Here is a 112676-nt window from a genome sequence, read left to right on the forward strand (position 1 = left end):
GTTCGCCCGCGGTGGCGGACTGACGTTCTCGGTGACTTCTTCTGCCCGGGCTGTGGCGGAGACCGCAACTACCGCCGGCAGCACGGCCGGCGGTGGCTGCGGTTGCTCGGCACCCCGTTACTGCCGCTCGGTCCGGTCCTCGGCAGCGTGCAGTGCACCACCTGCCACGGCCGGTACGGGGTGGAGAGCCTGGAACAGCCCACCTGCGTCCGCCTCGGCTCGATGCTGCGCGACGCCCGGTACACCGTCGCACTGGCCGTGCTGGCCGCCGGCGGCACCGCGCACCGGGCGGCCCGCGAGGCGGCCTGCGCGGCCGTCCGGGACGCCGGCTTCGAGGACTGCGGCGAGGCCCAGGTGCTGGCCGCACTGGCCGCGCTCTCCGGCCTCGGCGGCGAGCTCTACGACGCCCACGAAGTCGGGGCGCCTCCCGGCCGGGGGCTGGGGGAGGCCGGCGGCCTGGCCGTGGAGCTGCACGCGGTCCTCGAACCGCTCGCCCCGCACCTCGCCCACCAGGGCCGGGAGCTGCTGCTGCTGCAGGGCGCGGCGATCGCGCTCGCCGACGGGCGCTACCTGCCGCAGGAGCGCGAGGTGCTGGCCGCGGTCGGGCGCTGCCTGGACCTGCCGCAGGCCACGGTCGGGGCGCTGCTGGAGGCGGCGACCCGCGCCTCCCGCTAGACCCGGCCCAGACCCAGACCTAGAGCCGGCCCCAGCCCCCGGACCTCCCCGCCGTCCCGGTTCCACCCTCGAAGACCCCCACAAAACGGGCCCGACCCCCCTCTCGGGCCCGCCGTGACCCGCACCCCTCGGGGCACGCCCCCCAACGGGCCCTGGTGCGGGCCACACGGCTGCCGCCGTTCCTGCGCGACAATGGTGGGATGTCCACACTGTTCGACGCCCGCCCGCCCGTCTCCGGCCCCGAGGTGGGCTGTATGAGCGAGGTGGGCACATGAGTGAGCGGAGCGAGCGAGTCGTCGGCAGGCGCGTGTGGGCGAATGCCCCTGCCGAGCGCAGCGAGGTGGGCGCATGAGTGAGCGGAGCGAGCGAGTCGTCGGCAGGTGCGTGTGGGCGAATGCCCCTGCCGAGCGCAGCGAGGTGGGCGCATGAGTCTGTTCCGGGACGACGGCGTGGTGCTCCGGGCGCAGAAGCTCGGCGAGGCCGACCGGATCATCACCCTGCTCACCCGCCAGCACGGCAAGGTCCGTGCGGTGGCGCGCGGGGTGCGCAAGACCAAGTCCAAGTTCGGCGCCCGGCTGGAGCCGTTCTCGCACGTGGACGTGCAGTTCTTCAGCCGCGGCAGCGACCTGGTCGGCCGCGGCCTGCCGCTCTGCACCCAGGTGGAGACGATCGCGCCGTACGGCGGCCCGATCGTCGCCGACTACGGCCGCTACACCGCCGGGACGGCCATGCTGGAGACGGCGGAACGCTTCGCCGAGAACGAGGGCGAGCCGGCCGTCCAGCAGTACCTGCTGCTGGTCGGCGGCCTGCGCACGCTGGCCGCCGGGCTGCACGAGTCGCACCTGGTGCTGGACGCCTTCCTGCTCCGCTCGCTGGCGGTCAACGGGTACGGCGCGAGCTTCACCGACTGCGCCAAGTGCGGACTGGAGGGCCCCAACCGGTTCTTCTCGCTCCAGGCGGGCGGTGTGCTCTGCGGGGACTGCCGAGTGCCCGGATGTGCCGTACCCTCCCCTGAGACACTGGTACTGCTCGGGGCGCTGCTGTCAGGGGACTGGCAGACGGCCGACACCTGCGAGCCGAGGTACTGGCGGGAGGGCAGCGGCCTGGTCGCGGCCTATCTGCAGTGGCACCTGGAGCGGGGCATCCGCTCGATGAGATACGTGGAGAAGTGAGCACATGGCAGCGCGACGGCTCTTCGGCGGCGGCAAGCAGCGGGAGTACCTCCCCCCGACCCCGCACCCCAGCGGTGCCGAGCCGCCGAAGATCCCCGGTGAGCTGGTCCCCGGCCACGTCGCGATCGTGATGGACGGCAACGGCCGCTGGGCCAAGGAGCGCGGGCTGCCGCGCACCGAGGGCCACAAGGTCGGCGAGTCCGTGGTGCTGGACGTCCTCAAGGGCGCGATCGAGCTCGGCGTGAAGAACATCTCGCTGTACGCGTTCTCCACCGAGAACTGGAAGCGCTCGCCCGACGAGGTGAAGTTCCTGATGAACTTCAACCGGGACGTCATCCGCCGCCGCCGTGACGAGATGGACGCGATGGGCGTGCGGATCCGCTGGGCCGGCCGGATGCCCAAGCTCTGGAAGAGCGTCGTCCAGGAGCTCCAGGTCGCCGAGGAGCAGACCAAGGACAACGACGCCGTCACGCTCTACATGTGCGTCAACTACGGCGGCCGGGCCGAGATCGCGGACGCCACGGCGGCCATCGCGGCCGACGTCGCCGCGGGCCGACTGGACCCGAAGAAGGTCACCGAGAAGACCATCGCCAAGTACCTGTACCACCCGGACATGCCGGACGTGGACCTCTTCCTGCGCCCGAGCGGCGAGCAGCGGACGTCCAACTTCCTGCTCTGGCAGTCCGCGTACGCCGAGTTCGTGTTCCAGGACGTGCTCTGGCCGGACTTCGACCGCCGGGACCTCTGGCGGGCCTGCGAGCAGTACGCGATGCGCGACCGGCGCTTCGGCGGGGCGATCCCGAACGAGGTGGCGCCGGAGGTGCCCGCGCAGCGCTGAGCCGGCGCCCGCCGTGCCGGCGGTACGCCGGAGGGCCCGTGGGACGCGTCCCACGGGCCCTCCGGCGTTCGGCGCTCAGGACTTCTTGGCGCACTCCGCGCAGGTGCCGAAGATCTCCAGGGTGTGCGCGATGTCGCTGAAGCCGTGCTCGGCGGCGACCGAGTTGGCCCAGCGCTCGACGGCCGGCCCCTCGACCTCGACGGTGGCCCCGCAGTGCCGGCAGACCAGGTGGTGGTGGTGCCCGCTGCTGCAACGGCGGTAGACCGCCTCGCCGTCGGCGGTGCGCAGCACGTCCACCTCGCCCGCGTCGGCGAGCGACTGCAGGGTGCGGTAGACCGTGGTCAGGCCCACCGAGTCACCCCGGTGCTTGAGCATGTCGTGGAGCTCCTGCGCGCTGCGGAAGTCCTCGATCTCGTCCAGGGCTGCCGAGACGGCGGCACGCTGCCGGGTCGATCGGGCGCGCGGCGACGGGCCTGCGGTGGTCACCGTGGGTCCTCCTGGGTGTGTGGGCGTCTCGCACCTCATTGTGCCAGCCCCGCACCGCGCTCCGGAGAGGTTGCGTCGGCCGGGCTCTGCCCGGGCAGTTGGACGTCGCAGACCCGGGGTCCGGACTCGCCCGCCGCCCGGTGCCGGCGGCGGGCCAGCGGGGCGGCGACCGCGCTGAAGACCGCGAAGACGGCGATGGCGAGCAGCACGATGGCCGGGCCGGAGGGGACGTCCAGGTGGTACGAGCCGGTGACGCCGGCCAGGGCGACCACCACGCCGAGCCCGATGGAGGCGGCCTGGGTGGCGGCGAAGGAGCGGGTGAGCTGCTGGGCGGCGACCACCGGGACCACCATCAGCGCGCTGACCAGCAGCAGGCCGACGACCCGCATGGCGACGGTGACGGTGACCGCGGCCATCACGGCGAGCAGCAGGTTGAGGAAGCGCACCGGCAGGCCGGTGACCCGGGCGAAGTCCTCGTCCTGGCAGATCGCGAAGAGCTGGCGGCGCAGGCCGACGGTGACGGCGATCACCAGGGCGCCGAGGATCCCGATGGTGGTGAGGTCGGCCGGGGTGACGGTCAGGATGGAGCCCCAGAGGTAGGACTCCAGCGAGCCGGCGCCGGCCTGGGCGGACTTCGAGACCAGCAGCTTTCCGCAGGCCATGCCGCCGTAGAAGAGCATGGCGAGCGCGATGTCGCCGCGCTGGTTGCCGCGCGAGCGGACCAGTTCCATGGCGACGGCGCCGAGGACGCAGACCAGCACGGCCATCCAGACCGGGCTGGTGTCGAAGATGAAGCCGAGGCCCACGCCGGTCATCGCGACGTGGCCCATGCCGTCGCCCATCAGCGCCTGGCGCCGCTGGACGAGGTAGATGCCGACGGCGGGCGCGGTGATGCCGACCAGGACGGCGGCGAGCAGCGCCCGCTGCATGAAGTCGTACTGGAGCATCTCGGTCATGCCAGCAGTCCCTGGGTGTGGTGGAGGTCCTCGTGCGGGTGGACGTGGTCGTGCCCGGGGAGCGCGTGCAGCCCGGTGTTGGGGACGGGCGGGCCGTCGTGGGCGACGCAGCCGTCGCGGAGCACCACCGCACGGTCGATCAGCGGCTCCAGCGGCCCGAGTTCGTGCAGCACCAGCAGGACGGCGGCGCCGCGCGCGACCTCGGCGCGCAGGGTGTCGGCGAGCACCTGCTGGCTGGCGGCGTCCACCCCGGCCATCGGCTCGTCCATGATCAGCAGGTCGGGGGAGCCGACCAGGGCGCGGGCGATCAGCACCCGCTGCTGCTGCCCGCCGGAGAGGTCCGCGACGCCGTCCCCGGCCCGGTCCAGCATGCCGACGGCGGCCAGCGCGCCGTCCACCGCCGCGCGGTCCTTGCGGCGGAACGGCAGCAGGCCGTGCTGCGGCAGCCGCCCGGTGGAGACCACCTCGCGGACGGTGGCCGGGACGCCGGAGGCGGCGGTGGTGCGCTGCGGGACGTACCCGATCCGGTGCCAGGCGCGGAACTTGGCGAACGGCGTGCCGAACAGCTCAAGGCCGCCCTGGTCCAGCGGCACGGCGCCGGTCACGGCCTTGACGGTGGTGGACTTGCCGGAGCCGTTGGCGCCGAGCAGCGCGACGACCTCACCGGGGTTCACCGTGAGGTCGACGCCGCGCAGCACCGGCCGGCCGCCGCGGGAGGCGACGGCGTCGTGGAGGCGGACGGCCGGGGGTGTCGGGTGTGCCATGAGGTGCTGTCGTCCCGTCAGCTGGTGGTCGCGGGGGTGGACGCGGCCGGGGTGGTGGCGGCGGCCGCGGGGGTGCTCGCGGGAGTGCCTGCGGGGGTGGTCGCGCCGAGGGCGGCCTGGAGGTTGGCGAGGTTGCGCCTCATCACCGTCAGGTAGTCGTCCTTGGAGCTGTCCTTGACGCCCTCCAGCGGGTCCAGGACGGCGGTCTTGAGGCCGAGGTCCTTGGCGACGGTCTCGGCGAGCTTGGGGCTGACCAGGGTCTCGAAGAAGACCGTGGTGACGCCGTGCTCCTTGGCGGCCTTCTGGACCTCGGCGAGGCGGGCCGGCGTGGGCTCGGACTCCGGGTCGACGCCGTTGATGGCGACCTGGGTGAGGCCGTAGTGCTCGGCGAGGTAGCCGAAGGCGGCGTGGCTGGTGACGAACGTCCGGGTCCCGGCGTCCTTCAGGCCGTCCCGGAACTCCTGGTCCAGGGCGGTGAGCCTGTTGACCAGGTCGTCGGTGTTCTTCCGGTAGTCGGCCGCGTGCTCCGGGTCGGCCTTGGCGAACCCGTCGCCGACGCTCCTGGCGACCGCCGCGTACCGGGTGGGGTCGAGCCAGAGGTGCGGGTCGCCGGCGGCCTCGGCGTGGTCGTGGCCGTCGCCCTCGGAGTGGCCCTCGCCGAGGTGGTGGTCGACCAGCGGGCTGGCGGCGGTGGCGTCGATCACGTGCTTGGCGCCGGAGTCGGCGACGGCCTTGTCCACGGTGGGCTGGAGGCCCTTGAGGTAGACGACCGCGCCGGCCTTCTTGACGTTCGCGACCTGCTTGGCGGTGAGCTCCAGGTCGTGCGGCTCGACGCCGGCCGCGGTGAGGTCGGTGACCTTGACGTGCTCGCCGCCGATCTGCGAGGCGAGGTACTCCATCGGGTAGAAGGAGGCGACGACGTCCAGCTTGCCGCCGGAGCCCTTGGCGCTGCTGTCCCCGCCACAGGCGGTGAGGAGGAGGGTGGCGGACAGGGCCGTGGCGGTCAGGGCTATGGCGGTGCGGGAGGGTCGTCGGATCATCATGACAACCATTCTCAGGTTAGATGGAAATGATTGTCAAATCACTCGGACGGGTGAACAAGGGGTGACGACGAGTGGGAGGAGCCGGGGGATTCCGATGGGCGGGGGAGCACGGGCAATACCGATTTGAACCCCGTACCCGTATGGCCGGTAACCTGAGGTATTCGGGTACGCGCAACCAGCCGTGCCCTGACCGTGCCGTCGTACTGAAGAGAGCACTGTGGCCGCCGACAAGATCGACACGATCGTCAGCCTGAGCAAGCGCCGTGGCTTCGTCTACCCCTGCAGCGAGATCTACGGTGGCACCCGCGCCGCCTGGGACTACGGGCCGCTGGGTGTCGAGCTGAAGGAGAACATCAAGCGCCAGTGGTGGCGCGCGATGGTCCAGGCCCGCGAGGACGTCGTCGGCCTCGACTCGTCGGTGATCCTGGCCCGCGAGGTCTGGGAGGCCTCCGGCCACGTCGCCACCTTCAACGACCCGCTGACCGAGTGCCTCTCCTGCCACAAGCGCCACCGGGCCGACCACCTGGAGGAGAAGTACGAGGCCAAGCACGGCTTCCCGCCGCCGAACGGCCTCATGGACATCAACTGCCCCGACTGCGGCACCAAGGGCTCCTTCACCGAGCCCCGGGAGTTCTCGGGCATGCTGAAGACCCACCTCGGCGTGACCGAGGAGGCCGGCGGCCTGGCGTACCTGCGCCCGGAGACGGCCCAGGGCATCTTCACCAACTTCAAGGCCGTCCAGACCACCTCGCGCAAGAAGCCGCCGTTCGGCATCGCCCAGACCGGCAAGAGCTTCCGCAACGAGATCACCCCCGGCAACTTCATCTTCCGCACCCGCGAGTTCGAGCAGATGGAGATGGAGTTCTTCGTCAAGCCGGGCGAGGACGAGCAGTGGCACGACTACTGGCTCCAGCAGCGCTGGGACTGGTACGTCGACCTCGGTCTGCGGACCGAGAACATGCGCTTCTTCGAGCACCCGAAGGAGAAGCTCTCCCACTACGCCAAGCGCACGGTGGACATCGAGTACCGCTTCAACTTCGGCGGCCAGGAGTTCTCGGAGCTGGAGGGCGTCGCCAACCGCACCGACTACGACCTCACGGTGCACAGCGAGGCCTCCGGCCAGGACCTCAAGTACTTCGACCAGGAGTCCGGCGAGCGGTACTTCCCGTACGTCATCGAGCCGGCGGCGGGCCTCAACCGCGCCATGCTGGCCTTCCTGATCGACGCCTACTTCGAGGACGAGGCGCCCAACGCCAAGGGCGTCATGGAGAAGCGCGTCGGCATGCGGCTCGACCCGCGGCTGGCCCCGGTCAAGGTCGCCGTGCTGCCGCTCTCGCGCAACGCCGACCTCTCGCCGAAGGCCCGCGGCCTCGCCGCCGACCTGCGCACCGCGTGGAACGTCGAGTTCGACGACGCCGGCGCGATCGGCAAGCGCTACCGCCGCCAGGACGAGATCGGCACGCCGTTCTGCGTCACCGTCGACTTCGACACCCTTGAGGACAACGCGGTGACCGTGCGCGACCGCGACACCATGTCGCAGGAGCGGGTCTCGCTGGACCAGGTGAAGTCGTACCTGGCGGCGCGGCTGATCGGCTGCTGACGTCCGGTTCTGCTCCGGGGAGCCCCCGTTCGCCTTCGGGCGGGCGGGGGCTCCCTGCGTCCTGCGGGGCCGGCTCCCTAGCGCCTCCCCCAGCGGGAGCGGGGCGGGGCGGCCTGGGTCGTCGGCAGGCCGGCCGTGCGGAGGGCGGCGAGGGTGCTGCGGTGGCGGACCTCGTCCGCGGTCAGGGCGGCCAGCAGGGCGCCGTACAGCTCGCGGTGCGGCTCCAGGGCGGCGGCCAGTGCGACCAGTTCGGCCGACGGGCGCAGCGCCGCCAGGTCGTGCAGCAGGGCGGCGGGCAGCGGGGCGGGGAGCGAGCCGGCCAGCGCGGCGAGATCGGCGGTGGGCCGGCCCGCGGCCTGGCGCAGCAGCGCCCGGGCGTCGCCGGACCGGCCGCCGCGCTCCAGTGCGGTGGCGAGCGCGGCCAGTTCGGCGGTCGGTGCGGATCCCCACTCCCAGAGCAGGGTGGCGCCGTCCGCGTGCTGCCCGGCCCGCTCCAGCGCCGCCAGCAGGGCGGGCAGGGCGGCCACCGGGTAGCTCCACAGGGCGTGGAACAGCTCGGCCGCCTCGGCGGCCAGCCCCGCCTGGCGCAACTCGGCGAGCGTGCCGGCGGCCTGCGCGGGGGTGCTCCGGGCCGCGCCGCGGGCCAGCAGGAGGGAGGCGTCGGGCGGGCCGCCGCGGGCGAGCAGGCCCGTCAGGTGGGCGGTGTCCTGCGGGAGGAGCAGGGTGGCCGCCTCGTCCAGCAGGGCGGTGTACGCGTGGGCGGCGCCCTGGCGGTGCAGGGCGGTCACCTGTTCGGCGAGGGCGGCGAGTTCGGAGGGGGAGCGGCGGCGGGGGCCCTGGGTGCTCCGGGGGATCGGCGGCGGAGGGGGCGCCGCCGTGGCCCCTGCGGTCTCCGCGGGCTGGGGCTGGGGCTGGGGTCGGAGCTCGGACCGGGACCGGGATTGGGGTTGGGGCTGGGACTGGAGCTGGGGGTGCGGCGGGGGTTGGAGCCGTGGCTGGGGCTGGGGCCTGTCGAAGCGGGCCCCGGTGGCGGGGGGTGCCGGTGGTGGCGTTCCGGGGGCGGACGCTTCCTCGTACACGCCGTCCGGGAAGCCGGCCCCGGCGGGCTGACGGGGCGCGGGGCCGCCCTGACGGGGCGCGGTGTCGCCCTGCCGCGGGGCCGGCTGGCGCAGGCGGCCCTCCAACGCGGTGAGCTGCTCGGTCAGTTCGATGCAGCGCGCGCCGAGGTCCTCGCGCAGCGTCCGCGCCTGGTCCAGCTGCCGCAACAGCTCCCCGTCCGGCCGCTGCCGCTCCGGGAGGGCCCGCACGGCCTCCCTGAGGCGGCGTTCGCGCTGGTTGGCGTACTGCCTGGCCCGGAATAACTCGTCCAGCTCCGCGCGGAGCTCAAGTGCGTCCTGCTCGCTCTCGCCGATGTGCCCGGTTGTTGGTTGTTCTGTGTGACGTATCCGCATGATCGCCGCACCCTATCCATCTCGACCCTGATTGCGGGTCATCCTGGCGTCGGTATACGGCTGCCGAGTTACGGGAGTGCGTCCAGCGGTTGGCGAGTCGCATCCAGGGCCGCACAGGTGGCGGTGGCGGCGAGGAGCCCGACGACGGCCGCCGGGAGCAGCGCTGCCTCGTAGTACGGCGCCGGGAACCAGAGGACGACCAGGGCGCCGGCGGCCGTGCCGGCGACGGCGGGCAGCGCGAGCCGGACCGCGTGCCCGGCCACGGCGGCGAGCAGCACCACGGCGCCCGCCGCGGCGGCGACCCCGGGGGTGCCGAAGCTGCTGGCGTACCGGATGGCGAGGGCGGGGACGAGGAACAGCGCCAGGCCCCGGCCGAGGGTGTGCGAGAGCGCCGTGACGCGCGGGCCGGGAAGCTCCTCGTACCGCGGGACGAAGGTGGTCGCGACGAGCACGGCCAGCACGGTGAGCGTGCTCTCCAGCCTGGGGCCGAGGCGGGCGAGGTTGTAGAGCAGGACGCTGTCGTACAGCGTCAGCATCAGATGGCCGTACGCCCAGAGGTCGACCGCGAAGACGAGCGGCCGGGGGGCGTACGGCGTGGTGTCGGGCTCCCGTCCCGCGATCCAGGCGAGGAGCGGCGGGGTGACGACCGCCGACAGGACCCGGATGACGATGTCGTCCACCGTGTACGGGTTGCGGAGGTCCCACTCGACCGCGCAGAACGCGACGGTGTACGAGACCGCGGCGAGCGGGAGCAGCGGTGAGCGGGCCGTCCGGACGTACAGCACCCGGTCCAGCCGGCGCAGCACCGCGGCGAACGAGAGGAGCACGAGCGGGAGTTCGAGGAACGCCTGGACACGCAGGACGGACGGTGCGAGCAGTCCGGGCGCGGGCGTGTGCGCGGCGAACCAGTCGACGACCGGGTTGCCGCGCGGCACGTCGAACCAACCGGGCGGCAGGTACCGCGCGATGAACTCGGTGCTCCCCCCGTGCACCCGCTGGACGTAGACGGCGAAGGCCAGTTGGTTGACGAGGATCAGCGCCACCACGATCGCGAGCAACGCCTCCGGCCCGGGCGCGCCTGCGCGCCCGGGCCGGACCTCCCGTCGCAACGCCCTTGGCGTGACGGCCAGGGCGGCGACGGCCGACACGACCACCGCGGCGTCCAGGACGTGTGCGACGGTGCTCACCGCGCCAGCCGGGTACGGGCCTCCATCAGGGCGAACCCGAGCAGGTTCTCCCCGCGCCAGTCGGCCGGCCGCTGCGCACGCTCGTCGTCGGCGGCGAGTCCGATGCCCCAGAGCCGGTCCACCGGGCTGGCCTCGACCAGGACGCGGCTCGCCGTGCCGAGGAGGTACGCGCGCAGTGCCTCGTCCTGCCCGAACTTGGCGACGTTCCCCTGGGTGACCAGCTCGAACCGCCCGGCCGCCCAGGCGGGTTCGTCGAAGCCCCTGACCTGCCGGCCGAGCTTCTTCGCCTCGGCGGGGGTGCGGGCCGCCAGGATGCGCGGCACGATCGCCTCGTCCCCGAACATCCGCGCCTTGCCCGCCATCATCCAGTGCTCGGCGCTGGCGTACGCCACCCCGTCGACGGTGAACCCGGACGGCCACCACTGGCTGAGCGATCCCGGCCCGACCGACCCGTCCCGCTGCGGCCGGTGGCCCCAGAACATCAGCCACTTCGGCTGCGCGCCGGCCGCGACCGCTGCCGTCAACTCCGCGCGGTTCCGGGCGTCGAGGGGGTTCCCCGTGTACGTGCTGCTCATATCGTCATCCTGACACGAAGGGGGTGGGCGGTGCCAACGCTTTCCCCGTACGCCGGTTGCGGCCGGGGCTCTCGGATCGGAATCATCGTCGTATGTTCGAGATCCTTCCCGGCGTCGGCCTCCGTCTGCCCGGCCGCGCGGGCGTGCTCCGCTTCGGCGACGACGAGCGGACCGCGCAGTGGGCCGTCGCCACCGTCGCGGACGTGCGCGAGGGGTGGGTCTGCGGGGCGGGCTGGTCGTTCACGGCGGAGTACGAGGGCGTCCGGCTCGACGTCCACGGCGACGTCGGCGACCGCTACGGCCGCTACGAGGACGTTCGCGGCCTGGCGACTGTCGGCCTCACCCGGGACCCGCTCTGCCTGACCGCCCCGGTGGTCCTCGACGGCATCGACCTCTTCGGCTACCCGAGTGCCGAGGTCCTGGACGCGCTCGGCTACGACCTCCCCCCGGCCGTCCGCCTCCGCGGCGACGGCCGGCACCTCACCACCGTCTGGCTCGACGCGGAACGCGTGCCGGCCAGGGACACCTGAGGGCCGGAGTGGGAAGTCGGACCCGCCGACCTCCCGCTCCGCACTGGTGGTGGCGCCGACGGGAGGGGCGAACGCCCGCGGTGGAACGGCGTGTTCGCACCGGGGGTCCGCAGGCCCGGTGCCCCGGAGGCCCGGTGCCCCGGAGGTCCGGTGCCCCGGAGGTCCGGGGGCCCGGAGGCTCGCCGCCCCGGCCCGCAGAAAGCGGCGTGCCCCGGCCGGTGGGCCGGGGCACGCCGTCATCGGGTGAAGCCGGGGTCAGCTCCCGGTGGAGTGGCGGCGGCGGGAGACGGCGACCAGGGCCGCGCCCGCGGCGACGGCCGCGGCGGCGCCGCCGGCCTCCCAGCCGAGGTCGTCGCCCGCGCCGGTGGCGGCGAGGCGGCCGGAGGCCGTGGTGGTCGTCGTCCAGGTGGCCGCCGGGGCCGGCGCGTGGGCCGCGGCCGGGCTGGTGCCGTTGGTCGAGACGTCGGCGGCGGTCTGGACGGTCGTGCCGGTGCCGGTGCCGGTGCCGGTACCGGTACCAGCGCCCTGGGCGGCCTTGTCGGGCTGCGGGGCCGGCTGGGTGGGCTTGGCGGCGGCCGCGGCGTTGGCCTCGTCCTCGGCGCGGGCCGTGTACTGGCCCTCCTTGAGGAACTTGACGACGTCGGCGTAGGTGCCGTCGAGTGCGGCGCCGGCGGCCTTCTTCACGGCGGGGCCGCCGGCCTCCATGATCTGGGAGACCTTCACCCGGTCGTCGCTCTCGCGCAGGGCCGGCAGCTCGACTTCGAGGAAGCGGCGGACGTCCTCGGGCGTGCCGCTCAGCGCCTTCTGCGCGGCGGCGTTGACCCGCGGGCCGGTCTCCTTGTTGGCGATGATGACGAGCACCGCGACCCGGTCGTCCTCGGCGCGGGCCTTGGGCAGGTCCTCGTCGAAGAGCTTGTGGAGGGCTTCGGCGGTGTTGATCCGCAGAGCCTTGTCGACGGCCTCCTTGACGGAGCGCCCGCCGGCGTCGGCGATCTGCACCGCCTTCAGCCTGAGGTCGGCCGTGCGGGCTTCCTCCAGGCCGGTCTCCAGGAACTGGCGCAGCTCGGCGGCGCCGCCCTTGAGGGCCTTCTCGGCGGCGGTGCGCACGGCGGGGCCGCTCTCCTTGTCGGCCAGGATGCGCTCCACCGCCGCCCGGTCGTCGTCCTCGGCGCGGGCCGTGTACTGGCCCTCCTTGAGGAACTTGACGACGTCGGCGTAGGTGCCGTCGAGTGCGGCGCCGGCGGCCTTCTTCACGGCGGGGCCGCCCGCGGCCATGATCTGGGAGAGCTTGACCCGGTCGTCGTCCTGGCGCTGCTTGTCCAGCTCGACCTCGAAGAAGTGCCGCAGGTCGGCGGCGCTGCCCTTGAGGGCCTTCTCGGCGGCCTCGCGGACGCCGCGCCCCGTCTCCTTGTCGGCGAGGATGCGCTGGATCTCCGCGCGGTCCCGGTCCTCCTGGGTGGTGTCGTGGTCCCCGGCGGGGTCGGACGCCGTGTCAGGACCGGAGAGCCCGGTGGGCTTCGGCTGGTCCGCGGCGGACGCCATCGAGGGGAACAGGACGGTGGGGGCCAGCACAGCCGCAGCGAGGACAGCGGACGCCCGGGGCAACTTCATCAAGCAGACCTGCTTCTCATGGGGAGATCACGGGGAAGGTTCGTGAACCCGGACAGCATAGATCGTTTTGACTGCTCGGCATATCAACTATTCGGTGGGGTGGGTTCGTTCGGGATGTTACGGACAACTGCCGACAAACGGCGCCGCGCCCGCCCGCCCCGTCGGGGGCAGGTGGGCGCGGCGCCGTCCGCGACCCGGCCGTCCGGGGCGGTCAGCCGATGGACCGGGGCAGACGCGTGGTCAGGTACAGGATGGTGAAGGAGCCCAGGAGCTGGATGCCGAGGCAGAGGGCCAGGGCGCGGTCCATGCCCAGCGTCGAGGAGAGGGCCAGGTAGAGGCTGCCCAGGGTGGCGACGCCGAGGGCGAGGCTGGACTGCTGGCCGGTGGCCAGGACGCCGCTGCCCACGCCGGCGCGGTCGGCGGGGACCTTGGAGAGGACGACGCGGAACAGCGGGGTGCCGATCAGGCCCTGGCCGATGCCGGCGAGGGCGACGCCGGGGGCCATCCGCAGCGGCGAGAAGTGCTGCCAGTCGGCGAGGACGGTGAGCGCCAGGGTGATGAGGCCCAGGGCCTGCACCACGGCTCCGGCCGTGAGGACGCGGCTGCCGAAGCGGCCGATCAGACGGGGGCCGGACAGCGAGGCGGCGAAGTAGCCGGCGGCCATCGGGACGAGCGCCCAGCCGGCCGCGACCGGCCCGAGGTGGAGGCCCTGCTGGAGGGCGACGGCGATCACGAACATGAAGCCGCCGAAGCCGCCGAAGTAGGGGAGCGCGATGCCGAGGCCGCGCCGCATCTCCGGGATCCGCAGCAGGCTGGGCGGCACCAGCGGGGTGGCGCCGCGGCGTTCGGCGCGCACCTCGACCACGCCGAACGCGACCGCGAACACCGGGAAGAGCGCGAGCAGCAGCCAGGACCAGAGCGGCCATCCGGCGGCGCGACCCTCCATCAGCGGGACGAGCAGGGCGAGCAGGGCGGCGGTGAGCAGCAGCGTTCCGGGGACGTCCACGCGGGCGGCCTGCTCGGCCCGGCTCTCGGGGACGTAACGGACGGCCAGGACGAGGGCGAGCAGGGCGAACGGGACGTTCAGCAGGAAGACGGAGCGCCAGCCGCTGCCGAACAGGTCGGCGGCGACCAGCATCCCGCCGAGGACCTGCCCGATCACCACCGAGATGCCGCCGACCGCGCCGTAGACGGAGAGCGCACGGCCCCGGCGTGCGCCGTGGGTGGCGGCGGTGATGGTGCCGAGCACCTGCGGGATGAGCAGGGCGGCCGAGGCGCCCTGGGCGGCGCGGGCGGCGACCAGGGTCCAGGCACCGGGGGCGAGTCCGCAGGCGAGCGAGGTCAGCGCGAAGGCGGCGGCGCCGACGACGAACAGCCGCCGGCGGCCGAAGATGTCGCCGAGCCGCCCGCCGAGGACCAGCAGCACGGCGAAGGCGATGCCGTAGCCGGCGGCCACCAGCTCCAGGACGGCGGGGCCCGCGGCGAGGTCGTGGTCGATGGTGGGCAGGGCGACGTTGACGATGAAGAAGTCGAGCATCGGCAGGAAGGCGCCGAGCAGGACGGTGACCAGCCCGGCGGTGCCGAGGACGGAGCCCGGGGCGGCCGTGGCGGAGGCCTGTCCGGAGGTCTCGGCGGAGGGCTTCGGGGAGGGGGCGGTGTCCGGTGCGGCGGAGGCGGCGGTGGCCGGTCCGGCGGGACGGGCGGGTGCGGCGACGGTGGTCTTGGCGACGGCGAGTTGTGGGGTCACGGGTCATACGATCCGCCGCCCGCCAACCTGGTACCAGAGTGTGGTTATCCAGGTATAAGAAGTACCTGGCAACAGGATGCGCGGTGGCGCATGCTGGGTGCATGAGCCTGTCCACCACGCCCGCCACGACCGCGCCGGTGAGAGCCGTCCCCGCCCCTGACGAGGCCCGCCGGCACGAGCTGGCGGCCTTCCTGCGCAGCCGCCGCGAGCGGATCGCGCCCGAGCAGGTGGGCCTGCCGATGACCGGCCGCCGCCGTACGCCGGGGCTGCGCCGTGAGGAGGTGGCGCAGCTCGCCGCGGTCGGAGTGACCTGGTACACGTGGCTGGAGCAGGGGCGGGACATCCAGGTGTCCGCCCAGGTGCTGGACGCGGTCGCCCGCGCGCTGCTGCTGGATCCGGCCGAACGGGGCCACCTGTTCGTGCTGGCCGGGACGGAGGACCCGGCGCCGGTACGCGAGTGCCTGACGGTGACTCCGGCGATCCGGCTGGTGCTGGAGCAGATGTCGCCGATGCCGGCCGCGGTGGTCAACACCCGGTACGACGTGCTGGCGCACAACCCCTCGTACACCCACCTCGTCGGGAACCTCGACGAACTGCCCTTCGAGGACCGGAACCTGATGTGGATGGCGTTCACGCCGTCGCGGTTCCGGGATGTGCTGGTGGACCACGAGAACGAGCGGGACGGGATGGTGGCCCGGTTCCGCTCGGGAATGGCCGACCACAGTGCCGAGCCGGCCTGGAAGGCGCTGCTCGCCCGGCTGCGCAAGGCCTCACCGGACTTCGAGGCGGCCTGGCAGCGGCACGACGTGATGCTCCCGGGCAACGGGCTGAAGCGGTTCATGGTGCCGGGCGTCGGGCTGCTGCACTGCGACTACACGAACTTCTGGCTGGGGCCGCGTCCGAGCGCCCGCCTGATCGCTTACACGCCCAGGGACGAGGAGACCCGTGAGCGGATGGCGCTGATGGCGGGCGGGCTCCGGGGCGGGGCGCAGGAACGGGCGCGGAGCGAGGCGTAACACCGGGTACCGGAGCGAGGCGTAACACCGGGTACCGGAGCGGGGCGTAGCACCGGGAACCGGGGCGGGGTCCCGGCCGGACCGCGGTGGGTCAGGCGCGGGCCGCGCGGCGGCCGAGCGCCAGGCAGAGCGCGGCCAGCGGCAGTTCGATGCAGCCGGCCATCACCACGGCGGCGAGCAGCGGCAGGCCGGTGCCGGCGGTGCCGATGTCGGCCAGGGCGTCGCCGGTGAGCAGCAGCGCCACCGCACCGGCGGGCAGGACGGCGGACGGGCTGCGGCGGCGCAGCAGCCCGTCCAGCGAGAGCAGGGCGGCGAGTTCGAGCAGGTCGAGGACGACCCACGGGGTCTCGTGGCCGACGGCGAGCACCGCCAGCCAGGGCAGCAGGGCGAGTGCCGCGAAGGCGGGCACCCGCTCGGCCCACGCCGGCAGCGCCGCGGTGGCCGGAGCCGTGGCGCCGCGAGCCGTGGTGCCGCGAACCGTGGTGCCGCGAACCGCGGCGCCCAGGACGGCGGTGCTCATCGCGCACCGCCGGTCACGCCACCGCGCCGACGGCCGGGGACCCGCGCCAGCGACTGCCGCTCGCAGCCGCCCGCGTGCTCCACCAGCACCCCGTCGAACCGCCCGTGCGCCCAGGCGAGCCAGAACTCCCCTGCCACCGTGACGACTTCGGGGCTCCCGGTGACCCGGCCGCCCCGCCCGAGCCACCCGCCGGTGAACCGCACGGCGGGCGCCGCGCCGTCCTGCGCCAGTCGCCCCCAGGCCAGCCCGTACCGCCCGCGGGAGCCGGGGACGGCGCAGCGCCGGGCACCGCGCAGCAGGTGCGGGGTCAGCCGGGCCGCGACCAGGACGTCCAACAGCTCGCCGTGCTCGTACACCTCCAGCGCCGCGCGCCCCCGCGTCGCCCGGGCACTGCGCACCGCCCACGGACCGCGCGGACCGGCGGGCCCGGCCGGGTCGGCCGGTCCGACGGGCAGCGGGCCTTCGGCGTCGGCCGTCCCGGCGCCCGGGGCGGGCCGCCCGTGGGGCGGAGTGGCGGAGTGCGGTGCAGGGCTCGTCATGTCCTCAAGACTTCCGCGCACCACCCCCCGGCGTCGGTAGTGTCCCGCTCCGAATCGGGGGTGTAGCCAGGTACACCCCCAACCTCCATCCCCCTTCATGGCGTCAGTCGATCTTCGGGGCCTACGCTGTCGGGCATGCCCTCCACCCCGCTGCGCCGAGCGCTCGCCAGGAGCGCCGAGCGCCCGCCGTGGTCGGCCGCCGCCTGGCGCGACGTCCGGTTCATAGCCGCCGGCATCCCGTTGGCCATGCCGATCTGGCTGGCCTGCCTGACCCCCAAGGCCTTCCTGCCGGTCACCTTCCTGACCCTGCTCTGCCTGCGCCTGCTGACGTCGGCTCAGCGCGGCCGGCTGCGCACCCTGCGCGGCGTCGAGGTGCCGGCGCTGCTGCGGTCCGCGGACATCCCTGCGGGCCTGCTGACCCGGCTGCGCACGGGGGTGAGCTGGCGTCAGGCCGGCTACCACCTGCTGGTCGGCCCGGTGCTGGCGCTCGGCTCGCTCTGCCTGCTGTACGCGTGGGGCGCCGGCCTGCTGCTGACCACCGTCCTCGGCTGGGCGTGGCTGATGCCGTCGTCCAGCCCGGTGCGGGTGCACCCGCTCCAGCTGGACGTCCCGGTGACCCTGTGCGGCGCCGTCCTGCTCGCGCTGCTGCCCTGGGCCGGCGCCCTGCTGGCCCGGCTGGAGGAGACGGCCGCCCGGCGGATGCTGGGCCCGGGCCGGGCGGAGACGCTGGAGCGCCGGGTCGAGGAGATCGCCGAGAGCCGGGCCGGCCTGGTCGACGCCGTCGACGCCGAGCGCCGCCGGATCGAGCGCGACCTGCACGACGGCGCCCAGCAGCGGCTCACCTCGCTGGCGATGAACCTGGGCCTGGCCCGGCGCGCCCTCAAGGACGTCCCGCCCGAGGTCATGCAGGTCATCGTGGACGCGCACGAGGAGGCCCAGGCCGCCATCGACGAACTGCGCGACCTGGTCCGCGGCCTGCACCCGGCCGTCCTGGAGGACCGCGGCCTGGACGCGGCGCTGTCCGGCATCGCCGCGCGCGCCCCGCTGCCGGTGCGGCTCGACGTCGACCTCACCGAGAGGATCGCGCCGACCGTCGAGGCGGTCGCCTACTTCACCGTCTCCGAGGCGCTGACCAACGTCGCCAAGCACGCCCGCGCCTCGCGGGTCCAGCTCTCGGTGCGGACGGCCGGTGGCCGGCTGCTCCTGGTCGTCAGCGACGACGGCGTCGGCGGCGCGGACGCCTCGCGCGGCACCGGGCTGACCGGCCTGCGCAAGCGGGCCGCCTCGGTCGACGGCACGCTGTCCGTTCTCAGCCCCCTCGGGGGTCCCACCACCATCACCGTGGAGTTGCCGTGCGCGCTGTGATCGCCGAGGACTCGGTCCTGCTCAGGGTCGGCCTGGTCAAGGTCCTGGAGGCGGTGGGCTTCGAGGTGGCCGCCGCCGTCGGGGACGCCGAGGAGCTGCTCGCCGCGGTGGAGGAGCACCGGCCGGGGGTGGTGGTGGCGGACGTGCGGATGCCTCCCGGCTTCACCGACGAGGGTGTCCGGGCGGCGCTGATGATCCGCCGGCAGTGGCCGGAGGTGGCGGTGCTGCTGCTCTCCCAGTACGTCGAGGAGCGGTACGCGGCCGACCTGCTGGCCACCAACACCAGCGGGGTGGGCTACCTGCTCAAGCAGCGGGTGGCCAACGTGGACGACTTCGTCGACGCCCTCCAGCGGGTCGCCGAGGGCGGTACCGCGCTGGACCCGGAGGTGGTTGCCCAGCTGCTGGTCCGCCGCCACCGGGATCCGCTGGAGAAGCTGACCCCGCGCGAGCGGGACGTGCTCGGCCTGATGGCGGAGGGCCGCTCCAACGCCGCGATCGCCGCCGCCCTGGTGGTCAGCGACAGCGCGGTGGCCAAGCACATCAACTCGATCTTCACCAAGCTCGACCTGCCGCCGGCCGACGCCAGCCACCGCCGGGTGCTGGCGGTGCTGCGGTTCCTGGAGGTCGGGTAGCGGTGGGGTGGGGACGGGGGACGGTCGGCGGGCACCGGGCCTGGCGGATCACCGGGACGCTGGCGATGGCGCTGACCATGGCGTTCGGCGCCGTGCAGACCTGGGGACTGGTGGTGCAGCAGGAACGGACGTACTACCGGACGTATCCGGTCGCCGCGACCAGGGTGCACCTGGACACCGGTACCGCGGCGGTGCGCATCAGGCCGGGGGAGCCCGGCCGGGTCGTGGTGACCCAGTGGCTGGACTGGACGGTGCGCCGGCCGCGGGTCGAGACCCTCGTCGTGGGCGACGTGGTCACCGTCCGGATGCGCTGCAACCAGGTGCTGCCGGTGGTGGACGTCGGCTGCGGCGCGCTGATCGAGCTGGACGTGCCGGCCGGCGTCTCGGTGGACGGCGGCGCGACCTCCGGCAGCGTCGACGTCGCCGGTCTGAGCGGGGACGTCCGGCTCGACGCCTCCTCGGGGGCGATCGAGCTGTCCGGGCTCTCCGGCCAGGTGTACGCGCGGACCACGTCCGGGATGGTGAAGGGCACCGGCCTCGGCTCCGGCCGGGTCGACGTGAACGCCACCTCCGGCGCGGTCGAGCTGGGCTTCGCGCGCCCGCCGCACGTGGTGTCGGTCGGTGCGACCTCGGGATCGGTGTCGGTGACCCTGCCGCACGGCTCGGGCTACAACTTCGCCGTCGACCACGGCTCGGGCGACGTCCACGTCGACACCGGGCTGTCCGACCCCGCGAGCCCGGACACCGTCCAGATCTCCACCACCTCGGGCGCGGTGAACGTGGTCCCGGCCCAGGGCTGACCCGGGGCCGGGCGGCGACCGGGCCGCGGCCCGGAGCGGGGCCGGGCCGGCGAGCGGCTCCTGACCGGCGGGGGACGGCCGGACCGGACGGCTGAAGGCCCGATCCGCGGGTGGGGGACAATGAAGAGTCCCGAGCCCCCGTCCCCGAGGTCAGCCGCGCATGACAGTCACGCCCGCACCCACCGCGACCACCGACGAGTTCGCGCCGCTGACCATCGGCCCGATGAAGGTGTGGCCGCCCGTCGTGCTGGCACCGATGGCCGGCATCACCAACGCGCCGTTCCGCACCCTCTGCCGCGAGCAGAGCGGCGGCAAGGGCCTGTACGTCTCGGAGATGATCACCACCCGGGCCCTGGTCGAGCGCAACGCCAAGACGATGCAGCTGATCAGGTTCGACGCGAGCGAGAAGCCGCGGTCGATCCAGCTGTACGGGGTGGACCCGGTCACCGTCGGCAAGGCGGCCCGGATGATCGCCGACGAGGACCTGGCCGACCACATCGACCTGAACTTCGGCTGCCCCGTCCCCAAGGTGACCCGCAAGGGCGGCGGCTCGGCGCTGCCGTACAAGCGGAACCTGCTGCGCGAGATCCTCCGCGAGGCGGTCGCCAACGCCGGGGACCTCCCGGTGACCATGAAGATGCGCAAGGGCATCGACGACGACCACCTCACCTACCTGGACGCCGGCCGGATCGGCGCCGAGGAGGGCGTGTCCGCGATCGCCCTGCACGGCCGCACCGCGGCCCAGCACTACGGGGGCACCGCGGACTGGTCGGCGATCGCCCGGCTGCGCGAGTCCGTTCCGGCGCACATCCCGGTGCTCGGCAACGGGGACATCTGGTCGGCGGACGACGCGGTGCGGATGATGCGCGAGACCGGGTGCGACGGCGTGGTGGTCGGCCGCGGCTGCCTGGGGCGGCCGTGGCTGTTCAAGGACCTGGTCGCGATCTTCGAGGGCGAGGTGGACTACGCCCGCCCGAGCTTCGCCGACGTGGCGCGGGCCATGGTGCGCCACGCGCAGCTGCTCGGCGAGTGGATCGGCGACGAGGCCCGCGGCGTGATCGACTTCCGCAAGCACGTGGCCTGGTACACCAAGGGCTTCTCGGTCGGCTCCGAGCTGCGGGTGAGGCTGGCCAACTCCTCCTCGCTGGCCGGGTTGGCCGAAACCCTCGCCCAGGTGGAGCAGTCCCAGCTCTGGCCGGCCGGTGCGGACGGCCCGCGCGGGCGCACCAGCGGCAACAACCGGGTGGTTCTGCCGGAAGGCTGGTTGGACGATCCGTACGACTGCGCCCTGCCCAGTGCAGACGCCGAATCGGACACCTCCGGCGGATGATCTGTCCGTAGTGGCAAAAACGCCCCTGGACCGGTGATTGCCACCGCGTCCCAGCCCTCTTGTCCTATCTGGCCAAGAGGGCTCCTTTTTGGTGCACTGATGTCACGGAACGAGCGCATCCGTGGACGCAGTGCGACGATCGACGGAGGAGGACTACGTCCGGCGGGCGAGATGCGCTCGTGACGCTTGCCACATACGGTGGCGACTGACGGTCACTCAGGGGACGAAATGGCCACATCGGCGGTGAATCGCTTCCCGAAGGGGGTGGCGCGGGATCGGCCGGTCCGGGTGCAGGAAATCAAGCCGGGGCGGCATGGTGGACGGCCGACCGCTACTTTCCGTCCCAGTCGTGTGATCTTCCGGTTTCCTTGCCTTCAAGACTTGAAGGCAAGCTAGCGTCATCCGGACGATTTCACCAACAGAGGTGAACGCCTTTATGTGCATTCGATCTGCCGGGTTACCGCCGAGTACTGGCCTCGTACGGCCTATTGGCGGCGCAGAAGTGCCTTCGAAATGGGTATGTTCTCCGGCGTCAGGGCAACCGTGTGCGAGGAGACCGACCCGTGCCGTCCCAGCAGAAGTTTGTTTACTCCTTCACCGAAGGAAACAAGGACCTCAAGGATCTTCTTGGTGGCAAGGGCGCGAACCTGGCCGAGATGACCAACCTGGGCCTCCCGGTCCCTCCGGGGTTCACCATCACCACCGAGGCCTGCAAGGTCTTCCTGGAGACCGGCACCGAGCCGGCCTCGCTCCACGAGGAGATCAGCGCCCACCTGGACGCCCTTGAGCAGGAGATGGGCAAGAAGCTCGGCCAGGCCGACAACCCGCTCCTGGTCTCGGTCCGCTCCGGTGCCAAGTTCTCCATGCCCGGCATGATGGACACCGTCCTGAACATCGGCCTCTCCGACGCCTCGGTGACCGGCCTGGTCGCCCAGTCCGGCAACGAGCGCTTCGCCTGGGACTCCTACCGCCGCCTGGTCCAGATGTTCGGCAAGACCGTGCTGGGCGTCGACGGCGAGCTGTTCGAGGAGGCCCTGGACGAGGCCAAGCACGCCAAGGGCACCGTCAACGACCTGGACCTGGACGCTTCCGACCTCCGGGAACTGGTCGAGGTGTTCAAGGGCATCGTCGAGCGCGAGACCGGCCGGGCCTTCCCCCAGGACCCGCGCGAGCAGATGGACCTCGCGGTCCACGCCGTCTTTCACTCCTGGAACGGCGACCGCGCGCGGCTCTACCGCCGCCAGGAGCGCATCCCGAACGACCTGGGCACGGCGGTCAACGTCTGCTCCATGGTGTTCGGCAACCTCGGTGAGGACTCCGGCACCGGTGTCGCCTTCACCCGTGACCCCTCCACGGGCGCCGTCGGCGTCTACGGCGACTACCTCTCCAACGCCCAGGGCGAGGACGTCGTCGCCGGCATCCGCAACACGCTGCCGCTGTCCGAGCTGGAGAAGCTCGACAAGTCGTCGTACGACGAGCTGATGGCGATCATGCAGAAGCTCGAGAACCACTACCGCGACCTCTGCGACATCGAGTTCACGATCGAGCGCGGCAAGCTTTGGATGCTCCAGACCCGCGTGGGCAAGCGCACCGCGGCCGCGGCCTTCCGGATCGCCGTCCAGCTGGTCGACCAGGGCCTGATCGACCTGGACGAGGCCCTGATGCGGGTCACCGGCGGCCAGCTCTCCCAGCTGATGTTCCCGCGCTTCGCCCCCGACTCCGCCTCGAAGCAGATCGCCTGGGGCCTCGCCGCCTCGCCCGGCGCCGCGATCGGCAAGATCGTCTTCGACTCCTACACCGCGGTGAAGTGGTCCCGCTCCGGCGAGAAGGTCATCCTGGTCCGCCGCGAGACCAACCCGGACGACCTGGACGGCATGATCGCCGCCGAGGGCATCCTCACCTCGCGCGGTGGCAAGACCTCGCACGCCGCCGTCGTCGCCCGCGGCATGGGCAAGACCTGTGTCTGCGGCGCCGAGGAGCTTGAGGTCGACACCAAGCGCCGCCGGATGACCACCTCCGACGGCCTGGTGCTGGAGGAGGGCGACATCGTCTCCATCGACGGTGCCACCGGCAAGGTCTACCTCGGTGAGGTACCCGTGCTGCCGTCCCCCGTGGTCGAGTACTTCGAGGGCACCCTGCACGCCGGCGCCGACGTCCAGGGCGGCCTCGTCCAGGCCGTGCACCGGCTGATGTCGCACGCCGACGGCCGCCGCCGGCTCGCGGTGCGGGCCAACGCCGACAACGCCGAGGACGGCGGGCGCGCCCGCCGCTACGGCGCCCAGGGCATCGGCCTCTGCCGCACCGAGCACATGTTCCTCGGCGAGGAGCGCCGCAAGGAGGTCGAGCACCTGATCCTGGCGGACAACGACAAGGACCGCGAGCTCGCGCTCTCCACCCTGCTGCCGATGCAGAAGGGCGACTTCCTGGAGCTCTTCCAGGCGATGGACGGGCTGCCCGTCACCGTCCGCCTGCTCGACCCGCCGCTGCACGAGTTCCTGCCCGACATCACCGAGCTGTCGGTGCGCGTCGCCCTCGCCGAGGCCCGCAGGGACCCGAACGAGAACGACCTGCGCCTGCTCCAGGCGGTGCACAAGCTGCACGAGCAGAACCCGATGCTCGGCCTGCGCGGCGTCCGCCTCGGCCTGGTCATCCCCGGCCTGTTCGGCATGCAGGTCCGTGCCATCGCCGAGGCCGCCGCCGAGCGCAAGCTGGCCGGCGGGGACCCGCGCCCCGAGGTCATGATCCCGCTGGTCGGCACCGTCCAGGAGCTGGAGCTGGTCCGCGACGAGTGCGAGCGCGTGCTCGCCGAGGTCTCCCGGTCCACCGGTGTCCAGCTGGACATCAAGCTCGGCACCATGATCGAGCTGCCGCGCGCCGCCGTGACGGCCGGCCAGATCGCCGAGGCCGCCGAGTTCTTCTCCTTCGGCACCAACGACCTCACCCAGACCGTGTGGGGCTTCTCCCGGGACGACGTGGAGGCCTCCTTCTTCACGGCCTACCTGGAGAAGGGCATCTTCGGGGTCTCCCCGTTCGAGACCATCGACCGCGACGGCGTCGGCTCGCTCGTCAAGCACGCCGTCGAGGCCGGCCGGGCCACCCGCCCCGACCTCAAGCTCGGCGTCTGCGGCGAGCACGGCGGCGACCCGGAGTCGGTCCACTTCTTCCACGAGGTGGGGCTGGACTACGTCTCCTGCTCCCCCTTCCGGATCCCGGTGGCGCGCCTTGAGGCCGGCCGCGCCGCCATCGAGACCGCGGGCAGCGACTCGCGCTGAGGCGGGTAGGCGCCCTCCTCACCAGGCATCGGTGAGGAGGGCCCGTCCGACCACGGCGCGAACCCTTCGCTGACCGCATCCCTCCCACCAGGGAGGGCGTACACCGGAGCTCGGCGCAGGAGAACCGGCGTACGTAACGCGGCCGGGGCGGGAACGGACAACGGCGTCCGTTCCCGCCCCGGCCGCTTTCCCCGTGTGCGCGGGGTGTGGCCGTGGCCACGTGTGTGGCTGTCCGGCGGTGGCCGGGCCGGCTGCCAAGCTGGAGCGCATGACCAGCAAGAACCGCCTGTTCGTCCTCGTGGCCGCCCTGATCTGCGTGATCGCGGCCGCGGCCGGGTACGTACTCTCGGACGACGGGACGAGCCGCCCGGAGGCCGCCGTGGGCACGGCCTCCGCCACGGGTCCGGCGGCGCCCAAGTCCTCCGCGCCCAAGCCGTCCGCGCCGGCCTCGTCCGCGCCCGGGCCGTCGTCACCGGCCGCCACCTGGGTGCCCGCCGACCCCGCGCTCGCCGACGTCTGCCGCACCAAGCTGCCCGGCCAGGCCCTCGACACCCTCGGTCTGATCGCCAAGGGCGGCCCGTACCCGTACCGCTCCGACGGCATCGTCTTCGAGAACCGCGAGAACCGCCTCCCGCGGAAGACCTCCGGCTACTACCACGAGTTCACCGTCGTCACACCCGGCTCGGGCGACCGCGGCACCCGACGCGTCGTCACGGGTGGCGCCGGCGAGCAGTACTGGACGGCCGACCACTACGGCAGCTTCCAGGAGATCGACCCGCGCTGCTGAGGATCCTGCGGTCATGAGAGCCCTGCCGCACTGAGGGCCCTGCCGCACTGAGAGTTCTGCGGTCCCGAGAGTCCTGCGGTACTGAGAGTACTTTCCAACTTGGAATATGGATGCCATAGTGGGACCGCCGGGGGCGCGGTGCCCTCGCGCGGATTCCAGGGGGGATTCCATGAGCAGCTCCGAACCCGTCCGGCCCGTCGACCTTCCCGCCGCCGAGGCGCTGCGCCTCGCCCTGCGGGCCCAGGCGGCCGCCCGGGCCCCGCGATCCCTGCCGGTGTGGTTCGGCCCGGCCTTCGCGGTCTCCTTCGCGCTCTACGGGACGGGAGTCGGCCAGGCCACCCACGCGCACCTGGCCTGGCTGAGCATCCTGCTGGCCGTGGCCTTCGCCGCGCTGACCGTCTGCCTGGCCGTGGTCACCGCCCGCAGCGGCGGCATCGTGCACCGGCTGGAGCCCGCCTTCGGGCATCTGGTCCGCCGGGCGTTCCTTCAGTTGGTCGGGGCGGCACTGGTGGCGGCGGGGCTCGCCTTCGCGTGCGGTGGCGACGCCCGCTGGGTGGGCGCCGCGGTGGGGATCGCCGCAGGCGCGGCGTTCTGGGCGGGCGCCGTGTGGCTGAACGCCCGCATCCGGCGAGAGCTCGGGGCACGCTGATGCCCGCCGCGCTCGACCCGCTGCTCCAGCACCCGACCAGGCTCACCGCCCTCGCCTTCCTGAGCGCCTGTGCGGAGGCCGAGTTCGGCGCCGTCCGGGACCACTGCGCGGTCTCCGACTCGGTGCTCAGCAAGGCCGCGGCCGCACTGGAGGAGGCCGGCTACGTGGCGGTGAAGAAGGGCTACGTCGGCAAGCGCCCGCGGACGTGGCTCGCCGCCACCAAGGCCGGCCGTGCGGCCCTGAGCGGCCATCTCGCCGAACTCCAGCGCCTGGTGGCCGCCGCCGACGCGGCCGGGGCCGAACACGGCGGCCGGTAGGGGGAGTCCGCCGGTCCCGCCCCTCGCCGTCTGCCGGTGGCGTCGGCGTTCGGTGCCGGCGCCCGCCGGGGCGGAGGGGCTGCCCGTTCCGCGCAGTGCCCGCCGCCTCACCGGGCCCGTCGCCAGCTGATCCGCGCGTGCGGGCCGTGCGGGCCGGTGGCGAGGAGGGCGGCCAACTCCTGGAGCACGGAGGCCGGATCGCGCCGCAGCCGGACGAGGGTGGTGCGGACGACCGGCAGGCCCGCGGCGGTCAGCCGGTTGGCGCGGGCCAGGCTGCGTTCGTGGTCGGCCGGGCTCAGGTGCCAGGCCCGGGAGTCGATCTCCAGCGCCACGCAGGCGTGCGGCCAGTAGGCGTCCGGGACGGCGAGGAAGCGGCCGTCCAGGAAGAGCACCGGATTCCAGAGTGGGTCCGGCAGGCCCGTCCCGTGCACGAGCTCCCGGGCCTGGCCCTCCACCACCGACCGCGACCCGGCCGCGAGATCCTCCACCACCTGTGCGACGTGCGGGAGTTCGAGCGCGCCGGGCCGGGCGAGCAGCTGGTCCAGCAGCTCCCCGAAGGCGCAGTGGCGCCGTTGCGCCGCCTCCGCGCAGAGCGCCCGGAACCGGCGCCGCCCGGTCTCGCTCGGCGCCAGGTCGGCCAACGCCCGGGGGACGGTGGTGCTCCAGAGCCCGTCGTCCCGCTCGAATCCGCCCGGCATCGCCCCGGCCGCCCGGTGCACCCGGACGAACCCCCGGTCGGCGACCCGGCGTTGGCCGGGGATCAGCACGTCGACCTCCGCGAGATCCGCGGGGTGCCCGGCGGACGGCAGTCCCGCGTCGGCGAGCACGGCGACCCCGGTCAGCAGCACCTCGCCGCCCTGCACCGCCCTGCCCTTCGGCCCCGCGTACGCCAGTGCCGCGCGCAGCCGTTGATGCGACGTCAGCCTCCCGGTCTGCAGGCAGATCACCCGGGGCAGCACCTGCTGCCACGGGCCGCCGGGGCGCAGCCGGTGGGCGATGGTGCCGGACGGCACGCCGAGGCGGCGCAACTGCGCCCGGGTGACGATGTGCTGCTGGTCGGCGCCGAGCAGCAGCAGCGGGTCGAGGAGGACGGCGCTGGTCATGCCCGGGTGCTTCCCGCCCGGGTCGGAGGTATGCGAAACGTCCCTCTCCGGGGTCGCGGGCCGGGAATGAGGTTGACGCCGCACCGGTCGGGGGGCTGGGCTTGGGCGCGATGAGTACCCTTCACAGCGGTCCCGCGCTCGACGCGCTCAACGGCCTCTCCGTCGGCGACGCCCTCGGCGCCCAGTTCTTCGTACCCGACACCGCCGCGGCCCACTTCGCCGCCCGCACCGCACCGCCCGGCCCCTGGCCGTGGACCGACGACACCGAGATGGCCTGCTCGGTGTACGCGGCCCGGACCGAACGCGGCGCCGTCGACACCTTCGACCTCACCCACTCCTTCGCCCGCCGGCACGACTTCGACCGCGGCTACGGCCCGGCCGCCAACCGCCTGCTGCGGCTGGTCCGCGAGGGCGGCGACGCCAAGGCCCTGGCCGCCGAACTCTTCGACGGGCAGGGCTCGTACGGCAACGGCGCGGCGATGCGGGTGGCGCCGCTGGGGGCGCTGTACGCCGCGAATCCGCCGGAGGCGATCCGGCCGGCGGTCGAGACGGCGCTGATCACCCACACACACCCGCAGGCGGTGGACGGCGCGATCGCCGTCGCGGTGGCCGCGGCCTTCGCGGTCCAGGCGCGGACGACGAGGATGACACCCGCGAGCTTCCTGCAGAAGGTCAGCTACCACACGCCGATGGGAGCCGTTCAGGAAGGTCTGGACGAGGCCGTCGGGCTGCTCGCCGAGCCGGACCTCAAGGTCGCGGCCAGGGCGCTCGGCAACGGCAGCCGGACCAGCGCGGCCGACACCGTCCCCTATGCGCTCTGGTGCGCGGCCCGGCGGCTCACCGACTACCCGGCGGCCGTCTGGGAGGCCGTCGGAGCGGGCGGCGACATGGACACCGTCGCCGCCATCACCGGCGGCGTGGTCGCCGCGTACACCGGCACCACGGGCATCCCGGCGGCCTGGATGGCCGCCCGCGAGCCGCTTCCGGCCTGGGCGTTCCCGGAGCCCGGCAGCGTCACGGACGGGCCGGGGAGGGGAGGGATGCGGGTGTCGCGCCCCCACCCCGTCCCGGACGTGCAGTGGACGGACGAGGAGTGGCAGCGCATCCGGACCGGGCCGGATCCGGTCACGCTGGACTTCCGCTGGACCGTCCACACCCACGAGGGGACCGTCCGGATCTGCCACCCGAACCGCTACGCGGTCTGGGAGGTGACGGTCGCCCGCGTCCGCGGGGGCTGGCGCCCGGTGGCCGCGGTGGTCGAGGCGAGCCCCGACCGCTGGCCGGCGCTGCCGGTGGACCCGCACGGCCTCGACGTCCTCACCCGGGTGCTGAGGACCGCCGCGACCGGGAGACCCTGCCTGGTGGATCCGCCGGCCTGAGGCCGCCCCCCGTCAGGCCGTGATCAGGTGCGCGGCGCCGCCGTGTCTAAGGCACTCCTGGTTGATCGCCCGCTCCGGGGCGCTCGGCGAGGTGGCGGCGGCGATCCGCAGCTCGATGATGTCCCGCACGGCGGGCCACTCGGAGTCGAGGATCGAGTAGAACGCGGTGGAGCGCACCACCCCGTCCAGTCCGCGCGAGTGCGCCCGGCGGACGCCCTCGGAGGTGGCGCCCAGGCGCTCGATCGCCGCCCGGGAGCGCAGGTTGCGGGCGTCGGCGCGCAGCGAGATCCGCTGCACGCCCCACTCCTCGAAGGCGTACCGCAGCATCAGCAGCTTCGCCTCGGTGTTGATGCCGGTGCCCTGGGCGCGCGGCGAGAGCCAGGTGTTGCCGATCTCGGCGGCGTCCGGGATGGCCGTGGCGGGGTCGCCGAACGGCACACCGGGCACCGGCGGCCAGACGACCGGGCCCTGCCAGTAGTCGAGTTCGAGGAAGCGCGTGGAGCCGACCACCCGGCCGTCGGCGAGGTTCACCGTCGCGAACGGCATCGACCGGCCCGCGGCCTGGTCGGCGAGGGCGCGCGCGATGTAGTCGCGGGCCGCTTCCAGGCCGTGCGGGACGGCCGTGAAGGCGTAGGTCGTACGGTCCTCGGCGCCGGCCTCGGCGATGGCCTCGGCGTGGTGCGCGGCGAGGGGCTCCAGCCGCACGGTGCGGCCGGTGAGGATGACAGGTACGGGCACGGAACCTTCGGTCCTTCATCGGTCGGAGGGCGCGTCCCGTGCCGGGATAGGGCGCGGGCTGCGGTGGACTTCGCCCCGGCTCCGGAGGCCGCCCGTCCAAGGCCGCGCACGCCGGAGGCCGGTCGAGCGGGGTGGGGGCGGCGGCCCGGAGGCGGGCAGCGCGGTGCCGGAACGGACACGGGTCTACGGACCGGTCCGGCGGGATGAGCGAGGGGACAGTGTGCGTCCGCGAGATGGCCGAAGAGGAAACGAGAGCGCGAAGGGAAGCAGGCGGCCAGGTGAAGGCAAGATGCGTCGTGGGTGACTGGCCGAGCACCGGGCCGGGTCGTGATCGACGGCGTTACGGACGACGTGACGACGACGCGACGATGCGAGGCAGCGAGAGGACGATACCCGCCAGAAGGCGGTGCGTCACTTCGCGGCACACGAATGGCCGCGCAGGTTTGCCCCGGAGGCCATTCCGGAGGCCTCCGGGCGCCCGTGACCAGCGGTTTTCCATCCGGGTGCGATCATGGTCGGGACGGCACTCCGGTGGGCCGCGGAGGGCACTCCGGCGGGTCGCCGGACGTTCACCGGTGCAGCGGCGGTCCGACGCCCGGCCAGCGCGGGAATTCCGGCGGGTCCGGGCACGCTGCAGACGAGGAGAAGCCGGTACGAGTCGACGAGTAGAGAACGGGGTTGGGTGCGCGGTGCGTGATCCCCAGGCGCTGTACGAGCTGGATCAGCAGGGCGTGGCCGCGGTGGCCGCGGCGAACGCCGCGTTGGCCGACACCGGCGCCGGCCTGGTCCTGCTCCACCACTTCGAGGGCTTCATGGACGCCGGCGAGGCCGGCGGCCAGGTGATGGCCCACCTGCTGGAGCAGGGGTCGCCGCAGGTGGTGGCCCGCTTCGATCACGACCGCCTGGTGGACTACCGGGCCCGCCGCCCCGCGATGGTCTTCGACCGCGAGCACTGGTCCTCCTACGACCCGCCGGAGATCCTGCTCCAGCTCGTCCACGACGCCGCCGGCGCGCCGTTCCTGCTGCTCACCGGCCCCGAGCCGGACGTCGAGTGGGAGCGCTTCTCGGCCGCCGTGCGAGGGCTGGTGGAGCAGTTCGAGGTCCGCCTGACGCTGGACTTCCACGGCATCCCGATGGGCGTGCCGCACACCCGCCCGGTCGGTCTGACCCCGCACGGCAACCGGCTGGACCTCGCGGCCGGGTACCCGCAGTGGTTCGAGCAGGCCCAGGTGCCCGGCAGTGCGCAGGCGCTGCTGGAGTACCGGCTCGCCGAGGCCGGGCACGACGTGCTGGGCTTCGCCGTGCACGTGCCGCACTACGTGGCGCGCTCGGAGTACCCGGCGGCGGCGGTGCTGATCCTGGAGGCGGTGCAGTCGGCCACCGGCCTGGTGCTGCCGGGCACCCGGCTGCGCGAGCGGGTCGGCGAGGTCTACGCCGACATCGAGGAGCAGCTGGCCCAGGGGGACGGCGAGTTGCGCTCGGCGATCCGCGGCATGGAGGGCCAGTACGACGCGGTGGCGGGCGCCGAGGGCCGGGACAGTCTGCTGGCCGAGCCGGTCGACCTGCCGTCGGCGGACGAGCTGGGACGGCGCTTCGAGCAGTTCCTCGCCGAGCACGAGCGCGGCCCCGAGTAGGCCGTACAGCAGGATCCGGGAATCCCCGGACGGGCGGGAGTCATCGGACGCCGCCCGTTCGTTGGCGACGAGGTGCCCGGGGGACGGGCCGCCACAGGGAGAGACGTCGCCGTTCCGACCCCCGGGGGGATTCCATGCCGGTGCCCACAGGCCCGACCACGCCAGGCCCGAGCACGCCGGGCCCGACCGCGCGTTCGGCTGCACGCCCGCTGCCGTCTGCGCGCCCGCTCCGTGTTGCGCGCCCGCTGCCGGTGCGGGCCGCTGCTCTGGCGGCCGGGCTGGCCGTGTCGCTGCTGGCGGGGTGCAGCGGCGGGGGCGGCGACGGAACCGGAGCCCCCGCGCCGGACGGCCCGCATCCCGTCCGGGCCACCGCGACGCCGACCCCGACACCCACGCCCGTCGGTCCGTACGTCGCCCTCGGCGACTCGTACACCTCGGGCCTGAAGATCGCCCCGCAGGTGGGGGAGCCCAGGGGCTGTGCCCGGTCGGCGGTCAACTACCCTTCCCTGGTGGCGAAGTCGCTGGGGCTGGCGGACGGCCAGTTCCGTGACGTCAGTTGCAGCGGCGCCCGCACCGGCGACCTGACGGGCTCCCAGCAGACCGACGGCGGGGCCAACCCGCCCCAGCTGGACGCGCTCACCCCGGCCACCCGGCTGGTCACGGTCGGGATCGGCGGAAACGACGCCGGGTTCATGGAGGTCGTCGGCGAGTGCGCCAGGGAGAACCTGGTCGACGTGGTGAAGGGCCTGGTCGGATCGGGCCGGGCCGCGTCGCCGTGCCGCGAGCACTACGCCTCCGCCGGCGGCGCCGTCGACCAGGTGCAGAGCAAGGTCGACGCGGCCGGCGAGCGGCTGGGCCGGGTGCTCCAGGAGGTCAGGCGCCGCTCCCCGCAGGCCCGGGTGTACGTGGTCGGCTACCCCTCGCTGCTGCCGGCCGACCCGGCCGCCTGCGCGCCGCTGCTCGGTGGCACCGTCGCCGCGGCCGACCTCGGCTTCCTGGCGGAGAAGGAGCAGCAGTTGAACGCGATGCTCAAGGGCCGCGCGGAGTCGGGCGGCGCGGTCTTCGTGGACGCCGCCGCCCCCTCGGCCGGTCACGACATGTGCGCGGGGGAGGCCGACCGCTGGGTCGAGCCGCCCTTCCCGGCGTCCGGCCTGGCGGCGATCCACCCCAACGCCAAGGGGCAGCAGGGCGTGGCCGCCGCCGTACTCAAGGCGGTCCGGGGCTGACCGCCGCCTGCTCGACACCGCCCGGGACTGACCACCGCCGTGCGCAAGGCCGTGCGCAACACCGCCCGGGGCTGACCGTCGCCGGCCGGATTTCGGCCCGTCAGCTCCGGGAACGCCCGGGGCCCTTGCCGCCCCGGGCCACCAGGGTGACGCTGCGCGCCAGTTCGGCGGCGTAGTCCCAGGTCAGCGACGGAACGTCGAACAGCAGCCGGTACCACATCGGGCCGAAGACGAGGTCGATCAGGTGGTCGTCGTTCGGGTGGACGACCTCGCCGCGCTCCCGGCCGCGGGCCAGCAACTCGCGCACCGCCTCCCGTCGCACCTTGATCAGCCGTTCCCAGAGCAGGGCGCCGAACTCGGGGTCCTGCAACGCCTCCGCGGCCAGGGCCCGGTTCAGGGTGCCGCTGACCGTGCGCTGCGCCTCGAACGTCGCCGTGAGCAGGACGGTCAGGTCGCCGAGCAGTGAGCCGGTGTCCGGTGTCGGCAGCCTGGTCGCGGCGATGCCGCCGAGGGTGTCCAGCACCACCTCGCCCTTGCTGCGGTAGCGGCGGTACACGGTCTGCTTGGAGACGCCGCTGACGGCGGCGATGCCCTCCATGCTCAGGCCCCGGTAGCCGTCGCGTTCGACGATCTCGGTGACGGCCGCGCGGATGGCGGCGTCGACGGCGGGGTCGCGTGGTCGTCCGGTCATGGGCCCACTCTAGAGCCCACTCCAGGGGTTGACATACGGTGCGTCTCGTATTGGAATAGCAATACGCAACGGATCGTATTGGAAAGGGGGGCTCCGATGCGTCCCCACCCCGAACCCGAACAGCAAGCCGAAGAGCAAGCTGAACAGCCTGAACAGCCCGGGCAGCCCGGGCAACCCGGGCAACCGGAACGGCCCGGGCAGTCCGCGCAGCCTCGCAACCCCGGCCGGCCCGACCGCGCCGCACCCGCCCTGCTGGCCCTCTCGCTCGGCTACTTCACCCTCGGCACCAGTTCGCTGGCCGTCGTCGGCCTGGGCTCGCCGATCGGCCGTGACCTGCACACCGGGCCCGGCAGCGTCGGCGTCCTGGTCAGCGTGTTCGCACTGAGCTTCGCGCTGGCCGCGCCCTTCGCCCCCGCCCTGCTCGGCCGGCTGGACCGCCGGGCCGCACTCCTCGTCGGCCTGGCGCTGCTGACCGCCGGCGGTGTGCTCGGCGCCCTCGCCCCCTCCTACGGGGTGCTGGCGGTGTCGCGCGTCGTGGCCGGGCTCGGTGGCGCCGTGTTCGGCCCGGCCTCCTCGGCGGTCGGCTCGCTGATCGTCCCCGAGGAGCGCCGCTCCCGCGCGCTGGCCACCGTGTTCGCCGGAATGACGGTCGCGGCGGTCGCCGGTGTGCCGCTCAGCTCCTACCTGGGCGAGGCCGTCGGCTGGCGCTGGGCGCTGGCCGCGGTGGCGGGGGCGAGCCTGCTGGCGCTGGCCCTGGTCGCCGCCCTCGTCCCGGCCGTCCCGGCGGGGGAGCCGCCGACCGCCGCCGCCTACCGGGCCGTGCTGGCCGCCCCGGGCGCCTCGGCGACCGTGCTCACCACGCTGTTCTGCATGGCCGCCCAATTCACCGTGTACGGGGTCGCCGGCGCCTACCTCGCCGCCCGCTTCGGGCTCGGGCCGGGTGCGGTGACGGGGGTGCTCTTCGCCTTCGGAGCGGTCGGCGTCCTGGGCAACGCCTGCGGGGTCCGGCTCTCGGCGCGGCTCGGGGGCGCGGCCACGGTCACGGTCACCCTGGCCGGCCTGGCCGCCGCCTTCGCCGGCCTGCTCGCCTCCCCGCGCGGACCGGCCGGAGCGCTGCTGCTCTTCGCCGTCTGGGCCTTCTTCGGCCAGCTCTACCAGGCTCCGCAGCAGGCCCGGCTGATCGCGCTCCGCCCCGACCAGCGCGGCGTGCTGCTCGCGCTCAACGCCTCGATGCTCTACGTCGGCATCAGCCTCGGCAGCCTGCTCGCGGGCTCGCTGCTGCCCGTCCTCGGCGCCCGGGCGCTGCCCGCGGTCGGCCTCGCCGCACTCGCCTTCGCCGGCCTGTCCCACCTCGCCTCCGTCCGCGGCCCGGTCCGCCGCCGGCCCGGCGCCGCCGTCACCGTCCAGTCCCGTACCGCCTGACCCCGAACAGGAGCCGTCCCATGAACGCCGCCACCGCCACCACTACCGACCCCGCCACCACCACCGCCGCGACCACTAACGACCTCGCCACCACCACCGCCACCGACCTCGCCGCCGCCCGTGAGCTGGTCCGGGACTACCTGGAGACCGTCTGGAACCAGGGGCGGACCGACCTGGCCGACCGCTACCTCGCCGAGGACCTCGCCCAGCACAACCCCAACCTCCCCGACGGCCGCGCGGCGCTCACCGCCTTCGTCGACGGCCTCCGGGCCCAACTGCCGGAGCTCCGCTTCGACCTGCGCCGCCTCGCCGCCGACGGCGACCTGGTCTTCGCGCACTCCCTGTTCACCGCAGCCCCGGGCGACGACGGCCGGGCCGTCATCGACGTCTTCCGCCTCGAAGGCGGCCTGATCGCCGAGCACTGGGACCTCAACGAGGCGGTCCCCGCCACCACCGCCAGCGGCCGTCCGGCCGTCTGACCCACCCCCGCCCGCGTGCGACGCACCGGCTCCCCCGACCGTCTGGGGGCGCCGGCGCACGTGCGCCACCGGCCGACGGCTCACAGTGCGGACCCGAGGCCCCGCCGGGGCCGCCGCGACCTGGCGCGGCTGCCGCCCGCCGTCCACCCCGTGATCAACCCCTTCCGCCCGCCGCGGCCCCGTGCCACCATGCCGCCGTGAACTCCGCCACCGCGCCCCGGGATCCGGTCCGGCTCGCCGACGCCCTCCGCTTCCTCACCGAACTGGTCGCCTGGGTCGCCACCCCCTGGGCGCTGGCCCCGTACTCGGTCGTGCTGGCGGTCCTCTCGGTGGTCGTCCTGATCGGCCTCCCCACCGTCCTGGCCACCCCGGGGGACAAGAAGCAGGTCATCGTCGCGGTCCCCGGCGTGGTCACCATCGGGCTCGTGGTCCTCCAGCTCGCAGCCGCGGTCGTCTCCTCCTGGCTGGCCTGGCCGGCACCGGTCGCCGTCGTGGTCACCGTGCTGGCCGCCGCCTGCGCGGTCACCGAAGTCCCCCGCTGGCGCGGGCTGCTCGCCGCCTGACGGCGGCTCCGCGTCCCGACCGCGCTCCGCCCACACCCCGCCTGCCCCGCCCACCCCGGCGCGCAGGCAAGGGTTCACGCGCCGGCCCGCGCCCCTTCGCGCGCGGCACACCCCGGGTGTCGGAGCCGCGGCGTACCGTGATTGCCATATGGACGACACCGCGCACCGCCTCACCGCAGCCCCGAGCCCGTACGACCACGCCGCAGAGGCCCGCTGGGTGCCCGAACCGGACAAGCGCCCCGGCCGGACGGCGTTCCAGCGCGACCGCGCCCGCGTGCTCCACTCCGCCGCCCTGCGCCGGCTGGCCGGCACCACCCAGGTGGTCGCCCCGATGCGCAGCGACTTCCCCCGCACCCGGCTCACCCACTCCCTCGAATGCGCCCAGGTGGGCCGGGAGTTGGGCGCCGCCCTGGGCTGTGACCCGGACCTCGTCGAGACCGCCTGCCTGGCCCACGACATCGGCCACCCGCCGTTCGGCCACACCGGCGAGGAGGCGCTCGACCAGGCCGCCGAGGCCTGCGGAGGCTTCGAGGGCAACGCGCAGTCGTTGCGCATCCTCACCCGGCTGGAGCCCAAGCGCTTCGCCCCGCAGGACGAACAGCCGGCCCGGCTCGCCCCCTGGCCCGGCCGCAGCGTCGGCCTCAACCTGAGCCGCGCCGCCCTGGACGCCGCCACCAAGTACCCCTGGACGCACGGCGCCCACCCCACCGACCCGGCCTCGCCCAAGTACGGCGTCTACGCCGACGACCTGCCGGTCTTCCGCTGGCTCCGGGCCGGTTCCCCGGCCGGGCGCAAGTGCTTCGAGGCCACCGTCATGGACTGGTCCGACGACGTGGCCTACTCCACCCACGACGTCGAGGACGGCCTCCAGGCCGGCCACATCGACCCGGCCGTGCTGCGGGCGCCGAGCGAGCGCGCCGAGCTGTTCAAGGTGGCCGGGCGCTACGCCCAGGACGCCGAGCCCGAGGAGCTGGCGGCGGCGCTCGACCGGCTGCTCGCCCAGGAGTGGTGGCCCGGCTCCTACGACGGCTCGGCCCGGGCCCGGGCCGGGCTGAAGGACTTCACCAGCCAGCTGATCGGCCGCTTCTGCCTGGCCGCCGAGCAGGCCACCCGCGCCCGCTACGGCCCCGGCCGGCTCACCCGGTACGCGGCCGAGCTGGTGGTGCCGCGGGACGTCCGGCTGGAGTGCGCGGTGCTGAAGGCGGTCGCCGTCCGGTTCGTGATGCAGCGCGACGAGCAGGCCCAGCTGCGGGCCCGCCAGCGGATCGTGATCGCCGAGCTGGCCTACGTGCTGAACCAGCGGGCCCCCGAGGGCCTCGACCCGGTCTTCGCCACCCTCTACGAGGAGGCGGACGACGACCGCGCCGCCCTCCGCGCGGTGATCGACCAGATCGCGACCCTCACCGACGCCTCGGCCACCGCCCTGCACGCCAAGCTGGTCGGGGCGGCCTGGAAGTAGCCCCGGCCCCGGTCCGTCCCGCGCCGCCCCGGAAACCCACGGCACCCAAGTAGACTTCCGGGGTGGCCGGGCGGATCAGGGACGAAGACGTACAGGCGGTGCGCAGCGCACTGCCGATCGACGTGGTCGTCGGTGACTACGTACAGCTCACCAATGGTGGCGGTGGCGAGTACAAGGGCGTCTGCCCCTTCCACGACGAGAAGTCCGCCTCCTTCTACGTGAACCCCTCCAAGGGCGTCTTCCACTGCTTCGGCTGCCAGGAGAACGGCGACACCATCGCCTTCCTGATGAAGATCGAGCACTTCACCTTCGCCGAGGCCGTCGAGCGGATGGCCGCCCAGGCCAACATCACGCTCCGCTACGAGGAGGGCGGGTACAGCCCCCGCCACCAGCAGGGCGAGCGCACCCGCCTGGTCGAGGCGCACAAGGTGGCCGCCGCCTACTACCAGGAGCAGCTCGTCTCGCCGGAGGCCGAGATCGGCCGCCGTTTCCTGGCCGAGCGCGGCTTCGACGAGCAGGCGGCGCAGACCTTCGGCGTCGGCTACGCCCCGGCGGGCTGGGAGCACCTGGTCCGCTACCTGCGCGGCAAGGGCTTCAGCGACAAGGAGATCCTGCTCGGCGGCCTGGCCTCGCAGGGCCAGCGCGGCGGCCTGATCGACCGCTTCCGGGGCCGGCTGGTCTGGCCGATCCGGGACATCGCGGGCGAGGTGGTCGGCTTCGGCGCCCGCCGCCTGCGCGAGGACGACAACGGCCCGAAGTACCTGAACACCCCCGAGACGCCGATCTACAAGAAGTCCCACGTGCTGTACGGCATCGACCTGGCGAAGAAGGAGATCGCCAAGTCCGGCCGGGCGGTGGTGGTCGAGGGCTACACCGATGTGATGGCCTGCCACCTGGCGGGTGTCACCACGGCGGTGGCCACCTGCGGTACGGCGTTCGCCGAGGATCACATCAAGATCATCCGCCGGCTGCTGATGGACACCTCCCAGTACCGCGGCGAGACCGTCTTCACCTTCGACGGCGACGCGGCGGGCCAGAAGGCCGCCCTGCGCGCCTTCGAGGACGACCAGAAGTTCGCCGCCAAGACCTCCATCGCGGTCAGCCCCGGCGGCATGGACCCGTGCGACCTGCGCCTGGCCAAGGGCGACGAGGCGGTCCGCGAGCTGATCGACAACCCGGTCCCGCTGTTCGAGTTCGCGCTGCGCTCGGCCGTCGCCCGGCACCGGGTGGAGACCCCGGAGGGCCGCTCGGCGGCGCTGGAGGAGGCCGCCCCGATCGTCGCCAAGATCAAGGACCGCTCGATCCAGCACCAGTACGCCGTCCGGCTGGCCGGCATGCTCGGCATCCTGGACGAGCAGTTCGTGGTCCGCCGGATCTCCCAGCTGGCCCGCTGGGACCGCGAGCGCCAGCTGAACCCGAGGGCCAACGCCCAGCAGCGCCGCCCCGAGCAGCCGCAGCCGGTCAGGTCCGTCACCCCGCTCTTCCGCCTCAACCCGCGTGACCCGGCCCAGTTCGTCGAGCGCGAGCTGCTCAAACTGGCCCTCCAGCACCCGGACCTCGTCGCCCCGGCCTTCGACCACTACGGCGAGGACGAGTTCCCGACCCCGCCGTACACCGCCGTGCGCCGGGCCATCGCCCAGGCCGGCGGAGCGGCGCACGGGGCCGGCCGGGCCGACTTCACCAGCGAGGTGCGCGAGGCGTCCCCGGACGACCAGGTGCGGTCGCTGGTGACCGAGCTCACCGTGGAGCCGGTGCGTTCGCGCCGCAAGGCGGACGCGATCTACGCGGGGGAGTTCCTGGTGAAGCTGCGGCTCCAGGCGGTGGACCAGAGGATCACCGAAGGACGCGCCTACCTCAACCAGCTCCACGCTCGTGGCGCGAGCGAGGAGTGGAACGCGGTGAGCAACGAGCTCTGGCAGCTCGAGCAGTACAAGCAGCGGCTGCGCAGCCAGGGTGCTGCGGGGCTGTAGCCCTCTCCGGAGAAAGTCCGCGCACGAGTCTCGGCCACGGAGTGTGGCGTGCCGCACACTGGAGGGCGTCCCACCTCCGTACAAGCGCGGGTCCGCCAGAGTCGCGCCCGCCCCGAGGGATGCCCGTGGACCAAGGTCTTGCCGCGACCACCCGCCCGACCACCGACCCGCTCGCCCCCCACGACGACCACGGCCGGGCCGGCGCTCCGCCGCCGGACGGTGCCCGGGTGCCCGCGCAGGGCCACCCCGAGGTCCCCGAGGTCCCTGAACCCTCAGGACCCGAAGCCGAAGCCGAACCCCCTGCCGGAGCCGAACCGGACCCGGACGCCGAGCCCGGTACCGCGGCCGGAGCCGACTCGGACCCGGACGCCGAACCCGACCTCGACGCCGACCCGGCTCCGGCCGGCGCGACCGGCCCCGCGGCGGACCTGCTCCGCCAGTACCTGCGCGAGATCGGCCGGATCCGGCTGCTGAACGCCGCCGAGGAGGTGGAGCTGGCCCGCCGGATCGAGGCCGGCCTCTTCGCCGAGGAGCGGCTGAACCGCGAGCCGCCGCCCGCCGACCCGCTGGCCGGCGAGCTGGACACCCTGGTGGTGATCGGACGGATCGCCAAACGGCGGCTGATCGAGGCCAACCTGCGGTTGGTGGTCTCGGTCGCCAAGCGCTACATCGGCCGCGGGCTGACCCTGCTGGACCTGGTCCAGGAGGGCAACCTCGGCCTGATCCGGGCGGTGGAGAAGTTCGACTACGCCCGCGGCTACAAGTTCTCCACCTACGCCACCTGGTGGATCCGGCAGGCGATGAGCCGGGCGCTGGCGGACCAGGCGCGGACCATCCGGGTGCCGGTGCACGTGGTCGAACTGATCAACCGCGTGGTCCGGGTCCAGCGCGTGCTGCTCCAGCAGCGCGGGACCGAACCGACCCCGGCGGAGATCGCCGTCGTACTGGAGCTGACCGAGGCGAGGGTGCGCGAGCTGATCCGGTTGGCCCAGGAGCCGATCTCGCTGCACACCCCGGTCGGCGAGGAGGACGACGTGGCGCTCGGCGACCTGATCGAGGACGCCGACGCCGCCTCACCCGCCGAGTCCGCCACCTTCCTGCTGCTGCGTCAGCACCTGGAGGCGGTGCTGGCCACCCTCGGCGAACGCGAGCGCCAGGTCGTCCAGCTCCGTTACGGCCTGGACGACGGCCGCCCCCGCACCCTGGAGGAGATCGGGGTGGTGTTCGGGGTGACCAGGGAACGGATCCGCCAGATCGAGTCCAAGACCCTGGTCAAGCTCCGCGACCACGCCTTCGCCGAGCAGCTCCGCGGCTACCTGGACTAGGAACCGACGGACCGGGAGCCGATGAACTAGGAGCTGACGGGCGCCGCGCCGCTCGGGCCGGCGCCACCCGGGCTCGCGGTGGCGTCCACGCTCGGGGTGGTGGAGCCCGGGGTGGTGGAGCCCGGGGCGGTCGGGCTCGCCGTGGCCGGCGGCGAGGCCGGGCCGATCGGGATCGGGGTGGAGGCGACCAGGTGGGCCAGGTCGGAGGCGCTCACCGTGCAGGCGCCCCCGGCCGGCTGCTGTCCGCAGACCTGGAAGGTCGCGGCCGGGTCCCCCGCGTTGACCATCAGCGAGTAGTTGTCGTACCCCCAGTGGATCAGCGCCGTCTCCGTCTCGCCGCTGCTGCTGGTGATGGTGGAGGAGTCGCCCGGCTCGCCCTCGGTGATGGCGGCCCAGGCGGCCTGGCACTTCTGGCTGTACCGGAGGTAGATGACCACCTTGCCGATGTTGTTGGTCTGCAGGGTCCGGGCGTCGGCCCCGCAGCCGGTCGCCTTGGGGTCCTTGTGCGAGCAGCCCATCGCCTGGCAGGCGGAGGCCGGCGGGGCCGGTGAGGCGGGCTTGGCGGCCGGGCTCGTGGCCGAGGTCGGGACGGGCTGCGCGACGGCGGCCGGCTCCTCCCTGTCGCCGTGGGTGTACCGGACCCCGGCCAGCACCAGCAGTACCGCCGCCGCCATCGCGCCGGCCGCCAGCGCCACCGGCCGGCGCCACCACGGCGTCGCCGGGGAGGGCTCCCCGGTGACGGGGCCCACGGCAAGGTCCTCCGCAGGATCGGCGGCCTCCGTCGCGGGCCCGGCCACCGTCTCGGTCACCGGCCCGGAGAGGACGTCCGTGAGGCCCTCCGGCATGGGCTCCTCACCGGGTTCCACGGATTCCACGCCGGACTCCCCACCGGCTTCCACGGGCTCCACGCCGGATTCCACGGACTCCGTGCCGGGCTCCATGCCGTCCCCGGCCCGCGGCTCCTGGACGTTCTCCGGCGCCACCGCGTCCGCCCAGAGCACCCGCAGCCTGGGGCCGTCGCACTCCACGGCCCCGATCAGCGCGTCCAGCGCCTGTTCGGTGACGACCCGTTTGCCGTTGAGCCAGCGCTCCCAGGAGGCGCGGCTGTAGTGGGTCCGGGTCGCCAGTTCCGACAGCGAGAGCCCGGTCGCGTCCTTGACGGCGCGGAGCTCCTCCGTCAGGCGTCGGGCGGGGCCGGACAGCTCGTCCGGCAGTTGCTTCCAGGCGGATGCCATGAGGCCTTCCCAACATCAGAAACAGGGGACGCGGGACCAACAGGGGCCGAGTTGGGCACCGGCCCGGGGCCTGGGGGCGTCTCCCGCGTCTCCAACCTCACCGGCCTGCCGTCTCAAACACCAGGTCATGGCGCTGAGACGGACGGAAGTGTCTCACACCCCCGCTGACGACTCGAACATTCACACGTCAGTCGTGCAGAGTTCTCAGGCCGGTCCGATTTCGGCGCCCTGATCCTTCGTCCGGGCACCGATTCCGGGCCGGTTCCCTGACGTCCCGAATCCCCCACCGGCCGGGGCAGCCTCGCGGGGGGAGGCTGCCCCGGACCGCAGGGACGCGCGGCGGGGAGGGCACATCGTGCAGCCCTCCCCGCCGCGACCATTTCCTCCCCGGAACGACGCGGGTCCCCAGGACCGGCGCGGGGGAGCGGGGGATCCGGGGCGCATCCCGGGGCGTACCGGGGGCCGTGCCGCCGTCAGTGGTGAGGCCGGTGCGCTGCGGTGCGTCCAGCGGCGTTCGAGGGCGAGTCCGGCCGGCACGTAGGCCCCGCCGGAGCCGTGGTGGAGCAGCCGGCGGCGCTGTCCGGGGCCGGGCGCGCCAGAGGCCGGCGAGGACCGCCACGCAGCGCCGTTCCGGCTCGGCAGTGCCGACGAAAGGGCTGACGGTCAGCCGGCCGTCGTCGCGGGCGCCCCTGGGCAGCGCCATGAGGTCCTGCCGACCTCCGCTCCGGCGCCCCCTTCGCAGTCCACGCAGTCCACGCTGTCACCGGGCGCGGGGTGACGCGTCCTCACCGCCGCACGGGACGTCCACCGGGACGTCCCACCGGGCCGTCCCAGGAACCGTCTCACCCGGCCGTCTCCGGGTGGATCTGCTCGCGCGCGGCCCGGTACTGCTGGCGCACCGCCGAGCCGACCGGCAGGTCCTGCTCGGCGTCCGGGGTGACGGTGACCGTCTCCGGAAGCTCCCACCGCGGCGGTTCGGGGGTGCCCGCCAGCGCCCAGGCGGCCTGCCGGGCCGCGCCGCGGGCCGCGTGGGCGCCGGGCGGCGGCACCACGACGGGTACGCCGAACAGCAGCGGCGCGATCTGCCGGACGGCGGGCAGGCGCCCGGCCGCGCCCAGCAGGAAGACCCGCTTCACCTCGACGCCCCGGGCGCGCAGCACGTCCAGCGCGTCCGCGAGGTTGCAGAGCATGCCCTCGACGGCGGCCCGGGCCAGGTGCTGCGGGGTCATCGACTCGGCCCGCACCCCGGTCAGCGTGCCGGCCGCGTGCGGCAGCGCCGGTGTCCGCTCGCCGTCCAGGTAGGGCAGCAGCACCATCCCGTAGGCGCCGGGGGAGGACTGCAGGGCGAGCTCGCTCAGGCCCTCCAGGTCCCGGCCGAGCAGCGCGGCGGTGGAGCGGAGCACCTGGGCGGCGTTCAGGGTGGCGACCATCGGCAGGTGGCGGCCGGTGGCGTCGGCGAACGAGGAGACCAGCCCGGTGGCGTCCACCACGGCCTGCCCGTGCACGGCGAAGATCGTCCCGGAGCTGCCGAGCGAGACCGCCGCGTCGCCGGGTTCGAGGCCGAGGCCGAGGGCGGCGGCCATGTTGTCACCGGTGCCGGCCGAGATCAGCAGGCCCTCGGGGGTGTGCCCGGCGGGCTCGGCCGGGCCGAGCACGTGCGGCAGCTTCAGCTCGTGGCCGAGGGCCAGCTCGATCAGGTCCTGCCGGTACTCGCCGGTGATCGGCGACCAGTAGCCGGTGCCGGAGGCGTCGCCGCGGTCGGTGGTGCGCCGTTTGGGGTGGCCCAGCAGCTGCCAGACCAGCCAGTCGTGCGGCAGCAGCACCTCGGCCACCCGGCGGGCGTTGGCCGGCTCGAACTCGGCCAGCCAGCGCAGCTTGGCGATGGTGTACGTCGGGCCCGGGACGGCGCCGATCGCGGCCGTCCAGGCCGCCGCGCCGCCGAGCGCGTCCAGCAGGGCGGCCGCGGCGCCGCTGGAGCGCGGGTCGTTCCAGAGGATCGCGGGCCGTACCAGCACGCCCCCGGCGTCCAGGCCGATCATGCCGTGCTGCTGCGCGCTGACGCCGATCGCCCGGACGCCCTCCAGCAGGCCGCCGGCGGCCGCGTCGCCGAGCGAGTGCAGCCAGATCTGCGGGTCGGCCTCGCCGGCCCGGGTGTCCTGGCCTTCGGGGGCGGGGTGCGGCGCCTTGCCGGACCGCAGCACCGCGCCGGTGCCGGTGTCGCACGCGACGATCCGGGTGCGACCGGTCGAGCTGTCTATCCCCGCGACGATGGCCATGTCGAGATCATGCCTCAGCGGGCGTCCGGACGCGGTTCGTCCGGGCAAGTGTTGCCCCTTCGGTACCGCTCCGGAGCCGTCCAGGACACCCTGCCGTCACCGCCCGGTCACGGACGGAAGGTACCCCAGCTGTCGTCCTCCACCCGGGGCCGGTTGAAGTACGGCACCCGGTCGGTGACCGAGTTCGGCAGCTTGTCCCCGACCTTGCCCGCGACGGCTCCGGCCGCCTTCCCGGCGGCGGCGCCGGCCTGCTGCCTGGCCTTGTCGGCGGCGGTCTGCACCTTGGGGTTCTGGGCGACCTGCCGGGTGACCTTGGCGATCTGCTCGTACCGCTGGCGCCCCGCCCGCGAGCCCAGGACGTAGCCGGCCGCGAGTCCGACGATCAACGACAGCTTCCACATGATCGGATTCCACCCTCTCCTGGCGGCGTCTGCCGCATTGCCCTACCCGTCCTTCGGGGCGGCGAACCGTCCGTGCCCCCAGCATCCCCGGGCGCTCCGCGGGGCGCGCGCGGGGCGCGCCGGGCGGGGTCGCCGGGAGGGCCGGGGAAAGCGATTGGCGGACCACCCCCCCGAGTGCGCTAATGTATGTCCCGCAGCGAGCGCCGAGGAGCCCGGGAAACCGGGGGCCGAAGCGGAAGCCGATCCCCCATAGCTCAATTGGCAGAGCAGCCGACTGTTAATCGGCAGGTTATTGGTTCGAGTCCAATTGGGGGAGCTCAGGTCGCGGTCCCTCCGGGGGCGGTCGGCCTGTCCGTGGTGGCGTGTGCCACCGCGATCCCGCATAGCTCAATTGGCAGAGCAGCCGGCTGTTAACCGGCAGGTTTTTGGTTCGAGTCCAAATGCGGGAGCTTCACCGGGTCCGCCCGGTGTCTGCTCAGAGCGAAGGCCCCCCGGTCGACCGGGGGGCCTTCGTGTTGTGCCGCTCGTCCGGGGCGTCCCGCCCGTGCGGCCGGGCCTCAGGCCGTGGCCTGGCGGTACAGCTCGGCGACCCGGCCGTCGAAGGTGATGCTGTACGAGGTGCCGGGGGTCTCGCCGCCCTCCTGGTAGCCGCCGATCACGCCGACCACCGCGCCGGTCGGGGTGATCCACGGGCTGCCGCTGGTGCCGTCGGTGTAGCCGCCGCAGTCGAAGCGTTCCTGGGTGGGACTCTGCGACCTGGTCCGGGCCGAGCAGGTGATCGGCTCGCCGCTCGCGTTGGGGTAGCCGGTCACCGAGACCGGGAGACCGAAGCCCTGGCCGGTGCCGAGCGGGTTGCCGCCGACCGCGTCCTCGACCTCCCGGCCGTCCGCCGGACGGAGGGTGACGAACGCCACGTCGTACTCGGGGTCGTCGCCGGCCGACCAGCGTGGGTCGACGGTGACCGACTGCACCGGCCAACTCCCGTAGGGGGAGTATCCGTTGCGGTAGCCGGGGGTGAACACCAGGCCGTCCAGCAGGCCGATCCGGCGGCTCTGCACGCAGTGTGCGGCGGTCACCAGCAGATTGCGTCGCGGGCTGTGCACCACGCTCGCCGTGCAGGCCCGGGGGCCGTCGGCGGTGTGGATCGAGAGGGTGCCGACCCGGTCGCCCGCCGGGCTCTGCTGCGCGACCGCGGCGGTCGGGGGCAGGTTGTCCCCTCCGCCGCACGCGGTGCCGGCGGCGAGCAGCAGGGCCGCCAGTGCGACCGCCTGGGCCGCGCGCGGGAGCCGTACCGGGCGGGAGGCCATCGCGGCTCCGTCTCGTCCTCGGGGCGGCCCCTGCGGGTCGTGCGGACCGCCGTACGTGAGGAAGATCTACCAGTCCCCGCCCGGCGGCGCCAACCCCGGCGCCCGGCGCCTTCCCTTTGGGGCGTCCGGGTGGTGCGGGGACGGTCCGGGGCCCGGTCAGCCGGTGGCGCGGTCGTACAGCGCCTGGACCCAGTCCCCGAAGTAGCTGCTGTACGAGGTGTCGGGGGTGTCGCCGCCCTCCTGGTAGCCGCCGATCACGCCGACCACGGTGCCGGTACGGGTGTCCGGGTCGAAGTCGGTCACCCAGGGGCTGCCGCTGGTGCCGCCGGTGTAGTCCGGGCAGTCGATCCTCAGCTGGGTCGGGCTCTGCTCGGTGGTGGTGTTGCTGCAGGTGATCGGGACCTCGCTGGTGCCGGGGTAGCCGGTGACCTTGACCGGGAGCCGGTAGCCGCGGTCGATCCCCAGCCGGTTGGCGCCGAGCACCTGCTGCACCTGTTGCCCGTTCTGCGGCTGCACCACCGCGAAGGCGACGTCGACGTCCGGGTCGCCGTCGTCCTTCCAGGCCTGGTCGACGGTGACCGCCAGCAGTGGCCAGACCCCGCTCGGGGTGTCGCCGTCCCGGTAGCCGGGGACGAAGACCAGGTCGCTGCGCTGGCCGAGCTGCGGGTCCCAGACGCAGTGTGCGGCGGTGACGATCAGGTTGAGTCCGGCGCTGTCGACCACGCTGGCGGTGCAGAAGTGGTCGCCGTCCGCGTTGCGGGTGAAGACGGCGCCGACCAGGCCGTTGAGCACGGTGGGCTTGGCGGTGCGGGTGACGCCGGTCTGCCGGCCGAGGGCGCCGCGCAGCCGTTCCCGGCTCCAGCCGTGGCCGCCGGTGGAGGCGGGGCCCGAGCCGGAGGCCGAGGCCGGGTGCGAACCCACCGTCGGGGTGGCACCGCCGGGGCCCGCCGCGGTGGTGCAGCCCGCCGCCGCGAGGACCGCCAGTGTGGCTCCGGCCGCCGCCAGCTCACGTACCGTCATCCGCCCAGGCTCCAGGGGGCCGCCGGGGTCCCGCCAGCGGAGCTGCTCCGCGCGGGGAGGCGTGCATCCGCGCGCACCCATGTGCGCCCCCGGCGCGCACCACGGGTGATCGACCGGCTATGCTGCCCGGGACGGCCTCGCGGGGCCGTCTGCTGCTGCCGCGGCCGGGCGACCGGTGCGAGCGGCGAACCGGGGCGGTAGCTCAGCCGGTTAGAGCAGGGGACTCATAATCCCTTGGTCGTGGGTTCGAGTCCCACCCGCCCCACCCTTCGCCCGGACGACCGGGCTTGACCAGGTGTGGTCATCTGCACGCACTCTAGTGACCGGTGGCCCCGGCGGCCGTACCGACAGGCCGGGAATCACCCGAATAGGGCCGCTCCCGGGGCTCGTTGACGCCGCCCGCCGCCCGGGCCCGCCCCCGTCGCCGTGGTGCCCCGCCCCGCCTCCGTATCCTGGCCCGATGCTCGAACCCGCACTGCTGCCGACCCCGCTGGTGGACTGCACCGACGAGGTGCTGGCGCGGGCCGGGGTGCGGCTGCGGCTCAAGCGCGACGACCTGCTGCACCCGGCGGTGCCGGGCAACAAGTGGCGCAAGCTCGGGCCCAACCTGGAGGCGGCCGTCCGGCAGGGGCGGACCAGGCTGCTGACCTTCGGCGGGGCCTACTCCACCCATCTGCGCGCGGTCGCCGTGGCGGCCGGCGCGCTCGGGCTGGAGAGCGTCGGGCTGGTCCGCGGCGAGGAGCTGGCCGACGCACCGCGCAACTGGTCGCTGCGGGCGGCCGAGGCGGCGGGGATGGAACTGGTCTTCCTGTCCCGCTCCGAGTACCGGGAGACGGCCGGGCGCTGCGAGCTGGACGAGGACGTGGCGGCGGGCCTGCAGCGGCGCTGGGGCCCCTGCACGGTGCTGCCGGAGGGCGGCTCCAACGCCTTGGCGGCGACCGGCGCGGCGGCCGTCCCGGCGGAGCTGCCGGACCTCGGTGAGCGGGACGTGGTCTGCTGCCCGGTCGGCACCGGCGGCACCCTGGCCGGGATCGCGGCCGGCCTGCCGCCGGGCGCGCGGGCACTGGGGGTGGCGGTGCTGCGCGGCGGCGCCGGCTACCTGGAGGGCGAGGTCGCCCGGCTGCACCGGGCCGCCTACGGGCGGGAGTTCGACAACTGGCGGATCGACCACGACCACCACGGCGGCGGCTACGGCCGGATCCCGCCCGGGCTGGAGGCCTTCGCCGAGGGCTTCGAGCGGCGCCACGGGATCGCCCTGGAGCGCCGCTACGTCGCCAAGCTGCTGGCCGCCCTGTACGACCTGGCCGGGGCCGGGGCGTTTCCGGCGGGCACCCGGCTGACCGCGGTGGTTACCGGTCTGCCGGACCCGCCGGACGCCGGCTAGCCGAAGGTCAGGTTGGCGCAGGGGTCGGTGTCGGCCCCGCGGCTGTTCTCGGTGATGCCGCTGGGTACGCCGGTCGGGGTGGGCGTGCCGGTGGTGGTGGGGCCGGCCGCCGGCCCGCCCGGGATGTCGACGGAGTCGAGCCCGGTGCCGGCCGTCGGGCGGTAGTCGCGGCCCAGGGTGACGGTGATTCCCCCGGAGCCCGCCTCCTCGACCGGCCGTGCCCCCGGGAAGAGCGGCGCGAGCCGGTCGGCGACGGCCTTCAGCGCCGGGTCGTACGCGATCTCGGTCTGCAGCCGGCCGCCGTTGGTGGGGCCCAGGGTGACGTTCTGGAAGCCCTTGGCGCGGACGGCCTCGGCGCCCTTGCCGGCCAGCCCGGGGGTGCCGACGCCGTTGACGACGGTGATCGGCGCGGCCGCCTCGCCGGGCGAGAGCGCGGTGGGCGAGGCCTCGGAGGCGGTCGTGGCGGACGGGGAGGCGGGCGCCGCGCCGGTGGACTGCCCGTCCAGCGTGCGGTCCTCGCGCAGCAGCTTCCAGAGGGTGTCGACGTCCGGGTGGACCAGGGCGACCCGGTCGCCGGAGAAGCGCCAGGGGGTGGTGACGAAGGTGATGTCGGACAGCTTGATCTGCTGGAGCGACTGGGCGAAGTCGACCAGCTTCATCGCGGTGCCCAGGCCCTCGTCCACGGTGAGCGAGCGGGTGGCCGCGTCGGCCAGCGGGAGCAGGGTCGGCAGCGAGAAACCCTGGCCCTGGACCTTCCTGATCATCGAGGAGAGGAACGCCTGCTGGCGCTTCATCCGGCCGATGTCGGAGTTGTCGCCGAAGCCGTAGCGGGCCCGCAGGTAGTCCACCGCGGGCTGCCCGGAGAGCTTCTGCATCCCCTTCTTGAGGTGGATGTTGTGCGAGTTCACGTCGTTGGGGACGCAGGCGTCCACGCCGTTGACGGCCTCGGTCATCGCGGCGACGCCCTTGAAGTCGACCACGATGGTGTGGTCGATCCGCAGGCCGGTCAGCGTCTCGACGGTGTTCTGCGTGCAGGCCGGGTTCCCCTTGGGGAACGCGCCCACGGTGAAGGCCGAGTTGAACATCTGGTTGGTCCTGGGGGACGTCCAGCCGCCGCCGGGCAGCCGGCAGGCCGGGATGGTCACCAGCGTGTCGCGGGGTATGGAGACGCCGACGGCGTGCTTGTGGTCGGCGTATATGTGCAGCAGGATCGCGGTGTCGGAGTGGCCGACGCCCTCATCGCCGCCGCCGAGGTCCGCGTTGCCGTCGTCCCGGGTGTCCGAGCCGAGGACCAGGACGTTGACCGGGACCAGGGCTCCGGGGGTGACCGGGACGGGGGCCGGCGGCCGTTCGGTGGCGACGCCGCCCGCGTCGAAGGTGGTGATGTTGCTGTCCAGCCGGTGGTAGAACCAGGCGCCGGCGCCGGCCACCGACAGCACGAGAACGGCGGCGAGGCCCACGGCGGTACGTATGATGCGCCGCCGGCGCGAGCTGCTGCTCATCCCCCCGGGACCTCCGTCTTCTGGTGTCGTTCCCTGCACGCACCGGCTCATGGGCAGGCCGGTGCGAGTCTCGAACGTTAGACGTTCCGGGGGAGTGTTCGGTTACAGCCGGAGGCCTGCCAATTGCGCCGGATCGGCCGCCGGGACCGTGATGCTGCTCACGCTCCGGGGCCGGAGGCGCCGGAGAGCATCCGGCGGAGCAGGTCGCGCAGCACCGTCCGCTCGTCGGGGCCGAGGGCGGCCAGCGGCTCGCGGGCGAAGTTCAGCGACTCGCGCAGCTCCTCGGAGGCGGCCGCGCCGGAGTCGGTGGCGGCGACCAGCTTGACCCGGCGGTCCTGCCGGTCGGCCTCCCGGGTGACGAAGCCGCGGGACTCCAGGCGGTCGACGATGCCGGTGATGTTGGACGGCTCGCAGCTGAGCGTCTGGGCGATGTGGCGCATCGGCATCGGTCCGCGCCGCAGCAGGGCGAGGACCTTGGCCTGGGCGCCGGTGAGCGAGCGGGCGGCGGCGGCCTCCTCGTACTCGCGGTGGAAGAGCGCGACCAGGTTGGCCATCAGGTCGACGACCTCACGGGTGATCTCGTCGGGCTGCGGCGCGCCGGATCGGGTCGGCTGGGTGTCCATGACCCACAGTCTACCTGAACAGTTGACAACATGAACCTTTCATGTCCATCGTTACTTCATTAAGTCAACCTTTCAGGCAGCAAGGAGCACCCCGATGGCCGAGCAGGAAGCGCCCGCCACCGCCCGCGAATGGCACCTCGCCGCGCGCCCCCAGGGCTGGCCCGTCCCGACCGACTTCGCGCTGGTCGAGGCGCCGGTCCGAACCCCGGGCCCGGGCGAGATCCTGGTCCGCAACGCCTACCTCTCGGTCGACCCGTACATGCGCGGCCGGATGAACGACGTGAAGTCCTACGTCCCGCCGTTCGAGCTCGGTCGGCCGATGGACGGCGGCGCGGTCGGCTACGTGGTCGCCTCCGCCGCCGAGGGCTTCGCCCCGGGCGACGCCGTGCTGCACGGGCTCGGCTGGCGCGAGTACGCCACCGTCGAGGCGAAGCGCGCGGTGAAGGTCGACCCGTCCGTGCCGCTCTCCGCCTACCTCGGCGTGCTCGGCATGACCGGCCTCACGGCGTACGCCGGCCTGCTGGCGGTCGGCGGCCTCAAGGAGGGCGACCGGGTCTTCGTCTCCGGCGCGGCCGGGGCCGTCGGCTCGATGGTCGGCCAGATCGCCCGGCTGAAGGGCGCCTCTCTGGTGGTCGGCTCGGCCGGATCGGCGGAGAAGGTCGCCAGGCTGACCGGCGAGTACGGCTTCGACGCCGCGTTCAACTACAAGGACGCCCCGGTCGCCGAGCAGCTCGCCAAGGCCGCACCCGAGGGCATCGACCTCTACTTCGACAACGTCGGCGGCGAGCACCTGGAGGCCGCGATCGGCGCGCTCGGCGTGCACGGCCGCGCGGTGCTCTGCGGCGCGATCGCCCAGTACAACGAGACCACCGCGCCGGCGGCCCCGCGCAACCTGGCGCTGGCGATCGGCAAGCGGCTGCGCCTGGAGGGCATGCTGGTGGGCGACCACGCCGCCCTGCAGCCGCAGTTCGTCGCCGAGGTCGGCGGCTGGCTGGCGGAGGGCAGGCTGCGCAACGAGGAGACCGTGGTGGACGGCTTCGAGAACACCGCCGACGCCTTCCTGGACCTCCTGCGCGGCGGCAACACCGGCAAGATGGTGGTCCGTCTCGACGGCTGACGCCAGGTCAACTCCCTGTCGCCAGGCCGCCCCGCCGCACCCCGTGCGCGCGGGGCGGTTTGCGTACCGGGCGCAGGGGAACCGGCCGCACTACCGGATTCCGGCCGGATCCGAAAGTGCGTCATCCACGGTGCGGGGCGGCGCGGTACGGTGGTCCCGCCTGGCGATGGGGCCGTTCGGGGGAGAGATCCGACCGAGGGGTGGACCTCGTTCAGGATTCGACTAGCATTGAGCGAAAGCCTGTCCGTTTTGCTCAATTTAGTGGCTTAATGTCGGCTAACGTGGGTAACTGTGGATCAACTACAGGCACGAACGCGAGGCAGCTGGGGAAGGCGACCCTCGTCCACAGCCTGGAGGTCCCGGTGACGACACGTGGAGTCCTGTACGTCCACTCCGCGCCCCGCGCGCTGTGCCCGCACGTCGAGTGGGCCGTCGCAGGGGTGCTGGGTGCACGGGTGAGTCTGGACTGGATCCGCCAGCCGGCCGCGCCCGGACACTGGCGGGCCGAGCTGTCCTGGCAGGGTGAGCCCGGTACGGCCTCGAAGCTCGCCTCCGCCCTGCGCGGCTGGCAGCTGATGCGGTACGAGGTCACCAGCGAGCCCTGCGCCACCGCGGAGGGCGAGCGGTACAGCAGCACGCCCGCGCTCGGCATCTTCCACGCCGTCACGGGCATCCACGGCGACATCCTGATCCCCGAGGACCGGTTGCGCGCCGTCCTGCTGCGCGCCCGCAGCGAGGGGGCCGACCTGGAGGCCGAGATCTCCCGGTTGCTCGGCAAACCCTGGGACGACGAGCTGGAGCCGTTCCGCTACGCGGGCGAGGGCGCCCCGGTGCGCTGGCTGCACCAGGTGGTCTGAGACGACGCGAAGGGGCCGGCGCCCGTGGCGGGCGCCGGCCCCTTCGCGTGTGCGATCAGGCGGTCCTGGCGGTTCAGACGGTGCGGAAGGCCAGCACCACGTTGTGGCCGCCGAAGCCGAACGAGTTGTTCAGCGCCGCGATCCGGCCCTCGGGCAGCGGACGGGCCACGTCCCGGACGATGTCCGCGTCCACGTCGTCGTCCAGCTCCTCGACGTTGATGGTCGGCGGGGCGGTCCGCTTGTACAGGGCCAGCACGGTGGCGACGGTCTCGATGCCGCCGGCGCCGCCCAGCAGGTGGCCGGTCATCGACTTGGTGGCCGAGACGGCGATGTGGTCCAGGTGCTCGCCGAGCTCCTTGCGCAGCGCCTTCAGCTCGGCCGTGTCACCCTGCGGGGTCGACGTGGCGTGCGCGTTGACGTGCACGATCTCGGCCTTGTCCAGCTCGTTGCGCTCGAACAGGTCGGCCAGCGCACGGGCCACACCGGCGCCGGTCGGCTCGGGCTGGGCGATGTGGTGGGCGTCCGAGGACAGGCCCTGGCCCACGGCCTCGCAGTAGATCCGGGCGCCGCGCGCCTCGGCGTGCTCGACCGACTCCAGCACGACCACGCCCGCGCCCTCGCCGAGCACGAAGCCGTCGCGGCCCTTGTCGTACGGGCGGGAGGCGCGCTGCGGCTCGTCGTTGTTCTTGGACATCGCCATCATGTTGGCGAACGCGGCGATCGGCAGCGGGTGGATCGCGGCCTCGGTGCCGCCGGCCACCACGACGTCGGCGCGGCCGGTACGGATCATCTCGATCGCGTAGCCGATCGCCTCGGCGCCGGAGGCACAGGCGGAGACGGGGGTGTGCACACCCGCGCGGGCGCCGACCTCCAGGCCGACGTTGGCCGCCGGGGAGTTGGGCATCAGCATCGGGACGGTGTGCGGGGAGACCTTGCGGACGCCCTTCTCCTTCAGCACGTCGTACTGGTCGAGGAGGGTGGTCACGCCGCCGATGCCGGAGGCGATCACGGCGCCCAGGCGCTCGGGGGCGAGCTTGGACGACTCGTCGGTGGCCGGGGTCTCGTAGCCGGCGTCGGCCCAGGCCTCGCGGGCCGCGATCAGCGCGAACTGCGCCGAGCGGTCCAGTCGGCGGGCCAGCGGGCGGGGGAGGATCTCGCCCGGGTCGACCGCGGTGCGCGCGGCGATCCGGACGGGCAGCTCGGCGGCCCACTCCTCGGTGAGGGCGGCCACGCCGGAGTGCCCGGCGACCAGGTTCTCCCAGGTCGTGGCGGCGTCGCCGCCCAGCGGCGTGAAGGCGCCGATACCCGTGACTACCACGGTACGGTTTTCAGCGGTCACTGGATCTTCTTCTCTCACGTTGCGGGGGTTCGGCGGCGGGCCGGGGGTGGGACCCGGCCGGGCGCCCGCAGGGGCGTCCGGCCGGAAGGTCGGCCGGCTCGGGGAGCCGGCCGACGTCAGGCGTCGATCGGGTCGAACGCTCAGGCGTTGGCGAGGATGTAGTCCACCGCGTCGCCGACGGTCTTCAGGTTCTTGACCTCGTCGTCCGGGATCTTCACGTCGAAGCGCTCCTCGGCGGCCACGACGACCTCGACCATGGAGAGCGAGTCGACGTCCAGGTCGTCGGTGAAGGACTTGTCGAACTCGACGTCCTCGGCCGGGATACCGGCGATCTCGTTGACGATCTCGGCGAGACCTTCCAGAACCTCGTCCTTGGTAGCCATACTGGCTGCTCCTCTTCAGTGGTGAATGCGGCCGCCCGGCGGACGGACGCAGGCTTTCTTGGGGGGTGGGGCGAAACGCGCCTAGGGGAGCGTAACGACTGCCGCGGCGTAGACCAGACCCGCCCCGAACCCGATGATCAGCGCGAGGTCGCCGCTGCGTGCCTCACCGCTCTCCAACATGCGCTCCATCGCCAGCGGGATGGAGGCGGCGGAGGTGTTGCCGGTCTCGGTGATGTCGCGGGCGACCGGAACCGACTCGGGCAGCTTGAGGGCCTTGATCATGGCATCGGTGATGCGCATGTTGGCCTGGTGCGGGATGAACGCGCCCAGCTGGTCGGCGGTGACCCCGGCGGCGTCCAGCGCCTGCTGGGCCACCTTGGCCATCTCCCACACCGCCCAGCGGAAGACCGTCTGGCCCTCCATCCGCAGGGCCGGCCACTTGACCTCTTCGCCGGCGCCGTTGACGGCGTCCTCCTTGGCGAAGGCGGTGTCCCAGGCCTGGGTCTGCGAGATGACGTCCTTGTGCGAGCCGTCCGAGCCCCAGACGACCTTGCCGATGCCGGGCGTGTCGGACGGGCCGATGATCGCGGCGCCGGCGCCGTCGCCGAAGATGAACGCGGTCGAGCGGTCCGACTGGTCGGTCAGGTCGCTGAGCCGCTCGACGCCGATCACCAGCACGTAGTCGGCGCTGCCGCCGCGGACCATGCCGTCGGCCAGGCCCAGACCGTAGCCGAAGCCGGCGCAGGCGGCCGAGATGTCGAAGGCGGGCGCGGTGCCGCAGCCCAGCCGCTCGGCGATCTCGGTGGCGATCGCGGGGGTCTGCTTGAGGTGCGAGACGGTCGCGACGATCACGGCGCCGATCCGGTCGGGGTCGATCCCGGCCTGCGCGATCGCCTTGCCGGCGGCCTGCACCGACATCTCGGCGACGGTCTCCTCCGGGCCGGCCCAGCGGCGCTCGGCGATCCCGCTACGGGTGCGGATCCACTCGTCCGAGGAGTCGATCCAGGTCAGCACCTCGGAGTTGGGGATCACCCGCACCGGGCGGTAGCCGCCGACCCCGAGGATGCGTGAGTACTGAGCGCCGGTGACCGGCCTGATCCGGGCTCTGCTCATGCCTGCTGCTCCTGACCGCCGTGCTCCGCGACGAGCTCACGGGCCTTGTCCAGGTCGGCGGGCGTCTTGAGGGCAAGCGTCGCCACGCCCTTGAGGTTGCGCTTGACCAGCCCGGTGAGGGTGCCCGCCGGGGCGAGCTCGATGACGGCGGTCGCGCCCAGCTCGCGCAGGGTCTCCATGCAGAGGTCCCAGCGGACCGGGTTGGAGACCTGCGACACCAGCCGGTCCAGCACCTCGGTACCGGACGCCACGACCTGGCCGTCCTGGTTCGAGACGTAGGCGACCTTCGGGTCGGAGACCGGCAGGGTCGGGGCCAGCTTGGCCAGCCGCTCGACGCCGGGCGCCATGTGCGAGGTGTGGAACGCGCCGGCGACCTTGAGCGCGATCAGCCGGGAGCCGGCCGGCGGGTCGGCCTGCAGGGCCTCCAGCTGCGCCAGCGTGCCGGCCGCGACGATCTGGCCGCCGCCGTTGTTGTTGGCGGCGGTCAGGCCGTGCTCGGCGAGCTTGGCGGAGACGGCCTCCGGCTCGCCGCCGAGGACGGCGATCATGCCGGTCTCGGTGGCCGCGGCGGCCTCGGCCATCGCCAGGCTGCGCTCGCGGACGAACGTCAGCGCGTCGTGGGCGGAGAGGACACCGGCGCCGGCGGCGGCGGTGATCTCGCCGACGCTGTGGCCGGCCACGGCGCCGACCAGCGCACGGGCGCGGTCCTCGTCGGGGAACAGCTCTCGGGCGGTCACCAGACCGGCGGCGACCAGCAGCGGCTGGGCGACGGCGGTGTCCTTGATCTCCTCGGCGGACGCCTGGGTACCGGCGTGCACCAGGTCGAGCCCGGCGACCTCCGACCAGCCGCGAAGCCGGTCGGCGACACCGTCGAGCTCCAGCCAGGGGCTGAGGAAACCGGGGGTCTGGGCACCCTGTCCAGGGGCGACGATTACGAGCACGGTTCAACCCTCTCTCGCCGGACGCCCGCGGGCGGGTAGGCGACGGTAACGAAGAAAAGCATCCGGGATTGTAAGTTCCCTACATCGGGTTCAACTGGGCTCCCCGGCCGCCGTGAGTCGTCCCAGCGCCAGTGCGATGCGCAGTGTGAACGCCGAACGTACGTCGGAGGGAGCGTAGCCCGTGACGTCCGTCACACGTCGGAGCCGGTAGCGCACCGTGTTGGGGTGAACGAAGAGCATCCGGGCCGCTCCCTCCAACGAGGAGGCCTGTTCGAGGTAGACACTCAGGGTTTCCAGCAGCGCCGAGCCGGCTTCGTCCAGCGGTGTGTAGATCTCCTCCACCAGCTGACGACGGGCCGCCTGGTCACCGGCGAGCGCCCGCTCCGGCAGCAGGTCGTCGGCGAGCACCGGGCGGGGCGCGTCCGGCCACGCCGCGCAGGCCCGCAGGCCGGCCGCGGCGGCGTGCGCCGAGCGGGTCGCCGACAGCAGGTCGGGCACGGTCGGGCCGACCACCACCGGGCCGGGGGCGAACTGGCCGATCAGCGCCCGGGCCGCGTGCACCGGCTCCTTGTCGCCACCGACCACCACCACCAGGCGCTTGCCCAGCACCCCGGTCAGCACGTGCAGCTTGGCGTGCCGGGCGGCCCGGCGGATCGCCTCGACCACCAGTTCGCTGTCGCCGTCCGGGGCGCTGCCCATCACCACCCGGACCTGGCTCGGCTGGCCCCAGCCGAGCGCGGCGGCCCGGGAGAGCACGCCCTCGTCGGCGTCGCCGGAGAGCAGCGAGTTGACGACCAGCGCCTCCAGCCGGGCGTCCCAGGCGCCGCGCGCCTCGGCCGCCTGGGCGTACACCTGGGCGGTGGCGAAGGCGATCTCGCGGGCGTAGACCAGCACGGACTCGCGCATGTCCGCCTCGTCGCCGGGGGCGGCGACCTCCTCGATGGCCTCCTCCATCACCTCGATCGTGGTGCGGATCAGCTCGACGGTCTGGCGCAGGGTGATCGCCCTGGTCAGCTCGCGCGGCGCGGTGCCGAAGACGTCGGTGGAGATCGCCTGCGGGGCGTCCGGATGGCGGTACCACTCGGTGAAGGCGGCGATGCCGGCCTGGGCGACCAGACCGATCCAGGAGCGGTGCTCCGGCGGCATCCGCCGGTACCAGCCGAGCTGGTCGTCCATCCGCGCGATCGCGGCGGTGGCCAGTTTCCCGGAGGACTTCTCCAGCCGCTTGAGCGTCGCGGCCCGGCGCTCGGCCCGCTCGGCGGCGAGTCTGCGCTCCTGCGCGGTCAGGCGCGGCGCCGCGCGGCCCGGCCGGTCGCGGCCGGCCCCCGGGGCCGGACCCTTTCCGTTCTGGCCGGGCCCGGTGGTGGGATCGCTCTTGGAGTTCGCTGAAGCGGCTGGCACAAGGACAAGACTGCCTCACCGGAGTGACTGCTCGTGCACAGCCCCCGGCGGAGCGGCACGGTGGCGGCCGTCACACCCACTACGGTGGACCCGTGACCGACGCCCCCGCCCGCCCCCGCGCCGACCTGCGCCGCACCGCCGAGCGCTACCTCTCCACCCCGGCCGAGGGCGTCGAGACCAGGCACGCGTTCTCCTTCTCCGGCCACTACGACCCGACGAACACGCACTTCGGAGCGCTGCTCGCGTGCAACGAGGAGCTGCTCGCCCCCGGCGCCGGGTTCGACGAACACCGGCACCGGGACACCGAGATCCTCACCTGGGTGCTGGAGGGCGCGCTGGCCCACCGGGACTCCCATGGCCACGGCGGCGTCGTGCGCCCGGGCATGCTGCAGCACCTGAGCGCGGGCTCCGGCGTCACCCACACCGAGCGCAACGTCGGCGGCGCGCAGGGGCCGGTGCGCTTCGTGCAGATGTGGCTCCAGCCGGACGTGTTCGACGCGGACCCGGCGTACGGGCTGCGCCGGGTGGAACCGGCGGACGGCGGGTTGACGCTGCTCGCCTCCGGGCTGGACCGGGACGCCGGCGCCGGCGCCCTGCGGCTGCGCCGCAGCGACGCCGCGCTCTGGCTGGTCACCGCCGGCCCCTGGCGGCCGCTGCCCGAACTCCCGGCCGCCGCCTGGCGCTACGCGCACCTGACGGCCGGTTCGCTCGGCTACCGCACGGTGCCCGGGCCGCAGGGCGGCGGGCGCTCGATGGCGCCCGGCGACAGCGTCCGGATCACCGGCGGGGCCTTCGCCGATCCGACCGCCGGCGAGACCGGCGCCGAGCTGCTCCTCTGGGAGATGCACTCGCCGGTCTCGTACGGCTGACGTACGCGCGGGGGTGTCGCGGGTCAGCCGCGCTGTTCGGCCAGCACCGCGTCGCTGAGCACCGGCCAGACCTCGGCGGCCCACGGCCCGAAGTCCTGGTCGGTGAGCGCGATGCAGGCCACGCCGGCCTCCGGGTCCACCCAGAGGAAGGTGCCGGACTGGCCGAAGTGCCCGAAGGTGGTGGGGGAGTTGGTGGTCCCCGTCCAGTGCGGCGCCTTGCCGTCGCGGATCTCGAAGCCGAGGCCCCAGTCGTTCGGCCGGCGGTGACCGAAGCCCGGGAGCACGCCGCCGGTGCCCGGGAAGGCGACCTCGCGGGTGGCCGCGCGCACGGTGGACGGGTCGAGCAGCTTGGGCGACTGGAGCTCGGCCGCGAACAGTGCGAGGTCGGCCACCGTGGAGAGGCCGCCCGCACCGGCGGGGGACCTGTGCGCGGTGTTGATCAGCGTCGAGCCCATCCCGAGCGGCTCGAACACGGCCTCGGCGGCGTACCGGCCGAACTCGATGCCCGAGGCCTCCTGGAGGGTCCGCGCCAGCACGTCGAAGCCGGCGTTGGAGTAGAGCCGGCGGTTGCCCGGCTCCGCCATCACCCGGTGCTCGTCGAAGCCCAGGCCCGAGGTGTGCGCCAGCAGGTGGCGGACGGTGGACCCGGCAGGCCCGGCCGGGTCGTCCAGCTCGAAGACGCCCTCCTCGACCGCGACCAGCACGGCGTACGAGGTGAGCAGCTTGGTCACCGACGCCAGCGGGAACAGGTGGTCCTGCGGGCCGTGCCCGCCCAGCACCGCGCCGTCCGAACCCCGCACCACCGCCGCCGCGGCGTGGGGCACGGGCCAGGTCTCGATCATCCGCAAGCTCTCCATGCGCCCGACTCTAACGGGACGGCGCAAGCGGTCACCGGGGGAGCACCCGGATGGCAGGCTTGCTTCGAGTGCACTCCAACTCACTAGCGTCGTCGTCACCACCGCTCACCACTGGGGGTTTCCGGTCATGGCACTTCTCTCGCCGATCCAGGTCGACATGCGCACCTGTTCCGACGTGTTCAACACGCCGCTCGGAGAGCCGGACCGCACTCCCCGGCACAGCATCAGCGAGGTCGCGGCGGCCAGCGGACTGAGCGCCCACACGCTGCGCTGGTACGAGCGGATCGGCCTGCTCGACCCGGTCGACCGCTCCGCCTCCGGCCAGCGCCGCTACTGCGACGCCGACCTGCACCGGCTGGCCTTCCTGGGCCGGCTGCGGCTGACCAGCATGACCGTGGCCGACATGCTCCGCTACGTGGAGCTGGCCCGTCAGGGTGAGCGGACCTCCGAGGACCGGCGCGACCTGCTGGTCGCGCACCGCGAGGTGGTCCGGCAGCAGATCGCCGACCTGCACGCGACCCTCGCCGTCCTCGACTACAAGATCGATCTCTACGCCGGCAAGATCGCCGACCGCGGCGAGCCGGCGGACCGACCGCAGAGGAAGAAGAGCGCATGAGCCTCCCCACTCTCCCCACCGCCCCGCTCGGCAGCGACGGTCCGGCCGTCGGCGTCCAGGGCCTCGGCTGCATGGGCATGAGCGAGTTCTACGGTCCGACCGACACCGCCGAGGCGCTCGCCACCCTGGACGCCGCCCTGGACGCCGGTGTCACCCTCTTCGACACCGCCGACATCTACGGGGCCGGCCGCAACGAGGAGCTGATCGGCCCCTTCGTCCGCGCCAACCGCGACCGCGTGGTCGTCGCCACCAAGTTCGCCGTCGAGCGCAGGGCGGACGACCCGTCGTACCGCGGCATCCGCAACGACCCGGCGTACGTCCACGCCGCCGTGGACGCCTCGCTGCGCCGCCTCGGCGTGGACGTGATCGACCTCTACTACATGCACCGCCGGGACCCGGCCGTGCCGCTCGCCGAGTCGGTGGGTGCCATGGCCGAACTGGTGAAGGCCGGCAAGGTGCGCCACCTCGGGCTCTCCGAGGTGACCGGGGCCGAGCTGCGCGAGGCGCACGCCGTGCACCCGATCGCCGCCCTGCAGTCCGAGTGGTCGGTCTTCGCGCGGGACGTCGAGCGCTCGGCGGTGCCGGCCGCGGCCGAGCTGGGCGTCGCCTTCGTGCCGTACTCGCCGCTCGGGCGCGGCTTCCTGACCGGCTCGTTCGGCGCGGCCGAGGAGCTGGCCGCGGACGATGTGCGGCGCACCCAGCCCCGGTTCACGGGTGCCAACGCCGCGGCCAACGCCACGCTGCTCGACCCGCTCCGCTCCATCGCCGAGGCCCGCGGGGTCACCCTGGCCCAGGTGGCGCTCGCCTGGGTCCACCAGCGCGCCGAGGTGCACGGGCTGACGGTGATCCCGATCCCCGGCACCCGCAAGCGCACCCGGCTCGCCGAGAACACCGCCGCCGCGACCCTGCGGCTCGGCGCCGACGAGCTGGCCGCGCTGGAGCCGGTCGCCGGCCGGGTGACCGGCGACCGCTACCCGGACATGTCCTTCACCTCGGTCGGCCGGGAGTGACGGACGCCCACCGGGAGCACGGGAAGCGGGCTCCCGGCGGGCGTGGGCGGTCTCAGACCTCGCGGCCCAGCCAGGCCGCCAGCCGGGTGGTCGCGTCGGCGTCCGCCGGGGCGGGCCGGACCGGGCCGAACGGGACCGGGCCGCCGCGGTTCTCGGCCGGCAGCATGGCCGTGGCGGCGGCCAGGGCGCCCTCGGCCAGCTGCTCGTCCAGGGCGTGGCCGCTGCCCAGGGTCCGCGCGATGTCCCAGGAGTGGGTGACCGCCTCCATCACGTAGCCGCCGACGGCGGCCCGGCCGGGCACCTCGCCCCAGGGGGCGAAGGCGGGGCGGTCCAGCTTGGCGTCGTCGGCCCAGGCGGCGGTCACCCGGGCGCGGGCCCGGTCGAACGCGGCCGGCCAGGCGTCGTCGGCCAGATCACCGGTGGCCGCGGGGACGTCCTCGGCCCGGCCCCCCTCGCCGATGTAGGCGAGCCGGTGCATGCCGCCGACCACGTGGCCGAGCAGCTGCCGCAGGTCGTACTCGGTACACGGGGTGGGCCGCCCCAGCGTCTCCGGCGTCACCTCGCCGATCAGCTTCTCCAGCTGGCCGAGCGCGAGCAGGTACGGCTGGCGGGGGTCCTGGGTGGTGTCCATGCGGGGTCAGCTCCATTGGTGCGGAAGGTGTTTGTCCGTCGGAGGCAATCTCCCGGTAAAACCTGACAACCGCCGTCAGGGTTTCTGGGATCCTTCCGGCATGAAGGCCGACCGCCTGCTCTCGATACTGCTGCTGCTCCAGACCCGCGGCCGGGTGTCCGCCACCGAACTGGCCGACCGCCTGGAGGTGTCGGTCCGCACCATCTACCGCGATGTGGAGGCGCTCTCCGCGTCCGGCGTCCCGGTCTACACCGAACGCGGCCGGCACGGCGGGATAGCGCTGCTGCCCGGCTACCGGACCGACGTCAGCGGGCTGACCTCGGACGAGGCGCGCGCCCTGTTCGTGCTCTCCGCCCAGTGCGTGCACAGCGACCTCGGGCTGGACGGCGCGCTCGGCTCGGCGCTGCGCAAGGTGATGGCCGCGCTGCCCGCCCCGCACCGCCCGGCGGCCGAGCGGATCAGCGAGCGCGTCCTGGTCGACCCGGCCCGCTGGCTCCAGCCCGGCTCCGCCGCCGCCGGGACGGACCTCGGCGAGCTCCAGCACGCCGTCTTCGCCGACCGCCGGCTGCGGCTGCGCTACCGGCACAGCGGCACGCCGGACCCGGTCGAGTACACCGTCGACCCGTACGGCCTGGTCTTCAAGGCGTCGGTCTGGTACCTGGTGGCCGATCTGCACGGCGAGCCCCGGCTGTTCCGGGCCGAGCGGGTGCTCGCCGCCGAGACCGCCGAGGAGCCGGTGCGCCGCCGTCCGGGGGTGGGGCTCGCCGAGGCCTGGACGGTGCTTCGCGAGCAGGTGGAGCGGCTGCCGAAGGAGCTGGCGGTGAAGGTCCGGGTGCGGCGCGGGCGGTTGGACATGTTCGTCCGGATCCACGGCTCCCGGCTCGCCGCACCCCCGCCGGCCGACGCGGGCGGCGGGGCCCCCGAGGAGTGGGTCGAGCTGGCGATGGGGTTCCAGTCACTGCCGTCCGTCCGCGCGCTGCTCTCCTTCGGCGGGGACGCCGAGGTGCTCTCGCCGCAGGCGGCCCGCCGGGAGCTGGCCCGCGCGGCCGCCGAGGCGGCCCGGCTCTACCGGGACTAGCCCGGCTCCGGCGGGCCGGGCCCGGGCGCCCGTCGTCAGGCGTCCGTCGTCGGGCGCCCGTCCGTCAGGTGTCAGGCGTCCGGGGCCGGGCGGACGACGTCCTGGTAGTGGCCGAGCGAGATGGCCGCGAAGTTGTGCAGGCTGTCGGTGCCCTCGGCGAAGTAGCCGTTGTGGCCGGAGGAGCGCGCCGAGGAGATCTGCTCGGCGCCGAAGTCGGCCGAGGTCGGGTCGGCGCCGTGGCCGAGCCCGCCGACCTCCAGGTAGGGCACGTTGCCGATCCAGTCGCTGCCGTTGCGGGTGGCCCAGACGTGGACGCCGGTGCCGAGCTCGGTGGTGCTCTGCACGCCCATTCCGGGGCTGCCGAACACCATGAGGTCGGTGACGCCGGAGGTGTCCGACGGGGACGCCGCCGCCCGCGGGATCTCGGGGGCGGCGTTGCCGCAGACCACCGAACCGTAGGAGTGGCAGAGCAGGGACGGCGGCGTGTCCGGGCGGGTGGTCTCCTTCAGCCCGGCGAGCAGCCGCTCCAGCCGGGGCGCGCCGACGTCGGCGAGCCGGGAGGTGACGGCGTCCGGGCCGAGGCCGGAGGGCGTGACGTAGCCGGTCCAGGCGATCACCGCGGTGCGGGTGGCGGGCGACTGCCGCCGCTGCTCCGCGTACAGGGCGCGGGCCATCCCGGCGGGGGAGCGCAGCGGTTCGACGGCCTGGTCGAAGTGGCCGAGGTCGGCGTCCGAGCCGGGGACGACGACGGAGATCCGGTCGGCGTCGGCGAGGTCGCCCCAGACCTCGGTGACCAGGCCGCGGCCGCGCGGGTCGAAGGCGAGGACCTGCCGCCCGGGGGCGAGCAGGTGGTCGACGTCGTTGGCCCGGGAGACGGCGAGCGCCCGCAGGTCGGAGTCGAGGTTCCGGTCGGCGGCGCGGGCCCGGGCGCGGTCGCGTTCGGCGGTGAGCGCGATCCGGTTGGCGCGGTAGCGCAGGTCGACCGGGGCGCCGTCGAAGTTGCCGACCACCAGCGGGTAGTCCCGGATCAGCCGGTCCAGCTCGGTGGGTGCCAGCGAGTCGAAGAACTCGGCGGCGGCGGCCGGCGTGGTGGTGGCCGGGCTGGGCAGGGTGCGGCCGAAGGAGTGGTCCTGGACCCAGGCGGTGCTGCCGGCCGGGGGTGTGGAAATCGCGAGCTGCTCGGTGGAGGCGGCGGCCTGGGCCGCGGCGGCGCCGGCATCGGCGAGGACGGCGCACCCCGCGAAGGCGCCGATCATTACACGCTTCCACCGCCGACGGCGCATCGCGTCAACTCCTAGGGGCCCGTGACCGTTCCGCGGGCGGGGCCCGGAGGTGGTACGCCTGCCAACTTCGACTGCCAACTTCCTGGGCAAGCCTAGGGCGCCGGGCGGAAAGCCGGGCCGCCGTAAACTGTGGGATGGATCACATGAACCGGAGGTATCCGGCCGGCGTCACGGGGCGTCACCCCGCGGTGCCGGCGTCGAACTCCCTGACCATCCGCTTCGGCGCGGCCAGCCGCCAGGCCTCGGTCAGCAGGTCCCGCAGCTCCTCCGGGTCGACCAGGTCGAGCCGGACGCCGACCCAGCCGTGCCGCCCGACGTACTTGGGGTAGGAGAACACCTCGGGCTCGGCCGCCAGCAGCTCGGCCTGGTCCTCCCGGGAGGCCTTGACGCTGATGGTCCCGCCGTCCGGCGAGCCCATCGCGAAGATCTTCGTACGGACCCGCAGGGTCTCGATCTCCCAGGTGGGCTGCTGTTCGGCCTCGGGCAGGGCGAGCGCCATCGCGCGGAACTCGTCGAAGGTCACCATGGCGGCAGCGTAGGGCAAGGGTCCGACAGGGCGCGGCGGTACGCGCGCACCGGGGCGCCCTGTCGGACGGGCCGTCAGAGCAGTGAGTCCCACCCGCTGCACGAGCGGTCGTCGTTGACCACGCGGTCCTGGTGGCCGCTGCCGTCGGCCACCGAGATCTTGCGGTAGTCCTCGCCGTGGAACACCCAGTACTCGCTCTTTCCGCCGACCCGCTGGCGGTCGGGCACCGGGAGGAAGCAGTCGACCCTGCTGATGCCGTTCAGCGAGCTCCACTGGGAGAGCTCGCGGTCCGTGCGCTCGCACGCGTCGGCGTGGGCCGCGCCGTCGGCCACCGAGATCAGCCGGTAGCGCTGGCGGCCGCCGCTGGTGTGGAACACCCAGTACCAGCTCTTGCCGCCGACCCGCTGCTGGTCGGGCACCGGGAGGAAGCAGTCCACCCGCTCGACGCCGTTCAGCGAGTTCCAGGCGGTGAGGTCGCGGTCCGGCCGCTCCAGCGTGCCCCTGTGGTTGCCGCCGCAGGTGATCGAGATGGACCGGTACTGCTGCTTGCCGCCGGTCGAGTGGAACACCCAGGACCAGCTCTTGCCGCCCGGGTTCTGCAGGTCGGGCATGGGCAGCACGCAGTCGATCCGGCCGACGCCCTGGAAGCAGGGCAGGGCGCTCAGCCTGCTGTCGCCCTTGACCGTGCGGTCGGTGTGCGAGGAGCCGTCGGCGACCGAGATCTTCCGGTACTGGTCGCCGTGGCAGGCCCAGAACTGGGTCTGCCCGCCCGTGCGCCACTGGTCCGGGACGGTGAGGAACTCGTCGGCCGGGTACGCCTTGCCGGTCTGCGGCTTGGTCTGGCCGCCCTGCTGACCCTGCGACCGGCCGGTGAGCCGGCCGTCGGCGAGCGCCTTGAGGGTGCTGATGGACGGCGCGAACGCGTACACCGAGCCCTGGGTCTGGACGAACTGCTGGAAGCTGAGCGGGGTGTGCTTGATCGCGCCGTCCGGGCCGCGGCTCTCGAAGTCGACGTTGTCGGCCTCGGTGATGACCGGGTCCTTGCCGGGCTGCGGGTTGCGGCCGGGCGGGAAGTCCGGCTGGTCGATCCAGTCGGCCTGGATGAACTCGAACTGCGCCTGGATGTTGGCCTGGTAGCAGACGAAGAGCAGGCCGCGCGGGTCGTCGGGCCCGCCCGGGCCCTCCGAGGCCGGGTCGAACGGCTGCCCGTACGGTGCGCCGCGGCGCATGATCCGCCGGCCGTCGAGGTCCTTGGCGTCGAGCGGCGGCACGCTCGGGTTGGGCGCCTGCAGCCCGGCGCGCGGGCTGGACTTGCGCAGGTGCGACCAGAGTGGGGTGACCAGGCCCTCCAGGTCGTCCCGGAAGTCGAAGTCGTTGTCGGACGAGGCCTTCGGGTCGTTCGGGACGTCCCGGTCCTGGTGCTTGCAGACCGGGGCGCCGGAGCGCCAGCGGCCGACCAGCCGGGCGGCCAGCCACTCGTCGGTGGCGGTGTCCGGGACGGCCTTGGCCCGCTTGAGCTCCTTCAGCTTGACGGAGACCTGGGCCCACCAGCCGGGGACGTCCTGGGCCAGGCGGCGCACGACCTGGAAGGAGCCGTTGCGCGCCCAGTCGGGGTAGTCGGTGAAGCTGCCGGGGGCCGGCTCCTCGCCGACGACGAACTCGCCGGCCGGGATGATCCGGGTGCCGGGGTGGCCGTCCACCTCCTCCGGGTTGTCCGGGTTCGGCCGGTCGAAGAAGCGGACACCGGGCTCGCTGATGCCGTCCTTGAAGCCGAAGTGCTCCTTGCCGCGGCGGCTGCCGAGCAGGGTCTTCGCGTTCTGCTGGAAGATGGTGACGATCTTGGCCGCGGCGGCCGCCTCGCGCTGGGCGGTGACGGCGGCCACGAGGTCCTGCTCGGTGTCCGAGGCGATCGTCAGCACGGCGTGCACCGGCTGGTTCCTGCCGTTGCCGAACAGCCAGTTCTCCGGGGAGTTGTCCCCGGTGTCGCCGAGCGCGCCGGCCCGCTTGGCCGAGCCCTCCTTGAACGCCTCCAGGCCGCTGCCGGTCGGCGGGGCCTTCTCGAACGGGTCGGTGGCGGAGAGCACGCGCATGCCCTCGTAGGTGAGGCTGACGCCGAACCAGGTGGCCTTCAGCCCCTTGGGATCGTCGCCGCCCGAGGACTTGCGGGCCTCGCTGAACGCCTCGTTGAACGCGGCGACCTGGCGGGTGGTGGCGATCTGGGGGGCCAGCTGCCGCATCCAGTCGCGGGCCTGGTTCGGGTCCTCGAACTTCAGGAAGAGCAGGCTGACGTTGTCCTTCTTGAAGCCGGCGATGATGTCGCCCTGGATCTCGTCGCTCTCGCGCAGTCTCAGGTCTGTTGCCATGGGTTTTCTCCGGGTGGGGAAGGGCTGGGGGATCAGGCCGAGGAGCTGAGCTGCACCCACTGCGCGACGCTGGGCACGCCCTGGTCGTTGAGCAGGAAGAGCATGTACCAGCCGGGCGGCGCGGCCTTGGCGTCCGGCGGGGCCTGCAACTCCAGGCGGTTGCCGGCCCGGCTGCTGATCCGCAGTTCGACGTGGCGCTGGCTGGTGTTGACCGAGTGGGTGGAGGTGGTCGGTGCCAGCAGGACGGCCTTGGCGGCCCGCTCCGGGGTCGAGGTGGTGACCAGGAACTTCTTGTCGAAGCCGACCGGGGTGGTCGGGGCCCGGTCGAGCGAGGGGCGGTTGCCCTGGTGCAGGTAGGCCGGTTCGTAGATCTCGATGGTGCCGTTCATGTTGATCGGGCCGGTCGTGCCGGGCACGCCGCTCACCGTGCCGTCGATGTCCGGGTTGTTGGCGAGCTGCTGGAGCTCGTCGCCGGTCACCATGACGCGCCCGTCCGGCAGGACCACGGCGTTGGAGTGGTAGCCGCGCGGCAGCCGCTGGACCGGGCCGAGCTTCCAGTTGCCCTGGGCGTCGCGCAGCTCGATCTGGCGGTACTTGAGGTCGGCGTTCGGGTTGTAGGGGCCGTTGCCGTAGTCGCGGATGTCGTACGCGCCGTTGACGGTCATCAGCTTGCCGTCGGGAAGCAGGATGGTGTCGTCCTGGGTGCGGCCGAAGGCACGGGACTTCTCGGCGGTCCAGCTGCCGTTGGAGAAGCGCAGGGTGCTCGGGTTGTCCCGGTCGCCGCCGAGGACCAGCGCGGAGTCCGGGCCGTAGACGCCGCCGGGCAGCATGACGGCCGAGCCGTAGTTGCGCTTGCGGCCGTCCGGGCGGGCGGCCAGGTCGCTGCGGGACTCGGCGACCGGGTCGAACTTCCACTGCTCGTTGGCCTGGCGGCCGAAGCCGTAGATGTTGCCGTCGTTCAGCGAGAACAGGTGCGGGTAGTCCAGGGAGAACGGGGCGTCCGCCTTGAATCGGTCCACCGGGGTGTTCTTCGGGATCTCGCTCTTGAGCGTGGGCACCGGGTAGCCCTTGGCGGGGAACCGCTCCACCACCGGGGTCGGGGTGCCCCAGCCGAGCTCGGACTGGCCGGACATGATCAGCTGCCGGCCGTCGGCGCCGGTCACCACGGACGGGTACCAGCGGCCGACCGACATGTCGGGGTTGCGCGTCCAGGTCTCGGTCCACGGGTCGAAGACCAGCGACAGCTTGGCACCGGTGCCGCCGTTGCCGCCGAGGTTGCCGCCGAAGACGCCGAGCATGCCGTTGGGCAGGAACGAGTGGCCGGAGCAGAAGAACGGCGCGGGGCGGGGCTCGTTCAGGCCGTCGGGCATGTCGACGACCGGTGGGGTGACCTTCTTGAACGCGTCGGGGCCGCTGCCCTTGGCGGGGTCCCAGAGGAAGGCCCGGCCGGCGTTCTCCTTGCCGGTGGTCTGGGTCGGGGCGGGCTCCTTCTCCGGGTTGGTCTCGATGCGTTCGAAGGAGAACAGCAGCACCTTGCCGGTCGGCAGCAGCGCGATGTGGTCGCCGAAGTCGGGCGAGGGGAAGTACTCGTTGAACGCGCCGAAGACGGTCGGGTCGAAGCCGGCGTTGGTGGTGGTCTGGGAGTCCGTCAGCGCCTTCAGCCGGTTGGTCCGGGTCGTCTGCGGGTAGTCGCCGATGCCGCGGATGGCGGCGCGCATGCGGGCGTGCTCCTCGGCGTGCTCCTGGCCGAGCGCGGCGACCTCGTCGTCCCGGATCTCGGCCTGCACCCGGGGGGAGGTGACGTGCGGGGCGGTGTCGTCGGCGCCGTGGCCGGGCACGAGGGCGACGGCGGGCGCGGCGGCGGCCAGGACGGTGCCGGTGGTCAGCGCGCAGACGACGGCGGTGGCGACGGCGGACAGCCGGCGGCCGGCCCGCGACCGGTGCCGTGGCCGCGGTGGGGACAGGGACATGGGACTCCTAGCGAGGGGATGTCGTGGGAGGGCCGGCGGGTGCGGCGCGGCCGGGCCGTGGGAGGACGCGGGCGCGCGGGCGGTCGCCGACCGTCACAGGACATCACAGCGCGTGGTGGTTCGCATGCGGGTGGACCGCTTTGGTGGGTGCGTGTCGCATGCGAACGGGGCGTGCGCCCGAACGGCTCACGCCCCGTCAGCCCCCGTCGCCGGGTGCCCGATCAGACCACGCCCAGCGCGTACGCGGCGAACAGCGCGGCCGCGGCGCCGGCCGCCGCCTTCCAGCTGCGCGAGAACGCCGTCCACGGGCCGTCGAAGCGGCGGGTGAACCATCCGATGCCGACCAGCACGGCGCCGAACAGCGGAAGCAGCGCCAGCCGGGCGGCCACCCAGCCGAGCGAGTCGGGGGCGCCGGTCAGCCCGGGCACCGTGCCGAGGGCGGCCGCGCCGGGAACGGCGACGGCGAGCATCGCGCTCTGGTGCCAGCAGAAGATCGTCATCGCCGAGAGGTTGACCACCACCACCGGGAGCCAGAGCATCGGACGGCGCTTCAGCAGCCGGCCGAGCCGTTCGCGCAGCAGCACCGCGGCGCCGCACTGCAGCGCGGCCAGCGCCAGCACCAGCAGGGACGGCGGGTGCGAGTTGGTCCGCTCGGCGCCGGGCACGCCGACCATGCTCGCCGGGTAGTGGAAGACCAGCAGCAGCACGGCGAACAGCGCGCCGCCGCCGAACAGCAGCAGCCGCGCCGCCGGGCGGCCGAGCCGCCCCCGCGCCCAGAGCACGCCCAGCTGGTAGCCGAAGAGCCAGCCCGGCAGGATGTTCAGCAGCCCGACCCAGGACGGCACCGCCTCGGCCCAGGGGCCGTACCGGAGCAGGTCGACCACGGCGACCACGGCGGCCAGGATCCCGGCCGACCAGCCGCGCAGCCGCCGGGCGGCGGCGACGCAGAGCGGGGTGAGCGCGGTCAGCCCCAGGTAGACACCGATGTACCAGAGCGGTTGGACCACCAGCACCGAGCCGGTCCGGACGGTGTCGCCCGGGACGCCGAGCCGGTCCAGCACCGGGATCAGCAGCGCCCAGACGGCCGTCACCCCGAGCACCGGGCGCAGCAACCGGACGGCGCGCCCGCGCAGCCAGCCCGCGTACCCGCCCCCCTTGGCCCGGGCCCGTTCCAGCGAGCGGACCGAGGAGTGGCCGCCGACGAGGAAGAAGACGCCGAGCATCTGGAGCACCCAGCTGGCCGGGGCGAGGAAGCCGAGCGAGCCGAGCGGGCTGGCGTTGTGCAGCGCGCCGTCGGCGGAGAGGGTGAAGCCGCCGAGCATCCAGTGCCCGAACGGCACCGCGAGCAGGGCGATTGCGCGCAGGCCGTCCAGGGCGCGGTCGCGGGTCTCGGGGGTGCGGGCGTCGATCTGGTCGGCGGCGCGGCGCAGGGCGGTGAGGGGGTGGGCCATGGCGGGTCTCCGTTCGCGGGGCGGCGGGGGTGGCGGGGGTGGCGGGGTGGCGGTGTGGTGCGGGGTGGGTCGCGTCGGTGTTGCGCGGCCTCGCCGGTTAGCGGTTGCAGCGGGTGCGGCGGCTTCAGCGGCCGAGGGCGACGGCGGCGCAGGCCGCCAACGAGGCGGTGCCGGGGACGAGGTAGCCGGCGTGGCCGTGGGATCCGGTGGCCGGGAGCGGGCGGGCGCCGAAGCCGGGGGCGGTCGGGTCGGCGCCGTGGCCGAGGCCCAGGAGCGAGACGTTGGGCACGTTGCCGATCCAGTCGGAGCCGTTGCGCTCGACGGCCCAGAGCGGCACCCGGGGATCGAGCTCGGCCGCCGAGCCGACGCCCATCCCGGGGGAGCCGAGCACCACCACGCCGGAGGTCTGCTGCGGTCCGAGCCCGGCCAGCCCGCAGACCACCGAGCCGTAGCTGTGGCAGAACACGGTGGCGGGTGCCGCGGGGGCGGAGGAGACGGCGAGGCCGTCGAGCAGCCGGGACAGCCGCTGCGCCCCGGCGTGGGCGAGCGTCTCGGTGGCGGCGTCCGGGCCGACGCCGACCGGGGTGGTGTAGCCGGCCCAGGCGATCACGGCGCTCTCCCGGTTGGTGGCCTCGTACAGGGCCCGGGCCATCCCGGCCGGGGCGCCGTACGGATCGCCCTGCCGGTCGTAGTCGTGCAGGTCGACGTCGGAGCCGGGGACGATCACGGCCGTCCGGCGGGCGGTGGCCAGGTCGCCGTAGACCTCGGCGACCTGGCCGCGGCCGCGCGGGTCGAAGGCGAGGATCTGCCGGCCGCCGTCCAGCAGCGTGCGGTAGCGCTCGGCGCGGTCGCGGGCGGCGGCGTGGTCCTGCGGGGTGAGTGCCGGGTCGGCGGCGCGGGCCAGCTGGCGGTCGCGCTCCCCGGCCAGCGCCAGCGCGTTGGCCCGGTAGCGGAGCCGGACGGGGGCGCCGTCCAGGTTGCCGGTCACCAGCGGGTGGCGGACGGCGAGCGCGTCCTGCTGGGCGGCGGGCAGCCGCTCGAAGAAAGCGGCGACCTCGGCGGGGGAGGCGGTCGCCGGGTCGGGCAGCCGCAGGCCCAGGGTGGTGTCCGCGACCCAGGCCGCGCTGCCGGGCGGCGGCCCGGTGACCGCCTGCTGGGTGTCGGCGGACCAGCCGCCCGCGCCCAGGACGGCGGCCAGCGCCACCGCGGCGGCGGCGACCGCCCGCCGGAACCGCCGGGGCCTGTGGTGGGTGCGCGGCTGCCGCATCTCGTTCTCTCCTCGTCCGTTCGGTCTCGACGGAGAGGAAGGTAGAAATACGACGGCCCCGCGTTCGTCACACCGCGGGGCCAACTCCCGGGTACTACCCGGGTATCACACGACCTGGTTCACTGGCCCGGCGTCACCAGTCCGGACTCGTAGGCGAGGACCACCGCCTGGGCGCGGTCGCGCAGGCCGAGCTTGGCGAGGATGCGGCCGATGTGGGTCTTGACGGTCTGTTCGGCGAGCACCAGCCCGGCGGCGATCTCCTGGTTGGAGAGGCCGCGGGCGATCAGCTCCAGGACCTCCGTCTCCCGCGGGGTCAGGCCGTTGAGCCGCACCTTGGGGTCGCGGCGCCTGGCCGGCTTGTTCCGGGCGAACTCCTCGATGAGCCGGCGCGTCACCGAGGGGGCGAGCAGCGCCTCGCCGGCCGCGACGACCCGGACGGCGGCGATGAGGTCGGCCGGGGGCGCGTCCTTGAGCAGGAAGCCGCTCGCCCCGGCACGCAGCGCCTCGTACACGTAGTCGTCCACGTCGAAGGTGGTGAGCATCAGCACCTTCGGGCGGTGGGCGCCGGGGACGGCCGGGTCGAGCAGCCGGCGGGCCGCCTCCAGGCCGTCCATGCCGGGCATCCGGACGTCCATCAGCACCACGTCGGGGTGGGAGGCGCCGCTCACCTCCAGGGCCTGCGCGCCGTCCGCCGCGTCGCCGACCACGTCGATGTCGCTCTGGGCGTTCAGCAGGGCGGCGAAGCCGGCCCTCACCATCGCCTGGTCGTCGACGATGATCACGCGGATGGTCATGCGGGTTTCCCCCCGGGGGTGTCGAGCGGCAGGACGGCGGCCACCTTGAAGCCGCCGTCGGGCAGCGGGCCGGTGTCCAGCCTGCCATCCAGCAGCCGTACGCGTTCGCGCATTCCGACAAGGCCCTGGCCGGTCCCCTCGGCCGAGGCCTCCAGCGACTCGGTGCGCGCCGGCGGGGCGCCGTTCACCACGGTGACCTTCAGGCCCTGGTCGTCGACGGCCAGCGAGACCCACGTCTGGGCGCCCGGCGCGTGCCGCACGACGTTGGCCAGTGCCTCCTGCACGATCCGGTAGACGGAGAGGTCGACCGCCGGGGGGAGGGTGCCGGCCAGCTGGGGCGGCGTGACCAGCTCGGCCGGCACCCCGGCCCGCCCCACCGTCTCGACCAGCTGGGCCAGTTGCCCGACCCCCGGCTGCGGAGCCTTCTCGGCGGCCGACTCCTCGCTGCGCAGCACGCCCAGCAGCCGCCGCATCTCGGCGAGCGACTCGCGGGCGGTGCCGGCGACGGCGGAGAACTCCTCGGCGGCCGCCGCCGGGACCTCGGGAATCCGGTACGGGGCGCTGGCCGCCTGCACGGCGATCACCGACATGTGGTGGGCGACCACGTCGTGCAGCTCACGGGCGATCCGGGCGCGTTCCTCCAGCAGGGTGCGCCGCTCGCGCTCGGCCTCGCTGATGTGCTCCTGCTCGGCGAGCAGCCGTTGGGCCTCGGCCCGTTCGCGCAGGGCCCCGCCGAGTACCAGCACGACACCGGAGAGAGCCGCCAGCAGCAGGGTGTTGTCGCCGCCGAACCGGCTGCCGGCGATCGCCGACAGCAGGAGGCTGGTGGCACCGGTGACCAGCCAGACGGAGACCAGGGTGCGCCGGGGTTCGCGGAGTGCGAGCGGCAGCATCAGGAAGAGGTAGCCCACCAGGCTGGTGGCGGGCCAGGGCCAGACGGAGGAGGTCTCCCTCCCGGTGGTGAGGATCAGCAGGGAGGTGAGCAGTTCGGCGCCGCCGATGATCCACCAGGCGGGCAGCGGGCGGCTCACCGCCAGCAGCAGCGGCACGGTCTGCGCGACGGCGAGCCCCGCGGCCAGGCCGCCGTTGAGCCCGTAGTCGCTGCTGAGGACGTTGATCGAGCTGGGCAGCAGCGAGGAGATCGCCGCCACCGCGAAGACGTAGGGCAGGTAGCGGATCCAGGGGCGGGCGACGTGGGCCAGCAGCGGGGTGTGGTCGGCGGAGGGGCGGGTGAGCGGGGCGAGCAGTGCCAGCAGGGCGGGCACGGCGGGCGGCCGGCCGCCGCCCCGGGCCGGTTCGGTGGTCGGATCGATCATCCCGTCAGCGTAGGCGGGGCGGGGAGCCGCGGCGTGCTACCAGGGGCTGGATCCGGCCGTAGTACCCCGGTATGACACGGGGCCTCAGCTGCGCCAGTCGCCGGCCAACGCCGGCCCCAGCTGGTCGAAGTAACGACCGATCAGGGCGATCATGCCGTCCGGGCCGGACTCCTCCTGGTCGGCGGTCCAGGAAAGGTGGGCCGCGCGCAGCACGCTGCCGAAGACCGCGGCGACCACCGTGGGGCGCAGGTCCTCGGCCGGATCCAGTCCCTCGCGGGCGGCGATCACCTGGGCCACCACCCGTTCCTGCTCGGTGACCCGGCACAGGTGGGCGGCGAGCAGGGTGGGCGACTCCTCGATCATCGCGATCAGCTCCAGCGCGCTGGTGACCGAGCCCGGGCCGGTGTGCAGCGGGGAGCCGAGCTCGCGCCAGGACTCCACGATGGCGGCCCGCAGCGCCTGGATCGGGTTCTCCTCGGCGGGGCGCCGGCGCAGCTGGTCGATGAAGTAGTCCTCGGCGTCGGCCAGGACGGCGAGCGCGACCTCGTCCTTGTTGGCGAAGTAGCGGAAGAAGGTCCGCTGGGAGACGTCGACGGCGGCGGCGATCTCGTCCACGGTCGTCCGGGTGAAGCCCTGGCTCAGGAAGAGCCGGTGGGCGGCCTCGATCAGGGCGTCCCGGGTCTGCTGCTTCTTGCGCTCGCGCAGGCCCGGGCCGGTGCCGTCGGCGGTCCCGTCGCGTCCGGCGGGTCGTCCGGCCGCCGGGGCGGGGGCGGCGGGCTGGGGCTGAGCGGCCATGGCGGGGCCTTCCGGGCGGTGGGTGCGGCTGAGGTGCAGGGGCACAACTGTAGCGGTCTGACAAATGTCAGCGAACAACATGAGACAGTTCGGGACATCAGTCAGCTATTGGCACAAGTCAGTGTTTGCCGAATGGCAGTCACTGACATAATCTCCGAGCGTGGCGCCCGACGGCCGGGTAACTCGTGGGGACGGGTGGCCGGGGCGCCACGCCCATGCCAGTCCCACCGCCATGCCCCCGGAGGGCCCAGATGAGCCAGTCCGTCGTCAAGAGCGCCGAGGCGGACGTCCCGCCGCAGCGCAAGCCCCCGGCCGGGAGGCGCCTCCAGGGGCACCCCTGGCTGACCCTGCTGACCGTCGCCGTCGGCGTGATGATGGTCGCCCTGGACGGGACGATCGTCGCGATCGCCAACCCCGTCATCCAGGCCGACCTCAAGGCCGCGCCCTCTGAGATCCAGTGGGTCACCAGCGGGTACCTGCTCGCCCTGGCGGTCTTCCTGATCACCGCCGGCAAGATCGGCGACCGGTTCGGCCACAAGACGACCTTCCTGGTCGGCGCGGTCGGCTTCGCCGCCACCTCGGCCGCGATCGGCTTCGCCACCAACATCCAGACGGTGATCGCCTTCCGCGTCCTCCAGGGCCTGTTCGGCGCGCTGCTCCAGCCGGCCGCGCTCGGCCTGCTGCGCGGGGCGTTCCCGGCCGAGCGGCTCAACATGGCGATCGGCATCTGGGGCGGCGTGATCGGCGCCTCCACCGCGGCCGGCCCGATCGTCGGCGGCCTGCTGGTCGAGCACGTCAACTGGGAGTCGGTGTTCTTCATCAACATCCCGGTCGGCCTGATCGCGCTGGCCCTGGGCGTCTGGATCCTCAAGGACGTCCGGGCCGAGAACGCGGCCAAGTCCTTCGACGTCCCCGGCATCGTGCTGCTCTCGGTGGCGATGTTCGCGCTGGTCTTCGGCATCATCAAGGCCCCCGAGTGGGGCTGGGGCGACACCCGCACCGTCCTGCTCCTCGGCGGGGCGGTGGTCCTGATGGCGCTCTTCGCGCTCTGGCAGGGCAAGGCCCGCGAGCCGCTGATCCCGCTCAGCCTGTTCCGCTCGCTGCCCCTGTCGGCCGGCACCCTGCTGATGGTGCTGATGGCGTTCTCGTTCTTCGGCGCGATCTTCTTCGTGACCTTCTACCTGCAGAACGTCCACGGGATGTCGCCCGTCTCGGCCGGCGTCCACCTGCTGCCGATGACCGGCATGATGATCGTCGGTTCGCCGCTCGCGGGCCTGGCCATCGGCAAGCTGGGCCCGCGGATCCCGATCGTGGCCGGCATGCTGATCACGACCACCGCGATGTTCGGCATGTCCACCCTGGACGCGGGCTCCGGCACCGGCGTGATGTCGCTCTGGTTCGTGCTGATGGGCCTGGGCATCAGCCCGGTCATGGTCGGCGCCACCGAGGTGATCGTCGGCAACGCCCCGCTGGAGCTCTCCGGCGTGGCGGGCGGCCTCCAGCAGGCCGCCATGCAGGTCGGCGGCAGCCTGGGCACCGCCGTCCTGGGTGCGCTGATGGCCGCGAGGGTCACCGACGTGCTGCCCGGGAACTGGGCCGAGGCCGGCCTGCCGCCGGTCGAGGGCGCCCAGGCCGAGGGCCTCAACCAGGCGGCCCAGCTCGGCATCGCCCCGCCCGCCCCGGCCGGCACCCCGCAGCAGGCCGTCGACGCGATGGCCGGCGCCGTCCACGACTCCTTCGTCAGCGGCATGTCGCTCGCCTTCGCGGTCGCCTCGGTGGTGGCCTTCGCCGCCGCCCTCCTCGGCCTCCTCACCCGCCGCGGTGCCACGGACGCCGGCCCCGCCGTGCACATCTGATCCACCGCGCGCCCGACGGCGGCCCCGGACTCGGCGGAGTCCGGGGCCGCTCCCGTTCTCCCGGGCCCGCCGGGCCGGTCCGGGGCGGGCCCGGGAACGGCGAAGGGCCGGACCCCCCGGGTGGGGAGGTCCGGCCCTCAGCGGCCTTCAGACGGCTGTCAGGCGTCGCCGCCGGCGGCGCCCGGGTCGGCCGCCGCCACGTCGAGCAGCTGGTAGCGGTCGATCGCGTCCTTCAGGGCGCTGCGGTCGATCTTGCCCTGCTTGGCGAGCTCGGTGAGCACGGCGAGGACGACCGACTGGGCGTCGATGTGGAAGAAGCGACGGGCCGCGCCACGGGTGTCGGCGAAGCCGAAGCCGTCGGCGCCCAGCGACTGGTACTGGCCCGGCACCCAGCGCGAGATCTGGTCCGGCACGGCGCGCATCCAGTCGGAGACGGCGACGAACGGGCCCTCGGCGCCCTGGAGCTTCTGCGTCACGTACGGGACGCGCTGCTGCTCCTCGGGGTGCAGGAGGTTGAACTCCTCGGTCTCCACCGCGTCGCGGCGCAGCTCGTTCCAGGAGGTCGCGGACCAGACGTCGGCCTTGACGTTCCACTCCTCGGCGAGGATGCGCTGGGCCTCCAGGGCCCACGGCACCGCCACGCCGGAGGCGAGGATCTGGGCCGGGATCTGGCCGGCGGCGCCGGGGGCGTACCGGTACAGACCCTTGAGGATGCCCTCGACGTCGACGTTCTCCGGCTCGGCCGGCATCTTGATCGGCTCGTTGTAGACGGTCATGTAGTAGAAGACGTCCTCGCCGTGCGGGTGCTCCGCCGACGAGCCGTACATCCGCCGCAGGCCGTCCTGGACGATGTGCGCGATCTCGAAGCCGTACGCCGGGTCGTACGCGACGACGCCCGGGTTGGTCGAGGCCAGCAGCTGCGAGTGGCCGTCGGCGTGCTGCAGGCCCTCACCGGTCAGCGTGGTGCGGCCGGCGGTGGCGCCGATCACGAACCCGCGGGCCAGCTGGTCGGCCATCTGCCAGAACTGGTCGCCGGTGCGCTGGAACCCGAACATCGAGTAGAAGACGTACACCGGGATCAGCGGCTCGCCGTGGGTCGCGTAGGACGAACCCGCGGCGATCAGCGAGGCGGTGCAGCCGGCCTCGGAGATGCCGTCGTGCAGCATCTGCCCGGTCGGCGACTCCTTGTACGCCAGCAGCAGCTCGCGGTCGACCGACTCGTAGGTCTGGCCGAGCGGGTTGTAGATCTTCGCCGACGGGAAGAGCGAGTCCATGCCGAAGGTGCGGTACTCGTCCGGTGCGATCGGCACGAAGCGGTTGCCGATGCCCTTGTCGCGCATCAGGTCCTTGAGCACCCGGACGAACGCCATGGTGGTGGCGATGGTCTGGTTGCCGGAGCCCTTCTTGACCGCCTTGTACGCGTCGTCGCCCGGGAGCTCCAGCTGCCGCGGCCGCACCTTGCGGGTCGGCACGTAGCCGCCCAGCTCCTTGCGGCGGTCGTGCATGTACTGGATCTCCTCCGAGTCACGGCCCGGGTGGTAGTAGGGCGGGTAGCCCTCCTCCAGCTGCTTGTCCGTGATCGGGATGTGCAGGCGGTCGCGGAAGCGCTTGAGGTCCTCGACCGTCAGCTTCTTCATCTGGTGGGTCGCGTTGCGGCCCTCGAAGTTGGGGCCGAGCGTCCAGCCCTTGACCGTCTGGGCGAGGATGACCGTCGGCTGGCCCTTGTGCTCGCGGGCGGCCTTGAACGCCGCGTACACCTTGGCGTGGTCGTGACCGCCGCGACCCAGGTGCTGGATCTGCTGGTCGGTCATGTTCTCGACCATCTTGCGCAGCCGCAGGTCGCCGCCGAAGAAGTTCTCGCGGATGTACGCGCCGGTCTCGGTGGCGTAGGTCTGGAACTGGCCGTCCACCGTGGTGTTCAGCTTGTTCACCAGGACGCCGTCGCGGTCCTGCGCGAGCAGCGGGTCCCAGCTGCGGTCCCAGACGAGCTTGATCACGTTCCAGCCGGCGCCGCGGAACTGCGACTCCAGCTCCTGGATGATCTTGCCGTTGCCGCGGACCGGGCCGTCCAGGCGCTGCAGGTTGCAGTTGACCACGAAGGTCAGGTTGTCCAGGCCCTCGCGCGCGGCGAGCGACAGCTGGCCGAGCGACTCCGGCTCGTCCATCTCGCCGTCGCCGAGGAAGGCGTAGACGTGCGACTGGGAGGTGTCCTTGATGCCGCGGTGCTCCAGGTACCGGTTCATCCGGGCCTGGTAGATCGCGCCGAGCGGGCCGAGGCCCATCGAGACGGTCGGGAACTCCCAGAAGTCCGGCATCAGCCGCGGGTGCGGGTAGCTGGAGAGGCCGTACGGGGCCTTCGACTTCTCCTGGCGGAAGGCGTCGAGCTGCTGCTCGGTCAGCCGGTCCAGGAGGAAGGCGCGGGCGTAGATGCCGGGGGAGGCGTGACCCTGGAAGAAGATCTGGTCACCGGACTCGCCCTCGGCGTCCTTGCCGCGGAAGAAGTAGTTGAAGCCGACGTCGTAGAGCGACGCGGAGGAGGCGAAGGTGGCGATGTGACCGCCCACGCCGATGCCCGGGCGCTGGGCGCGCGAAACCATGACGGCCGCGTTCCAACGGGTGGCGTTGAGGACCTTGCGCTCGATCTCCTCGTTACCGGGGAAGAAGGGCTCGTCCTTGGTGGCGATGGTGTTGACGTAGTCCGTGCTGCGCATCTCGGGTACGGCGACACGCTTCTCGCGGGCGCGCTCGATCAGGCGGAGCATCAGGTAGCGGGCACGCTCGCGCCCCCGCTCGTCGATGGCCGCGTCGAGCGACTCCAGCCATTCCGCGGTCTCCTCGGGATCGAAGTCCGGGACCTGACTCGGAAGGCCGCCAATGATGATCGGGTTGCGATCGGATCCGGAAGCCACGCTGTTCCTTCACTGTCGGTCGAAACTGAGGTGTGTCGCGCCGCCTCCATCGTGCTACCGCGCTCGGAGATCCGTCATCTCTACCGATCGGTAACCGTTCCGCCTGGTGGGCGGTACGGTCTGGCGGCGTGCGGAACAGGCGCTGTTGCCTGTGCCGCGCACCACCGGGTGTTACGAACAGAGGTGGTCCGACCTGGTTGCCCGGCCGCCCGATGGCGGGCGGTCGGGGTGAGGGCCAACAGGAGACTCTACGCCCGCGCACGCGCGGACCCGAATGCCGTTCGCATCTCGGGCACGCGTACGGCCTGTGGACCGGGACCACCCGAAGCATCCTTGTCCCACGCAGAGAAGGGCAAATCGGTGTGATTCGCGACACCTCGACCGGCGTGTCCCCCTGCGACACGTCAACCTTTGGAGGGGATCGGGGGTCGGGTACTTGCGCGAACCGCCGCGCCCGTGTGGACTACGGCCACAGCCTCGGCATGGATGCCGGGCCAAATACTGGAGGTTATTCCCGTGAGCGCGACCGCGGACCCCGCGGACAAGTCCAACCCGGCGCACCGTCTCGCTTTCGAGGCGGGCCAGATCATCCAGGAGCTGGGGTACGACGACGACACTGACCAGGAACTCCGCGAAGGAATCGAGGAGCTCACCGGGACGGATCTCGTCGACGAGGACTACGACGACGTCGCCGACGCCGTCCTGCTGTGGCACCGCGACGACGACGGGGATCTGACCGACGCCCTCGTCGACGCCCTGGAGTACCTGGCCGAGGGCGGCCTCATCTGGCTGCTGACGCCCAAGACCGGCCGCGACGGCCACATCGAGGCCTCGGACATCGCCGACGCGGCCCGGACCGCCGGCCTCTCCCAGACCAGCTCGATCGCGATCGCCAAGGACTGGGCCGCCACCCGCCTGGCGACCAAGGCGACGAAGGCGGGCAAGCGCTGAGCGCCCCGACGAACCGGTCCGGGGCCTGAGCCGCGGACCGGGGTCGGACCCCGTCGGAGGAGACTCCGGCGGGGTCCGGCCGTTTTCGCCGCCCCGTCCGGCCCCGTTCCCGGCCTGCTTCCGGCCGGCCCTGGTGCGCCCCGGTCCGCCCTGATCCGACCCGGCTTTCGCGGGGGAGGTGCGTTCGCTCAGGGCGAACGCGTCCGCCCGGCAGGCCGGCGGCCTCACCCGTCCGGCCGAACCGGTGTCAACGGATGCGAAAATGGCGACCGCCGCGCCCGCTGCGCGGCCCGGTCGCGTCAGAAAGGTCCCACCCATGGCCATCGAGGTCGGCACCGAGGCCCCGGACTTCGAGCTGAGGAACCAGCACGGCGAGCCGGTCAGGCTCTCCGACTTCCGGGGCGGGCAGAACGTCGTCCTGGTCTTCTACCCGTTCGCCTTCACCGGGGTCTGCACCGGCGAGCTCGGCGCGATCCAGAAGGAACTGCCGCGGCTGCAGAACGACGACGTGCAGGTGCTCGGCGTCTCCAGCGACTCGCCGTTCACCCAGCGCGTCTTCGCCGAGCAGGAGGGCCTGGAGTTCCCGCTGCTCTCCGACTTCTGGCCGCACGGCGAGGTCGCCCGCGCCTACGGCGTCCTCGACGAGCAGAAGGGCTGCGCCGTCCGCGGCACCTTCGTGATCGACAAGGCCGGCACGGTCCGCTGGAGCGTCGTCAACGACCTGCCGGACGCCCGTGACGAGCAGGAGTACCTGAAGGTCCTCGGCTCGCTCTGAGGCCCCCCTCCCCGCCCGCGCGGGACCGGCCCGGCCGAGATTCGAACAGCCACGCCGGTCCCGTTCCCTGCCCAGGACGGGAACCCCGCACTACGATCGGTCCGTTGGCTGGTCAGAGGGCCGGGGGCAACCGCCGCCGGTGTCTCGGACCGCACCACGGGGGCACCACGGAGTGCCTCCCGAATCTTGGAGGACAAGTGGGTGTCAGCCTGAGCAAGGGCGGCAATGTCTCGCTCACCAAGGAGGCCCCCGGCCTGACCGCCGTGGTCGTCGGCCTCGGCTGGGACGTCCGTACCACCACCGGCACGGACTTCGACCTGGACGCCAGCGCCCTGCTCTGCAACGACCAGGGCAAGGTCGGCACGGACGGCAACTTCGTCTTCTTCAACAACCTGAAGAGCCCCGACGGCTCGGTCGAGCACACCGGCGACAACCTGACCGGTGAGGGCGAGGGCGACGACGAGCAGATCAAGGTCAACCTGGCCACCGTCCCGGCGGACGTGTCCAAGATCGTCTTCCCGGTCTCCATCTACGACGCCGAGAACCGGACCCAGAACTTCGGCCAGGTCCGCAACGCGTTCATCCGCGTGGTGAACCAGGCCGACAACAAGGAGCTGGCCCGGTACGACCTCTCCGAGGACGCCTCCACCGAGACCGCGATGGTCTTCGGCGAGCTCTACCGCAACGGCGCCGAGTGGAAGTTCCGCGCCATCGGCCAGGGCTACGCCTCCGGCCTGCGCGGCATCGCCCAGGACTTCGGCGTCAACGTCTGAGCCTGGCGGCAGGCCCTGGCGGCCTGACGGAGCACCACCGGCCGGGGCGGCCGCGGACGCATGGCGTCGGCGGCCGCCCCGGCTTCGCGTTGTCCCGGCGCACTGGAAGGATAGGAGTTCAGGAAGTTCAGCCGGCCGGAAGAGGCCGGGCGGGGCCACGGGGGAATAGACCTGAGATGCGCCCCGGAGGCAAAGGGAGGAAGGACAGCGATGAGTGTCACGCTCGCCAAGGGTGGAAACGTCTCGCTCACCAAGGCCGCGCCGAACCTGACGCAGGTGCAGGTCGGGCTCGGCTGGGATGCCCGCTCGACCACCGGGGCGCCGTTCGACCTCGACGCCAGTGCGCTGCTCTGCTCGGGAGGGCGGGTGCTCGGCGACGAGTACTTCGTCTTCTACAACAACCTGAAGAGCCCCGAGGGCTCGGTCGAGCACACCGGCGACAACCTCACCGGTGACGGCGACGGCGACGACGAGGTCGTGCTGGTCAACCTGGACCTCGTCCCGCCGCAGGTGGACAAGGTGGTCTTCCCGGTGTCGATCTACGACGCCGAGTCGCGGCTGCAGAACTTCGGCCAGGTGCGCAACGCGTACATCCGCGTGGTCAACTCCGTGGACGGACAGGAGATCGCGCGCTACGACCTGACCGAGGACGCGTCCAGCGAGACCGCGATGATCTTCGGCGAGCTGTACCGCTACGCGGGGGAGTGGAAGTTCCGGGCGGTGGGCCAGGGTTACGCCTCGGGCCTGCGCGGCATTGCCCTCGATTTCGGCGTAAACGTACAGTAAAGGCGCGATACCCGCCCGCGGCGCATTCGCCGCAGGGGGCGCCATGAACTCGAAAGGTAACCAAGTCCCGTGTTCCTCCGCACATTCGGCTGGTCATTCGCGATCACCGTCATCGGGCTGATCGCAGCCGGCCTGCTCTGGGGAGCCGAGGGATTCGGCATTGTGCTGATCCTCTCCGTCCTGGAGATCTCCCTGTCGTTCGACAACGCGGTGGTCAACGCCACGGTGTTGAAGCGGATGAACCCGTACTGGCAGAAGATCTTCCTCACCGTCGGTGTGCTGATCGCCGTCTTCGGCATGCGGCTGATCTTCCCCCTGCTGGTGGTCGGCCTCACCGCACACCTCAGCCCGGCCACGGTCATCGACCTGGCGCTGCACTCGGACAAGACCTACGAAGGCCTGACGTACGCCCAGTACCTGGAGGCCGCCAACCCGGCCATCGCGGCCTTCGGCGGCGTCTTCCTGCTGATGATCTTCCTCGACTTCATCTTCGAGGAGAAGGACTACAACTGGCTGGCCTGGATCGAGCGTCCGCTGGAGAAGGTCGGCAAGCTGGACGCCTTCTCGACGGTCGTCGCGCTGGTCACGCTGCTGCTGGCGTCCAACTTCTTCGCGGGTGAGCACGCCGAGACGGTGCTGCTCGCCGGTGTGCTCGGCCTGGTCACCTACCTCTCCGTGAACGGCCTCTCCTCGGTCTTCGAGGCGGGCCTGGAGGAGGAGGCCGAGAAGGAGGAGGAAGCCGAGAAGACCGGCAAGTCCATCGTCCAGGTCGGCGGGAAGGCGGCGTTCTTCCTCTTCATGTACCTGGAGGTCCTGGACGCGTCGTTCTCCTTCGACGGCGTCGTCGGCGCGTTCGCCATCTCCAGCGACATCTTCCAGATCACCCTGGGCCTCGGCATCGGCGCGATGTACATCCGTTCGCTGACCGTCTTCCTGGTCCGCAAGGGCACCCTGGACGACTACGTCTACCTGGAGCACGGCGCGCACTACGCGATCGGCGCGCTCTCGGTGATCCTGCTGGTCGGCATCGAGTACCACATCCCGGAGATCGTCACCGGCCTGATCGGCGTGGCCTTCATCGGCCTCGCGCTCGGTTCGTCCATCCTCCGCAACCGCCGCGAGGCCGCCGCGGGCGGGGGCGAGGAACGGGAGCTGGTCAGCACCGGTAAGTAGCAGGACCGGCACGTAGCAGAGCCGGTTGCGGCAGGTCCGCCCGCGGTGCCCGGTGGCGCCACGGCGGAAACGGAACGGCCGCCCCCTTCGGTGAGAAGGGGGCGGCCGTTCGGCGTTCTCGGGGCGCTGCCCCCGGTGGCTAGCCCAGCTGCTGCTCGATGGCGCGCAGCTTGCGCTCCAGCGAGTCCAGCTTGGGCATCGACAGGGTGTCGTCGTCGGCCGTCAGGTCGATGGACGAGCTGCGGTAGGACGAGGACGAGGAGCTGCTGCTGCGGTACGACTCGTCGGAGGAACCGAACGAGGAGGAGGAGCCGTACGAGGAGCCCGAGTCGTAGGAGGAACCCGAGCCGAAGGAGGAGCCCGAGTCGTAGGAGGAACCCGAGGAGGACGAGCCGAGCGACGAGGACCTGAGCGACGAGGATCCGACGGCGGCGCGCGGGCGGCGGCCGGTCTCCAGGGCGCTCAGCGGGGCGGGCTCCAGCGAGGAGGCGGCGTTCTGGGTGGTGGCGTCGGCGTCAGCGGCTAGGGCAGGCTCCGTAGCGCTCGGGCCGTCGCCGGCAGCGGTGAGCGCGGGCACCTGGCGGCCACCACGGGCCCGGGCGAGCATGCCGCCCTGGCGGGAGATGGCCTTGAGCTCGGCGCGCTCGCGGCGGTCGGCGCTACGGGCACGCAGCTTGGCGGCCTCCTTGGCCTGGCGCTCCTCGCGCACCTCCTCGACCGCCTCGTCCAGGCTGCGGACGTTCTCCAGCAGCATCAGCGACCAGGCCGCGTAGGTCTCGCGGGGGGCGCGCAGCCAGCGCACGATGCGGATCTGCGGCAGCGGGCGCGGCACGAGGCCCTGCTCGCGGAGCGCGGCCTTGCGGGTCTGCTTCAGCGCCCGGTCGAACAGGATCGCGGCCGAGATCGACATGCCGGAGAAGAACTGCGGGGCGCCGTCGTGCGACACGCCGCGCGGGGCGTGGACCCAGTTGAACCAGGCCGAGGCGATCGCGAAGACCCAGACCAGCAGGCGCGAACCGAGCGCCGCGTCACCGTGGCTGGCCTCGCGCACGGCGAGCACCGAGCAGAACATCGCCGCGCCGTCCAGGCCGAACGGGACGAGGTACTCCCAGCCGTTGGAGAGACCCAGGTTCTCCTTGCCGAAGCCCACCAGGCCGTGGAACGACAGCGCGGCCGCGACGCCGGCGCAGCAGAACAGCAGGACGTAGGAGGAGATCCCGTAGATCATCTCCTTGCGCCGACGGCGCTCCTCGCTGCGCTCCCAGGAGTCGCCCGAGTCCTCGGTCTTGCCGGTGTTCTTGAAGCGCAGCGTCGCCACCAGGATGGCGGTGAACAGCAGGGCTGCGCCGCCGATGACGGTCCAGACCAGCTGTATGGAGGTCAGGTTCATTGCGGGTCGGGCCTCGGGTTTCCGCAGGGGACAGGGGGCACATGGACACAGGCGGTCAGGTTCCCTCCCCGGGACCGGGCCTGACGGTGCGTCGTTGCTCTCGGCGCGCCCGTCCCACCCGGGCAAGGGGGCGGACGGGACACCTGTGCGGCTAGACGATATCGCGTCCGAAGGGGCGGCATGTTACGGGAGGGGAGCTTCGACCGGTCAACCGACCCGCCGGTGCCGGTCGTCGGCGGGCTCCCCGGTGGTGCCCGCCGGTGGTGCCCGCCGGTGTTCGGGGTATGGGGACGGGTAGCGAGCCCGCCGGTTGGGAAGTTCGGCTACCCGGCGGGCGGGCTGATGCCCGATCATGGAGCGGTGGTCCGTCAGATCGACTGGCGGTACCAGGGGGAGGACTGGGATGGCCTCGATTTGGGAGTACCTGCGCGGGGAGCGGAACACCCTCGACCCGGGCGGGCAGCACAAGGTCACGCTCACCAAGTCGACGCCGCAGCACGCGATCACCGGGGCTGCGGCCACCACCGGTTACCTCTACGTCAACCTGCACTGGACCACCCGGATAGGAGCCCCGCGCCCGTCCGGCCGGGACACCCTCAAGCGTTTGTTCAGCCCGCGCATCCTCAGCCCGATGGAGCCGGACTCCCAGCAGGCGGCGCAGGTCAACGTCGACCTCGACCTGGCCTGCCTGTACGAGCTCTCCGACGGCAGCCGCGGCGTGGTCCAGCCGCTCGGCGGCCTCTTCGGCGACCTCCAGCGGGTCCCCTACATCAAGCTCAGCGGCGACGATCAGTACGGGGCGCCCTCCGGGGAGACGATGTACGTCAACCTGGAGAAGAAGGACCAGTTCAAGCGGCTGCTGATCTTCGTCTACATCTACGACGGCACGCCCGCGTTCGAGCAGGCCAACGCGGTGGTGACGATCGTGCCGCAGACCGGCCCGCGCATCGAGATCAAGCTGGAGGAGCGGGCCGCGGCGGCGCGCTCGTGCGCGGTGGTGCTGATCGAGAACACCGGGGACAACACGCTGACGGTCCGGCGCGAGGTGCGGTACGTCAACGGGTTCCAGGCGGACATCGACCGGCTTTACGGCTTCGGGATGCAGTGGCAGCGCGGGTACAAGGGCGCTTCGGGGTCCTCGGGCCCTTCGGGGCCGGAGTAGGGGCGTAGGCGGGGCTCAGGCAGGCAGACGGGGGCGGGCGGGGGCGCGTCGGGGCGGGCAGGGGCGCGGTTGTGCCGTCGTGCGCCGGCACGCCGGGTGCTGGTACGGGCGCGCCGGGGCGCCGGGTGTCACGGGCGCGGGGGCGCTGGCGCGTCGGGTGTCGTCACGGGTGGCCGGAGGGCCGGAGGGCCGGGTGACCGGGGCGGTTGCCCCGGCCGGACCCGGTGCTCAGCGCGGCTGGAACTGCGGGCCCTGCGGCGGCAGTGCGAACTCCTCGGTGGCGGCCGGGGGCTGCTGGGGCTGTGGGCCGGTGTTCGGCTGGGGGTAGCCGTAGCCGCCGGCCTGCTGGGGCTGCTGCGGGGCCTGCGGTTGCTGGGGGTAGCCGTAGCCGGGAGGCGGCTGGTTGGGCGCCTGCTGGGGCTGGGGGTAGGGCTGCGGCTGCGGGTAGCCGTATCCGGAGCGCGGGGCCTGCGGCGGGTAGCCGTAACCCCCCTGCTGCTGCGGTGCGGCGTGCTGCGGGGCCGGCTGGGGGTAGCCGTACGCCGGCTGCCGGGTCGGGGGAGCCGGTGGCGCCGGTGGGACGGTCGGCGGCATGGTGGGCGGGGCCGTCGGCGGCGGGGGCGTGTTGGCGGGCACGGCCGGTGCCGCCGTGGGCGGCTGGGGGACGGCCGGGGCCAGGGTGAACGTGCCGGGCTCGGCCCGGCCGGCCGGCCGCGGGTCCGGTACCGCGGTGCGAGGGTCCACCGCGGGGGCGGCCGGAGCGGCGGACCCCGCGGCCACGGAGGCGGCCGCGTCGTCCTCGACGGTGATGCCGAAGTCGGTCGCCAGGCCGATCAGCCCCGAGGCGTACCCCTGGCCGACGGCCCGGAACTTCCAGGATCCGGCCCGGCGGTAGAGCTCGCCCGCGACGAGCGCGGTGACGTCGTCGGCCTCCGGGATCGCGAACTCGGCGAGCGCCGGCGCGCCCTCGCCGCCGGCGGCGTCGAAGAGCAGTACCCGCAGCCCGGTCACCGAGCGGAACGAACCGCCCTCGGAGGAACCGGCCAGTACCACCCGGTCCACCTCGGGTGGCAGCTTGCCGATCTCGACCTCGACGGTGTCGGCGATCTCGGTGCCGCCGGACGTCTGCTGCTTGGGCAGATGGCGCACCAGACCGGTGGGGTGGCGCGGCTGGTTGTAGAAGACGAAGTCTGCATCCGAACGGACCCTGCCGTCCGCGCCGAGCAGCAGCGCGGAAGCGTCCACGTCCGGCGCACCGGGCGTGGCGCTCCAGCGCAGCACGGCGCGGACCGCCGCCACCGGCAGTGCGATGTTGGCGCCCTTGGCCATCACGTGCGTCATAGCCGACCATCCTGCCTGTTCGCCACCCCTTCGGACAACGTGACCGAAGGTGGTGAAACGGTGGGACTTTGCCAACGCTTGCGCTTTGTGAAGCGGAGGGTAACCTTCCGAGAATTCGATGTTTCGGAACCACATTCGACCGGAAGTCGTCCGTACGATTGGCGGCCAGGGGCCTCCGGGGGGTCCGGCAGGGGGGTGTCAGACGCGCGAGCCCGGGAACGACTGTGCCTGGCGGGTCGGTTAACCATGGTGAGGCCCCGCACTCCGGGGCCGGGTCCGACCGCCCCCTCCGCCCCGGCGTCCTGTATCCAGCTCGCCCCCCTCCGCCCGCCCCGCCCCGAGCCAGACCGCCGCCGCCCGCCCCCTGCCCGACCGCCCCGGCGCACCCGGGCACCGCACCGCCCACCCGCCCGGGTTGCCTGCCCGAGCATCCCGTCTCATCCGCTGAGCCCCGCCTCACCCGCCGAGCCCTTTCGCGCCTGCCCGAGTCCCGCCGCCCCCGCCGAGCCTTTTCGCACCCGTCGAGTCCTTTCGCACCCGCCCAGACCGGCGGCCGCAACCCCTGAGGAGAGCACCATGCGCCATTTCGGCCACCTCGCCGACGACGTACGCGGCCGGCTCTTCCTCGAACAGCCCCGGGCCTTCTCCCCGGACAGCGAGGCGGACGTGCTGGCCACCGCGCTCGGTGCGACCCTCTACAGCCCGGCCACCAGGCCCACCCTGGGGGCGGACATCCGCAAGCAGGCGGCCCGGGGCGTGGTCTCGATGGTGCTCTGCCTGGAGGACTCGATCGCCGACCACGAGGTGACCGCGGCGGAGGCCAACCTGGTCGCGCAGCTCGGCGAGCTGTCCCGCGAGCAGTCCCACGAGCTGGCGGGCGAGCTGTCCCGCGAGCGGTCGGGCGGGCAGTCCGGCGAGCGGTCGGGCGGGGGTGCGGAGGCCTTCGGGGTCGCCCCCCGGGATACCCCGGAAGCCGCTCATATCTCCACCGGTTGCACACAGGACCTGCCCCTTCTCTTCATCCGAGTGCGCACCGCCTCCCAGATCACCGACCTCGCCGGCCGGCTCGGCCCGGCGATCGGGCTGCTCACCGGTTTCGTGCTGCCGAAGTTCACCGACGAGAACGGCGGCGCGTACCTGGAGGCCCTCGCCGCCGCCGAGGCCGCCACCGGCCGCCGGCTCTTCGCGATGCCGGTCCTGGAGTCCCCCGAGCTCGCCCACCTGGAGACCCGCCGCGAGCAGCTCTTCGGCATCGCCCGGCTGCTCGACAAGTACCGCGGACGCGTCCTCGCCGTCCGCCTCGGCGTCACCGACCTCTGCTCCGCGTACGGCCTGCGCCGCTCGCCCGACCTGACCGCGTACGACGTGGCCCTGGTCGCGGCCGTGATCGGGGACGTGGTCAACGTGCTCGGCCGGGCCGACGGCACCGGGTTCACCGTGACCGGGCCGGTCTGGGAGTACTTCCCGGTCCAGGAGCGGATGTTCAAGCCCCAGCTGCGCCGCACCCCGTTCGCCGAGGCCGAGCCCTCCGGGGAGGCCGTCCGGCAGCGGATCATCGAGCACGACCTGGACGGCCTGATCCGCGAGTTCGAGCTGGACCGGGCCAACGGCCTGCTCGGCAAGACCTGCATCCACCCGAGCCACGTCCCCGCCGTGCACGCCCTCTCGGTGGTCACGCACGAGGAGTACTCCGACGCCCGGGACATCCTCGACCGGGAGCGCCACGGCGGCGGGGTGCTGCGTTCGGCGTACACCAACAAGATGAACGAGGCCAAGCCCCACCGGGCCTGGGCGGAGCGGGTGCTGCTGCGCGCCGAGGTGTTCGGGGTGGCCCGGGAGGACGTCAGCTTCGCGGAGCTGCTCTCGGCCTGCCTCTGTGGCTGAGGACGGTACCCGCCGTGCCCGCGCCACCCGTCCCGGCCGGCCCAACCCGCAGTACCCGTCCGCAGCACCGCACGGCCCGGACGACCCGAGTGGCCCGAGTGGCCCGTCCGGACGGAACGGCCCGCACGACCCGTACGGCCCGCATGATCTGCACGAGCCGGACGACCCGTCGGACCCGAAGCAACCCGCACGACTCGCACCATCGAAGGCAGGACCAGTAGTGACAGCACAGCAAGAGTGGACCGGCCGCTGGGTGGCGGACCGGGCCGGCGTCGGCCTCACCGGCTCCGACCGGCTCCCCGAACTGGTCGGCCTGGCCCTGCGTGAGAACCGCAAGCGCGCCCACCTGCTGGTCTCCACCGTGCTCGGCAAGCACGTTCCGCAGCGACCGTCGGTGGTGCACGGCTCCGGCCTCGACCTCGGCCGCCGGGTCCGCGAGCTGCTCGGCGAGGACGCGGCCGCGCGTGCCGTCGTGCTCGGCTACGCCGAGACCGCGACCGGGCTCGGCCACAGCGTCGCCGACGGCCTGGACGCCCCCTACCTGCACTCCACCCGGCGTGCGGTGGACGGGGTGGCCCCGGTCGGCGGCTTCGAGGAGGAGCACTCGCACGCCACCTCCCACCTGCTGCTGCCCGCCGACCCCGCGCTGCTCGCCGGGGACGGCCCGCTGGTCCTGGTCGACGACGAGTTCTCCACCGGCAACACGGTGCTCAACACCATCCGCGAGCTGCACGGCACCAACCCGCGCGGCCACTACGTCGTGGTGGCCCTGGTCGACCTGCGCGACGAGGCCGACCGCCGACGGCTGGCCGACACCGCCGCCGAACTCGGCACCCGCCTCGACCTGGTGGCCGCCGCCAGCGGTGGCGTCGAGCTGCCCGCCGACATCCTGGACCGCGCCGAGCGCCTGATCGCCGAGGCCGGCCCGGCCCCGGCGCTGCCGCCCGCCGCGCCCGCCCCGCTGGTCCGGGCCGCCCTGGACTGGCCCGCGGGCCTCCCGGACGGCGGCCGGCACGGCTTCACCGCCGAGCACCGCGGCCGTCTCGAAGCCGCGCTGCCGGACCTGGCAGCCCGGCTGGCGGAGGCGCTGGAGCCCGTCGGGGACGGCGGGCGCGTGCTGGTGCTGGGCTTCGAGGAACTGATGTACGCGCCGCTGCGCCTGGCCGGCGCCCTCGCGGACCTCCTGCCCGACGGTGGCGAGCGCGTCCGCTACTCCACCACCACCCGCTCGCCCGTCCTCGCCGTGGACGACCCCGGCTACGCCATCCGCACCCGGCTGGCCTTCCCCGCCCACGACGACCCGGACGACTCCGCCCCGCGAGAGCGCTTCGCCTACAACGTCGCCCCCGGCGCCGACCCGGCCCGCCGCTTCGACGCCGTCGTGCTGGTGGTCGACGACGTCGCCGACACCCCCGCCCTGCACGAGGGCGAGCGGGCCCTGCTGACGCAGCTGCGGCAGGTCACCGACCGGGTGGTGCTCGCCGTCCTGCCGTCGCACCGTCCGTCCCGTCCGTCCCGTCCGGCGGCCGTTCCTTCGGCCGGCCCGGCGGTCGGCCCCACGGGCGCCCCCCCGGCCGGCCCGGCGGGCACCCCTCCGGCCGGCCCGGCGGCTGGTCTGCCCGGCTCGGCGGCTGGACTGCCCAGCCCGCTGCACGGCCCCGGGTTCTCCTCCTACCGCCCGGACGAGGTGGCCTGGCTGCTCAAGGACCTCTCCGACGTCGCGTTGGAGGCCCCCACCGAGGAGCGGGAGGAGGCCGTCCAGAGCGGCGGAGCCCACTACGCCGAGTCGCTGCCGGTCGAGTACCAGCCCAGCCCCGAGTACCAGGAGCTCTTCCACCAGGCCCTGCGGGTCTCCGCCCGCAGGATCGCGCTCGCGGTCGGCACCGTCGCCGAGACGCTGGTGCGCGAGCGCGGCCGCGGCCTGGTGCTCGCCTCGCTGGCCCGCGCCGGGACCCCGGTCGGTGTCCTGATCCGGCGCTGGCTCGCCTTCGCGCACGGCCTGGACACCCCGCACTACGCCGTCTCGATCATCCGGGGCCGCGGCATCGACCCGGTCGCCCTGCGCTACCTGGACGCCCACCACCACGCCCCCGACGTCGTGTTCGTCGACGGCTGGACCGGCAAGGGCGCGATCACCCGCGAACTCGCCGAGGCCCTGGCCGGTTCCGCCTTCAACCCCGAGCTGGCCGTCCTCGCCGACCCCGGCCGCTGCGTACGCACCTACGGCACCCGGGACGACTTCCTGATCCCGTCCGCCTGCCTCAACTCCACGGTCTCCGGCCTGATTTCGCGTACCGTGCTGCGCGCCGACCTGATCGGCCCGGACGACTTCCACGGAGCCAAGCACTACACCGACCTGGCCGGCGGGGACGTCTCCGAGGCCTTCCTGGACACCGTCGCCGACCACTTCGCCGACGTCCGGGAGGAGGCCGCCGGCGCCGCGGCCAGGCTCGCGGCCGAGGACCGCACGCCGGACTGGGCCGGCTGGGCGGCCGTCGAGCGGATCAGCGCCGAGTACGGCATCGACAACGTCAACCTGGTGAAGCCCGGCGTCGGCGAGACCACCCGGGTCATGCTGCGCCGCGTCCCCTGGCGGGTGCTGGCCCGCCGCGGCGCCGGTGCCGACCTCGACCACGTCCGCCTGCTCGCCGCCCAACGCGGCGTCCCCGTCGAGGAGGTGGACGACCTGCCGTACTCCTGCGTGGGTCTGATCCACCCCCGCTACAGTCGGGGAGCGACCGGTGCCTCCGGCACGGCCGTCCTGTTGAAGGAGTCCTGAGCCCGATGAGCAGTCCCAGTGGTTTCCTGGTCGCGAGCGACCTCGACCGCACCCTGATCTACTCCAACCGCGCCCTCGCCCTGGACGTGCCCGACCGGCTCGCCCCGCGGCTGCTCTCGGTCGAGGTGCACGACGGCAAGGCGCTCTCGTTCATGACCGAGCAGGCCGCCGCCCTGATGGTGGAGCTGGCCCGGGAGGCCCTGCTCGTCCCCGCCACCACCCGGACCAGGACGCAGTACGAGCGGGTCAACCTGCCCGGCCCGACGCCCGGTTGGATACCCTCGTACGCGATCTGCAGCAACGGCGGTCGGCTGCTCGTGGACGGCGTGCCGGACGAGGACTGGCAGGCCGAGGTGGCCGGCCGGCTGGCCGCCGCGTCGGTGCCGCTGGCCGAGGTGGTCGAGCACCTGGCGCTCTGCGCCGACCCGGAGTGGACGCACAAGCGCCGGGTCGCCGACGACCTCTTCGCCTACCTGGTCGTGGAGCGCGCCGAACTGCCGGCCGGCTGGCTGGAGGAGCTCACCGGCTGGTGCGCCGAGCGCGGCTGGGCCGTCTCGTTGCAGGGCCGCAAGGTGTACGCGGTGCCGGCGCCGCTCAGCAAGAGCGCCGCCCTGGCCGAGGTCGAGCGTCGGGTCGGCGGGGCCACCGTGCTGGCGGCCGGCGACTCGCTGCTCGACGCCGACCTGCTGCTCGCCGCCGACTTCGGCTGGCGCCCCGGCCACGGAGAACTCGCCGACAGCGGCTGGACGGCCCCCGGCGTCACGGCCCTCGACCAGGTGGGCGTGGCGGCGGGGGAGGAGATCGTCCGTCAGTTCCTGGCCCGGGTCCGGGGCGAGGTGGACGCCGTCGTCGCGCGCTGACCGTTCCGGCTGCGCGTCGACCGTTCCGTTCGGCGGTGGCGGTTACTGGTCCGTTCGGCGGTGGCGATGACTGGTCCGTTCAGTGGTGGTGGCGGGGTTGCCCTGCCTGGCGCTGGTGCGCCCGGGCCCGGTGCCCGGCGTGCCCGGTGCCGGCGTCAGGGCAGCCCCGCCCGGTACCGGCGTCAGCCGCAGCAACCGCCGCCGCAGCAGCCCCCGCCCCCGCCCCCGGACGGGGCCTGCTGCGCGGCGCCGCCGGAGGCCCCGCCGGTGACGGCGACGGCCGACAGCAGCTTCACGGTGTCCTCGTGTCCCTGCGGGCAGACCGCCGGGTCGTTGGCCTGCGCCATCGTGCGGCGGAGTTCGAAGGTGGCGCCGCAGGAGCGGCAGCGGAAGTCGTAACGTGGCATACCGGCAGGGTACCCAGCCTCAGGCGGTGCGGCGCTTCTCCCGTACGTACAGCTGCTTGCGCACCCGGGCCACCACCGAGCCGTCCGCCGCCAGGACCTCGGTGTCGAACCAGACCAGGGCCTTCTTGCCCTCCTGGGTCAGCTCGCGGATCTCGGCCAGCCGGTCCTCGGTGAGCACGAACTCGGCGAAGACGTCACCCCGGCCGGGCGAGACGAAGGTGATCTCGGCCGCCGCGTCCCAGACCATGTAGTCGCGGCCGAGGTTCTCCATCACCAGCAGCATCCAGAACGGGTCGGTCATCGCGAAGATCGAGCCGCCGAAGTGCGTGCCCACGTAGTTGCGGTTCAGCCGCCCGAGCCTGAGCCGGACCTTCGTCCGCCGGAAGTCGTCCGAGAGGGTCAGCACCCGGATTCCGGCGAACAGGAACGGCGGCCAGAAGTTGATCCCGCGCCGGAGCGTGCGGGCCGGGATGCTGCGCTTACGAGCCATGGCGGGACTCTACCCGACAAAGTTACTCACGGGTAACCCGGGGGTTGTGGCCGCCGACCTGTGGTTCTCCCCGTTCGGACGGCCAGTGGCTTCCGGCGGAGGCCCGCGCTACCGGTGACCGCCGATGTCCCCGCGGATCAGCTCCACCACCTTCGCCGCCGTCTCCCGCACGCCTGCCAGCTCCGTCAGGAAGTGCCAGTAGTCGGGGTGCCGGCCGGCCGCCTCCAGCTCCGCCACCGCCCGGTCGAGCCGCCCGACCGCCGCGTCCAGCGGGCCCGCGTGCCGCGGGTCCGGCGCCTGCCGGCCCGCCATCGCCAGCCGTTGGGCGTCGCGCAGGGCGAAGCGGGTGCGCTCGATCTCCCGGTTCGGGTCGTGCTGCACCTCGTTCAGCTGCCGCAGCCGCTCGTTCACGGCGACCACCGAGCCGTCCGCGGTGTCCAGCAGGGCGCGCACGGTACCGATCGCGCCCGTCGCGTCCGCCCAACGCTGCTCGTCGCGCGCCCGCGCCGCCTCGGTGAGCTTCTGCTCCGCCGCTCGCCCCGTCTCCGCCACCTGGTCCGGCACCCGCTGGAGGTCCTGCCAGCACGCGGTGGAGAACCGCCGGCGCAACTCGCTCAGCGCCGGTTCCACCGTGGCGGCCTTGGTCTCCAGCGCCTGGATCCTGGTCCGCAGACTGGCCACCCGCCGGTCGATCTCCCGCGCCCGTTCCGGCAGGTGCGAGGCGTCCGCCGCGATCGCGTCGGCCCGCTCCTTCACCTGCTCCGCGCGCCGGAGCGTCGCCGCCACCCCGTGCCGACCGGCGCCCTCGTTCAGCCGGCCCAGCTCCGGCGCCAGCTCGGCCAGCCGGGCCGCCAGGTCGTCCGCCTTCAGGCCCGCCCCGCGCACGGACTCCAGCGCGGTGGTCGCCGCCAGCAGAGCCCGCTTGGCCTGCTCCACCGCCGGCGTCACCCGCATCAGCTGCGACTCGGCGTGCTGAAGCGACGGCTGCAACCGCTGCAGGAAGCCGTTCAGCTCCGCCAGCGCCTGCCCGAGCTGCCCCTTCACGTCCTCCAGCTGGTGCCGGGCCCGCGCCGCCGCCCCGGACTCCAGCTCCTCCGCGTCCAGGTCGTGCGCGTCGAGCGCCGCCAGGTAGTTCACGGTCACCTGGTCGACCCGGCCGGAGATCGCCGCGAAGTCCGCCGCCGCCTGCCGGGCGGCCGCGCCGTCCTCCGCCGCGCGCACCGTCTCCACGGCCAGCCGCACCTCGCGCTGCGTCGAGTCCAGCTCGTAGAACGCCTGCTGCGCAGCGTCCCGGGCCGCCCGGGCGTCCGCCCGCACGCCCTCGCCACCACGCCGCCCCCACCAGCCGCCGCCCCGGCCGCCCCCGGCGCTTCCGAACGCCGACGCCCCGGCCGCCCCCAGCGCGCCCGCCACCACGAGCGGCAACACCAGCGCCTCGGCCACAGCACTCCCCGGTCGCCGCCCCCGCCTGCTCCCGCCGGCCACCCTCACTGCGCGCTCCCTGTTCCGACCGCTGATCCGCCCCCCATTCTTCCCGATCACCCCACCCCACCGGCACCCCACCCGTCCCACTCCCCGACCACCTGCACCACACCACCCCCGGGACCGGGTACCCTAGGCAGTCGCCGTTGCCCACCCCGGGCCACGGCCGGGGGCGCGTAGCTCAGTGGTAGAGCGCTGCTCTTACAAAGCAGATGTCGGCGGTTCGAAACCGTCCGCGCCCACCAGCCCACAAGGCCCGCAGCGATCATGCTGCGGGCCTTTTGGCATCTCGGGCTGACATCGGTGGCGGCGCTTGAGTAGCCGGTTCGTGTGGTCAAGCGCGTCGTGTTGATTGTCCTGGCACTGCGTGGCTGTGGGGGCGTTCACGGCCAGCCCGGCCGGAGTCGCAGTCGTTAACGCGGTCCCTCTGCGGGGCGCCTGAGTCCGCCTGATGGCTCACTCGGGGGAGTCGGTCCCCTGAATTCCTCCTAAATGATCACGGCGTTTATGCAGGTGCAGGATGCTGGCCAGGCGTGGCAGCATCCCCGGCCGTGGGGGATCGGCCAGGGAGGCCTGTGCCGAGGTGGAGGGATGGTCGTGCACCCCCTCGGCGTGCTCTCGGGTATCCGCCGTCCGCCCGCTCGGCACGTTCCGGCAAGCGGTGGCGCCGCGCATGCGCAGGCACGACGGCCGGTCGCTCATCGGGGTGCCTCGGGCGAGTTGAGCTACTGGGCCTTCCTGTGGCGACTGCCGATCCGGCTCCAGACCTGGCGGTGTCGCGCGACCCTGAAGACCATGTCAACGTGCCTCGGCGCGAGCCGCGTTGGCGCCGACGGGAGGTTCGAGGCGATCTGCTCGCCGGCGACGACGAGCACGGACGACGCCCCGCCGTGGCTGATCTTCCGGGCGCCGACCACGGCGATGACCGGGTGGACCGGTACCTCGAACCCGCACCACTCCTCCAGCAGCCCCGTCGTCCGCGATGCCTCGAACTCGGCGTTCGCCAGGTAGGGGAAGCTGTTGCGGTTGACGCTGACCATCCTGTCGCCGACCCGCACGGTGGCGTCCGGGTGGTGCTTGGTGTTGATCGTGAAGACGCCGGGCGGGCCGATCACCACATGGTCGATGTCGGACCCACTGGGCAGCGGAACGCCGTGCAGGACCTTCCACCCCGAGGCCCTCAGCGGCTCCAGGGCGGCTCCGACGATCCGTTCGCCCTCCAGTCCCAGGAGCGTCGTCGGGGTGGCGAGCGGGTTCCGGGTCACCTTGGCCACCAGGCGAACCCAGATGTTGTGTGACTGCTCCTCCTGCCGGAGCATGCTTTCCAGCCCGGCTCCGGGGGCGTTCAGCGAAAGGTCGTCCTCACCCCGCATCGGCGGCAGGAACGGCGTACCGGCCCGTTGCCGCGACGCGGGCACCCTGGGTGGCGCCGGCACGGTTGCGCCTCCACGGCGCCTGACGGTCCGCGGGGGCACGGACTGTCCGTGGACCGCGCACCACTCTTCGACCTTCGCCAGTGCGGCGGCCTCGGACGCGGGGTCCTGGATCTCGATCACGCCGGTCAGGCAGTCGAGCCATGCGACCGAAGCACCCCGGGAACCGGCTCTGTTGACGTACAGCCGCCACCTGCCGGGCTTCCGCCATGGCCTGACCGACAGTTCCTCCACGCGGCTCCGCCCTCCCCGGCCCAGACGCATGACGCGTACGCCGTAAGCCTCACGCCTGACACCTGGTCAGCATGCCCGGGCGGCGCGGCTCGCGAACGCCGTCGGCCGGTCGGGGAGGGGCGAGGTTCGGCCACATCGTCCGTACCCACGCTTTCGGGATGCCCCGGAGACCGTACGGCCTCCGGGGTTGCCTGGCATTGCGCGGTGGGGGCTGAGGTCAGCGGGTGGTGTGGGCGCCGCCGTTGAGGTGGAGGGTCTGGCCGGTGAGGTGGCGGGCGCCGGGGGAGGCGAGGAAGTGGGCGGTGTGGGCGATGTCGGCGGGGGTGCCCGGGCGGTTGGTGTGGGTCTCGGCGATGAGGGCGGCGCGGCGTTCGGGGGTGAGGGCGCCCCGGAAGAAGTTGGTGCCCTCGACGTAGCCGGCGGCGATGACGTTGGCGGTCACGCCGAGCGGGCCGAGTTCGGCGGAGAGCGCGGCGTTCCAGGCGGCCAGGGCCGCTTTTGCCGCGCCGTAGGCGCCGCCGCGGCGTTCGGCGCCGATGGAGCCGATGCTGATCACCGAGCCGCCGGGCGCGAGTGCCGGGCGGACGGCGGTGGTGGTGAGGACGGCCGTCAGGAGGTTCTGGGCGAGGTTGGCCTGCCAACCGGCGAGCAGGGCTTCGAGCGGCGGGAGGTCGTCCGGGGCGGGGTCGGGGAGGCCGCCGGCGGCGTTGACGAGGACGTCGAGTTCGGGGAGGCCGGCGGCGAGTTCGGCGACCTGGGCGGGGTCGGTGGCGTCGCAGACGACGCCGCGGGCGGACAGGTCGGCGGCCGTGCGTTCGACGGTGTCGGGGTGCCGGCCGGTGAGGACGACCCGGTCGCCGGTGGCGGCGAAGAGTTCGGCGACGGCGCGGCCGATGCCGCTGGTGCCGCCGGTGACGAGCACGGTGCGCGGCACGGTGTTCGTGCTGGCGTGCGGCGTGTTGTGCGGCGTGTTGTGCGGCGTGACGTGCGGCGTGTTGTGCGGGGTGGTGCGGGACATGTGACTCCCCCCGGAAGTATGTTTAGGTCTAAACGTAGCAGGAGGGTGTGCGCGATGGTGGAGAGCAACGCGACCGGGATCACTGCGGCCGGGATCGCCGCGGCCTGGCAGCGGGAGCGGCCCGGGACGCCGACCGGATCGATCGAGATCGTGACGCCGATCTGGTGGCTGGCGAAGGTGTTCACGGACGACCGGGGCCGGGCCCTGCGGGCGGCCGGGATCGACGCGGCCACGCTCGACCTGCTCTCGGTGCTGCGCCGCTCGGGGGCGCCGTACACGCTCACCACCCGGGAGCTGGCCCGCCGCACGCTGGTGACGGCGGGGGCGATCTCGCAGCGGGTCGCCCGTGCCGAGCGGCAGGGGCTGGTGGCGCGGGCGCCGGAGGAGGCGGGCGAGGGCGGGCGGCGTGCCGTCCTGGTGTCGCTGACGGCGGACGGGCACGCGTTGGTCGAACGGTCGGTGGACGTGGTGCTGGGCCGGGAGGCCGAACTGGTCGGCGGGCTGTCGGAGTCGGAGCGGGAGCAGCTCGTCGGACTGCTGGGCAAGCTCCTGGCGGACGTGCGGCGGCGTGCGGCCGCAGGCGGGCAGGGAGATCATCGAGGGGCTGAGGAGAGCGCCGAGCAGTGACGGGGAGTGGTCCTGGATGGACGGCGGTCCGTGGCGGTGACGAAGCCCGACGAGGACGGCAGCAGCCGGGCCGAACTGTCGTCGAGGCTCAACTGGCTGCGTGCGGCCGTGCTCGGCGCCAACGACGGCGTGGTGTCCACGGCGGGCATCGTGACCGGTGTCGCCGGCGCGTCCGGGTCGCGGACGGCACTGGTTGCGGCGGGCGTGGCAGGGCTTCTGGCCGGGGCGATGTCGATGGCGGCCGGGGAGTACGTCTCGGTCAGCACCCAACGGGACACCGAGCAGGCCGCGTTGGCGAAGGAGCGGCGCGAGCTCGCGGAGGACCCGGAGGGTGAACTGGACGAACTGACCGACTTCTTCCGCGGCAGCGGGCTGGACGACGGGCTCGCCCGCGAGGTGGCCGTGGCGCTCACCGAGCGGGACGCGCTTGCCGCGCACGCGCACACCGAGCTGGGAATCGACCCGAAGGCCCTCACCAACCCCTGGCAGGCGGCGGTCGCCAGTGCCGCGGCCTTCACCCTGGGCGCGCTGGTGCCGCTGCTCTCGGTGCTGATCCCGCCGGAGTCCTGGCGCCTGGTGGTGACGGTGCTGGCCGTCCTGGTGGCGCTCACCGCGTCGGGTTGGACGAGTGCCCGGCTGGGCGGGGCCGGGGTGGTCCGGGCGGTGCTGCGCAACGTCGCGGGCGGCATGCTCGCGATGGTCGTCACGTACAGCGGGGGCGTGCTGCTTGACCACTTCACGGGCTGAGGCCCGCCTGCGGTGAGGCCCGCGTGCGGTGAGGCACGCATGCGCTGAGCCATGCATGTGCTGAGGCAAGCACGCGGTGAGGCACCGGGCCGCCAACGGATCGTCCCGGGAGGCGGGTGAACGGGGCCTGTGTTTGTGTGGGCTCAAATCGTTTGGGAGAGGTGATCCACCGTGACGATGCCCCCGTTCGGGTCGAACGATCCGTTCTCCGACCTGCTCAGCCGGTTCTTCGGCATGAGCCCGCTGGCCTCCCCGCCGGCGGTTCAGCGGGTGCCGATCGGGCGGATGCTGAGCGAGTCCTCGCAGGAGCTGCTGGCCCTCGCCGCGCACCGCGCCGCCGAGGACGGGAGCAGGGACCTCGACACCGCGCACCTGGTCTGGGCGGCCACCCGGGTGGAGCCCTCACGGCGGATGCTGGAGCGGGCGGGGGTCGATCCGGACCGGCTCGCCGACGACCTGAGTACCGGGCTGCCGACCGGGACCGCGGAGGTCGAGCGGGACGGGCGGCCCGCACTCACCCCCTCGGCGAAGCGCGCGCTGCTCGCCGCGCACGCCCGGTCGCAGGCCGCCGGCGCCTCCTACATCGGGCCGGAGCACATCCTCGGCGCCCTGCTGGAGGAGGAGCGCTCGGGCGCGGGCACTGCCCTGCGCAACGCGGCCCCCTCGCAGGAGGCGCTGCGCACCGTGCTGGACGGGCGCGGCGTGGGCGGTGAACGCAGCAGCACCGGCGCGCACCCGAGCCAGACCCCGACTCTGGACGAGTACGGCCGGGACCTCACCGAGGAGGCGCGCTCCGGCCGGCTGGACCCGGTGGTCGGGCGGGCCGAGGAGATCGAGCAGACCGTCGAGATCCTCTCCCGGCGGACCAAGAACAATCCGGTGCTGATCGGCGAGCCGGGCGTCGGCAAGACGGCGATCGTCGAGGGCCTGGCGCAGCGGATCGTCTCCGGGGAGGTGCCGCAGAGCCTCAGGGACAAGAGGGTGGTCACCCTCGACCTCACCGCGCTGGTGGCCGGTTCCAAGTACCGGGGTGAGTTCGAGGAGCGGTTGAAGAGCGTGATCGACGAGGTCACGGCGGCCGAGAAGAGCGTGATCCTCTTCCTGGACGAGCTGCACACCGTGGTCGGCGCGGGTGGTGGCGGCGACGGCTCGATGGACGCGGGCAACATCCTCAAGCCGGCCCTGGCCCGGGGGGAGCTGAGTGTGGTCGGCGCCACCACGCTGGACGAGTACCGCAAGCACGTCGAGAAGGACGCCGCGTTGGAGCGGCGGTTCCAGCCGGTGCTGGTGCCCGAGCCGACCGTCGGGGAGACGATCGAGATTCTGCAGGGGCTGCGCGACGCGTACGAGGCCCATCACCAGGTGCGGTTCACCGACGAGGCGCTGGATGCCGCCGCGACCCTCTCCGACCGGTACGTCAGCGACCGGTTCCTGCCCGACAAGGCGATCGACCTGCTCGACCAGGCCGGTGCGCGGGTGCGGCTGCGCAGTCTGAGCGGTTCGACCAAGGCGATGCCGGTTCAGGAGCGGATCAGCAAGCTGCGCCGGGAGTTGGAGGAGGCGGTCGCGGACGAGGAGTTCGTGCGGGCGGCCAACCTGAAGACCGAGTTGCGGCAGACCGAGGACGAGCTGGCCGCGATCGCCGAGGGCCGCGAGGAGGTCGTCGAGGTCACCGCGGACGACATCGCGCAGGTGCTCTCGCGGCGGACCGGCATCCCGGTCGCCGAGCTGAACGCGACCGAGCGCGAGCGGCTGCTCAAGCTGGAGGAGCACCTGCACCGGAAGGTCATCGGGCAGGACCAGGCGGTGACGGCGGTCGCCCAGGCCGTGCGGCGCGGCCGGGCCGGGATGGGCGACCCGGAGCGGCCGACCGGCTCCTTCCTCTTCCTCGGCCCGACCGGCGTCGGCAAGACCGAGCTGGCCAAGGCGCTGGCGGAGCTGCTGTTCGGCGACCCGGACCGGATGATCCGCTTCGACATGAGCGAGTTCCAGGAGAAGCACACCGTCTCCCGCCTGGTCGGCTCGCCGCCCGGGTACGTCGGCTACGACGAGGCCGGCCAGCTCACCGAGGCGGTCCGCCGCAAGCCGTACAGCGTGCTGCTCTTCGACGAGGTGGAGAAGGCGCATCCGGACGTCTTCAACCTGCTTCTCCAGGTGCTGGACGACGGGCGGCTGACGGACGCCCAGGGGCGCACGGTCGACTTCCGCAACACCGTGGTCATCATGACCAGCAACATCGGCTCGCAGCGGATCCTCGACCACGCGGGTGACGTCGACGAGATCAGGGACGACCTGATGAGGGACCTCCGGGCGCAGTTCCGCCCGGAGTTCCTCAACCGGATCGACGAGGTGATCGTCTTCCACGCGCTCACCCGGAAGGACCTGCTCCAGGTGGTCGATCTGATGCTGGACCGCAGCCGGCGCCGGCTGAAGGCGCAGGACGTGGGGCTGGAGGTCACCGAGGAGGCCCGGGAGTGGCTGGTGAACCGGGGCTACCAGCCGGAGTTCGGGGCGCGGCCACTGCGCCGGACCATCCAGTCGGAGCTGGACAACAGGGTCTCCAACCTGTTGCTGGACGGCAGCGTGCAGGAGGGTGACACGTTGATCGCGGGGGTGGACGACGGGGAGCTGGTGGTGACGCTCGCCCGGCCGGAGGCCTCGGCGGCCTTCGATGAGGCGAAGGCGAAGGTGGAGGTGGAGGCGGAGGCGGAGGCGGACACGAGGGTGGAGGGGTAGAGGGGAGCAGGGGCCGGGAGTAGAGCTTGCGTTCGGGCGTACTCCCGCGGGAGTACGCCCGAACGCAACTCCGGGGTGACGCGGCGGGGCGTGTGCGGGGTCTAGCCTTCCGGGCATGACGCCGCGTACACCTCGGCCGCCGTCGGCGGGTTCCGGGCCGCCGGAGGATCACCCCGCGCCGGAGGAGCACCCCGTGCCGGGCGGGTCCCGCTGGACGCCCCCCGGCGGGTTCGGCGCGCCTGCGGGCGGGCTCGCCGAGCCGTGGCGTCCGCCGTGGGTGCGGGCCGCCAAGGCGGGGTGGCCGGTGGCCGCGGCGATCGTGGTCGCGGTGGTCCAGGTGGTCGGGTCCTCCGCGGCCGCGAGGCACCAGAGCGGGCGGGTCCCGCTGGACGCCTTCGGCTACCTCCTGCTGCTGCTCGGGCCCGCGCTGCTCGTGCTGCGCCGCAGGTGGCCGGTGGCGGTGGTGGCGGGCACCTCGCTGGTCACGGCGGTGTACGTGACCGCCGGGTACCCGTACGGGCCGGTCTTCCTGAGCTGGGTGATCGCCTGCTGTACGGCGATCGGCTCCGGGCACCGCCGGGCCGCCTGGGCCGGGCTCGGCGGGGTCTACCTCGTCCATGCGCTGGTCACCTTCGCGGTGCCGGCCGACTGGCAGCGCGCGGCGCCGTCGACGATCACCTGGTGGCAGGAGCTGGCGCTGATCGCCTGGCTGCTGTTGGTGGTGTCGGTCGCCGAGATCGTGCGGTTCCGGCGGGAGCAGATGGCCGCCCACCGGGAGTACGAGCAGCAGCTGGCGCAACGCCGGGCCAACGAGGAACGGCTCCGGATGGCGCGGGAGTTGCACGACATCCTGGCGCACAGCCTGTCGCTGATCAACATCCAGGCCGGGGTCGCGCTCGCGCTGATCGACAGACGGCCGGAGCAGGCGCGGACGGCCCTGACCACGATCAAGGCGACCAGCAAGGAGGCGCTCGGCGAGGTCCGCCAGGTGCTCGGGACGCTGCGGGCGCCCGGGGCGGCGGCGCCGCGCGGCCCGGCGCCCGGGCTGGACCGGCTCGACGAGCTGACCGAGCAGGCGGACAACGTGGGGCTGGCGGTGGAGGTGCACGAGAAGGGCAGCCGGCGAGCGCTGTCCGCCGGCGTCGACCTGACGGCCTTCCGGATCGTCCAGGAGGCGCTGACCAACGTGATCCGGCACTCGATCGCCCGGCAGGCGGTCGTCGTGCTGGACTGGACGGATCCCGACGCCCTGGTCGTCGTGGTCGCCGACCCGGGCCCGGCCTCGCCCGGTGACGCGGGCGGGTCGGGCAGTGGGCTGGCCGGGATGCAGGAGCGGGCCGCGGCGTTCGGCGGCGGCATCACGGCGGGGCCGGTGGCGCCGTCCGCGGGCGGCGGGTTCCGGGTCCGGGCGGTGCTGCCGACGCGGCCGGAGGGCGCGCCGCCGGGGGCCACCGGCGAGTGGCCGGGGACCTCGGGAGCGGGCCCGGGGACCACCGATGAGCGGGAGGGTGCGTGATCCGGGTACTGCTGGCGGACGACCAGCTGCTGGTACGGGCGGGGTTCCGCGTGCTGCTCGACATGCAGGACGACCTCACCGTCGTCGGCGAGGCGGACGACGGAGAGGCCGCGCTCCGGCTGGCCCGCGAGCTCCTGCCGGACGTCGTCCTGATGGACATCCGGATGCCCCGGATGGACGGGCTGGAGGCGACCCGCAGGATCGCGACCGACCCGGCACTGACCGAGGTCCGGGTGGTCGTGCTGACCACCTTCGAGCTGGACGAGTACGTCTTCGAGGCGCTGCGGTCGGGGGCGGCCGGGTTCCTGGTCAAGGACACCGAGCCGGCCGAGCTGCTACGGGCGGTCCGGGTCGCGGTCGCCGGGGACGCACTGCTCTCACCCGGGGTGACGCGCCGTCTGATCGGCGAGTTCGCGGCCCGCTCGAAGGCGCCGGAGGCGGCGGCGGCGGGCCTGACGGACATCTCCGTGCTCACCGAGCGCGAGCGGGAGGTCCTGGCGTTGGTCGGCATGGGGCTCTCCAACGAGGACATCGCCCGCCGGCTGGTGGTCAGCCCGCTGACCGCGAAGACGCACGTCAGCCGGGCGATGGTGAAGCTCGGCGCGCGGGACCGGGCGCAACTCGTCGTGCTGGCCTACGAGTCGGGTCTGGTGCGGCCGGGCTGGCTGGGCTGAGGAGCGGCCCGGATTCCTGAGGTGGGGCCCGGCGCCTTGCGGTGCGTCCCGGCGTCCGCGGTGCGGCCGGGCCCTTGAGGCGGGGCCCGGCCCCTGCGGCGCGGTCCGACCCTCCGGACCGCCCCCGCGGGTGAGCACGCCCTCTGCACCTCACTACCTCCGGTACTCCTTGTCCCGCCACCCCCACTTCTGTCCTGCCCGTACTCCCCGCATCCCTGCGGCGCGGCCGTCCGTACTCCCACGGGAGTATCCCGACTGCCGCTCCCCGGAGGACGCGGGAGTAGCTCCCCCGGCGGGAGGCTCAAAGCACTTCGGGAACCGCCCCGAGGTCGCTTCGGGAACCCTCCCGAGGTCACCTCGGAACAGTCCCGAGGCCCCTGAAGCCAACCGCCGAGGAGATGAAGCACCATGAACACGCTGCTGGCCGACCACGACGGGCACTGGCCGGGCCCCTGGATCCTGCTGATCCCGCTGGCCTGGGCCGCCGTGGTGTTCCTCGTGATCGTCCTCCTGCGCCGGACGGTCTGGCGCCGGGGCTGCGGAGGCGGCCCGGACCACCCGATGGCCGTACTGGGCCGCCGCTACGCCGAGGGCGACATCGACGCCGACGAGTACCGCGCCAAGCGGGCCGTGCTGACCGAGACACGCCGCACGCAGGAGCGCGGCTCGTTCGGCGGCGACTACCGAGTGGGTGCCGGGAAGTGACCACCCTCGATGTCGTACGCGGCACCGCCGCGCGGGTCGCCGACGCCGTCAAGATCTACGGCGTCGGCGGAACGGAGGTCCGGGCGCTCGACCACGTCACGGTCGAGTTCCCGGCCGGGCGGTTCACCGCGATCATGGGCCCCTCCGGGTCGGGCAAGTCCACCCTGATGCACTGCGCGGCGGGGCTGGACACCCTCACCGCCGGCAGTGCCTACATCGGTGACACCGAGCTGGGCCCGCTCGGCGACCGGCGGCTCACCCTGCTGCGCCGGGAACGGATCGGCTTCGTCTTCCAGGCGTTCAACCTGGTGCCCACGCTCACCGTCCGGGAGAACATCACCCTCCCGCTGGACCTGGCGGGCGCCGCGCCGGACCAGGCCTGGCTGGACGCGCTGATCGACGTCGTCGGCCTCGGCGACCGGCTCCACCACCGCCCGAGCGAGCTCTCGGGCGGCCAGCAACAGCGCGTGGCGGTGGCCCGGGCGCTCGCCGGACGGCCGCAGGTGGTCTTCGCCGACGAGCCGACCGGAAACCTCGACTCCCGCGCAGGCGGCGAGGTGCTCGGGCTGCTGCGCCGCGCGGTGGACGAGATGGGGCAGGCGGTCGTCATGGTCACCCACGACCCGATGGCCGCCGGGCACGCCGACGAGGCGCTGTTCCTCGCCGACGGCCGCCTGGTCGACCGGATGGAGCGGCCCACCGCCGGCGGGGTGCTGGACCGGATGAAGGCCTTCGAACGGGGGCGGTCATGAGCGGGCGAAGCAGTCGGACGACCGCGGTGAGGGCAGGGGCTCACACCCCTGCGGGGCGAACGGAGGAGGGCGCATGAGCTCCACGACGACCGCCGTCCGGCTCAGTCTGCGCTCCCTGCGCGAACACAGACGCCGACTGGTCGGCACCTTTCTGTCGATCCTGCTCGGGGTCAGCTTCCTGACCGGGACGATGGTGCTCGGCGACACCCTGCGGGCCAACTTCGACACCCTGTTCGCCGACGCCAACGCCGGGACGGACGTGGTGGTCCGCAGTGCCGAGGTGCTCGACTCCCCGGGCACGCCCGGCGGTGTCCGGGCACCCGTCGACACGGCGCTGGCCGACCGGCTGCGCGCCGTCCCCGGGGTGGCGGCCGCCGAGCCGTCCGTCCAGGGCGCGGGCCAGTTGGTCGGCAGTGACGGCAAGCCCGTCGGCGGGCAGGGTCCGCCGACCCTGGCCGGGAACTGGCTCGGCGACAGCCGGCTGAACCCGTACAAGCTTTCGGAGGGCCGCGCGCCCGCCGCACCCGGCGAGGCCGTGATCAACCGGGGTGCGGCGAAGACCGGGGGCCTGCACCTCGGCTCGACCACCGTACTGCGCACCCCCGACCCGGTGACGGTCACCATCGTCGGGATCGCCACCTTCGGGGACAGCGCCGACGGGATGGGGCCGAGCACCTTCACGGCCCTGACCTTCGGGGACGCCGAGCGCTACCTCACGCCCAGGGGCAGCGGCCAGGCCGCCTCGATCCAGGTCCGGGCCGCCGGCGGAATCCCGCAGGGCGAGCTGGTGGCGCGGATCGCCCCGCAGCTGCCGGACGGGGTGGAGGCGGTCACCGGGGCGGCGGCCACCCAGGAGAGCACGGACATGGTGTCCGGGCGGTTCCTGACCATGTTCACCACGCTGCTGCTGGTCTTCGCCGGGATCGCGCTGCTGGTCGCGACCTTCACCATCCACAACACCTTCGCCATCGTGGTCGCCCAGCGGACGAGGGAGAACGCGCTGCTCCGGGCGCTCGGCGCGGTGCGCGGCCAAGTGCTGGGCGCGACGCTGGCCGAGGCGCTGGCCGTCGGCGCACTGGCCTCGCTCGGCGGACTGCTCGGTGGGATCGGGGTGGCGGCCGGGCTCAAGGCGCTGTTCTCGGTGCTGGGCTTCTCGCTGCCGACCGGCGGCATGGTGATCACCACGGCCGCGGTCGTCCTGCCGCTGCTGGTCGGCACGGTGGTGGCGGTGGGATCGGCGCTGCTGCCGGCCGTACGGGCCGGACGCACCGCGCCGCTGGCGGCGCTGCGCGACACCGGGGTGGACCGGGCGGCCGAGGGGCGCTCCGGCACGGTCCGGGTGGCGCTCGGCGCCCTCCTGGTCGCGGCCGGCGTCCCGGCCGCCGTCGTCGGTGCGACCGACGGGCCGTCGGTGACGCTGACCGTCGCCGGTGCGCTGGGCGTCCTGGCGGGCGTGGTGGTGCTCGGTCCGGTCGCCGCGTCCTTCGCGGTCAGGACGCTCGGTGCTCCGCTGCCCCGGCTGCGCGGGGTCTCCGGCACGCTGGCCCGGCGCAACGCGGCCCGTAACCCGCGCCGGACGTCGGCGACCGCGAGCGCGCTGATGATCGGTGTCGCCGTGGTCACCCTGTTCACAGTGTTCGGCGCTTCCGTCAAGGCCACCCTGGACGCCACGGTGAGTTCCTCCTTCGCCGGGGATCTCGCCGTCACCGCGCCCTCGTTCGGTGCGGGCGGCAGCGGGGTCAGCCCGAAGCTGGCCGACGCGCTGGCCCAACTGCCCGAGGTTCGGCAGACGGTGGGCCTCGGCCGCGGCGTCGCACGGATCGACGGCCACGGGCGGACGCTGGACGTCACCGATCCGGCGCGGCTGGCCGGGATCGTCGACCTCGGCCGGGTCGACGGCACGCTCGACGCCCTGGGCACGGACGGCCTGGCGGTCTCGCGCAGCGAGGCCGGACAGCACGGCTGGAGGCTGGGCCAGAGCGTCACCGTCGGCTTCACGGACGGCGCGAGCGGTACGTTCACCGTCCGCGCCCTGTACGAAGGCGGCGGGCTGGCCGGCGACTACCTGATAACCCGCCAGGCCTGGGCCCCGCATCGCGGCCAGGACTCCGACACCATGGTGGCCGTGGGCCTGAAGAGCGGAGTGGCACTCGGGGCCGGCAAGGCGGCCGTCGAGAAGGCCGCGGCCCCGTTCGGGAACCCGAAGGTGCAGGACCGGGACGAGTACGCGGCGAGCGCTGCCGGAGGGGTCGACATGATGCTCTCGGTGGTCTACGCACTGCTGGCGCTCGCGGTCCTGATCGCGCTGCTCGGCATCGCCAACACGCTGACGCTGGCCGTGCACGAGCGGACCAGGGAGCTGGGTCTGCTGCGGGCGGTCGGCCAGACCAGGGCACAGTTGCGGGCCATGGTGCGCTGGGAGTCGGTGCTGGTGGCCGCGTTCGGCACGGTGGGCGGGCTCGCTCTCGGAGCCTTCCTCGGCTGGGCGCTGGTGCGGGCCTCGGACAGCGCGGGGACGGGCTCGTTCGCGATACCGCCGGGGCAGCTCGCGGTGGTGCTGGGGGCCGGGCTGCTGGCCGGCGCGGTGGCCGGCCTCCGTCCGGCGGGCCGGGCGGCGCGGCTGGACGTGCTCCGGGCGATCGCGACGGAGTGAGGCGGGCGGTTGGGTGCGGGTCCGGGCCGCACCCACCGCGGACCCGCGGGCCGCGGCGACTCCACGCCGCGGCACTGCGGGCCGCCCACGCCTCCGGACCTCCGGCTCTCGGCTCCTCCGGCCTTCGGCCTTCAGCTCCTCTGGCTCTCGGCCCTCGGCCGTCAGGACCTCAGGACCTCAGGACCTCGAAGCCGCGGGCCGGAGGGTGGCCTCAGCCGCCCTGCGGGAACACCTCCCGCAGCAGCGGGTCCGGCAGGCCGCGGCGGTGCCACTCGCGGGGGTAGCCGAGCGAGACCTCCTCGAAGCGGACGCCGTCGTAGGAGGTCACCCGGGGGATGTGCAGATGGCCGTAGATCATCGCGGCGGTGTTGAAGCGGCGGTGCCAGTCGGCCGTCAGCTCGGTGCCGCACCACTGGGCGAACTCCGGATACCAGAGGACCTCGGTGGGGTGGCGCACCAGCGGATAGTGGTTGACCAGGACCAGCGGCAGGTCCGGGTCGTGGGCGGCGAGCCGCTCCTCGGTGATCCGGACGCGTTCGCGGCACCAGGAGTCGCGGTCCGGGAACGGGTCCGGGTGGAGCATCCGCTCGTCCGCGCAGACCACGCCGCTGCTGTAGGCGGCTGCCAGGGACTGCTCCTTGGTGGTCGTCCCCGGCGCACGGAAGGAGTAGTCGTACAGCAGGAAGAGCGGCGCCACGGCGACTGGTCCGCCGGGGCCCTCCCAGAGCGGATACGGATCCTCGGGGGTCACGACACCGAGACGGCGGCAGAGCTCCACCAGGTACTCGTAACGGGCCACGCCGCGCAGCTGTACCGGGTCGTCGGGGTGGGTCCACAGCTCGTGGTTGCCGGGGGCCCAGATCACGCGGGCGAAGCGTTCGGCCAGGAGGCCCAGGCTCCACTCGATGGAGGTGGTGATTTCGGCGATGTCGCCGGCGACGATCAACCAGTCGTCGGGGGAGTCCGGCTCCAGCTTCTCCAGCAGGTCGCGGTTCTCCTGGTAGGAGATGTGGAGGTCGCTCACGGCGAGGAGCCGGCCCGTCCGTCCGGGGGCGCCGGGGCCTCCCGTCCGTCCCGACTGCGCGTCACTCTGGTACTCGGTCGTCACTCCAGCCCCCATACATTCACCCGGCCGATAGCGCCACAGTACGGGGACGGGCGGGTGCGGCGCCGCGGATTGGCTGGATCAGTCGTTCGAGTGGCGTGGTTCCTGTGCTGGCCAGAGCGGTCCGCGGAGGCCGCAGGGCCGCACGGCCGGGCTACCCGAGCGTCCCCGCCAATCGGGGCTCGCCGTCCGAGTGCGCCCGTCATCCGGGTGCACCTGCCATCCAGTGCTCATCACATGAGCGCGCCCGCCATCCGGGGCCCGCCGCCCGAGCCGGTTGCGGCTCAGGTGCCGATCTGCCAGAGCACACCGTGGTCGGCGGCGGTGGTGACGGCCAGGAGGGCCAGGGCGGTGACGCCGAGCACCAGGCCGAGAACGGCGCGTCCGCGGCGACGGGTGCCCCGGACGAGGGCGAGCGTGGCGAGGACGATGGCGAGCGGTCCGAGGACGATGTTGAAGAGCAGCAGGCCGGGCAGGCCGAGCAGGAAGGAGGCGACGGCCAGGTTGTCGGCTTCGGAGGCGGTGTGACGGCGCGTCGTGCCCGTACCCGCGTCGCCCACGGCGGTACGGGTGGTGGTGCGGGCGGCGGTGCTCGTGACAGCGCTGGCACTCGTGGCGGCACTCGTGGCAGTACTCGTGGCGGTGCTCATGGTGGTGGTGAGTCCTTCCGAGGAGGGCGGAGGCCGGTGGGTCAGAAGGCCGGCGGGCGTAGGGGGTACCGGCTCAGCGCTGACGCAGTCGGGCGATGCCCTCGCGGGCACCGAACGCGAGCAGCCAGGCGGCGATGGCGGCGGAGGCGGTGAGGAAGACCGGGAGCGAGGTGTGGGCGGCGGCGCCGACGAGAACGCCCATGGCGATCAGGGCGGTGAGCAGGATCATGGCGTGCCCTTCCGGGAGCAGACGGTGCGAAACTTTGGGTTTACAAGTGTTCGCTGAATCCTCGGCCACTCTACGCCCGGCTGGCCAAGTTCGGCAAACACTTGTTTACTGAATGGCGTGAGTCACAGCGTGGGGGCCAGACAGGCCCAGAAGCAGCAGAGTCGGCGTGCGTTGCTGGATGCGGGGCTCGGCCTGCTGGCCGATCAGAACCTGGCGAGCCTCGGCGTACGCGAGGTCACCCGCGCCGCCGGGCTGTCGCCGGCCGCGTTCTACCGCCACTTCCCCGACCTCGCCGCCCTTGGCGTGGCGCTGGTCGAGGAGTCGCTCGCCAGTCTCCATGTAATGGTCCGCTCGGTGCTCGCCGGCGAGGGCGGGGCTGAGGAGCTGATCGACCGGACGGTGGACGTCATCGAGCAGCACGTCCGCGAGCACCACGCTCACGTGCGCTTCCTGTCCCGCGAGCGGCACGGGGGTGTGCGGCAGGTGCGGGAGGCGATCGACGCCGAACTGGGGCGGTTCGCCGAGGAGGTGGGTGCGGCGCTCGCGCTCCAGCCGGTGTCCGAGGGGTGGAGTCGGGAGGATCTGCGGATGCTGGCCGAGCTCTACGTCGACCACATGGTCTCCACGGCCGCGGCCTTCCTTGAGGCGCAGGAGGCGGATCCGGCCCGTGAACGGCGGATCGCCGCCACCGCCAGGCTCCAGCTCCGGCTGATCAGCCTCGGCCGCCGCCACTGGCCGGGCGGTTGAGGCCGGGGCGGTTGGGGCCGGCTGGGGCGGTTGGGGCCGGCCGGGGTGGCTGACGGTGGCTTGGGGGTGGCCGGGGGCGGTCGGGGTCGGTCGGGGTCGGTCGGGGTGGCTGGGGGCGGGGGAGTGGTCGACAGGTGGGGAGTGGTCGACCGTACCCCTCCTTTGTGGGTGAACTCTTGACATCTCGTCATGTCCGCGCCAGCTTGGGTGCACCCCCACAACGAGAGGTCTCTCATGAAGAAGCCGCTCATAGGCATGCTCTCCACGCTCCTGCTCGCCGGGGCCACCGCCCTCGCCGCGGCCCCCACGGCAACCGCAGCCCCCGCCGATGCCGGAGCCACCACCGCAGCCGCCGCAGCCGCCGGGACGTCCGCAGTCACCGCGGAGAATGTCGCGGAGGCCGCCGGGACGCAGGCGCGGGCCGCCGCCGCGGTGAACTTCGCCGGTACGGTGGCGCTCAGCAACTGCTCCGGCTCGCTGGTCCGCCTCCCCGGCTCGGCCGCCACCGACCCGGCGCTCGTCCTCTCGAATGGTCACTGCCTGGAGAGCGGATTCCCCGGTCCCGGCGAGGTCGTGGTCAACCAGGCGTCCAGCCGCACCTTCTCGCTGCTCAACTCCACCGGCGGCAAGGCCGCCACGCTGCGCGCCACCAAGGTGGTCTACGGGACCATGACCGACACCGACGTGTCGATCTACCAGCTGAACACCACCTACGCCTCGATCCAGTCGCGCTACGGGATCGCCCCGCTGACCATCGCGGCGGGTCACCCGGTCCAGGGCACCTCGATCAAGGTGGTCTCCGGGTACTGGAAGAAGATCTACTCCTGCTCGGTCGACGGCTTCGTCTACCGGCTGAAGGAGGGCTCCTGGACCTGGAAGGACTCGGTCCGCTACACCTCCAGCTGCAACACCATCGGCGGCACCTCCGGCTCGCCCGTGGTCGACGTCAACACCGGCCAGGTCGTCGCCGTGAACAACACCGGCAACGAGGACGGCCAGCGCTGCACCGACAACAACCCGTGCGAGGTGGACCAGAACGGTGTGGTGACCGTCCGCCAGGGCATCAACTACGCCCAGGAGACCTACGGCATCCCGGCCTGCTTCGCGGCGGGCAACCGCCTCGACCTCACCCTGCCCGGCTGCACCCTGCCGCGCCCCTGACCTGCACACCCTTCCCCGGTGGGCCATCCGCGATCGGCGGGTGGCCCACTCGGCCGTCTACCGGACGGCCGTCCGACCGGCGGCCGGCCACCGGCTGCCGGAGAGTGTCGAACAGTTCCGTTGACCCGATGGAGAGTTGATGTCCACCAAGCTCAGAAGGTTGTTGGTCGCCGTTCTGCTGATACCGCTGCTCGGCCTCGGCCTGGCGACGCCCGCGTTCGCGCAGGGGGAGCCCGGAAGTGCGGAGGCCGGTGCGCAGGCCGCCGCCGGATCGTCCGTCGCGGACGACGCCTCGGCCGACATCAAGGACCGGCTGGCGGCGATCCCCGGGATGGCCGTTACCGAGGAGAAGCCCACCGACGCCGACCACCGGTACTTCCTCCTCACGTACACCCAGCCGATCGACCACTTCCGGCCGTGGCTCGGTACGTTCCAGCAGCGGCTGAGCGTGCTGCACCGGGGCTACGACCGGCCGACGGTCTTCTACACCAACGGCTACACCCTCGGCACCAACCCCTCGCGCACCGAGCCGACCCGGCTGACCGACGGCAACCAGGTCTCCATCGAGTACCGCTACTTCACGCCGTCCCGCCCGGAGCCCGCCGACTGGACCAAGGCCGGCATCGAGCAGGCTGCCACCGACTCGCACCGGATCATCACCGCCCTCAAGCGGATCTACCACCGCGCGTGGCTCTCGACGGGGGCCAGCAAGGGCGGCATGTCCTCCACCTACCACCGGCGCTTCTTCCCGGAGGACGTGGACGGCACCATCGCGTACGTCGCGCCGAACGACGTCGACAACCGCGAGGACTCCGCGTACACCGAGTTCTTCAAGAACGTCGGTACCCCTGAGTGCCGTGCCGCGCTGAACGCCGCGCAGCGTGAGCTGCTGGTCCGCCGCGACCGGCTGGAGGCGCGTTACGCGGCCGACAACGCCGCCGCCGGTTCGACCTTCACCACCACCGGCAGCGCGGACCGGGCGTACGAGGCGGGCGTGCTCGACGTGGTCTGGGCGTTCTGGCAGTACAGCACCGAGGCGGACTGCGCCAAGGTCCCGCCGGGGGCCGCCGCCACCGACGACCAGCTGTACGCGTG

General features: G+C 73.4%; 99 protein-coding genes and 4 tRNA genes (1 of these 103 running past the window's edge). 55 read left to right on the plus strand and 48 right to left on the minus strand.

Going from position 1 to position 112676, the window contains the following annotated elements:
- Positions 1 to 102: 102 nt before the first annotated feature.
- The 3 genes from J5Y04_RS19415 (at position 103) to J5Y04_RS19425 (ending at position 2685) form a co-directional block, all read left to right on the plus strand.
- Positions 103 to 675 carry a TerB family tellurite resistance protein gene (locus J5Y04_RS19415; RefSeq protein WP_245205062.1) on the plus strand — a complete coding sequence of 191 codons (573 nt, stop codon included), beginning with the start codon at positions 103 to 105 and terminating at the stop codon, positions 673 to 675.
- A gap of 425 nt (positions 676 to 1100) precedes the next feature.
- Positions 1101 to 1847, plus strand: coding sequence for a DNA repair protein RecO (recO, locus tag J5Y04_RS19420; RefSeq protein ID WP_148645222.1), 747 nt, complete (start codon positions 1101 to 1103; stop codon positions 1845 to 1847).
- A 4-nt stretch (positions 1848 to 1851) separates the two neighbouring features.
- Positions 1852 to 2685, plus strand: coding sequence for an isoprenyl transferase (locus tag J5Y04_RS19425; RefSeq protein ID WP_209413334.1), 834 nt, complete (start codon positions 1852 to 1854; stop codon positions 2683 to 2685).
- A 75-nt stretch (positions 2686 to 2760) separates the two neighbouring features.
- Here the strand turns inward: J5Y04_RS19425 and J5Y04_RS19430 are convergent, their stop codons facing one another.
- Genes J5Y04_RS19430 through J5Y04_RS19445 form a run of 4 tightly spaced genes read right to left on the minus strand, consistent with a single transcriptional unit; the run spans position 2761 to position 5934 of the window.
- A complete protein-coding gene (locus J5Y04_RS19430; RefSeq protein WP_148645224.1) occupies positions 2761 to 3171 on the minus strand; it encodes a Fur family transcriptional regulator in 411 nt (136 codons plus the stop codon).
- Between the two features lie 35 nt (positions 3172 to 3206).
- Positions 3207 to 4127 (minus strand): metal ABC transporter permease, encoded by a 921-nt coding sequence (locus tag J5Y04_RS19435; protein ID WP_209413336.1) that lies wholly within the window; start codon positions 4125 to 4127, stop codon positions 3207 to 3209.
- Positions 4124 to 4891 (minus strand): metal ABC transporter ATP-binding protein, encoded by a 768-nt coding sequence (locus tag J5Y04_RS19440; RefSeq protein WP_209413338.1) that lies wholly within the window; start codon positions 4889 to 4891, stop codon positions 4124 to 4126. The genes J5Y04_RS19435 and J5Y04_RS19440 overlap by 4 nt, the downstream gene beginning before the upstream one ends.
- A 17-nt stretch (positions 4892 to 4908) precedes the next feature.
- Entirely contained in the window at positions 4909 to 5934 is a 1026-nt protein-coding gene (locus J5Y04_RS19445) for a metal ABC transporter substrate-binding protein (RefSeq protein ID WP_209413340.1), read from the minus strand.
- Between the two features lie 217 nt (positions 5935 to 6151).
- Here J5Y04_RS19445 and J5Y04_RS19450 point away from each other — a divergent pair, with 217 nt between their 5' ends.
- A complete protein-coding gene (locus J5Y04_RS19450) occupies positions 6152 to 7534 on the plus strand; it encodes a glycine--tRNA ligase (protein WP_209413341.1) in 1383 nt (460 codons plus the stop codon).
- 77 nt (positions 7535 to 7611) lie between these two features.
- On the opposite strand, the gene J5Y04_RS19455 is transcribed toward J5Y04_RS19450, so the two are convergent.
- The 3 genes from J5Y04_RS19455 to J5Y04_RS19465 all read right to left on the minus strand — a co-directional run bounded on the left by J5Y04_RS19455 (position 7612) and on the right by J5Y04_RS19465 (position 10747).
- Positions 7612 to 8985 (minus strand): hypothetical protein, encoded by a 1374-nt coding sequence (locus tag J5Y04_RS19455; RefSeq protein WP_209413343.1) that lies wholly within the window; start codon positions 8983 to 8985, stop codon positions 7612 to 7614.
- Positions 8986 to 9053: 68 nt separating this feature from the next.
- Positions 9054 to 10172 carry a hypothetical protein gene (locus J5Y04_RS19460; RefSeq protein WP_209413344.1) on the minus strand — a complete coding sequence of 373 codons (1119 nt, stop codon included), beginning with the start codon at positions 10170 to 10172 and terminating at the stop codon, positions 9054 to 9056.
- Complete coding sequence (locus J5Y04_RS19465) at positions 10169 to 10747, minus strand: NADAR family protein (protein ID WP_209413346.1); 579 nt, start codon at positions 10745 to 10747, stop codon at positions 10169 to 10171. The genes J5Y04_RS19460 and J5Y04_RS19465 overlap by 4 nt, the downstream gene beginning before the upstream one ends.
- Positions 10748 to 10839: 92 nt before the next feature.
- Here J5Y04_RS19465 and J5Y04_RS19470 point away from each other — a divergent pair, with 92 nt between their 5' ends.
- Positions 10840 to 11277 (plus strand): hypothetical protein, encoded by a 438-nt coding sequence (locus tag J5Y04_RS19470; RefSeq protein ID WP_209413348.1) that lies wholly within the window; start codon positions 10840 to 10842, stop codon positions 11275 to 11277.
- Between the two features lie 255 nt (positions 11278 to 11532).
- On the opposite strand, the gene J5Y04_RS19475 is transcribed toward J5Y04_RS19470, so the two are convergent.
- Together J5Y04_RS19475 and J5Y04_RS19480 are read right to left on the minus strand one after the other, a co-directional pair.
- The gene (locus tag J5Y04_RS19475) at positions 11533 to 12888 is read right to left on the minus strand and encodes an ALF repeat-containing protein (protein ID WP_209413349.1); all 1356 of its coding nucleotides are present in this window, start codon (positions 12886 to 12888) and stop codon (positions 11533 to 11535) included.
- Between the two features lie 211 nt (positions 12889 to 13099).
- Positions 13100 to 14635 (minus strand): MFS transporter, encoded by a 1536-nt coding sequence (locus J5Y04_RS19480; RefSeq protein WP_209413350.1) that lies wholly within the window; start codon positions 14633 to 14635, stop codon positions 13100 to 13102.
- A gap of 101 nt (positions 14636 to 14736) precedes the next feature.
- Between J5Y04_RS19480 and J5Y04_RS19485 the strand changes: the two genes are divergently transcribed.
- Positions 14737 to 15651, plus strand: coding sequence for a helix-turn-helix transcriptional regulator (locus J5Y04_RS19485; RefSeq protein WP_209413352.1), 915 nt, complete (start codon positions 14737 to 14739; stop codon positions 15649 to 15651).
- Between the two features lie 91 nt (positions 15652 to 15742).
- Here the strand turns inward: J5Y04_RS19485 and J5Y04_RS19490 are convergent, their stop codons facing one another.
- Both J5Y04_RS19490 and J5Y04_RS19495 read right to left on the minus strand, forming a co-directional pair.
- Entirely contained in the window at positions 15743 to 16171 is a 429-nt protein-coding gene (locus tag J5Y04_RS19490; protein ID WP_209413353.1) for a hypothetical protein, read from the minus strand.
- Positions 16168 to 16710: a hypothetical protein gene (locus J5Y04_RS19495; protein WP_209413355.1), complete on the minus strand. Its 543-nt coding sequence runs from the start codon at positions 16708 to 16710 to the stop codon at positions 16168 to 16170. Before J5Y04_RS19495 ends, J5Y04_RS19490 begins: the two co-directional genes overlap by 4 nt.
- Positions 16711 to 16845: 135 nt before the next feature.
- Here J5Y04_RS19495 and J5Y04_RS19500 point away from each other — a divergent pair, with 135 nt between their 5' ends.
- From J5Y04_RS19500 to J5Y04_RS19535, 8 genes are all read left to right on the plus strand, one after another.
- Positions 16846 to 18075: a sensor histidine kinase gene (locus J5Y04_RS19500; RefSeq protein WP_209413357.1), complete on the plus strand. Its 1230-nt coding sequence runs from the start codon at positions 16846 to 16848 to the stop codon at positions 18073 to 18075.
- Positions 18063 to 18707, plus strand: coding sequence for a response regulator transcription factor (locus J5Y04_RS19505; RefSeq protein WP_148645238.1), 645 nt, complete (start codon positions 18063 to 18065; stop codon positions 18705 to 18707). The genes J5Y04_RS19500 and J5Y04_RS19505 overlap by 13 nt, the downstream gene beginning before the upstream one ends.
- A gap of 2 nt (positions 18708 to 18709) precedes the next feature.
- On the plus strand, positions 18710 to 19507 hold the full coding sequence (locus J5Y04_RS43560; RefSeq protein WP_209413358.1) for a DUF4097 family beta strand repeat-containing protein: 798 nt from the start codon (positions 18710 to 18712) through the stop codon (positions 19505 to 19507).
- A 160-nt stretch (positions 19508 to 19667) separates the two neighbouring features.
- Complete coding sequence (gene dusB / locus J5Y04_RS19515; RefSeq protein WP_209413360.1) at positions 19668 to 20837, plus strand: tRNA dihydrouridine synthase DusB; 1170 nt, start codon at positions 19668 to 19670, stop codon at positions 20835 to 20837.
- Positions 20838 to 21400: 563 nt separating this feature from the next.
- On the plus strand, positions 21401 to 24109 hold the full coding sequence (gene ppdK / locus J5Y04_RS19520) for a pyruvate, phosphate dikinase (protein ID WP_307853200.1): 2709 nt from the start codon (positions 21401 to 21403) through the stop codon (positions 24107 to 24109).
- Between the two features lie 268 nt (positions 24110 to 24377).
- Complete coding sequence (locus J5Y04_RS19525) at positions 24378 to 24896, plus strand: ribonuclease domain-containing protein (protein WP_245205065.1); 519 nt, start codon at positions 24378 to 24380, stop codon at positions 24894 to 24896.
- 169 nt (positions 24897 to 25065) lie between these two features.
- Complete coding sequence (locus J5Y04_RS19530) at positions 25066 to 25545, plus strand: hypothetical protein (RefSeq protein ID WP_209413363.1); 480 nt, start codon at positions 25066 to 25068, stop codon at positions 25543 to 25545.
- Positions 25545 to 25862 carry a transcriptional regulator gene (locus tag J5Y04_RS19535; RefSeq protein ID WP_209413365.1) on the plus strand — a complete coding sequence of 106 codons (318 nt, stop codon included), beginning with the start codon at positions 25545 to 25547 and terminating at the stop codon, positions 25860 to 25862. Before J5Y04_RS19530 ends, J5Y04_RS19535 begins: the two co-directional genes overlap by 1 nt.
- A gap of 107 nt (positions 25863 to 25969) precedes the next feature.
- Here the strand turns inward: J5Y04_RS19535 and J5Y04_RS19540 are convergent, their stop codons facing one another.
- Complete coding sequence (locus J5Y04_RS19540) at positions 25970 to 26965, minus strand: hypothetical protein (protein ID WP_209413367.1); 996 nt, start codon at positions 26963 to 26965, stop codon at positions 25970 to 25972.
- A gap of 110 nt (positions 26966 to 27075) precedes the next feature.
- Here J5Y04_RS19540 and J5Y04_RS19545 point away from each other — a divergent pair, with 110 nt between their 5' ends.
- Positions 27076 to 28344: an ADP-ribosylglycohydrolase family protein gene (locus J5Y04_RS19545; protein WP_209413368.1), complete on the plus strand. Its 1269-nt coding sequence runs from the start codon at positions 27076 to 27078 to the stop codon at positions 28342 to 28344.
- Positions 28345 to 28356: 12 nt separating this feature from the next.
- Here the strand turns inward: J5Y04_RS19545 and J5Y04_RS19550 are convergent, their stop codons facing one another.
- Positions 28357 to 29082, minus strand: a complete 726-nt coding sequence (locus J5Y04_RS19550) for a GNAT family N-acetyltransferase (RefSeq protein ID WP_209413369.1) — start codon at positions 29080 to 29082, stop codon at positions 28357 to 28359.
- A gap of 689 nt (positions 29083 to 29771) precedes the next feature.
- Between J5Y04_RS19550 and J5Y04_RS19555 the strand changes: the two genes are divergently transcribed.
- Together J5Y04_RS19555 and J5Y04_RS19560 are read left to right on the plus strand one after the other, a co-directional pair.
- Positions 29772 to 30716, plus strand: coding sequence for a PAC2 family protein (locus J5Y04_RS19555; RefSeq protein ID WP_148645246.1), 945 nt, complete (start codon positions 29772 to 29774; stop codon positions 30714 to 30716).
- Positions 30717 to 30967: 251 nt separating this feature from the next.
- On the plus strand, positions 30968 to 31942 hold the full coding sequence (locus J5Y04_RS19560) for an SGNH/GDSL hydrolase family protein (protein WP_209413370.1): 975 nt from the start codon (positions 30968 to 30970) through the stop codon (positions 31940 to 31942).
- A 100-nt stretch (positions 31943 to 32042) separates the two neighbouring features.
- Here the strand turns inward: J5Y04_RS19560 and J5Y04_RS19565 are convergent, their stop codons facing one another.
- Positions 32043 to 32633: a TetR/AcrR family transcriptional regulator gene (locus tag J5Y04_RS19565; RefSeq protein ID WP_209413371.1), complete on the minus strand. Its 591-nt coding sequence runs from the start codon at positions 32631 to 32633 to the stop codon at positions 32043 to 32045.
- Between the two features lie 96 nt (positions 32634 to 32729).
- Here J5Y04_RS19565 and J5Y04_RS19570 point away from each other — a divergent pair, with 96 nt between their 5' ends.
- The 6 genes from J5Y04_RS19570 (at position 32730) to J5Y04_RS19595 (ending at position 39851) form a co-directional block, all read left to right on the plus strand.
- Entirely contained in the window at positions 32730 to 34055 is a 1326-nt protein-coding gene (locus J5Y04_RS19570) for an MFS transporter (RefSeq protein ID WP_209413372.1), read from the plus strand.
- A gap of 20 nt (positions 34056 to 34075) precedes the next feature.
- Entirely contained in the window at positions 34076 to 34534 is a 459-nt protein-coding gene (locus tag J5Y04_RS19575) for a nuclear transport factor 2 family protein (protein ID WP_209413373.1), read from the plus strand.
- Between the two features lie 197 nt (positions 34535 to 34731).
- The gene (locus J5Y04_RS19580; RefSeq protein ID WP_209413374.1) at positions 34732 to 35097 is read left to right on the plus strand and encodes a hypothetical protein; all 366 of its coding nucleotides are present in this window, start codon (positions 34732 to 34734) and stop codon (positions 35095 to 35097) included.
- Between the two features lie 148 nt (positions 35098 to 35245).
- Positions 35246 to 36556, plus strand: coding sequence for a deoxyguanosinetriphosphate triphosphohydrolase (locus tag J5Y04_RS19585; RefSeq protein WP_209413375.1), 1311 nt, complete (start codon positions 35246 to 35248; stop codon positions 36554 to 36556).
- Positions 36557 to 36618: 62 nt separating this feature from the next.
- The gene (gene dnaG / locus J5Y04_RS19590) at positions 36619 to 38526 is read left to right on the plus strand and encodes a DNA primase (RefSeq protein ID WP_209413376.1); all 1908 of its coding nucleotides are present in this window, start codon (positions 36619 to 36621) and stop codon (positions 38524 to 38526) included.
- Positions 38527 to 38645: 119 nt separating this feature from the next.
- Entirely contained in the window at positions 38646 to 39851 is a 1206-nt protein-coding gene (locus J5Y04_RS19595) for an RNA polymerase sigma factor (protein WP_209413377.1), read from the plus strand.
- 26 nt (positions 39852 to 39877) lie between these two features.
- Here the strand turns inward: J5Y04_RS19595 and J5Y04_RS19600 are convergent, their stop codons facing one another.
- The 3 genes from J5Y04_RS19600 to J5Y04_RS19610 all read right to left on the minus strand — a co-directional run bounded on the left by J5Y04_RS19600 (position 39878) and on the right by J5Y04_RS19610 (position 43766).
- Positions 39878 to 41086, minus strand: coding sequence for an XRE family transcriptional regulator (locus J5Y04_RS19600; RefSeq protein WP_209413378.1), 1209 nt, complete (start codon positions 41084 to 41086; stop codon positions 39878 to 39880).
- 842 nt (positions 41087 to 41928) lie between these two features.
- Entirely contained in the window at positions 41929 to 43362 is a 1434-nt protein-coding gene (locus J5Y04_RS19605; protein ID WP_209413379.1) for an FGGY family carbohydrate kinase, read from the minus strand.
- Between the two features lie 107 nt (positions 43363 to 43469).
- The gene (locus tag J5Y04_RS19610; protein ID WP_209413475.1) at positions 43470 to 43766 is read right to left on the minus strand and encodes a hypothetical protein; all 297 of its coding nucleotides are present in this window, start codon (positions 43764 to 43766) and stop codon (positions 43470 to 43472) included.
- 240 nt (positions 43767 to 44006) lie between these two features.
- Between J5Y04_RS19610 and J5Y04_RS19615 the strand changes: the two genes are divergently transcribed.
- Positions 44007 to 44079, plus strand: a tRNA-Asn gene (locus J5Y04_RS19615).
- Positions 44080 to 44139: 60 nt separating this feature from the next.
- Positions 44140 to 44212, plus strand: a tRNA-Asn gene (locus tag J5Y04_RS19620).
- A gap of 108 nt (positions 44213 to 44320) precedes the next feature.
- Here the strand turns inward: J5Y04_RS19620 and J5Y04_RS19625 are convergent.
- The gene (locus tag J5Y04_RS19625) at positions 44321 to 45070 is read right to left on the minus strand and encodes a serine protease (RefSeq protein WP_209413380.1); all 750 of its coding nucleotides are present in this window, start codon (positions 45068 to 45070) and stop codon (positions 44321 to 44323) included.
- A gap of 156 nt (positions 45071 to 45226) precedes the next feature.
- The gene (locus J5Y04_RS19630) at positions 45227 to 46090 is read right to left on the minus strand and encodes a serine protease (protein ID WP_209413381.1); all 864 of its coding nucleotides are present in this window, start codon (positions 46088 to 46090) and stop codon (positions 45227 to 45229) included.
- Between the two features lie 191 nt (positions 46091 to 46281).
- Between J5Y04_RS19630 and J5Y04_RS19635 the strand changes: the two genes are divergently transcribed.
- Positions 46282 to 46355: transfer RNA gene (locus J5Y04_RS19635), tRNA-Ile, on the plus strand.
- Between the two features lie 195 nt (positions 46356 to 46550).
- Entirely contained in the window at positions 46551 to 47474 is a 924-nt protein-coding gene (locus J5Y04_RS19640; RefSeq protein ID WP_209413382.1) for a 1-aminocyclopropane-1-carboxylate deaminase/D-cysteine desulfhydrase, read from the plus strand.
- Here J5Y04_RS19640 and J5Y04_RS19645 read toward each other — a convergent pair.
- Together J5Y04_RS19645 and J5Y04_RS19650 are read right to left on the minus strand one after the other, a co-directional pair.
- Complete coding sequence (locus tag J5Y04_RS19645; RefSeq protein WP_209413383.1) at positions 47471 to 48976, minus strand: LCP family protein; 1506 nt, start codon at positions 48974 to 48976, stop codon at positions 47471 to 47473. The two genes, J5Y04_RS19640 and J5Y04_RS19645, sit on opposite strands and share 4 nt — an antisense overlap.
- A 158-nt stretch (positions 48977 to 49134) precedes the next feature.
- Positions 49135 to 49599 (minus strand): MarR family winged helix-turn-helix transcriptional regulator, encoded by a 465-nt coding sequence (locus tag J5Y04_RS19650; protein ID WP_148645263.1) that lies wholly within the window; start codon positions 49597 to 49599, stop codon positions 49135 to 49137.
- 94 nt (positions 49600 to 49693) lie between these two features.
- Here J5Y04_RS19650 and J5Y04_RS19655 point away from each other — a divergent pair, with 94 nt between their 5' ends.
- Positions 49694 to 50716, plus strand: a complete 1023-nt coding sequence (locus J5Y04_RS19655; RefSeq protein WP_209413384.1) for an NADP-dependent oxidoreductase — start codon at positions 49694 to 49696, stop codon at positions 50714 to 50716.
- 362 nt (positions 50717 to 51078) lie between these two features.
- On the plus strand, positions 51079 to 51573 hold the full coding sequence (locus J5Y04_RS19660) for a DUF3145 domain-containing protein (protein WP_148645265.1): 495 nt from the start codon (positions 51079 to 51081) through the stop codon (positions 51571 to 51573).
- Positions 51574 to 51646: 73 nt separating this feature from the next.
- On the opposite strand, the gene fabF is transcribed toward J5Y04_RS19660, so the two are convergent.
- The 5 genes from fabF to J5Y04_RS19685 all read right to left on the minus strand — a co-directional run bounded on the left by fabF (position 51647) and on the right by J5Y04_RS19685 (position 56636).
- Entirely contained in the window at positions 51647 to 52912 is a 1266-nt protein-coding gene (gene fabF / locus J5Y04_RS19665) for a beta-ketoacyl-ACP synthase II (protein WP_209413385.1), read from the minus strand.
- Between the two features lie 140 nt (positions 52913 to 53052).
- Positions 53053 to 53295, minus strand: coding sequence for an acyl carrier protein (locus J5Y04_RS19670; protein WP_148645266.1), 243 nt, complete (start codon positions 53293 to 53295; stop codon positions 53053 to 53055).
- An 81-nt stretch (positions 53296 to 53376) separates the two neighbouring features.
- Complete coding sequence (locus tag J5Y04_RS19675) at positions 53377 to 54408, minus strand: beta-ketoacyl-ACP synthase III (protein WP_209413386.1); 1032 nt, start codon at positions 54406 to 54408, stop codon at positions 53377 to 53379.
- On the minus strand, positions 54405 to 55349 hold the full coding sequence (locus J5Y04_RS19680) for an ACP S-malonyltransferase (RefSeq protein WP_209413387.1): 945 nt from the start codon (positions 55347 to 55349) through the stop codon (positions 54405 to 54407). The genes J5Y04_RS19675 and J5Y04_RS19680 overlap by 4 nt, the downstream gene beginning before the upstream one ends.
- A 90-nt stretch (positions 55350 to 55439) precedes the next feature.
- The gene (locus J5Y04_RS19685) at positions 55440 to 56636 is read right to left on the minus strand and encodes a CdaR family transcriptional regulator (RefSeq protein WP_148645928.1); all 1197 of its coding nucleotides are present in this window, start codon (positions 56634 to 56636) and stop codon (positions 55440 to 55442) included.
- Between the two features lie 206 nt (positions 56637 to 56842).
- On the opposite strand from J5Y04_RS19685, the gene J5Y04_RS19690 reads away from it, so the two are divergent.
- The gene (locus J5Y04_RS19690) at positions 56843 to 57619 is read left to right on the plus strand and encodes a pirin family protein (RefSeq protein WP_209413388.1); all 777 of its coding nucleotides are present in this window, start codon (positions 56843 to 56845) and stop codon (positions 57617 to 57619) included.
- A 23-nt stretch (positions 57620 to 57642) separates the two neighbouring features.
- On the opposite strand, the gene J5Y04_RS19695 is transcribed toward J5Y04_RS19690, so the two are convergent.
- A complete protein-coding gene (locus J5Y04_RS19695) occupies positions 57643 to 58476 on the minus strand; it encodes a serine hydrolase (RefSeq protein ID WP_209413389.1) in 834 nt (277 codons plus the stop codon).
- Between the two features lie 127 nt (positions 58477 to 58603).
- Here J5Y04_RS19695 and J5Y04_RS19700 point away from each other — a divergent pair, with 127 nt between their 5' ends.
- A complete protein-coding gene (locus J5Y04_RS19700; RefSeq protein WP_374106056.1) occupies positions 58604 to 59092 on the plus strand; it encodes a MerR family transcriptional regulator in 489 nt (162 codons plus the stop codon).
- A complete protein-coding gene (locus tag J5Y04_RS19705; RefSeq protein ID WP_209413390.1) occupies positions 59089 to 60102 on the plus strand; it encodes an aldo/keto reductase in 1014 nt (337 codons plus the stop codon). The genes J5Y04_RS19700 and J5Y04_RS19705 overlap by 4 nt, the downstream gene beginning before the upstream one ends.
- 52 nt (positions 60103 to 60154) lie before the next feature.
- On the opposite strand, the gene J5Y04_RS19710 is transcribed toward J5Y04_RS19705, so the two are convergent.
- Positions 60155 to 60733 (minus strand): TIGR03086 family metal-binding protein, encoded by a 579-nt coding sequence (locus J5Y04_RS19710; RefSeq protein WP_209413391.1) that lies wholly within the window; start codon positions 60731 to 60733, stop codon positions 60155 to 60157.
- Positions 60734 to 60833: 100 nt separating this feature from the next.
- On the opposite strand from J5Y04_RS19710, the gene J5Y04_RS19715 reads away from it, so the two are divergent.
- Entirely contained in the window at positions 60834 to 61811 is a 978-nt protein-coding gene (locus tag J5Y04_RS19715; RefSeq protein ID WP_209413392.1) for a YafY family protein, read from the plus strand.
- Between the two features lie 71 nt (positions 61812 to 61882).
- Here the strand turns inward: J5Y04_RS19715 and J5Y04_RS19720 are convergent, their stop codons facing one another.
- The 9 genes from J5Y04_RS19720 to J5Y04_RS19760 all read right to left on the minus strand — a co-directional run bounded on the left by J5Y04_RS19720 (position 61883) and on the right by J5Y04_RS19760 (position 73576).
- Entirely contained in the window at positions 61883 to 63067 is a 1185-nt protein-coding gene (locus J5Y04_RS19720; protein ID WP_277347274.1) for an alpha/beta hydrolase, read from the minus strand.
- 205 nt (positions 63068 to 63272) lie between these two features.
- Positions 63273 to 63620, minus strand: coding sequence for an MmcQ/YjbR family DNA-binding protein (locus J5Y04_RS19725; RefSeq protein ID WP_209413393.1), 348 nt, complete (start codon positions 63618 to 63620; stop codon positions 63273 to 63275).
- 74 nt (positions 63621 to 63694) lie between these two features.
- The gene (locus J5Y04_RS19730) at positions 63695 to 65983 is read right to left on the minus strand and encodes a Dyp-type peroxidase (RefSeq protein ID WP_245205068.1); all 2289 of its coding nucleotides are present in this window, start codon (positions 65981 to 65983) and stop codon (positions 63695 to 63697) included.
- Between the two features lie 32 nt (positions 65984 to 66015).
- Positions 66016 to 67953: a galactose oxidase early set domain-containing protein gene (locus tag J5Y04_RS19735; RefSeq protein ID WP_209413394.1), complete on the minus strand. Its 1938-nt coding sequence runs from the start codon at positions 67951 to 67953 to the stop codon at positions 66016 to 66018.
- Positions 67954 to 68174: 221 nt separating this feature from the next.
- Positions 68175 to 69404, minus strand: coding sequence for an acyltransferase (locus tag J5Y04_RS19740; RefSeq protein WP_209413395.1), 1230 nt, complete (start codon positions 69402 to 69404; stop codon positions 68175 to 68177).
- A gap of 124 nt (positions 69405 to 69528) precedes the next feature.
- On the minus strand, positions 69529 to 70671 hold the full coding sequence (locus tag J5Y04_RS19745; protein ID WP_209413396.1) for an alpha/beta hydrolase: 1143 nt from the start codon (positions 70669 to 70671) through the stop codon (positions 69529 to 69531).
- Positions 70672 to 70790: 119 nt separating this feature from the next.
- Entirely contained in the window at positions 70791 to 71465 is a 675-nt protein-coding gene (locus J5Y04_RS19750; protein WP_209413397.1) for a response regulator transcription factor, read from the minus strand.
- Positions 71462 to 72781 carry a sensor histidine kinase gene (locus tag J5Y04_RS19755; RefSeq protein WP_209413398.1) on the minus strand — a complete coding sequence of 440 codons (1320 nt, stop codon included), beginning with the start codon at positions 72779 to 72781 and terminating at the stop codon, positions 71462 to 71464. Before J5Y04_RS19755 ends, J5Y04_RS19750 begins: the two co-directional genes overlap by 4 nt.
- An 84-nt stretch (positions 72782 to 72865) precedes the next feature.
- The gene (locus tag J5Y04_RS19760) at positions 72866 to 73576 is read right to left on the minus strand and encodes a TetR family transcriptional regulator (RefSeq protein ID WP_209413399.1); all 711 of its coding nucleotides are present in this window, start codon (positions 73574 to 73576) and stop codon (positions 72866 to 72868) included.
- Positions 73577 to 73947: 371 nt separating this feature from the next.
- On the opposite strand from J5Y04_RS19760, the gene J5Y04_RS19765 reads away from it, so the two are divergent.
- Positions 73948 to 75432, plus strand: coding sequence for an MFS transporter (locus J5Y04_RS19765; protein WP_374106058.1), 1485 nt, complete (start codon positions 73948 to 73950; stop codon positions 75430 to 75432).
- Positions 75433 to 75590: 158 nt separating this feature from the next.
- On the opposite strand, the gene aceE is transcribed toward J5Y04_RS19765, so the two are convergent.
- Positions 75591 to 78341: a pyruvate dehydrogenase (acetyl-transferring), homodimeric type gene (gene aceE, locus J5Y04_RS19770; protein WP_209413401.1), complete on the minus strand. Its 2751-nt coding sequence runs from the start codon at positions 78339 to 78341 to the stop codon at positions 75591 to 75593.
- Between the two features lie 516 nt (positions 78342 to 78857).
- On the opposite strand from aceE, the gene J5Y04_RS19775 reads away from it, so the two are divergent.
- The 5 genes from J5Y04_RS19775 (at position 78858) to J5Y04_RS19795 (ending at position 82799) form a co-directional block, all read left to right on the plus strand.
- Positions 78858 to 79292: a DUF3052 domain-containing protein gene (locus J5Y04_RS19775; protein WP_209413402.1), complete on the plus strand. Its 435-nt coding sequence runs from the start codon at positions 78858 to 78860 to the stop codon at positions 79290 to 79292.
- A 316-nt stretch (positions 79293 to 79608) separates the two neighbouring features.
- Entirely contained in the window at positions 79609 to 80067 is a 459-nt protein-coding gene (locus J5Y04_RS19780; protein ID WP_209413403.1) for a peroxiredoxin, read from the plus strand.
- Positions 80068 to 80264: 197 nt separating this feature from the next.
- Positions 80265 to 80840, plus strand: a complete 576-nt coding sequence (locus J5Y04_RS19785) for a TerD family protein (RefSeq protein ID WP_148645286.1) — start codon at positions 80265 to 80267, stop codon at positions 80838 to 80840.
- Positions 80841 to 81050: 210 nt separating this feature from the next.
- The gene (locus tag J5Y04_RS19790) at positions 81051 to 81626 is read left to right on the plus strand and encodes a TerD family protein (RefSeq protein WP_209413404.1); all 576 of its coding nucleotides are present in this window, start codon (positions 81051 to 81053) and stop codon (positions 81624 to 81626) included.
- Positions 81627 to 81695: 69 nt separating this feature from the next.
- Positions 81696 to 82799: a DUF475 domain-containing protein gene (locus J5Y04_RS19795; RefSeq protein ID WP_148645288.1), complete on the plus strand. Its 1104-nt coding sequence runs from the start codon at positions 81696 to 81698 to the stop codon at positions 82797 to 82799.
- A 139-nt stretch (positions 82800 to 82938) separates the two neighbouring features.
- On the opposite strand, the gene J5Y04_RS19800 is transcribed toward J5Y04_RS19795, so the two are convergent.
- Positions 82939 to 84189, minus strand: a complete 1251-nt coding sequence (locus J5Y04_RS19800) for a DUF2637 domain-containing protein (RefSeq protein ID WP_209413405.1) — start codon at positions 84187 to 84189, stop codon at positions 82939 to 82941.
- Between the two features lie 403 nt (positions 84190 to 84592).
- Between J5Y04_RS19800 and J5Y04_RS19805 the strand changes: the two genes are divergently transcribed.
- Positions 84593 to 85351, plus strand: coding sequence for a Tellurium resistance (locus tag J5Y04_RS19805; protein WP_209413406.1), 759 nt, complete (start codon positions 84593 to 84595; stop codon positions 85349 to 85351).
- 228 nt (positions 85352 to 85579) lie between these two features.
- Here the strand turns inward: J5Y04_RS19805 and J5Y04_RS19810 are convergent, their stop codons facing one another.
- A complete protein-coding gene (locus tag J5Y04_RS19810) occupies positions 85580 to 86692 on the minus strand; it encodes a TerD family protein (protein ID WP_209413407.1) in 1113 nt (370 codons plus the stop codon).
- Between the two features lie 576 nt (positions 86693 to 87268).
- Here J5Y04_RS19810 and J5Y04_RS19815 point away from each other — a divergent pair.
- The 3 genes from J5Y04_RS19815 (at position 87269) to J5Y04_RS19825 (ending at position 92215) form a co-directional block, all read left to right on the plus strand.
- Entirely contained in the window at positions 87269 to 88576 is a 1308-nt protein-coding gene (locus tag J5Y04_RS19815; RefSeq protein ID WP_209413408.1) for an HpcH/HpaI aldolase/citrate lyase family protein, read from the plus strand.
- 220 nt (positions 88577 to 88796) lie between these two features.
- Positions 88797 to 91355 (plus strand): phosphoribosyltransferase, encoded by a 2559-nt coding sequence (locus J5Y04_RS19820; RefSeq protein ID WP_209413409.1) that lies wholly within the window; start codon positions 88797 to 88799, stop codon positions 91353 to 91355.
- 5 nt (positions 91356 to 91360) lie between these two features.
- A complete protein-coding gene (locus J5Y04_RS19825; RefSeq protein WP_209413410.1) occupies positions 91361 to 92215 on the plus strand; it encodes an HAD family hydrolase in 855 nt (284 codons plus the stop codon).
- A 182-nt stretch (positions 92216 to 92397) separates the two neighbouring features.
- Here the strand turns inward: J5Y04_RS19825 and J5Y04_RS19830 are convergent, their stop codons facing one another.
- The 3 genes from J5Y04_RS19830 to J5Y04_RS19840 form a co-directional block, all read right to left on the minus strand.
- Complete coding sequence (locus J5Y04_RS19830) at positions 92398 to 92622, minus strand: zinc ribbon domain-containing protein (protein WP_148645294.1); 225 nt, start codon at positions 92620 to 92622, stop codon at positions 92398 to 92400.
- Between the two features lie 19 nt (positions 92623 to 92641).
- Positions 92642 to 93112 carry a DUF4442 domain-containing protein gene (locus tag J5Y04_RS19835; protein ID WP_209413411.1) on the minus strand — a complete coding sequence of 157 codons (471 nt, stop codon included), beginning with the start codon at positions 93110 to 93112 and terminating at the stop codon, positions 92642 to 92644.
- Positions 93113 to 93220: 108 nt separating this feature from the next.
- Positions 93221 to 94555 (minus strand): hypothetical protein, encoded by a 1335-nt coding sequence (locus tag J5Y04_RS19840; RefSeq protein ID WP_307853201.1) that lies wholly within the window; start codon positions 94553 to 94555, stop codon positions 93221 to 93223.
- Between the two features lie 209 nt (positions 94556 to 94764).
- Here J5Y04_RS19840 and J5Y04_RS19845 point away from each other — a divergent pair.
- Positions 94765 to 94839 (plus strand) — tRNA-Val (locus J5Y04_RS19845).
- Positions 94840 to 95319: 480 nt separating this feature from the next.
- Here the strand turns inward: J5Y04_RS19845 and J5Y04_RS19850 are convergent.
- Both J5Y04_RS19850 and J5Y04_RS19855 read right to left on the minus strand, forming a co-directional pair.
- Positions 95320 to 95967, minus strand: coding sequence for a nuclease-related domain-containing protein (locus tag J5Y04_RS19850; RefSeq protein WP_209413413.1), 648 nt, complete (start codon positions 95965 to 95967; stop codon positions 95320 to 95322).
- Between the two features lie 511 nt (positions 95968 to 96478).
- Positions 96479 to 97195 carry an SDR family NAD(P)-dependent oxidoreductase gene (locus tag J5Y04_RS19855; RefSeq protein WP_209413478.1) on the minus strand — a complete coding sequence of 239 codons (717 nt, stop codon included), beginning with the start codon at positions 97193 to 97195 and terminating at the stop codon, positions 96479 to 96481.
- Positions 97196 to 97333: 138 nt separating this feature from the next.
- Between J5Y04_RS19855 and J5Y04_RS19860 the strand changes: the two genes are divergently transcribed.
- The 8 genes from J5Y04_RS19860 to J5Y04_RS19895 all read left to right on the plus strand — a co-directional run bounded on the left by J5Y04_RS19860 (position 97334) and on the right by J5Y04_RS19895 (position 107689).
- Complete coding sequence (locus tag J5Y04_RS19860) at positions 97334 to 97906, plus strand: MarR family winged helix-turn-helix transcriptional regulator (RefSeq protein WP_245205071.1); 573 nt, start codon at positions 97334 to 97336, stop codon at positions 97904 to 97906.
- 36 nt (positions 97907 to 97942) lie between these two features.
- Positions 97943 to 98653: a VIT family protein gene (locus J5Y04_RS19865; RefSeq protein WP_209413479.1), complete on the plus strand. Its 711-nt coding sequence runs from the start codon at positions 97943 to 97945 to the stop codon at positions 98651 to 98653.
- Between the two features lie 177 nt (positions 98654 to 98830).
- The gene (locus J5Y04_RS19870; protein WP_305852853.1) at positions 98831 to 101389 is read left to right on the plus strand and encodes an ATP-dependent Clp protease ATP-binding subunit; all 2559 of its coding nucleotides are present in this window, start codon (positions 98831 to 98833) and stop codon (positions 101387 to 101389) included.
- Positions 101390 to 101582: 193 nt separating this feature from the next.
- On the plus strand, positions 101583 to 102905 hold the full coding sequence (locus J5Y04_RS19875) for a sensor histidine kinase (protein WP_307853203.1): 1323 nt from the start codon (positions 101583 to 101585) through the stop codon (positions 102903 to 102905).
- Positions 102902 to 103579 (plus strand): response regulator transcription factor, encoded by a 678-nt coding sequence (locus J5Y04_RS19880; RefSeq protein ID WP_209413416.1) that lies wholly within the window; start codon positions 102902 to 102904, stop codon positions 103577 to 103579. Before J5Y04_RS19875 ends, J5Y04_RS19880 begins: the two co-directional genes overlap by 4 nt.
- Before the next feature lie 408 nt (positions 103580 to 103987).
- Positions 103988 to 104284 carry an SHOCT domain-containing protein gene (locus J5Y04_RS19885; RefSeq protein WP_209413417.1) on the plus strand — a complete coding sequence of 99 codons (297 nt, stop codon included), beginning with the start codon at positions 103988 to 103990 and terminating at the stop codon, positions 104282 to 104284.
- The gene (locus J5Y04_RS19890; protein ID WP_209413418.1) at positions 104281 to 105036 is read left to right on the plus strand and encodes an ABC transporter ATP-binding protein; all 756 of its coding nucleotides are present in this window, start codon (positions 104281 to 104283) and stop codon (positions 105034 to 105036) included. The genes J5Y04_RS19885 and J5Y04_RS19890 overlap by 4 nt, the downstream gene beginning before the upstream one ends.
- Positions 105037 to 105109: 73 nt before the next feature.
- Positions 105110 to 107689: an ABC transporter permease gene (locus J5Y04_RS19895; protein ID WP_209413419.1), complete on the plus strand. Its 2580-nt coding sequence runs from the start codon at positions 105110 to 105112 to the stop codon at positions 107687 to 107689.
- 211 nt (positions 107690 to 107900) lie between these two features.
- Here the strand turns inward: J5Y04_RS19895 and J5Y04_RS19900 are convergent, their stop codons facing one another.
- From J5Y04_RS19900 to J5Y04_RS19910, 3 genes are all read right to left on the minus strand, one after another.
- A complete protein-coding gene (locus J5Y04_RS19900; RefSeq protein WP_209413420.1) occupies positions 107901 to 108809 on the minus strand; it encodes a metallophosphoesterase in 909 nt (302 codons plus the stop codon).
- 269 nt (positions 108810 to 109078) lie between these two features.
- Positions 109079 to 109444, minus strand: a complete 366-nt coding sequence (locus J5Y04_RS19905) for a hypothetical protein (RefSeq protein WP_245205072.1) — start codon at positions 109442 to 109444, stop codon at positions 109079 to 109081.
- A gap of 73 nt (positions 109445 to 109517) precedes the next feature.
- Positions 109518 to 109673 (minus strand): hypothetical protein, encoded by a 156-nt coding sequence (locus tag J5Y04_RS19910; RefSeq protein ID WP_174315750.1) that lies wholly within the window; start codon positions 109671 to 109673, stop codon positions 109518 to 109520.
- Positions 109674 to 109790: 117 nt separating this feature from the next.
- Here J5Y04_RS19910 and J5Y04_RS19915 point away from each other — a divergent pair, with 117 nt between their 5' ends.
- The 3 genes from J5Y04_RS19915 to J5Y04_RS19925 all read left to right on the plus strand — a co-directional run.
- A complete protein-coding gene (locus tag J5Y04_RS19915; protein ID WP_209413421.1) occupies positions 109791 to 110420 on the plus strand; it encodes a TetR family transcriptional regulator in 630 nt (209 codons plus the stop codon).
- A 234-nt stretch (positions 110421 to 110654) separates the two neighbouring features.
- The gene (locus tag J5Y04_RS19920; RefSeq protein WP_209413422.1) at positions 110655 to 111581 is read left to right on the plus strand and encodes a serine protease; all 927 of its coding nucleotides are present in this window, start codon (positions 110655 to 110657) and stop codon (positions 111579 to 111581) included.
- A gap of 139 nt (positions 111582 to 111720) precedes the next feature.
- Positions 111721 to 112676 carry the 5' portion of a S28 family serine protease gene (locus tag J5Y04_RS19925; protein WP_209413423.1) on the plus strand. Its footprint extends 532 nt past the window's final position, so 956 of the gene's 1488 nt are visible here — the first part of the coding sequence; its start codon is at positions 111721 to 111723; its stop codon lies beyond the right edge, outside the window.

This window comes from Kitasatospora sp. RG8, from assembly GCF_017813315.1.
Lineage (GTDB): Bacteria > Actinomycetota > Actinomycetes > Streptomycetales > Streptomycetaceae > Kitasatospora.

Coding starts and splice junctions, on each gene's coding strand:
- recO (WP_148645222.1), top strand. CDS start 1,101: ATGAGTCTGTTCCGGGACGACGGCGTGGTGCTCCGGGCGCAGAAGCTC.
- J5Y04_RS19425 (WP_209413334.1), top strand. CDS start 1,852: ATGGCAGCGCGACGGCTCTTCGGCGGCGGCAAGCAGCGGGAGTACCTC.
- J5Y04_RS19435 (WP_209413336.1), bottom strand. CDS start 4,127: ATGACCGAGATGCTCCAGTACGACTTCATGCAGCGGGCGCTGCTCGCC.
- J5Y04_RS19440 (WP_209413338.1), bottom strand. CDS start 4,891: ATGGCACACCCGACACCCCCGGCCGTCCGCCTCCACGACGCCGTCGCC.
- J5Y04_RS19445 (WP_209413340.1), bottom strand. CDS start 5,934: ATGATGATCCGACGACCCTCCCGCACCGCCATAGCCCTGACCGCCACG.
- J5Y04_RS19455 (WP_209413343.1), bottom strand. CDS start 8,985: ATGCGGATACGTCACACAGAACAACCAACAACCGGGCACATCGGCGAG.
- J5Y04_RS19465 (WP_209413346.1), bottom strand. CDS start 10,747: ATGAGCAGCACGTACACGGGGAACCCCCTCGACGCCCGGAACCGCGCG.
- J5Y04_RS19470 (WP_209413348.1), top strand. CDS start 10,840: ATGTTCGAGATCCTTCCCGGCGTCGGCCTCCGTCTGCCCGGCCGCGCG.
- J5Y04_RS19475 (WP_209413349.1), bottom strand. CDS start 12,888: ATGAAGTTGCCCCGGGCGTCCGCTGTCCTCGCTGCGGCTGTGCTGGCC.
- J5Y04_RS19485 (WP_209413352.1), top strand. CDS start 14,737: ATGAGCCTGTCCACCACGCCCGCCACGACCGCGCCGGTGAGAGCCGTC.
- J5Y04_RS19490 (WP_209413353.1), bottom strand. CDS start 16,171: ATGAGCACCGCCGTCCTGGGCGCCGCGGTTCGCGGCACCACGGTTCGC.
- J5Y04_RS19495 (WP_209413355.1), bottom strand. CDS start 16,710: ATGACGAGCCCTGCACCGCACTCCGCCACTCCGCCCCACGGGCGGCCC.
- J5Y04_RS19500 (WP_209413357.1), top strand. CDS start 16,846: ATGCCCTCCACCCCGCTGCGCCGAGCGCTCGCCAGGAGCGCCGAGCGC.
- dusB (WP_209413360.1), top strand. CDS start 19,668: ATGACAGTCACGCCCGCACCCACCGCGACCACCGACGAGTTCGCGCCG.
- J5Y04_RS19525 (WP_245205065.1), top strand. CDS start 24,378: ATGACCAGCAAGAACCGCCTGTTCGTCCTCGTGGCCGCCCTGATCTGC.
- J5Y04_RS19530 (WP_209413363.1), top strand. CDS start 25,066: ATGAGCAGCTCCGAACCCGTCCGGCCCGTCGACCTTCCCGCCGCCGAG.
- J5Y04_RS19535 (WP_209413365.1), top strand. CDS start 25,545: ATGCCCGCCGCGCTCGACCCGCTGCTCCAGCACCCGACCAGGCTCACC.
- J5Y04_RS19540 (WP_209413367.1), bottom strand. CDS start 26,965: ATGACCAGCGCCGTCCTCCTCGACCCGCTGCTGCTGCTCGGCGCCGAC.
- J5Y04_RS19545 (WP_209413368.1), top strand. CDS start 27,076: ATGAGTACCCTTCACAGCGGTCCCGCGCTCGACGCGCTCAACGGCCTC.
- J5Y04_RS19565 (WP_209413371.1), bottom strand. CDS start 32,633: ATGACCGGACGACCACGCGACCCCGCCGTCGACGCCGCCATCCGCGCG.
- J5Y04_RS19570 (WP_209413372.1), top strand. CDS start 32,730: ATGCGTCCCCACCCCGAACCCGAACAGCAAGCCGAAGAGCAAGCTGAA.
- J5Y04_RS19575 (WP_209413373.1), top strand. CDS start 34,076: ATGAACGCCGCCACCGCCACCACTACCGACCCCGCCACCACCACCGCC.
- J5Y04_RS19585 (WP_209413375.1), top strand. CDS start 35,246: ATGGACGACACCGCGCACCGCCTCACCGCAGCCCCGAGCCCGTACGAC.
- J5Y04_RS19595 (WP_209413377.1), top strand. CDS start 38,646: ATGCCCGTGGACCAAGGTCTTGCCGCGACCACCCGCCCGACCACCGAC.
- J5Y04_RS19600 (WP_209413378.1), bottom strand. CDS start 41,086: ATGGCATCCGCCTGGAAGCAACTGCCGGACGAGCTGTCCGGCCCCGCC.
- J5Y04_RS19605 (WP_209413379.1), bottom strand. CDS start 43,362: ATGGCCATCGTCGCGGGGATAGACAGCTCGACCGGTCGCACCCGGATC.
- J5Y04_RS19625 (WP_209413380.1), bottom strand. CDS start 45,070: ATGGCCTCCCGCCCGGTACGGCTCCCGCGCGCGGCCCAGGCGGTCGCA.
- J5Y04_RS19630 (WP_209413381.1), bottom strand. CDS start 46,090: ATGACGGTACGTGAGCTGGCGGCGGCCGGAGCCACACTGGCGGTCCTC.
- J5Y04_RS19640 (WP_209413382.1), top strand. CDS start 46,551: ATGCTCGAACCCGCACTGCTGCCGACCCCGCTGGTGGACTGCACCGAC.
- J5Y04_RS19645 (WP_209413383.1), bottom strand. CDS start 48,976: ATGAGCAGCAGCTCGCGCCGGCGGCGCATCATACGTACCGCCGTGGGC.
- J5Y04_RS19650 (WP_148645263.1), bottom strand. CDS start 49,599: ATGGACACCCAGCCGACCCGATCCGGCGCGCCGCAGCCCGACGAGATC.
- J5Y04_RS19655 (WP_209413384.1), top strand. CDS start 49,694: ATGGCCGAGCAGGAAGCGCCCGCCACCGCCCGCGAATGGCACCTCGCC.
- J5Y04_RS19670 (WP_148645266.1), bottom strand. CDS start 53,295: ATGGCTACCAAGGACGAGGTTCTGGAAGGTCTCGCCGAGATCGTCAAC.
- J5Y04_RS19675 (WP_209413386.1), bottom strand. CDS start 54,408: ATGAGCAGAGCCCGGATCAGGCCGGTCACCGGCGCTCAGTACTCACGC.
- J5Y04_RS19695 (WP_209413389.1), bottom strand. CDS start 58,476: ATGGAGAGCTTGCGGATGATCGAGACCTGGCCCGTGCCCCACGCCGCG.
- J5Y04_RS19700 (WP_374106056.1), top strand. CDS start 58,604: ATGGCACTTCTCTCGCCGATCCAGGTCGACATGCGCACCTGTTCCGAC.
- J5Y04_RS19705 (WP_209413390.1), top strand. CDS start 59,089: ATGAGCCTCCCCACTCTCCCCACCGCCCCGCTCGGCAGCGACGGTCCG.
- J5Y04_RS19710 (WP_209413391.1), bottom strand. CDS start 60,733: ATGGACACCACCCAGGACCCCCGCCAGCCGTACCTGCTCGCGCTCGGC.
- J5Y04_RS19715 (WP_209413392.1), top strand. CDS start 60,834: ATGAAGGCCGACCGCCTGCTCTCGATACTGCTGCTGCTCCAGACCCGC.
- J5Y04_RS19720 (WP_277347274.1), bottom strand. CDS start 63,067: ATGATCGGCGCCTTCGCGGGGTGCGCCGTCCTCGCCGATGCCGGCGCC.
- J5Y04_RS19725 (WP_209413393.1), bottom strand. CDS start 63,620: ATGGTGACCTTCGACGAGTTCCGCGCGATGGCGCTCGCCCTGCCCGAG.
- J5Y04_RS19730 (WP_245205068.1), bottom strand. CDS start 65,983: ATGGCAACAGACCTGAGACTGCGCGAGAGCGACGAGATCCAGGGCGAC.
- J5Y04_RS19735 (WP_209413394.1), bottom strand. CDS start 67,953: ATGTCCCTGTCCCCACCGCGGCCACGGCACCGGTCGCGGGCCGGCCGC.
- J5Y04_RS19740 (WP_209413395.1), bottom strand. CDS start 69,404: ATGGCCCACCCCCTCACCGCCCTGCGCCGCGCCGCCGACCAGATCGAC.
- J5Y04_RS19745 (WP_209413396.1), bottom strand. CDS start 70,671: ATGCGGCAGCCGCGCACCCACCACAGGCCCCGGCGGTTCCGGCGGGCG.
- J5Y04_RS19750 (WP_209413397.1), bottom strand. CDS start 71,465: ATGACCATCCGCGTGATCATCGTCGACGACCAGGCGATGGTGAGGGCC.
- J5Y04_RS19755 (WP_209413398.1), bottom strand. CDS start 72,781: ATGATCGATCCGACCACCGAACCGGCCCGGGGCGGCGGCCGGCCGCCC.
- J5Y04_RS19760 (WP_209413399.1), bottom strand. CDS start 73,576: ATGGCCGCTCAGCCCCAGCCCGCCGCCCCCGCCCCGGCGGCCGGACGA.
- J5Y04_RS19765 (WP_374106058.1), top strand. CDS start 73,948: ATGATGGTCGCCCTGGACGGGACGATCGTCGCGATCGCCAACCCCGTC.
- J5Y04_RS19780 (WP_209413403.1), top strand. CDS start 79,609: ATGGCCATCGAGGTCGGCACCGAGGCCCCGGACTTCGAGCTGAGGAAC.
- J5Y04_RS19790 (WP_209413404.1), top strand. CDS start 81,051: ATGAGTGTCACGCTCGCCAAGGGTGGAAACGTCTCGCTCACCAAGGCC.
- J5Y04_RS19800 (WP_209413405.1), bottom strand. CDS start 84,189: ATGAACCTGACCTCCATACAGCTGGTCTGGACCGTCATCGGCGGCGCA.
- J5Y04_RS19805 (WP_209413406.1), top strand. CDS start 84,593: ATGGCCTCGATTTGGGAGTACCTGCGCGGGGAGCGGAACACCCTCGAC.
- J5Y04_RS19810 (WP_209413407.1), bottom strand. CDS start 86,692: ATGACGCACGTGATGGCCAAGGGCGCCAACATCGCACTGCCGGTGGCG.
- J5Y04_RS19815 (WP_209413408.1), top strand. CDS start 87,269: ATGCGCCATTTCGGCCACCTCGCCGACGACGTACGCGGCCGGCTCTTC.
- J5Y04_RS19825 (WP_209413410.1), top strand. CDS start 91,361: ATGAGCAGTCCCAGTGGTTTCCTGGTCGCGAGCGACCTCGACCGCACC.
- J5Y04_RS19830 (WP_148645294.1), bottom strand. CDS start 92,622: ATGCCACGTTACGACTTCCGCTGCCGCTCCTGCGGCGCCACCTTCGAA.
- J5Y04_RS19835 (WP_209413411.1), bottom strand. CDS start 93,112: ATGGCTCGTAAGCGCAGCATCCCGGCCCGCACGCTCCGGCGCGGGATC.
- J5Y04_RS19850 (WP_209413413.1), bottom strand. CDS start 95,967: ATGCGGGGTGAGGACGACCTTTCGCTGAACGCCCCCGGAGCCGGGCTG.
- J5Y04_RS19860 (WP_245205071.1), top strand. CDS start 97,334: ATGGTGGAGAGCAACGCGACCGGGATCACTGCGGCCGGGATCGCCGCG.
- J5Y04_RS19870 (WP_305852853.1), top strand. CDS start 98,831: ATGCCCCCGTTCGGGTCGAACGATCCGTTCTCCGACCTGCTCAGCCGG.
- J5Y04_RS19885 (WP_209413417.1), top strand. CDS start 103,988: ATGAACACGCTGCTGGCCGACCACGACGGGCACTGGCCGGGCCCCTGG.
- J5Y04_RS19895 (WP_209413419.1), top strand. CDS start 105,110: ATGAGCTCCACGACGACCGCCGTCCGGCTCAGTCTGCGCTCCCTGCGC.
- J5Y04_RS19900 (WP_209413420.1), bottom strand. CDS start 108,809: ATGGGGGCTGGAGTGACGACCGAGTACCAGAGTGACGCGCAGTCGGGA.
- J5Y04_RS19905 (WP_245205072.1), bottom strand. CDS start 109,444: ATGAGCACCGCCACGAGTACTGCCACGAGTGCCGCCACGAGTGCCAGC.
- J5Y04_RS19910 (WP_174315750.1), bottom strand. CDS start 109,673: ATGATCCTGCTCACCGCCCTGATCGCCATGGGCGTTCTCGTCGGCGCC.
- J5Y04_RS19920 (WP_209413422.1), top strand. CDS start 110,655: ATGAAGAAGCCGCTCATAGGCATGCTCTCCACGCTCCTGCTCGCCGGG.